This is a genomic window from Pseudoalteromonas sp. SWN29 (genome assembly GCF_015864465.1).
Classification (GTDB): Bacteria; Pseudomonadota; Gammaproteobacteria; order Enterobacterales; family Alteromonadaceae; genus Pseudoalteromonas.
In genome coordinates this window covers 1-115,343 of the sequence record NZ_JADYXE010000001.1, presented here as the reverse complement: position 1 = coordinate 115,343, position 115,343 = coordinate 1, and the positions used below count along the sequence as shown (strand labels likewise).

At 39.0% G+C, this 115,343-nt stretch carries 96 protein-coding genes and 1 tRNA gene (1 of these 97 running past the window's edge); 70 read left to right on the top strand and 27 right to left on the bottom strand.

The features are described from left to right. The 16 genes from I6F53_RS00485 to tldD all read left to right on the top strand — a co-directional run. On the top strand, positions 1-574 hold the 3' portion of the coding sequence (locus I6F53_RS00485) for a pilus assembly FimT family protein (protein WP_197238170.1). The gene continues 11 nt to the left of window position 1, outside the view; the window shows 574 of its 585 coding nt (coding positions 12-585); the start codon falls outside the window, past its left edge; its stop codon occupies positions 572-574. Positions 575-596: 22 nt separating this feature from the next. Further along, a complete protein-coding gene (locus I6F53_RS00480) occupies positions 597-1,172 on the top strand; it encodes a prepilin-type N-terminal cleavage/methylation domain-containing protein (protein ID WP_197238169.1) in 576 nt (191 codons plus the stop codon). Between the two features lie 8 nt (positions 1,173-1,180). Then, positions 1,181-1,672: a type II secretion system protein gene (locus I6F53_RS00475; protein ID WP_166419748.1), complete on the top strand. Its 492-nt coding sequence runs from the start codon at positions 1,181-1,183 to the stop codon at positions 1,670-1,672. Continuing rightward, complete coding sequence (locus I6F53_RS00470) at positions 1,659-2,195, top strand: prepilin-type N-terminal cleavage/methylation domain-containing protein (RefSeq protein WP_197238168.1); 537 nt, start codon at positions 1,659-1,661, stop codon at positions 2,193-2,195. Before I6F53_RS00475 ends, I6F53_RS00470 begins: the two co-directional genes overlap by 14 nt. Then, on the top strand, positions 2,195-3,034 hold the full coding sequence (locus I6F53_RS00465) for a PulJ/GspJ family protein (protein WP_197238167.1): 840 nt from the start codon (positions 2,195-2,197) through the stop codon (positions 3,032-3,034). Before I6F53_RS00470 ends, I6F53_RS00465 begins: the two co-directional genes overlap by 1 nt. Further along, on the top strand, positions 3,024-3,515 hold the full coding sequence (locus tag I6F53_RS00460) for an agglutinin biogenesis protein MshP (protein WP_197181169.1): 492 nt from the start codon (positions 3,024-3,026) through the stop codon (positions 3,513-3,515). The genes I6F53_RS00465 and I6F53_RS00460 overlap by 11 nt, the downstream gene beginning before the upstream one ends. Further along, positions 3,512-7,252, top strand: a complete 3,741-nt coding sequence (locus I6F53_RS00455) for an H-type lectin domain-containing protein (protein ID WP_197238166.1) — start codon at positions 3,512-3,514, stop codon at positions 7,250-7,252. Before I6F53_RS00460 ends, I6F53_RS00455 begins: the two co-directional genes overlap by 4 nt. A gap of 121 nt (positions 7,253-7,373) precedes the next feature. Beyond that, on the top strand, positions 7,374-9,422 hold the full coding sequence (locus I6F53_RS00450; RefSeq protein ID WP_197238165.1) for an SUMF1/EgtB/PvdO family nonheme iron enzyme: 2,049 nt from the start codon (positions 7,374-7,376) through the stop codon (positions 9,420-9,422). A gap of 134 nt (positions 9,423-9,556) precedes the next feature. Further along, positions 9,557-10,600, top strand: coding sequence for a rod shape-determining protein (locus tag I6F53_RS00445; protein WP_007586338.1), 1,044 nt, complete (start codon positions 9,557-9,559; stop codon positions 10,598-10,600). After that, positions 10,600-11,442 carry a rod shape-determining protein MreC gene (gene mreC / locus I6F53_RS00440; protein WP_197238164.1) on the top strand — a complete coding sequence of 281 codons (843 nt, stop codon included), beginning with the start codon at positions 10,600-10,602 and terminating at the stop codon, positions 11,440-11,442. Before I6F53_RS00445 ends, mreC begins: the two co-directional genes overlap by 1 nt. Then, positions 11,435-11,914, top strand: a complete 480-nt coding sequence (gene mreD / locus I6F53_RS00435) for a rod shape-determining protein MreD (protein ID WP_007586341.1) — start codon at positions 11,435-11,437, stop codon at positions 11,912-11,914. Before mreC ends, mreD begins: the two co-directional genes overlap by 8 nt. Continuing rightward, positions 11,914-12,483, top strand: a complete 570-nt coding sequence (locus I6F53_RS00430; RefSeq protein WP_165728131.1) for a Maf family protein — start codon at positions 11,914-11,916, stop codon at positions 12,481-12,483. Before mreD ends, I6F53_RS00430 begins: the two co-directional genes overlap by 1 nt. Before the next feature lies 1 nt (position 12,484). Next, positions 12,485-13,957: a ribonuclease G gene (gene rng / locus I6F53_RS00425; protein ID WP_197181172.1), complete on the top strand. Its 1,473-nt coding sequence runs from the start codon at positions 12,485-12,487 to the stop codon at positions 13,955-13,957. Then, complete coding sequence (locus I6F53_RS00420; protein ID WP_197238163.1) at positions 13,957-17,814, top strand: YhdP family protein; 3,858 nt, start codon at positions 13,957-13,959, stop codon at positions 17,812-17,814. The genes rng and I6F53_RS00420 overlap by 1 nt, the downstream gene beginning before the upstream one ends. Then, the gene (locus I6F53_RS00415) at positions 17,811-18,650 is read left to right on the top strand and encodes a carbon-nitrogen hydrolase family protein (RefSeq protein WP_197238162.1); all 840 of its coding nucleotides are present in this window, start codon (positions 17,811-17,813) and stop codon (positions 18,648-18,650) included. Before I6F53_RS00420 ends, I6F53_RS00415 begins: the two co-directional genes overlap by 4 nt. Next, positions 18,647-20,086 carry a metalloprotease TldD gene (gene tldD, locus I6F53_RS00410; protein WP_165739311.1) on the top strand — a complete coding sequence of 480 codons (1,440 nt, stop codon included), beginning with the start codon at positions 18,647-18,649 and terminating at the stop codon, positions 20,084-20,086. The genes I6F53_RS00415 and tldD overlap by 4 nt, the downstream gene beginning before the upstream one ends. Before the next feature lie 53 nt (positions 20,087-20,139). Here the strand turns inward: tldD and I6F53_RS00405 are convergent, their stop codons facing one another. From I6F53_RS00405 to gorA, 3 genes are all read right to left on the bottom strand, one after another. Next, the gene (locus I6F53_RS00405) at positions 20,140-20,976 is read right to left on the bottom strand and encodes a mechanosensitive ion channel family protein (RefSeq protein WP_165739313.1); all 837 of its coding nucleotides are present in this window, start codon (positions 20,974-20,976) and stop codon (positions 20,140-20,142) included. A gap of 107 nt (positions 20,977-21,083) precedes the next feature. After that, positions 21,084-21,716: a hypothetical protein gene (locus tag I6F53_RS00400; RefSeq protein WP_197238161.1), complete on the bottom strand. Its 633-nt coding sequence runs from the start codon at positions 21,714-21,716 to the stop codon at positions 21,084-21,086. A gap of 254 nt (positions 21,717-21,970) precedes the next feature. After that, a complete protein-coding gene (gene gorA, locus I6F53_RS00395) occupies positions 21,971-23,332 on the bottom strand; it encodes a glutathione-disulfide reductase (protein WP_197238160.1) in 1,362 nt (453 codons plus the stop codon). Positions 23,333-23,410: 78 nt separating this feature from the next. Here gorA and I6F53_RS00390 point away from each other — a divergent pair, with 78 nt between their 5' ends. The 13 genes from I6F53_RS00390 (at position 23,411) to I6F53_RS00330 (ending at position 36,726) form a co-directional block, all read left to right on the top strand. Next, positions 23,411-24,085: a DUF2461 domain-containing protein gene (locus I6F53_RS00390; protein WP_197238159.1), complete on the top strand. Its 675-nt coding sequence runs from the start codon at positions 23,411-23,413 to the stop codon at positions 24,083-24,085. 86 nt (positions 24,086-24,171) lie between these two features. Next, entirely contained in the window at positions 24,172-26,211 is a 2,040-nt protein-coding gene (prlC, locus tag I6F53_RS00385) for an oligopeptidase A (RefSeq protein WP_197238158.1), read from the top strand. Between the two features lie 138 nt (positions 26,212-26,349). Further along, positions 26,350-27,528: a response regulator gene (locus I6F53_RS00380; protein WP_197238157.1), complete on the top strand. Its 1,179-nt coding sequence runs from the start codon at positions 26,350-26,352 to the stop codon at positions 27,526-27,528. A 57-nt stretch (positions 27,529-27,585) separates the two neighbouring features. Continuing rightward, the gene (locus I6F53_RS00375) at positions 27,586-28,341 is read left to right on the top strand and encodes a class I SAM-dependent methyltransferase (RefSeq protein WP_197181179.1); all 756 of its coding nucleotides are present in this window, start codon (positions 27,586-27,588) and stop codon (positions 28,339-28,341) included. 375 nt (positions 28,342-28,716) lie between these two features. Further along, complete coding sequence (gene trmJ, locus I6F53_RS00370; RefSeq protein WP_024589846.1) at positions 28,717-29,442, top strand: tRNA (cytosine(32)/uridine(32)-2'-O)-methyltransferase TrmJ; 726 nt, start codon at positions 28,717-28,719, stop codon at positions 29,440-29,442. A 236-nt stretch (positions 29,443-29,678) separates the two neighbouring features. Continuing rightward, complete coding sequence (gene iscR / locus I6F53_RS00365; protein ID WP_002958424.1) at positions 29,679-30,170, top strand: Fe-S cluster assembly transcriptional regulator IscR; 492 nt, start codon at positions 29,679-29,681, stop codon at positions 30,168-30,170. Between the two features lie 24 nt (positions 30,171-30,194). Next, positions 30,195-31,412 carry an IscS subfamily cysteine desulfurase gene (locus I6F53_RS00360; protein WP_002958425.1) on the top strand — a complete coding sequence of 406 codons (1,218 nt, stop codon included), beginning with the start codon at positions 30,195-30,197 and terminating at the stop codon, positions 31,410-31,412. A gap of 41 nt (positions 31,413-31,453) precedes the next feature. Then, on the top strand, positions 31,454-31,837 hold the full coding sequence (gene iscU / locus I6F53_RS00355) for a Fe-S cluster assembly scaffold IscU (protein ID WP_007377675.1): 384 nt from the start codon (positions 31,454-31,456) through the stop codon (positions 31,835-31,837). 12 nt (positions 31,838-31,849) lie between these two features. Then, positions 31,850-32,173 carry an iron-sulfur cluster assembly protein IscA gene (iscA, locus tag I6F53_RS00350; protein WP_007377674.1) on the top strand — a complete coding sequence of 108 codons (324 nt, stop codon included), beginning with the start codon at positions 31,850-31,852 and terminating at the stop codon, positions 32,171-32,173. Between the two features lie 95 nt (positions 32,174-32,268). After that, on the top strand, positions 32,269-32,796 hold the full coding sequence (gene hscB, locus I6F53_RS00345; RefSeq protein WP_166419763.1) for a co-chaperone HscB: 528 nt from the start codon (positions 32,269-32,271) through the stop codon (positions 32,794-32,796). Positions 32,797-32,837: 41 nt separating this feature from the next. Next, positions 32,838-34,700 (top strand): Fe-S protein assembly chaperone HscA, encoded by a 1,863-nt coding sequence (hscA, locus tag I6F53_RS00340; RefSeq protein WP_197192521.1) that lies wholly within the window; start codon positions 32,838-32,840, stop codon positions 34,698-34,700. 11 nt (positions 34,701-34,711) lie between these two features. After that, complete coding sequence (gene fdx / locus I6F53_RS00335; protein WP_002958430.1) at positions 34,712-35,050, top strand: ISC system 2Fe-2S type ferredoxin; 339 nt, start codon at positions 34,712-34,714, stop codon at positions 35,048-35,050. A gap of 248 nt (positions 35,051-35,298) precedes the next feature. After that, positions 35,299-36,726, top strand: a complete 1,428-nt coding sequence (locus I6F53_RS00330) for an NAD-dependent succinate-semialdehyde dehydrogenase (RefSeq protein ID WP_197238156.1) — start codon at positions 35,299-35,301, stop codon at positions 36,724-36,726. A gap of 286 nt (positions 36,727-37,012) precedes the next feature. Here I6F53_RS00330 and I6F53_RS00325 read toward each other — a convergent pair whose 3' ends face one another. From I6F53_RS00325 to I6F53_RS00295, 7 genes are all read right to left on the bottom strand, one after another. Further along, positions 37,013-38,674, bottom strand: coding sequence for an HD-GYP domain-containing protein (locus tag I6F53_RS00325; RefSeq protein ID WP_197238155.1), 1,662 nt, complete (start codon positions 38,672-38,674; stop codon positions 37,013-37,015). Next, positions 38,646-40,865: a CHASE2 domain-containing protein gene (locus I6F53_RS20785; RefSeq protein WP_331460742.1), complete on the bottom strand. Its 2,220-nt coding sequence runs from the start codon at positions 40,863-40,865 to the stop codon at positions 38,646-38,648. The genes I6F53_RS00325 and I6F53_RS20785 overlap by 29 nt, the downstream gene beginning before the upstream one ends. A gap of 20 nt (positions 40,866-40,885) precedes the next feature. After that, entirely contained in the window at positions 40,886-41,719 is an 834-nt protein-coding gene (locus tag I6F53_RS00315; RefSeq protein ID WP_197238154.1) for an MBL fold metallo-hydrolase, read from the bottom strand. Positions 41,720-41,722: 3 nt separating this feature from the next. Then, on the bottom strand, positions 41,723-47,896 hold the full coding sequence (locus I6F53_RS00310; RefSeq protein ID WP_197238153.1) for an Ig-like domain-containing protein: 6,174 nt from the start codon (positions 47,894-47,896) through the stop codon (positions 41,723-41,725). Positions 47,897-47,934: 38 nt separating this feature from the next. Further along, complete coding sequence (locus tag I6F53_RS00305) at positions 47,935-49,065, bottom strand: FecR family protein (protein ID WP_197238152.1); 1,131 nt, start codon at positions 49,063-49,065, stop codon at positions 47,935-47,937. A 12-nt stretch (positions 49,066-49,077) separates the two neighbouring features. Continuing rightward, on the bottom strand, positions 49,078-50,403 hold the full coding sequence (locus tag I6F53_RS00300; RefSeq protein WP_197238151.1) for a hypothetical protein: 1,326 nt from the start codon (positions 50,401-50,403) through the stop codon (positions 49,078-49,080). 234 nt (positions 50,404-50,637) lie between these two features. Further along, positions 50,638-50,713 (bottom strand) — tRNA-His (locus tag I6F53_RS00295). Positions 50,714-50,998: 285 nt separating this feature from the next. Here I6F53_RS00295 and I6F53_RS00290 point away from each other — a divergent pair. The 34 genes from I6F53_RS00290 to I6F53_RS00125 all read left to right on the top strand — a co-directional run bounded on the left by I6F53_RS00290 (position 50,999) and on the right by I6F53_RS00125 (position 88,518). Then, positions 50,999-51,817 (top strand): mechanosensitive ion channel family protein, encoded by an 819-nt coding sequence (locus tag I6F53_RS00290; protein ID WP_166419771.1) that lies wholly within the window; start codon positions 50,999-51,001, stop codon positions 51,815-51,817. Positions 51,818-52,004: 187 nt separating this feature from the next. Further along, entirely contained in the window at positions 52,005-52,787 is a 783-nt protein-coding gene (locus tag I6F53_RS00285; protein WP_166419772.1) for a DUF481 domain-containing protein, read from the top strand. 108 nt (positions 52,788-52,895) lie between these two features. Beyond that, on the top strand, positions 52,896-55,610 hold the full coding sequence (locus I6F53_RS00280) for an SLBB domain-containing protein (protein WP_331460739.1): 2,715 nt from the start codon (positions 52,896-52,898) through the stop codon (positions 55,608-55,610). 39 nt (positions 55,611-55,649) lie between these two features. After that, the gene (wecA, locus tag I6F53_RS00275; RefSeq protein ID WP_166419774.1) at positions 55,650-56,714 is read left to right on the top strand and encodes a UDP-N-acetylglucosamine--undecaprenyl-phosphate N-acetylglucosaminephosphotransferase; all 1,065 of its coding nucleotides are present in this window, start codon (positions 55,650-55,652) and stop codon (positions 56,712-56,714) included. 14 nt (positions 56,715-56,728) lie between these two features. After that, a complete protein-coding gene (gene gspG, locus I6F53_RS00270) occupies positions 56,729-57,124 on the top strand; it encodes a type II secretion system major pseudopilin GspG (protein ID WP_165724825.1) in 396 nt (131 codons plus the stop codon). Beyond that, on the top strand, positions 57,124-58,773 hold the full coding sequence (locus tag I6F53_RS00265; RefSeq protein ID WP_166419775.1) for a GspE/PulE family protein: 1,650 nt from the start codon (positions 57,124-57,126) through the stop codon (positions 58,771-58,773). Before gspG ends, I6F53_RS00265 begins: the two co-directional genes overlap by 1 nt. Beyond that, entirely contained in the window at positions 58,773-59,975 is a 1,203-nt protein-coding gene (locus tag I6F53_RS00260; RefSeq protein WP_166419776.1) for a type II secretion system F family protein, read from the top strand. Before I6F53_RS00265 ends, I6F53_RS00260 begins: the two co-directional genes overlap by 1 nt. After that, on the top strand, positions 59,976-60,386 hold the full coding sequence (locus I6F53_RS00255) for a type IV pilin protein (protein ID WP_166419777.1): 411 nt from the start codon (positions 59,976-59,978) through the stop codon (positions 60,384-60,386). Then, positions 60,376-60,807 carry a PulJ/GspJ family protein gene (locus I6F53_RS00250; protein WP_166419778.1) on the top strand — a complete coding sequence of 144 codons (432 nt, stop codon included), beginning with the start codon at positions 60,376-60,378 and terminating at the stop codon, positions 60,805-60,807. The genes I6F53_RS00255 and I6F53_RS00250 overlap by 11 nt, the downstream gene beginning before the upstream one ends. After that, entirely contained in the window at positions 60,800-61,480 is a 681-nt protein-coding gene (locus tag I6F53_RS00245; protein ID WP_166419779.1) for a PulJ/GspJ family protein, read from the top strand. The genes I6F53_RS00250 and I6F53_RS00245 overlap by 8 nt, the downstream gene beginning before the upstream one ends. Next, positions 61,480-62,352 (top strand): general secretion pathway protein GspK, encoded by an 873-nt coding sequence (locus I6F53_RS00240; RefSeq protein ID WP_166419780.1) that lies wholly within the window; start codon positions 61,480-61,482, stop codon positions 62,350-62,352. Before I6F53_RS00245 ends, I6F53_RS00240 begins: the two co-directional genes overlap by 1 nt. Before the next feature lie 8 nt (positions 62,353-62,360). Further along, positions 62,361-63,515, top strand: a complete 1,155-nt coding sequence (locus I6F53_RS00235) for a hypothetical protein (protein WP_197238150.1) — start codon at positions 62,361-62,363, stop codon at positions 63,513-63,515. A 2-nt stretch (positions 63,516-63,517) separates the two neighbouring features. Further along, the gene (locus I6F53_RS00230; RefSeq protein WP_197238149.1) at positions 63,518-64,108 is read left to right on the top strand and encodes a GspMb/PilO family protein; all 591 of its coding nucleotides are present in this window, start codon (positions 63,518-63,520) and stop codon (positions 64,106-64,108) included. Then, complete coding sequence (locus I6F53_RS00225) at positions 64,105-64,599, top strand: hypothetical protein (RefSeq protein WP_197238148.1); 495 nt, start codon at positions 64,105-64,107, stop codon at positions 64,597-64,599. The genes I6F53_RS00230 and I6F53_RS00225 overlap by 4 nt, the downstream gene beginning before the upstream one ends. Before the next feature lie 30 nt (positions 64,600-64,629). Then, positions 64,630-66,711, top strand: coding sequence for a secretin N-terminal domain-containing protein (locus I6F53_RS00220; protein ID WP_231616498.1), 2,082 nt, complete (start codon positions 64,630-64,632; stop codon positions 66,709-66,711). A 474-nt stretch (positions 66,712-67,185) separates the two neighbouring features. Beyond that, positions 67,186-68,493 (top strand): hypothetical protein, encoded by a 1,308-nt coding sequence (locus I6F53_RS00215; RefSeq protein ID WP_197238147.1) that lies wholly within the window; start codon positions 67,186-67,188, stop codon positions 68,491-68,493. Between the two features lie 147 nt (positions 68,494-68,640). After that, entirely contained in the window at positions 68,641-69,747 is a 1,107-nt protein-coding gene (locus I6F53_RS00210) for a DegT/DnrJ/EryC1/StrS family aminotransferase (protein WP_197238146.1), read from the top strand. Between the two features lie 35 nt (positions 69,748-69,782). Next, positions 69,783-70,361, top strand: coding sequence for an acyltransferase (locus I6F53_RS00205; protein ID WP_197238145.1), 579 nt, complete (start codon positions 69,783-69,785; stop codon positions 70,359-70,361). A 23-nt stretch (positions 70,362-70,384) separates the two neighbouring features. Beyond that, the gene (locus I6F53_RS00200) at positions 70,385-71,434 is read left to right on the top strand and encodes a TDP-N-acetylfucosamine:lipid II N-acetylfucosaminyltransferase (protein ID WP_197238144.1); all 1,050 of its coding nucleotides are present in this window, start codon (positions 70,385-70,387) and stop codon (positions 71,432-71,434) included. 33 nt (positions 71,435-71,467) lie between these two features. After that, positions 71,468-72,883, top strand: coding sequence for an MOP flippase family protein (locus I6F53_RS00195; RefSeq protein WP_166419788.1), 1,416 nt, complete (start codon positions 71,468-71,470; stop codon positions 72,881-72,883). A 4-nt stretch (positions 72,884-72,887) separates the two neighbouring features. Continuing rightward, positions 72,888-74,639 carry an asparagine synthase-related protein gene (locus I6F53_RS00190; RefSeq protein WP_166419789.1) on the top strand — a complete coding sequence of 584 codons (1,752 nt, stop codon included), beginning with the start codon at positions 72,888-72,890 and terminating at the stop codon, positions 74,637-74,639. Positions 74,640-74,755: 116 nt separating this feature from the next. Next, positions 74,756-75,898, top strand: coding sequence for a dTDP-glucose 4,6-dehydratase (locus tag I6F53_RS00185; RefSeq protein WP_166419790.1), 1,143 nt, complete (start codon positions 74,756-74,758; stop codon positions 75,896-75,898). Continuing rightward, entirely contained in the window at positions 75,895-76,767 is an 873-nt protein-coding gene (gene rfbA, locus I6F53_RS00180) for a glucose-1-phosphate thymidylyltransferase RfbA (RefSeq protein WP_166419791.1), read from the top strand. The genes I6F53_RS00185 and rfbA overlap by 4 nt, the downstream gene beginning before the upstream one ends. Further along, the gene (locus I6F53_RS00175) at positions 76,767-77,723 is read left to right on the top strand and encodes a Wzz/FepE/Etk N-terminal domain-containing protein (protein WP_166419792.1); all 957 of its coding nucleotides are present in this window, start codon (positions 76,767-76,769) and stop codon (positions 77,721-77,723) included. Before rfbA ends, I6F53_RS00175 begins: the two co-directional genes overlap by 1 nt. 24 nt (positions 77,724-77,747) lie before the next feature. After that, positions 77,748-79,037, top strand: coding sequence for an EpsG family protein (locus I6F53_RS00170; RefSeq protein WP_231616497.1), 1,290 nt, complete (start codon positions 77,748-77,750; stop codon positions 79,035-79,037). A 26-nt stretch (positions 79,038-79,063) separates the two neighbouring features. After that, a complete protein-coding gene (locus I6F53_RS00165; RefSeq protein ID WP_166419794.1) occupies positions 79,064-80,008 on the top strand; it encodes a glycosyltransferase family 2 protein in 945 nt (314 codons plus the stop codon). A 10-nt stretch (positions 80,009-80,018) separates the two neighbouring features. After that, on the top strand, positions 80,019-81,524 hold the full coding sequence (locus I6F53_RS00160; RefSeq protein ID WP_166419795.1) for a hypothetical protein: 1,506 nt from the start codon (positions 80,019-80,021) through the stop codon (positions 81,522-81,524). Further along, complete coding sequence (locus tag I6F53_RS00155; protein WP_166419796.1) at positions 81,521-82,597, top strand: glycosyltransferase family 4 protein; 1,077 nt, start codon at positions 81,521-81,523, stop codon at positions 82,595-82,597. The genes I6F53_RS00160 and I6F53_RS00155 overlap by 4 nt, the downstream gene beginning before the upstream one ends. Continuing rightward, complete coding sequence (locus I6F53_RS00150) at positions 82,587-83,309, top strand: WecB/TagA/CpsF family glycosyltransferase (RefSeq protein WP_166419797.1); 723 nt, start codon at positions 82,587-82,589, stop codon at positions 83,307-83,309. Before I6F53_RS00155 ends, I6F53_RS00150 begins: the two co-directional genes overlap by 11 nt. A gap of 50 nt (positions 83,310-83,359) precedes the next feature. Further along, entirely contained in the window at positions 83,360-84,598 is a 1,239-nt protein-coding gene (gene wecC, locus I6F53_RS00145; RefSeq protein WP_166419798.1) for a UDP-N-acetyl-D-mannosamine dehydrogenase, read from the top strand. Between the two features lie 58 nt (positions 84,599-84,656). Continuing rightward, positions 84,657-85,772, top strand: a complete 1,116-nt coding sequence (gene wecB, locus I6F53_RS00140) for a non-hydrolyzing UDP-N-acetylglucosamine 2-epimerase (protein ID WP_197238143.1) — start codon at positions 84,657-84,659, stop codon at positions 85,770-85,772. Positions 85,773-85,787: 15 nt separating this feature from the next. Further along, positions 85,788-86,954, top strand: coding sequence for a nucleotide sugar dehydrogenase (locus I6F53_RS00135; RefSeq protein WP_197238142.1), 1,167 nt, complete (start codon positions 85,788-85,790; stop codon positions 86,952-86,954). A gap of 127 nt (positions 86,955-87,081) precedes the next feature. Continuing rightward, positions 87,082-87,429, top strand: coding sequence for a four helix bundle protein (locus tag I6F53_RS00130; protein WP_166419801.1), 348 nt, complete (start codon positions 87,082-87,084; stop codon positions 87,427-87,429). 84 nt (positions 87,430-87,513) lie between these two features. Beyond that, on the top strand, positions 87,514-88,518 hold the full coding sequence (locus I6F53_RS00125; RefSeq protein ID WP_197238141.1) for an NAD-dependent epimerase: 1,005 nt from the start codon (positions 87,514-87,516) through the stop codon (positions 88,516-88,518). 930 nt (positions 88,519-89,448) lie between these two features. Here the strand turns inward: I6F53_RS00125 and I6F53_RS00120 are convergent. From I6F53_RS00120 to lptD, 7 genes are all read right to left on the bottom strand, one after another. After that, positions 89,449-91,464 (bottom strand): methyl-accepting chemotaxis protein, encoded by a 2,016-nt coding sequence (locus tag I6F53_RS00120; protein WP_166419417.1) that lies wholly within the window; start codon positions 91,462-91,464, stop codon positions 89,449-89,451. Positions 91,465-91,600: 136 nt separating this feature from the next. Then, a complete protein-coding gene (locus I6F53_RS00115) occupies positions 91,601-92,419 on the bottom strand; it encodes a symmetrical bis(5'-nucleosyl)-tetraphosphatase (RefSeq protein ID WP_166419416.1) in 819 nt (272 codons plus the stop codon). Positions 92,420-92,432: 13 nt separating this feature from the next. After that, positions 92,433-92,822 (bottom strand): Co2+/Mg2+ efflux protein ApaG, encoded by a 390-nt coding sequence (gene apaG / locus I6F53_RS00110; protein WP_166419415.1) that lies wholly within the window; start codon positions 92,820-92,822, stop codon positions 92,433-92,435. Further along, positions 92,806-93,612, bottom strand: a complete 807-nt coding sequence (gene rsmA, locus I6F53_RS00105; RefSeq protein ID WP_002960838.1) for a 16S rRNA (adenine(1518)-N(6)/adenine(1519)-N(6))-dimethyltransferase RsmA — start codon at positions 93,610-93,612, stop codon at positions 92,806-92,808. The genes apaG and rsmA overlap by 17 nt, the downstream gene beginning before the upstream one ends. After that, positions 93,602-94,600, bottom strand: coding sequence for a 4-hydroxythreonine-4-phosphate dehydrogenase PdxA (gene pdxA, locus I6F53_RS00100; RefSeq protein WP_166419414.1), 999 nt, complete (start codon positions 94,598-94,600; stop codon positions 93,602-93,604). Before pdxA ends, rsmA begins: the two co-directional genes overlap by 11 nt. Positions 94,601-94,605: 5 nt before the next feature. Further along, positions 94,606-95,898, bottom strand: a complete 1,293-nt coding sequence (gene surA / locus I6F53_RS00095; protein WP_197238140.1) for a peptidylprolyl isomerase SurA — start codon at positions 95,896-95,898, stop codon at positions 94,606-94,608. Positions 95,899-96,235: 337 nt separating this feature from the next. Then, positions 96,236-98,488 carry an LPS assembly protein LptD gene (gene lptD, locus I6F53_RS00090; RefSeq protein WP_166419412.1) on the bottom strand — a complete coding sequence of 751 codons (2,253 nt, stop codon included), beginning with the start codon at positions 98,486-98,488 and terminating at the stop codon, positions 96,236-96,238. A gap of 100 nt (positions 98,489-98,588) precedes the next feature. Here lptD and I6F53_RS00085 point away from each other — a divergent pair, with 100 nt between their 5' ends. From I6F53_RS00085 to djlA, 3 genes are read left to right on the top strand one after another with little or no spacing between them, the layout of a single operon-like run. Further along, entirely contained in the window at positions 98,589-99,590 is a 1,002-nt protein-coding gene (locus tag I6F53_RS00085) for an aminoglycoside phosphotransferase family protein (protein ID WP_197238139.1), read from the top strand. Beyond that, a complete protein-coding gene (gene murU / locus I6F53_RS00080; protein WP_197238138.1) occupies positions 99,587-100,243 on the top strand; it encodes an N-acetylmuramate alpha-1-phosphate uridylyltransferase MurU in 657 nt (218 codons plus the stop codon). Before I6F53_RS00085 ends, murU begins: the two co-directional genes overlap by 4 nt. 31 nt (positions 100,244-100,274) lie before the next feature. Then, positions 100,275-101,141 (top strand): co-chaperone DjlA, encoded by an 867-nt coding sequence (gene djlA / locus I6F53_RS00075; protein WP_197238137.1) that lies wholly within the window; start codon positions 100,275-100,277, stop codon positions 101,139-101,141. Here the strand turns inward: djlA and I6F53_RS00070 are convergent. The 3 genes from I6F53_RS00070 to rsuA form a co-directional block, all read right to left on the bottom strand. Further along, complete coding sequence (locus I6F53_RS00070; protein WP_166419408.1) at positions 101,124-102,074, bottom strand: DUF3530 family protein; 951 nt, start codon at positions 102,072-102,074, stop codon at positions 101,124-101,126. The two genes, djlA and I6F53_RS00070, sit on opposite strands and share 18 nt — an antisense overlap. A gap of 85 nt (positions 102,075-102,159) precedes the next feature. Beyond that, a complete protein-coding gene (rluA, locus tag I6F53_RS00065; RefSeq protein WP_166419407.1) occupies positions 102,160-102,813 on the bottom strand; it encodes a bifunctional tRNA pseudouridine(32) synthase/23S rRNA pseudouridine(746) synthase RluA in 654 nt (217 codons plus the stop codon). A gap of 119 nt (positions 102,814-102,932) precedes the next feature. Then, positions 102,933-103,631 (bottom strand): 16S rRNA pseudouridine(516) synthase RsuA, encoded by a 699-nt coding sequence (rsuA, locus tag I6F53_RS00060; RefSeq protein ID WP_166419406.1) that lies wholly within the window; start codon positions 103,629-103,631, stop codon positions 102,933-102,935. A gap of 59 nt (positions 103,632-103,690) precedes the next feature. Between rsuA and zapE the strand changes: the two genes are divergently transcribed. Then, the gene (gene zapE / locus I6F53_RS00055; RefSeq protein ID WP_166419405.1) at positions 103,691-104,800 is read left to right on the top strand and encodes a cell division protein ZapE; all 1,110 of its coding nucleotides are present in this window, start codon (positions 103,691-103,693) and stop codon (positions 104,798-104,800) included. A gap of 160 nt (positions 104,801-104,960) precedes the next feature. Here the strand turns inward: zapE and I6F53_RS00050 are convergent, their stop codons facing one another. From I6F53_RS00050 to I6F53_RS00025, 6 genes are read right to left on the bottom strand one after another with little or no spacing between them, the layout of a single operon-like run. After that, on the bottom strand, positions 104,961-106,382 hold the full coding sequence (locus I6F53_RS00050; RefSeq protein WP_197180378.1) for a tetratricopeptide repeat protein: 1,422 nt from the start codon (positions 106,380-106,382) through the stop codon (positions 104,961-104,963). A gap of 19 nt (positions 106,383-106,401) precedes the next feature. Then, positions 106,402-107,058: an energy transducer TonB gene (locus I6F53_RS00045; protein WP_166419403.1), complete on the bottom strand. Its 657-nt coding sequence runs from the start codon at positions 107,056-107,058 to the stop codon at positions 106,402-106,404. A 1-nt stretch (position 107,059) separates the two neighbouring features. Next, positions 107,060-107,464: an ExbD/TolR family protein gene (locus tag I6F53_RS00040; RefSeq protein ID WP_010555259.1), complete on the bottom strand. Its 405-nt coding sequence runs from the start codon at positions 107,462-107,464 to the stop codon at positions 107,060-107,062. Between the two features lie 4 nt (positions 107,465-107,468). After that, complete coding sequence (locus I6F53_RS00035) at positions 107,469-107,849, bottom strand: MotA/TolQ/ExbB proton channel family protein (protein WP_002960812.1); 381 nt, start codon at positions 107,847-107,849, stop codon at positions 107,469-107,471. Beyond that, positions 107,842-109,167 (bottom strand): MotA/TolQ/ExbB proton channel family protein, encoded by a 1,326-nt coding sequence (locus tag I6F53_RS00030; RefSeq protein WP_197238136.1) that lies wholly within the window; start codon positions 109,165-109,167, stop codon positions 107,842-107,844. Before I6F53_RS00030 ends, I6F53_RS00035 begins: the two co-directional genes overlap by 8 nt. Next, positions 109,167-109,940 carry a DUF3450 family protein gene (locus I6F53_RS00025; RefSeq protein WP_166419401.1) on the bottom strand — a complete coding sequence of 258 codons (774 nt, stop codon included), beginning with the start codon at positions 109,938-109,940 and terminating at the stop codon, positions 109,167-109,169. The genes I6F53_RS00030 and I6F53_RS00025 overlap by 1 nt, the downstream gene beginning before the upstream one ends. Positions 109,941-110,157: 217 nt before the next feature. Between I6F53_RS00025 and I6F53_RS00020 the strand changes: the two genes are divergently transcribed. Next, positions 110,158-112,338 (top strand): TonB-dependent receptor, encoded by a 2,181-nt coding sequence (locus I6F53_RS00020; RefSeq protein WP_166419400.1) that lies wholly within the window; start codon positions 110,158-110,160, stop codon positions 112,336-112,338. 77 nt (positions 112,339-112,415) lie between these two features. Further along, positions 112,416-113,096 carry a Fe2+-dependent dioxygenase gene (locus I6F53_RS00015; protein WP_197180380.1) on the top strand — a complete coding sequence of 227 codons (681 nt, stop codon included), beginning with the start codon at positions 112,416-112,418 and terminating at the stop codon, positions 113,094-113,096. Between the two features lie 313 nt (positions 113,097-113,409). Here the strand turns inward: I6F53_RS00015 and galE are convergent, their stop codons facing one another. Continuing rightward, complete coding sequence (gene galE / locus I6F53_RS00010) at positions 113,410-114,426, bottom strand: UDP-glucose 4-epimerase GalE (RefSeq protein ID WP_165729230.1); 1,017 nt, start codon at positions 114,424-114,426, stop codon at positions 113,410-113,412. A 279-nt stretch (positions 114,427-114,705) separates the two neighbouring features. On the opposite strand from galE, the gene I6F53_RS00005 reads away from it, so the two are divergent. Then, positions 114,706-115,197 (top strand): DUF3016 domain-containing protein, encoded by a 492-nt coding sequence (locus I6F53_RS00005; RefSeq protein WP_165729228.1) that lies wholly within the window; start codon positions 114,706-114,708, stop codon positions 115,195-115,197. The last annotated feature ends 146 nt before the right edge of the window (positions 115,198-115,343 follow it).

Here is a 115,343-nt window from a genome sequence, read left to right as displayed (position 1 = left end):
AAAGGCTTACTCAAAAGGTTTCTCATTATTTGAGTTAGTTATTGTTGTTATTTTATTGGCAGTAATTATGAGTTTTGCTATACCTCAATATATAGGTATTAAAAATCAAGCTCATAATGCGAGCGTAGATGCTATCGCAGGTGGTTTTTCATCAGCCGTAGGCATGGTTAGAGGTCAATGGGAATTAGAGGGAAGGCCAAATAGTAGGTCAAATAAAACATTTGTTAATTATGGAGGAGTAATAGTTGGTGTTGATGGAATGTTAGGTACACCAACAAGTGATGAAACAGAAAAAAAAGATACTCGTGCAGAAGCTGTAAATGTTAATAAATGCCGCCAAGTATTAAATGTAATTTTACAAGATGCACCCAGTAGTACGTTAAGTAATGAAATATCAAGAATAAAAAGTGTAAGTTTTTTAGTTAGGTACAATGCAGAAAGTACGCAATGCGTCTATTATTTAACTCATACCCTTGATATTAAAAATATACCTACCAATACGGGTGAAATATTAGGGTTAACAGGTTTTTCATATTTTGCTAAAACAGGCAAAGTAAAAATATTTAAAAATTAAGTAATTAAAAAGAGGCTTACTTATGAAAACGCAATCGTTAAAAAGTTTACCAATGAATAAACAAGCAGGTTTTACACTTGTTGAATTGATCATCGTAATTGTTATTTTAGGCATTTTAGCTGTTACTGCAGCACCTCGCTTTTTAAACTTGCAAGGTGATGCCAATGCTTCAACACTTGAAGGCTTACAGGGCTCTATTCGCAGTGGTATGAATATCGTAAACGGTAAATCTATTATTGCTAGTGATCACAAAAAAGCAACGGCTACAGTTACTGTAGATACAGGTGATGCAGTTGATACAGTTTATGGTTACCCTGCAGCAACAGAGGCTGCCTTTGAAGCATTTTTGGATGTCGATTTCGATGGTACTGGAGCTGATATAGCAGACTTTAATTTTGTAGAAACGACTAATGGTACTAATGGTACTACTGATGCTGGTGCCGTACCAAAAGTTACTCTTTACCCAAACAGCTATACTGCAACAGGGGACTCAGCTACAGATGACAAATGTCGTATTGAGTATACTCAAGCAACGGCGACTACTGGGCCAGTGATAGTGACGCCGCCTAAAGTTGAGCTTTTCATAGAAGGTTGTTAATTACATAAATGAAAAGCAGTAGTAAGCAACGATTGCGTGGCTTCACACTCATTGAGTTAATTATTACTCTAGTGATATTGGGAATACTGTCGGTAACGGCAGTTCCCAAATTTCTGGGTAGCTCAACAGAAGACGCCTATTCGTATCGAGATCGTGCTTTAAATGCACTGAGAACAGTGCAGCTACGTGCCATGCAAAATACAGCAATGGCAAGTTGTCATACCCTTTATATAACCTCCACACTTATTGCTCCCCCCACACCCGATACATGTATCGGTGGAGCTGATGCTAATAACACTGATCATTTAGTGGTACAAATAGACACACAAAGAAGTGATATAACCTTTAATGCTTTAGATAGTAACGCGAATATATTTACCCAAATTAGTTTTGACCCTTTAGGTAAATCAAATCAAACTTGTACTACGCAATGTCGAATAGATGTTGGATTAGCAGGCGTATGTATCAGTGGTGAAGGGCTTATCTATGCGTGCCCTTAGAGTGAAGGGTTTTACTCTAATAGAGCTTATTATTGGCATAGTCATGTTTGCTATTTCGCTTAGCATTATTACCGCTTTAATAGCCCCGCAAGCCAAAAAAAGTGCAGAGCCAATAATTGCTTTAAGAGCATCTGAATTTGGTCAATCATTAATGAACGAAATTCAAAGTAAATCGTTTGATGAGCACAGCGATAGAAGCGCTCCTTTTAGGCGTTGCGGCGAAACAACCTTAGGTGCAGAGCCCTGTACAGCAGCAGGCGATTTAGGCACCGACTCAGAATCTCGAACTAGTTATAACGATGTAGATGACTATATTGCACTTTCTAACCAACCTATTACAAATAGTTTAGGTGAGGTGTTAAGTCAATACAGCGACTTTAATTTAGTTGTTACCGTTGAGTACGATAGCGACTTTAATGAATCGACCACCAACGATGGCACAACCTTTAAGCGCATTACTATTGAAGTAACATCACCTTTAGGTGAGGTTTACGGCTTTAGTGCATATAAAGGGAATTACTAATGCAAAGAGCTAAATACCAAAATGCATTTACACTTATAGAATTGTTACTTGTTATGATTATTATTGGCATTTTAGCCGTAAGTGCGTTTTCGTTTATTAGTGCAGGTGTCAGTATTTACTCACAGGGTGTTAAGCGCCAAGAAGCGGTTGCACAAGCTCGTTTTTTAATAACGCGACTCAGTAAAGAGTTGCGCCATGCTACGCCAAATTCTTTAAGGCTCTCTTGCGATAATAATACTAGCGGGGCGTGTAGTGCGCAGCAGTGTTTAGAATTTACGCCATTTTTGTCGGCCACTCACTATACAAATTACCTACCTACCGTAGCACCTTTTAATGTTAGCGCTGTTGATTTTGAACTTAATAATTTAACGCAGCCGCAAGCTGGAGATTGGGCAACGATATACCCGTTAAGCAGTGCTGATATATATGATGAAAATAATAATAAGCGCTTAAAAGTATCTGCATTTAATAGTTCAGCGAGTGCAATTGATGAGTGGCAATTTAATAAAGCATTTGCCCAAGAGTCGCCAAGTAAACGCCTTTATTTGCTTTCAGAACCGGTAAGTTTTTGTGTTGAAGGGCAGTATTTATATAGATATACCAATTACGGTTTTACTGTTAATCAATTAGATGCCGTGAGCTTACAAATAAGCAGTGGTGTTAAACGTGATTTATTAGGTATTTATATTGCAAATAATTTAGCGAGTGATTTGTTTTTTACTCTTGATGCGCTCTCCTTACAAAGAAACGCTGTGCTTAACGTAAATGCGCAAATGCAATTTAACGATACCGAAGTAATGAACTTTAACCATGAGGTGCATATTCCTAATGTACCTTAAAAAAAATTCTCACAGAAAAGCCTTACCCAGTAAGCAAAAAGGGAACTTAATAATTGTTTCTTTAGTAATTATTGTTGCTTTATTAGCGCTAGGGTTAGCATTAGTTAAAGTGCTTTCTGGTGCATCACAACAAAACACGATTGAGTATTACGGCGCTCGCGCTTATATGGCGGCGCAAAGCGGCCTTGAAAGTGGTTTAACACAACTATTTCCTGTAAATAGCTCAGTTCAAAGCTGTGCATTGGTTACTACTGATCTAACTTTCCAAACTGCATATTTAGCTAACTGTAAAGTAGTGATAAGTTGTGATGAATATATAGACCTACCCGACAGCAGTACAGCAAATGGGCTTGTGAATATATATTATCTACAAAGCAGTGCAACGTGTGCTGCAATTGATTGTCCAGCAGGGAGTAGCTGCAGAAAAGACTATTGGCAAACACAAAGAACACTAAGCGTAGAGGCTAAAACGTTACCATGATGAAAAATGCATTAGTCATTATATTTTTTAGCTGCGTGTTGCTTTGTAATTACGCAAACGCGGTACCGCCTAAAATTGAAGGACGCTATATTGAGCTACAAGACACATACACATCACCTATTTGGACAAAAATAAATTTTCAACAGCAGTACATAACACCTCCTGCTGTTTTTATGCTCTCAACAAACCAAGGCGGAAACCCCGCAATAATAAGAATACGTAATATAACTACAACCAGCTTTGAGGCACTACCTCTTGAGCCTTCGGGTGAGGATGGTGAGCACGTTACGATGGGAGCTCATTATTTGGCTGTTGAATATGGCGTACATGAGTTTCCTGATGGAACAATCATGGAAGTAGGAAGTACCGATTTACTATTAGAGCTACAATATGGTCCTAAGTCAGGTTTTTCCCCATTTACTCCTAAAGGTTATAAGTCTTTAGTATTCGCGGAACCATTTACTCAAAGGCCGAACTTTTTCCATTCATTACAAACGCTCAACAGCATAGATAGTAACCCACCTACTCAAGCATTAGTGCCTTTTTTGACCGTTGCAGTAGAAAGTAATTCTTTATCTGCTAGCGGCGTTAATATTGCCTTAGAAGCTTCAGAAACAGCACTCGGCGTTATAAAAAGTGAGACGGTTGCTTATATGGCTGTTGAGCCTGGAAGTAACCGCGTATTTACAGACGATAATGGACTTGAAGTGTCCTGGGAAACATTTTTTACCGGTTTTGAAGTTGACGGTTGGAGCAATGGCTGTAATTACTTTAGTTTTACTAATAGCTTTAGTGTGGCTCCATTAGTTGTAGCAAGTAAAAACTCACGCCGAGAAGATGACGGCGGTTGGCTACGCAGCTGTAACTTAAGAACAAATAGGTTGGGCTTGGTTGTTGATGAAGACCGTGATGGCGATAACGAGCGCCGTCACGTAAAAGAAGAAGCTTCAATACTCGCTATGACCAGTACCTTCGTATTTAATGGTGATATTTTAGATTGTGATACGTTATTCCCGGGCGCTATTTCTACTTATAATAACGGTGAGGTACAGTTGGTTCAGGGGGTAGAAATAACAGACGGTAATGCACAGTTTGTCACAACCACGAATTTAATCTCTACAGCGCTGACGAGTCCTCCTTTATGTAATGGTCAAGCATGTGTTGCTGGTGGCTATAACTCTTTAGAGCCTAATCAAGCGGCGCAAGTACCAACGGTTACAAACGATGGTAGCTCAACAGGGCCAGTACCTACTTCCTTAGCTGGCGATTATTACTATGATGAGTTGCAGTTAAGCATGCTGGAAACAGAGTACCGAGTAACAGCGCCTACACGTATTTTTTTAAAAGACACCACATCACTTTTATCGACTTCATTTTTGAATATAGGTAAAACAAATATAGTGGTAGAAACTGGTGCATATTTAGCTATTTATGTTGATGGAGCGATTGCTATTGCAGCAGATGCCAATATTGCGGCCTACATTGTTGCCACTGGTGAGGTAAGAATTGCACAAAATGTAACGTATCAGGGGTCAATTACATCGGCTACTCAAATTATTACCGAAGGGAGCTCAACGTTTGACGCTCTACCAGTACCAGAGAGTATCCCTGGTTTTTGTGGCATTTATACACCAGAAACACTGGATCATTATCGTTTAACAATCAGCGATAACAAAGGTCTAACGTGTGAAGCTAAAGAGATGACACTCACAGCGTGCGCAAATGACGCCTGCGATTTATTATTTGCAGAGCCATCTAGTTTAAACCTTTCTCCAGATAATAGTGGGCAACAAAGCTGGGTTACGGGAGAGAATATTAATTTTACAGGCTCAACAACTGTTAAGTTTGCCAAACGTACAACTGGTAGCGTCACATTTGGGTATAACACTGCAGATCCTTCGGCGCCTCTTCGTTGTTACATCGGTGGTAATAATGTTGGTTTGAGCGGCTGTAAAGTCACATTTTCTGATGCAGGGTTTATTTTTAATAACGAAACCGATGGTAATACTACAATTCCTACTCAGTTATCAGCTAAGCCTTCAAATACTGGATTTAATGCAAAAGCGCTATCTATTCAGGCGGTAAAAACAAATACCACAACAGGAGTATGTGAAGCCGCATTTCCCGCTGGTGGCGATGTAAGCCTAGACTTATCGTATACATGCAGTGCTGGTGCAAGTTGCTCTGATACAGTATCACTTAGTAATAACAATAATAACTTTGCTATTGAGCAAGCAGCTAAATCGTTCACGCTAAACTTTGATAGTGATTCTAAAGCCCCGATTGTTATAAATTATCCTGATGCAGGAAAGTTGAGTTTAAATGTAAAAACCAACTTAATTTTAGATCCGATTACTAACCTGTCAGTAAATCTAACAGGTAGCTCAAATGAATATGTTGTAAAGCCATTTGGATTAGCAATGAGCGTTGCAAGTGATGGCTATGCAGCAAACGCTAATGGGAGCTTATTTAGATTAACGGGCGAAGCATTTGATTTAAAAATGAATGCAGTGCAGTGGCAAACAGGGCAAGACACTAACAACGATGGTTTTCCTGACAACTACAGCAATATTACAAATAACACCATTGCCAAGCATTTTATTACAGAGCAACCGCTTGTAGAGGCATCGCTTAAAGCGCCTACACCAGGCATTTCAGGTACGCTTGAAGCGATGAGTACATCACCCTTTAGTGATACAGGTAGTTTGAGTGAATCCGTATCGCAATATAATTACGACCAAGTTGGCATTATTGATTTAATAGCAGGCCTTCAAGATACCGATTACTTTGGTGCGGGAGACGTAAAAGGTGAACTATACAACGTTGGCCGCTTTGCACCTTCACAGTTTCAAATATTAGGTGTGCAAGCCGCAGCGCAATGTACACGTTATGGCAGTAATTTAACTTACCTCGATCAACCTTTTGAACTTGGCTTTACAGTACAGGCACAAAATCAAAATGGTGAGCTAATGGCCAATTATAAAGAGGGCTTTGATAAGTCCAGTGTAGCCATCAATGCCGAAAATAATGAAGTAGCTAACTATATACCCGCAACTAATTTTGCTAGCCGCTTAGTAAACCTAGGGAATAATAACTGGGGAGATATAAGTGACGGCCAATGGCAAATGAGCCAAATAAATACCACACTTAAAAGATTAGGTGTAGGGCAGCCAGATGGGCCATTTGCCATGGTTAGTTTAATGGCAACGCTTTCTAACATAGAAGGGGCAACACTAATTGATGCAAACGATAAACCAAACACACAAACAGCATGTTCGGGTGGTTGTAATAGCGTAAGACTAAATGACTTACCAATAGAGTTTAGGTTTGGACGTTTAGTGCTTGGCAATAACGCAGGCTCCGATCTCGACCCTTTACTTATTCCTATGCAGGCTCAGTATTACAACGGTAGTGGATTTGTGAATAACGCTGAAGATAACTGTAGTGTGTTTGATCATACCCAAATCACTCAAATATCACCTAGTAGCCCGCAATTGGGCTATGAATATGGAGGTGGAGCATCAGGTCAATTAGAAGCGGGAGTGTATCCTGCAAACAATGGCATTTATGCACAACCAAATGGTTTGGGCGAGTTTACCTTAGAATATAATACTTATGATTGGCTAAAGTGGGATTGGCAAGGTGATGGTACACAACTTAATCCTCGTGCTATTTTACAATTTGGCCGCTTTAGAGGAAATGATCGGGTTATTTACTGGCGTGAAACACGCGAATAGTTGTAAACTAAGATAATAATTGAACAAAGCTTGTGTTTTGTGCTGCAAGTACATAGCATAAGGCTTTAATTATAAAAAATAATAACGACCAAATAATTGCCGCTTTTTGGGACTGAAATATATGCGAATTACCCCTTTATCTCTGTTAGTTTCAGCTAGTTTATTAGCCAGTAGTGCATTTGCACAAGACACAGCTACAGTAACTGGAATTGACTCAGAGATTAGTGTTAAACAAACAGAATACGATAACTCGACAAGAATACTTGAAAAACATCTTAAAGAAGAAAGTCAGTTACAAAATCAACTAGAGCTACTTCGTTCTCGTTCTACCGAGCTAGATAAAGAAAAAAACCAAGCGCTCGATGCAATGAACGAAATGTACCGTCGTTTAATTGATGATCCCACTATTAATATTAGTGCTGCACAATCGCGCTATCAAAAAGCAGTGGTTGATCATAAGCAAAATAAAGATGATATTTCTATGCAGTTGGCGGCAATTGCATCCCACCGTAAAGACATAGAACAAATTCGTGTTGCTAAACATGCGCTTTTAAATACGTTAGAAAGTTTAAAAGAGCAGTTAACAACAGCCCGCGTAGAGCGTTTACGTAACGAGTTTACACGTGAAGGCACACTTGAGGTTAATCACACTATTAACTGTAAGCGTACAGAAACGCTAGCAGCGTGTGAGCAACGCGGTCAACAAATGGGTCTACAAAAAGCGACTAAACGCTTTGTTGATCAAATATTTGCAAACTTAACAGAAGAACGCATTGTTGAACCAAAACGTAATTTGGCGGGCGCTCAAGTACAAATATTAAGTAGCCACGTTGTTAACAGTGCATTTAGCGGCCAGGGTAACTACAACGTTAACTTAAGTGTAACTATGCGCGGCGAAGTTAACAGCAGTCGTTTATGTAGCTTATTAAGTATAGATAACCGCTATTGTTCTGAGTACGGAACGCCACTTACGGCTGCTTATCAACCCGCTTATGGCACAACATTTACTGATAGTCAGTTAACATTCAGTAATACCAAGGATAATGCCAACACAGTATCGGTTTCTCGTTTAAATGAGCAACCAGTACGTGATTATTCAATTAAGTCGGCACCGGTAAAAAGAGACTACTCTTCTATTGCCAATAAAAAGCAGGATCAGTCTGTAGAATTAACACTACGATCTAATGTTTATGACGATGAAGTGTTTATTGATGGTGTTAGCTTTGGTTCTACACGCTTAATAACGCGTTTACCGCGTGGTGTTCACAACGTTGAAATACGTAAGTTAGGTTATAAACCTTACCAAGCTCGTGTTGATTTAAACAAAGCACAAACAATTAATGCAAATTTAGTAAAAAAGCCTAAGTCGATTGCTGCACCGACCTATACTCGAGAGCAACCAGAAGTAACAGCACGCCAGGTCAGTGAAAACGTTAATGTATTAAATGCAAACGTAGAAACTCCAGTTGTGGTTATTCCTGCAGGCAAATTTAAAATGGGCGATATTAATGGCAATGGTTTAGCCAATGAGCGCCCAGTTATTGAAAAAGTAATAGCAAATTCTTTTGCTATGCAAAGCAAAGAAGTAACCGTAGGTGCCTACGAAAAGTTTGTAGCAAATACAGGTTATAAAACCCAAGCGGAAAAAAATAAAGGGTGTGCGTATTATTTAAATGGCGAACCAGTATGGGAAGCAAATTTAAATTGGCGTAATCCTGGTTTTGAGCAAGGCAGTGACTTTCCTGCGGTATGTTTAACTTATAACGACGCAAAAGCTTATGCTGAGTGGTTATCGGGTCAAACAGGGCAGCAATTTCGTTTACCGAACGAAGTTGAATGGGAATACGCAGCACGCGCTGGAACCGAAACAGAATACCCTTGGGGTAACGAAATTGGTAAAAACCTAGCTAACTGTGGTTGGTGTGGTAGTGAGTGGTCAAACAGACGTGCCTCGCCAGTAGGTTCTTTTTCTCCAAATGCATTTGGATTATACGATACCGTAGGCAATGTATGGGAATGGACCGATAAAGAATCAGGTGAGTCTGATGTAGCAGTAAGAGGCGGAGCGTGGAACTTTGCACCAAGCCTTGCTCGTGCGTCTACGCGTTTAATTTTAGCGCCTGATTTTAGATCTAACTACATTGGTTTTCGCTTAGTTCGCGAACGATAAAACTTAATTAAGGAAGCTTTGCTTCCTTTTTTCACAAATTCACAAAGGCGCTGCGCTTTATATTGCTCATATAGTTGAGCATGTTAAAGTGAGGCAGCTAATATAAGAACGTATTTCAAAGGTCATCCAGCCTCATGTTTAAAAAACTCCGTGGTATTTTTTCTAACGATCTATCGATCGACTTGGGTACAGCCAATACCCTAATTTATGTAAAAGACGAAGGCATTGTATTAAATGAACCTTCTGTTGTTGCTATCCGCCAAGAGCGTGCTGGTGGGCCTAAAAGCGTTGCGTCTGTAGGTACAGAAGCAAAGCTTATGTTAGGTCGTACACCGGGTAATATAAAAGCGATTCGTCCAATGAAAGACGGTGTTATTGCTGACTTTTTTGTAACAGAAAAAATGTTACAACATTTCATTAAACAAGTGCATAACAATAACTTTATGCGCCCAAGTCCGCGCGTACTAATTTGTGTACCGTGTGGTGCTACTCAGGTAGAAAAACGTGCAATACGTGAATCTGCAATGGGTGCTGGTGCTCGTGAAGTTTACTTAATTGAAGAACCAATGGCAGCCGCTATTGGTGCAGGCTTACCCGTATCAGAAGCAACAGGTTCTATGGTTGTTGATATTGGTGGTGGTACAACTGAAGTTGCTATTATTTCACTTAACGGCGTTGTTTACTCATCATCAGTTCGTATTGGTGGTGATAAGTTTGACGAAGCTATCATTAATTATGTACGCCGTAACTTTGGTAGCTTAATTGGTGAAGCAACAGCCGAAAACATCAAGCATCAAATTGGCTCTGCATTTAAAACTGATGAGCCAATCGAAATTGAAGTACGCGGTCGTAATCTTGCAGAAGGTGTACCGCGTTCATTCACACTTAACTCACATGAAATCCTAGAAGCTCTACAAGAGCCGTTAATGGGTATTGTGAGCGCAGTAATGGTTGCACTTGAGCAATCACCACCAGAGCTGGCATCAGATATTTCTGCGCACGGTATGGTACTTACTGGCGGTGGTGCGCTACTAAAAGATTTAGACCGCTTATTAATGGAAGAAACGGGTATTCCGGTTGTTGTTGCTGATGATCCACTTACGTGTGTTGCACGTGGCGGCGGTAAAGCACTGGAAATGATCGATGTTCATGGTGGTGACGTTTTTAGTTACGATTAATGAAATTAATGTTTGGACGCACAGTCTCTTTGCAACTGCGACTTTTTGTCGCAGTGCTTTTGAGTATCGTACTCATAGTTGGAGACAGATATACGCAAGGTGGTACCGTTGTTCGTACCAGCCTTAATACCTTAGTTAGCCCACTAATTTATGTTGCTAATTTACCCTACGAATTATTTAGCTTAAGTGCTAAAAGCCTGCATACGCGGGATCAACTTCTTACCGAAAACGAAGCGCTGAAAAAAAAGCAAATGCTACAGAGTGAGCAATTGCAGCAGTATCAATTTTTAGCTAGAGAAAACCAAAAACTACGCGCCTTATTAGGCTCATCTGCAAAGCAATCAAATCGTAAAATTATTGCTCAGGTACTTTCTGTGCACTCAAACCCGTATAGCCATCAAGTTGTTATAAACCGCGGTACCACTGACGGGCTTAGTGAAAGCCAAGCCGTAATTGATGAAATGGGTGTAGTAGGGCAGCTTACAAAGGTTGGATCAACAACGTCACGCGTATTACTCATGACCGACACCACGCATGCTACACCTGTGCGTATACTTCGTAACGATGTACGAACCGTTGTTGAAGGCATAGGTAAAATTAACGTAGTTAAGCTCTCACATGTACCTCACAGCTTAGATGTTCGAATTGGTGATGTACTTGTTACATCGGGTTTAGGTGGCACATTCCCTGAGGGGTATCCGGTAGCTGTAGTAACCGAAATAAACCGTGATGAAGGCCGTCCGTTTGCACAAGTTTTTGCAGAGCCTATTGCGCAATTAGATCGCATTCGTTTGCTTGTTATTTTATGGCGTAATCAACAGGAGCAAATCAGCGATGATTAATCGTTATTCATTGTTAATTGCGCTAAGCATCTTTTTTGCGTTAATAATGGCATTAATGCCACTCCCATTTTCGTTTGAACCATTTAGGCCTGACTGGGTTTTACTTGTACTTATGTATTGGTCACTTGCAGTACCTCATCGTTTAAATATTGGTACAGCTTGGGTTGTTGGCTTATTAATAGATTTAGCATCTGGCTCACCGCTAGGTGTGAATTCGCTTACATTTTCAATATGTATATTTGTAACTGCGAGTAATTTTCAAAAAATTCGTAACTTTTCGCTTTGGCAGCAAAGCTTATTAATTGGTTTGTTTTTAACGCTTTATCATTTAATGCAGTTTTGGCTAAATCACTTTTTGTTAGGTGTTTACTTTAATCCACAGTACTTATGGCCAGTAGCAACCGGAATGGTTAGCTGGTTTTGGGTCTTTTTATTACTTCGTAAATATCGCAGACATTTTAGGATCAGGTAATGACTACCGCAGTATATTTGGCATCAGCCTCTCCCCGTCGTAAAGAGTTATTAAGTCAATTAGGTGTCGAATTTACACAGTTTAGTGTTGATGCAGATGAAAGTGTACTTCCAAACGAACAACCTAGAGCACTTGTTGAGCGTTTAGCGCGCTTAAAAGCTCAAAGTGGTGTAGAGCTTGGATATACTGATCGCCCTGTACTTGGTAGTGATACCGTGGTTGTTATCGATAACGAATCACTGGGTAAACCACGCGATAAAAACGATTTTACAAATACATTAAAACGCCTGTCAGGTAACACACATCAAGTACTTACCGCTGTAGCATTTGCGACGCAAAATGATGTAATTAGCTGCGTTGTAAGTACTGACGTTACTTTTAAAACCTTAACAGATGAAGAAATTAATGCCTACTGGGAGACAGGTGAGCCACAAGATAAAGCCGGCGGATATGGTATCCAAGGTTTAGGTGGTCGCTTTGTAACTCATATTGCGGGTAGCTATTTCTCCGTTGTAGGCTTACCTTTATATGAAACCGAACAATTATTAAAAACATTCTTAAGAAGGTAACATGAGTACAGAATTACTGATCAATGTCACACCGAGCGAAAGCCGTGTTGCCCTAATAGAAAACGGTGTACTGCAAGAAATACAGCTAGAGCGAATTGGTAATCTAGGTATTGTAGGCAATATTTACTTAGGAAAAATAAGTCGTGTACTTCCGGGTATGCAGGCTGCTTTTGTTGATATCGGCCTTGAAAAAGCCGCATTTTTACATGCATCCGATATTGTAAATAGCGCCTCTATTGTTGAAGGCGTAGACGACGTACCAATAAAAAAAGTACAAGACATTAGAGAGTTAGTTCGTCAAGGCCAATACATTATGGTGCAAGTGGTAAAAGATCCGCTAGGCACTAAAGGCGCAAGACTCACCACTGATATAACGATACCTTCTCGCTATTTAGTATTTATGCCAGATGCGACCCATGTCGGGGTTAGTCAGCGCATTGAAACTGAAGAAGAGCGCTCACGCCTTAAAAAAATAGTCGCTGAATATGGCGACGAAAATGGCAGCTTTATTGTACGTACTGCTGCAGAAGGCGCTAGCGAAGCTGAATTACGACACGATGCCGGTTTTTTAAGAAAATTATGGGAAAAAATAACATCACGTCGTAGAAAAACGAGTAAAGCCAGTATCCTACACGAAGATTTAACGCTTGCCTTTAGAACCCTACGTGACTACGTAGGTGAAGACATGGAGCGCATTCGCGTTGACTCTAAACTTACTCATGAAGAACTAAAGTTATTTACAGAAGAGTTTGTCCCGCAGCTTTCCCAAGTACTTGAGTATTATCCTGGTGAGCGACCTATATTTGATTTGTTTGACGTTGAAAACGAAATTCAAAAAGCACTACATCGCAAAGTTACCTTAAAATCGGGCGGTTATATAATTATTGACCAAACTGAAGCAATGACGACTGTTGATGTTAATACCGGTGCATTTGTAGGACATCGTAACTTAGAAGAAACCATTTTTAATACCAACGTAGAGGCAACCTCTGCAATTGCTCGTCAGCTTAGGCTGCGCAACTTAGGCGGTATTATCATTATCGACTTTATCGATATGGTAAGTGAGGATCATAAGCGCCGCGTATTGCATTCTCTTGAGTCAGCACTTGCTAAAGATCGCACTAAAACGAATATTAACGGGCTTTCAGCACTTGGACTTGTTGAAATGACGCGTAAGCGTACCCGCGAAAGCTTAGAGCATATTTTATGTGATGTATGCCCGGCGTGTTCTGGTCGTGGATCGCAAAAAACAGTTGAAACAGTGTGCTACGAAATACTGCGTGAAATAGTACGTGTTAACCGAGCATACGCTGCCGATAAGTTTATGGTATATGCAGCGCCAGCTGTAAGTGAAGCCTTACTAAATGACGAGTATCATAACCTTGCAGAGCTTGAGCTATTTATTGGTAAGCAAGTCAATATTCAAACAGAGAGCTTATACAGCCAAGAACAGTTTGATGTGGTAATGATGTAATGAAAGCAAAAGCGGTCTGTTTTTTTTGTTTTAGAAAGTTATGGCAGACCTGCGCTATAATTTTGGTATTACTGGCCGTTATTGTTTCAATTTTAAAATATACCCTCCCGTATGCAAACGAATACAAAGGGGATATAGAAAGCTATTTACACGAAAAGTTTCAAATAAGCTTATCTATCGGTGAAATATCAGCAAGTTGGCAAGGAAGTGGCCCTGCATTAGTACTAGAGAATTTATCGTTTAAAGATAACGAAACTGCGCCAATATCACTCACCATTGCCAAAACTAGCTTAGAGCTAAACTTATGGGAAAGCTTAAAAGCACTGCAATTTAAATCCAATTATTTTGTTATTAATGGTTTTCATACCAGTGTAAATATTACCAACTTGTTTAAAACCGCTGATAACGACGAAGTCTCTTTTGAACAAAAAGAGTTAATAGAAGAATTGTTTTTAGGTGAAACAGGTCACTTTGCAATAGAAAACTCTAGTATTAACTTTATTTTAGAAGACGGTAAAGAACGTAAGTTACTCCTTAAAAATATTGTTTGGCAAAATGACGATGAGCAGCATCTTGGCAGTGGTAGCTTAGCATTGCCGGGTATTTCGGTCGGTGATTTTGACGCGCGCATAGCACTCACTGGCGATACCTTAGAGCAAGTTGCGGGCGACATTTATGTGCAAGCAAATAAGGTCGATGTATCTAACTGGTTTGCACAATATATTAATACCGAAAAACAACAACTGCATAGCGACATTAATTTACAAGCATGGTTAAAGCTAGATAAAGGCCTTGTAAGTGATATAAAAATGCAATGGTTGCCAAGCTTTGTGCGCTGGCAGCGAGAGAATCAAAGTCAGCAAGTTAGTTTGAGTGAAGGTGGCTTTCACCTATATCCAGATCAAAATAGCTGGCACTTAAAAAGTACCGGTTTAACATTTAATAGTAACGACAAAATATGGCCAAGTTTAGAGTTTGAAGCTCAGTTAGGACCGCAAAATAAAGTGTGGCTCCATCAAGTTGATTTTGAATTACTCAGTAATCTAACGGGACTCAGTAATTTTAATGCACTTGAACCCTTTTTAGAGCGTCACCCTAGTGGGCAAATAGATCACGCTTATTTAAATTTCTCTAATATAGATCAATGGCAATTATGGTTTGAGGCCGACAATATTGGCTGGCAAGAACTAAACTCGGTGCCTGCAGCACAAGGGCTTAGAGTAGATGGTTTACTTACTCAAAGTAATGGGCGAATAAATTTATTTGGTGAAAATGGTACATTGATCACAGGCGAAAGCTTTAGTACCGACATAAATTATAATCAATTAAATGTAGAGCTAGATTTAGCTAAGCGAGACGATGGCTGGCATATAAGTAGTGATAATATTTGGTTTGATAATAACGAAATTACTGTTGCTGCAGAATTACAAATTAGCCTCACTGACGATCCTCGATTAGATCTTTACGCTGAAGCATTCGCTGCAGATGCAAAAATAGCAGGCCATTACTTCCCATTAAAAGCGATGAGCCCAGCGCTCGTGAGTTATTTAAATGGCGCAATTAAAGGCGGAGAAATATCTAAAGCACAAGTCTTATTTGCAGGACCTTTATCTGGTTTTCCATTTACTGATGGTAGTGGCCAGTTTGATGTATTGGCGCAAATAGATAACGCAACGTATGAGTTTGATCCCGAGTGGCCTGTAGTAACTAATGCTAATGTGCAACTACATTTTGCTAATGAGCGTATGGATATTTATAGCCAGCAAGGTAAGTTGGTTAATTTAGATTTAGGTAACAGCGTACACGTAAGCATTGCAGATTTAATGCATGCTGATGAACTTATTGTGCAAATTGATAAAAAAGCACAAATGGAAAAGTTACATGACTTTTTTGCAGCCACCCCTATTGCCAAACCTCTAGCTGAAATTTTTAAAGTTGTGCAGGGCAAAGGGGAGGCGGACGCCAGTATTGAGCTTTTAGTAGGCTCAAAATTTAAAGGCGGAGCGAGTGTAAGCGGTAATGTTAAGTTAAATGATTTGCCATTATTTATTGCTACACCTGGCATTGAGCTTAAAAACTTAACTGGTGAGCTTAATTTTAAAAATGACAATATCACGCTTAAAAATGCGACTGCGAAGTGGTTGGGTATGCCGCTAAATATTAATTACAGCAGTAAAAGTGATGCAAAAAATTACCAAGCAAACATAGATATAAACGCCAAGATTGACGCCGATACATTAATTGAAAGCGGACAAGGTATATTAAAAAATTACTTGAGCGGCCAGAGTGATGTTGATATTGGTTTGGTACTTAATTTTGAAGAACAAGGCTTTAATTACCGCGCCCAAGTTACCTCTGAGTTACTTGGCTTAACGAGTAACTTACCCGCACCTTATAATAAAACAAGTGAGCAAGTGTGGGCGCTTGATGCAGTAGTACAAGGTGATGACATTTCTAACCTCATTACAGCAAACGCCAACCAGCAATTTTATTTTAATGCTATTTTAGAAAATGGAAAATCACAATTTAGTAATGTTCACTTTGTACTCGGAAAGCAAGATTTAGGATTGAATCAAAAAGACTTAAGCGTAAATATAAATCTTGAACAAAGTGAATTAGTGCCTTGGTTTGATCTGATTGATCAAATAATTAAAGCTGGTAAAGCAAATCCAGATCAAGAATCAAAAGGGATTATGCCACCGCTTAATGAGGTGGTAGCAAGTATAGGGATGCTTGATGCGAGTAACATCATTTTTAATGATTTTGAAATGCGTTTAGCGCCATCAAAAGACGATCTATATCTAAAGTTAAATGCTAAAGAACTTAGAGCTGGGGTTTTTATCCCTGCATCACAGCCGAGCCAGCCCATACGAATTAATGCCGATTACCTAAGGCTTAACTTTGCAAAAAAAGCCGAGCAAGCGCTTGAAATAACAGATGTACTTCCTGAGAAAGACTTGAGCTGGCTTACTAAAATACCTGCCATTGAGTTTGAATGCAGCGATTGCAAAATTGACCGCTACCAACTTGATAAAGTGAGTGCGTCGCTATTGGGTGATGGCGAGCGTTTATCAATATCACAACTTGTGGTCGATAAAGGTAATCATGTACTGCGTACTAAAGGGCAATGGCAAAGTGGCTTAACAACGTTAAGTGGCGAGCTTAAAAGTGATGATATAGGTGCACTGTTTGGTGAGTTTGATATAACCTCTGCGATTAAAGATTCAAAAGCCGATCTAAATTATGATCTTACTTGGCAAGCAGCCCCTTACAATTTTGATGTGAAAAGTTTAAGTGGCGAGATAGCTTGGGATTTAGGAGAAGGTCACTTAACTGAAGTTAGCGATGGCGGAGCACGCGTATTTTCGTTACTGAGCCTTGATTCATTAGTACGCAAGCTCAAACTTGATTTTAGAGACGTATTTTCAAAAGGCTTTTTTTATAACAGCATGCAAGGCTCTATGCAGTTAGAAAACGGTATCGCTTACACTAAAGATACCAAAATGGACGGCGTACCCGCCGATTTAACCATTAAAGGCTATGCAAATTTAAACACGCTAGATATAGATTATGATCTTGCTGTTGCACCGCAGGTAACCTCAAGCATCCCTGTTATAGTTGCATGGATGGTAAACCCAGTAACAGGGCTTGCTGCCTTAGCAATTGATAAAGTGATTCATTCTGCAAGAGTGATCTCAGAGATCAATTTTAAAGTGACGGGTAAAATGAACGATCCTATTGTTCAAGAACTCGATAGAAAAAGCCGTGAAGTTACGCTACCTCAAGCTGCGCAAAATCAGCCACAAGCATCAGCCGATTTAAAACTTAAAGATGCACAAGTAACAGTAACGCAATGAACAAAACTGAAATACTAAGCACACCCACAATAGTTGCCCTGCAAATGTGTTCAGGAGTAAACCCTGATGACAACATAGCAAGCTTAAAGCGCGCACTTAAAGCACTTCCAGCAACAAGGCCATTACTTGTTTGTTTGCCTGAGGCTTTTTTAGTGTTTAGTAAAAGTGGTAACGATACGCTAGGCATTGCTAAGCAGGTTGAGCGATACAAATTACAACTTAGTAAGTTGTGCCAACTTTATAATATTTGGTTAAATGCAGGCACAATGCCTGAACCATTTAACGAACATAAATATTACGCAGCATCGCACTTATATAATAATCAAGGCGAGCTGGTTGCAACGTATAACAAAATACATTTATTTGATGTAAACGTAGATGATAAAACAGGTAGCTACCGAGAGTCGGATTTTACCCAGGCAGGTAACGATGTGGTTGTTGTTGATTCTCCCTTTGGTAAAATAGGCTTAACAGTATGTTATGATCTGCGCTTTAGTGGCTTATTTAACGAACTAGTACGCCAAGGCGCGGAGATTATTTTAGTACCGAGTGCATTTACAGTCGTCACAGGGCAAGCGCATTGGCAGCCATTACTAGCAGCTCGGGCCATAGAAACTCAATGTTATGTAGTTGCAGCAGCTCAGTACGGTACACATGAAAATGGCCGACAAACATATGGTCACAGTATTATTATTTCACCTTGGGGAGATACCCTGAGTGAATTGCCAACAGGCACCGGTTTTATAAGCTGCAATGCAGATTTAGACCAGTTACAAAAAATTAGACGAGATATGCCCGTGCAGTCTCATCAACGATTTAGAGAGCATTTATTATGAATTCGGTTGAACAGCATTTACTACACGACAGCCAACTAAATAGAGAAGAGCTCGAAAAAACGCTCGCTTACATACATCAGCATAAAGTGGATTACGCCGATTTATATTTTCAATCAAGCCACCACGAATCGTGGGTGCTTGAAGACGGCTTAGTTAAAGAAGGCTCTTATAACGTTGAACGTGGCGTTGGTGTACGTGCTGTAAGCGGCGAAAAAACAGGTTTTTCTTACTCTGATGCAATAAACCTCGAAGCATTAAATAAAGCAGCAACAGCGGCTCGTAGTATTGCCGATGCTGGTGAAGATAGAGCGATTAAAGTATTTAGTGATGTTAAAGCTAAAGAGCAGTTTGCACCGCATCAGCCAATATCGAGTATGAGCGATACCGACAAGGTGAGCTTATTACGCGAACTCGAAAACTATATTCGTGAACTAGCACCCGATGCAGAGCAAGTAATTAGCTCAATGTCGGCGGTATACGAAGAAGTATTAATAGCGGCAAGTGATGGCACATTTGCCACCGATATTCGTCCGCTTATTCGTTTAAACTGCTCAGTACTGCTTGAAAAAAATGGTCGCCGTGAACGCGGTGGCGCAGGTGGTGGTGCACGTTTAGATTATGGTTACTTTAAAGAACTTGTTGACGGTAAACCACGTTGGATGGAATTTGCTGAAGAAGCGGTACGCCAAGCAAAAGTAAATCTTGAGGCTATTGATGCCCCAGCAGGTACTATGGAAGTTGTACTTGGCAATGGTTGGCCAGGCGTGCTTTTACACGAAGCCGTAGGGCACGGACTTGAAGGCGATTTTAACCGCAAAGGCGCATCTGCGTTTAGTGGTAAAGTGGGCCAAAAAGTAGCCTCTGAGCTATGTACTGTTGTTGATGATGGCACAATGGCCGATCGCCGTGGCTCACTAAATGTTGATGACGAAGGCACACCAGCCGCTTACAACGTACTTATCGAAAACGGTATTTTAAAAGGCTATATGCAAGATAAGCTAAATGCGCGTTTAATGGGGGTAAGTCCTACCGGTAACGCACGCCGTGAGTCTTACGCACATTTGCCTATGCCTCGCATGACTAACACCTACATGTTAGGTGGTGAGCACAGCCAAGCCGATATTATCAGCTCAGTTAAAAAAGGGGTATTCGCGCCTAACTTTGGCGGCGGACAAGTTGATATAACCTCAGGTAAGTTTGTATTTAGCGCATCAGAAGCGTACTTAATTGAAAATGGTAAAATTACTCAACCAATTAAAGGCGCAACGCTTATTGGTAACGGCCCAGAAGTAATGCAGCAAATATCTATGGTTGGAAACGACCTTGCCCTTGATAAAGGTGTGGGTGTTTGTGGTAAAGATGGTCAAAGCGTACCGGTAGGCGTAGGCCAACCAAGCCTTAAAATTGATAAATTAACTGTTGGCGGTACAGCTTAAATATTGCCAAGCGCGAAGTAAGTTCGCGCTTTTTGTTTTAATGAAGGTGGGGTTTATACCTCGCCTTCATCCACTTTATTTTTTTCAGCCTCTGCATACCATAACGCAAAAAAGCACTCTGTTAATTTATGCTCTATCTCAAGCGCCTTTTCTGTCGGGCAAAACAAGGTAAAGCTTGCTTTAAATTCACCTAAATCAGTTGTACCAAAATGAATTACCGGCTCTGGACCAGATATTTTTGCATCAAGTTTACGCTCAATCATCGAATTATAACGGCTTGCTACTTCTTGAAACTCTTCGCAGTACAGTTTAGCTTGTTCATTCAATGTGTCGTGAATAGGATACGGGTTAAAGCTCTCTCTGCGCACAATAATAAAATGATGTGTAACAAAGCGTTTTACAAAGTTTAAGTTTTTAATAGAGCTGGTAATTAGCTTATTATTAGGAATATATATGGTTTTTCTTGAAAATTGATAAGTATGTATATCAATTTCATGCATGGTTGTTTTTATCCAATCCGTTTCAGCTACTTCACCAAAGTAATCACCCACTTGTATCCAGTCACCTACTCTAAATGGGCGAGTTGTTACTAGGTAAAAAAAGCCTATAACACACTGAATAAACTCACGCGTTGCAAGTACAATCGCCACAGCAAAAGCAGCAATAGAAAGTGCAAAGTTTTGAATTTCGGTAGACCACACAAATAGCAGCGATATCATCATTACAAAATTAATAAAGTGCTTAATATTGTGTGCGATGTAACGAATATCTTTTTCTTTTTTTTCTGCGCGATTTTTAGCGAGCTTATCAACAAGTACTTTTAGTACAAATGCAATTGTGATCATTACAATTGAAAGAAGAAACGGATGCAGCAATATATCTTTAGTCATAATATCCAATTAAACGCGAGTTGATAAAAACAGGCTCAGTATATTGATTTATTAAACCAATTAGCAAATTTAGTGCAAAAAAAGTAACCAATAAAAATGGAGCTACGCTATTGAGTTACTTGAACAGTGCAATGCTTGTGATTTTTAGCCATTCTTTTTCGGCATATGAGTACAAGCTCAATGGCTGAAATAAAAATTAAAGTATAGCCAAGCGTTTCTATTCCTTCTTCAACAATGTTTTTCACTACGCGTACATAGTCATCGCCCATTACTGAATGCCAAAATGCACCTTTGCCCATCATTCGCGAAAATGCGAGTAAAGTAACCATGCCTGATAAACAAATCCCATAACTAGGAGTGAGGCTATAGGCTTTTAAAGCGTTAAAAATGCTCCCTCTGTTTGCTATTAAATAAACAAACACGCCAGCCAAAATAGAATAGACGATACTTTGCCAAGCACCATCAAATAGGTATAAGTCTAGAGAAGTATCAAACTCTCTCACAAACATCATGGCCGTTAATGCTGAAAGCAATACCGCCGGTATTTTGAGTTGAAAGTTAATTCGTGAAGCATAGAAAAACAAAATACAGCTTAAAAAAGTTAAAGCATCTTGCATATGTTCAGTGAGCGTTTCTTCACTGTAAAGTGCGTTTTGCTGCAACTCAAATCCTTCAAGTTGAATCAATGAGGCAACACCCGCTAGACACAGTAAGTAAATAAATGATCGTAGTAAAAACATAAATAACCAAGAGAAACTATAAATGCGCGAGATTCTAATTGTAAAAATACCTTAAAGCCAAAACAAAATTTAAACTTTTAATATTTTTATCGGTCTAATATTTTTGCTGCTAAAATAATGGCTTAGATATTTATTTAATGTTTAATAAAGGTTTTAAATGTAACGTTGGCTGTGAACAATATAATAAGCATTAAAAAGCCCTTACTATTTACTTAGCAAGGGCTTTTTATAATTGAGAACTTAGAGTTTAGCGCCTAGCGCATCGTTACAAATTCTTCCGAGCCTGTTGGGTGAATAGCAACAACGGCATCAAAATCAGCTTTAGTAGCGCCCATTTTCATGGCAACTGCAAAACCTTGAATCATTTCATCAACCGCAAAACCAATACCATGTAGGCCAACTACTTTTTCGTCTAGGCCGGCACATACAAGTTTCATTTTACAAGGCTGGCGATGTTTAGTTACCGCTGTGTACATAGCCGTAAAACCAGATTGGTAAATTTTAACGTTTTCTTCGCCATACTGAGAAATAGCTTCTTGCTCAGTTAAACCAATAGTACCAATCGGTGGATGACTAAATACAACGGTAGGAACTAAGCTGTAATCCATTTTTAAATCATCTGGTAGCTCTTTATTAAATAAACGCTCAGATAAAGTACGGCCTGCTTTTACTGCTACTGGTGTAAGTTCAATACCGTTTTCGATGATATCGCCAACCGCATAAACGTTTTTAGCTGTGGTATTTTGAAACTCATCAACTTTTACAAAACCACTGCTGTTTACTTCTACGCCTACTGCTGCAACGTTAATAGCATTAGTTGTTGGTTCGCGGCCAATGGCCCAAATTACTTGGTCAACGTTATGAGTTTTGCCGTTATCTAAATGCAGTGTTACAGAGCCGTCATCTTCTTTAACCAATTTATTTGGTACAGAGTGAGTATGTAAAGTAGGGCCTTCGGCAGCCATTACTTCAACAAGCGTATCTACTATATATGGGTCAAAACTACGAAGTGGGGCATGCTTACGTACAAATAAATGAGTCTCAGTACCTAAACCATGTAATACACCAGCAAGCTCAACGGCTATGTAGCCTGCGCCGATTACTGCAACGCGTTTAGGTTGCTCTTTTAATTCAAAAAAGCCATTTGAATCGATACCGTGTTCAGCACCTTCAATATGCGGAATGCTTGGGCGGCCGCCTACTGCAATTAATATATGATCGGCTGTGTAGTGCTCGCCGTTTACTTCAACTGTTTTATTATCTACAAATTTAGCAAAGCCTTTAATTACAGTAACGCCATTGCTAGCAAGGCCACTGTCATAACCTTTATGAATTCGGCCTATGTAGGCTTCACGGCTTTCTACTAATTTGCTCCAGTCAAAGCCTTTAACTTCAACATTAAAGCCGTAATCTGGGGCATATAAATTAATTGCTTCGGCAACCTGAGCACCGTGCCACATTACTTTTTTAGGTACGCAGCCTACGTTTACACATGTGCCACCCATGTGTTTTGCTTCTATAAGTGCTACTTTAGCGCCACGCATTGCCGCTCTATTTGCAGAGGCAATACCACCACTGCCACCACCGATTGCAATATAATCAAAGTGTTGTGTCATTTTATGTCCTTAGGCGTTGAGTTTTATGCGCATTAGCATAACATTAAGTTTTAAAAATAAAGAGTGTTTAGGTGACCTATGTTTAGTAAAAAAACATTCAAATTTCTTGCTCAGCTTGATCAAAACAATAATAGAGACTGGTTTAACGACCATAAATCACAGTATGAGGAATACGTAAGAGAGCCCGCTTTAGATTTCATTAGGCAAATGCAAGCACCACTTGCTGAGGTTTCTAGCCATTTTGTCGCATCAGATAAAAAAGTGGGCGGTAGCTTAATGAGAATCCATAAAGACGCGCGCTTTAGTAAAGATAAAACCCCATATAAAACTAATGTAGGGATTCAATTTCGCCACTTTATGGGAAAAGACGTACACGCCCCGGGGTTTTACTTTCACTTAGCAAATGACGAATGTTTTATAGGTGCGGGTATTTGGCGACCAGAATCAAAGGCGCTTAACGCAATTAGAACCTGCATAGATGAAAACCCAAATAGCTATAAAAAAGCAATTTATGATGAGCAATTTAAATCTATATTCGAAATGTCAGGAGAATCACTAAAGCGACCGCCAAGAGGGTTTGAAAAAGAGCACCCATTAATAAATGAGCTCAAGCGAAAAGACTTTATAGCCATGAGCCCACTTACTCAAAAACAAGTATGCAGTAATAACTTAGTTGATACGGTGTTAGAGCGTTATAAAGTAGCTGATTCATTAATGGGTTATTTGTGTTTTGCTCTGGAGCAACCCTATTAAAATTACACAACTTAAAAGCAGTTGAGTTGTTTTTTTACTTTTAGACCCAATTTAAAACGTAATGCATTAACGCAAAGAGAGTATTTATGAGCAACCCACTAATTGGCCTTGAAGGCTTACCACCATTTTCAAAAATAAAGCCTGAGTACGTAGTACCAGCACTAAAAGACGGTATTGAGCTTTGTCGTAAAGCTATTGATGACGTGCTAGCGAAAGGCTCGTACACGTGGGATGACTTAGTATTACCCCTTGAAGAAGCCGATGACAAATTATCGCGCATGTTCTCCCCTGTATCGCATTTAAACTCAGTAATGAATAGCGACGAGTTGCGCGAAGCTTACGAGCAGTGCTTACCGTTAATATCTGAATATTCGACATTTGTAGGCCAGCATCAAGGTTTATACACTGCGTACAATACGCTTTATAACAGCGACGAATTTAAAACGCTGACCACAGCACAACAAAAAACAATTACTAATGCGCTTCGTGATTTTAAATTATCGGGTATTGCATTAGCGCCGAAGCAGCAAAAACGCTACGGCGAAATTAGCGCGCGTTTATCAGAACTTGCCTCAAAATTTGGCAACAACGTAATGGATGCCACACTTGCTTGGCACAAACACATTACTGATGAGAGTGATTTAGCAGGCTTGCCAGAATCAGCTCTTGCACTTGCAGCCGACACAGCAAAAAGTAAAGAATTAGATGGCTGGTTATTTACACTCGATTTTCCATCATATTTACCAATAATGGCTTACGCAGATAACCGCGAACTACGCAAAGAAACCTACACTGCGTTTTCTACGCGCGCATCAGATCAAGGCCCTAACGCCAGTGAGTTTGATAACTCAGCAATTATGAGTGAGGAGCTTGCGCTTCGTCATGAACTTGCACAGTTACTAGGATTTAACAGCTACGCTGAGAAATCACTAGCGACTAAAATGGCTGAAACACCAGAACAAGTATTCTCATTTTTAGAAGACCTAGCAGCTAAATCAAAACCACAAGCAGAGCAAGAAGTCGCAGAGCTAAAAGCATATGCTGAGCAAAAACACGGTATTTCTGAATTAGAAGCCTGGGATTTTGGTTACTACAGCGAAAAGCTTAAGCAAGAAAAGTATGCAATTTCAGACGAAGTACTACGTCCTTACTTCCCAGCAAATAAAGTACTAAGCGGCTTATTCGAAACGGTTAATCGCTTATTTGGTATTAGCGTAAAAGAAGTGACCGATTTTGACACTTATCACAAAGATGTACGCTTTTTTGAAATTGTAGATAGCAGTGGCACGTTACGTGGTCGCTTTTATCTTGATTTATATGCACGCGACCACAAACGTGGTGGTGCGTGGATGGATGATTGTATGGGTCGTAAAGTACGTGCTAACGGCGAGCTACAAACTCCAGTTGCTTATTTAGTATGTAATTTTAATAAAGCCGTTGGAGATAAACCAGCGCTGTTTACTCATGATGAAGTAACTACTTTATTTCATGAGTTTGGTCATGGTATTCATCACATGCTTACACAAGTTGATGCGGCGCCAGTAGCAGGCATTAATGGTGTGGCGTGGGATGCGGTAGAGCTTCCTAGTCAGTTTTTAGAAAACTGGTGTTATGACGAAGAAGCCCTGAGCTTTATTTCGGGCCATTATGAAACGGGTGAGCCATTACCTAAAGAGCTACTTGATAAGTTACTAGCGGCTAAAAATTACAATTCAGGCGTACAAATGCTGCGTCAAATTGAGTTTTCGCTATTCGACTTTAAAATACATAATGACTATGTAGCAAATGAACCGTGTCAAATTCAAGCGATACTAAACGACGTACGTAGCCGTACATCAATTGTTAAACCGCCAGAGTTTAACCGTTTTCAAAATGGTTTTAGCCACATTTTTGCAGGCGGTTATAGCGCAGGTTACTACTCGTATAAATGGGCTGAAGTACTTTCGGCAGATGCATTTTCTAAATTTGAAGAAGAAGGTATTTTTAACGCCGAAACAGGGCAAGCCTTTATGCAAAATATTTTAGAAAAAGGCGGTAGCGAAGAGCCAATGGAGTTATTTAAAAAATTCCGTGGCCGTGAGCCTAATGTTGACGCGTTACTACGCCACAGTGGTATTGCTGTTTAAAAAAAATGTTCAGCACAAACCAAATTAAAGCGCCTTAATGGCGCTTTTTTATTATTCTAAAATTATTATCTAATAATTTTTAGTAATTTTATCCTGCCGTACTATGCTTTTAGCACATCTATTAAAATGGACTAAGGCATGGCAAAGTTGGTATTGGCAATTGATGACGACAAATATGTTCATCATATAATTGAAGAGTCTTTGGCAGGATTTTGTAAAATTATTCATGCAAAAGATGGCGATGAGGGATTAAGGCTAACCAATAAATACAACCCAGATATTATTTTACTCGATATTGAAATGCCAGGTATGTCAGGCTATGAGGTATGTAAAACAATAAAACAGAATGAAAACACCCAAGATATTCCCGTTATGTTTCTCTCATCTAAAATAGAGTTAAGCGATCGGGTAAAAGGTTATAGTGTTGGCGCATCTGATTACATCACTAAACCTTTTAACGCAGAAGAGTTAATAGCGCGAATAAAGGTACTTTACGAATATAGGCAAAAATGCGCAAAACTAAAACTAGATATAGTAAAAGCGAATAAAACAGCGGAAATAGCAATGACAGAGTCGGGCGATATGGGCCGAATAATGCGCTACGTTAGACAAAGTTATCACGCTAATAACTTCCCATCGTTGAGTGAACACTTTTTTACCTTTTTTGCTCCTTTAAATTTAGATGTTGTGGTGGTGTTTTGGTATCAAGGAAAAGGTGTTTTTTACAGCCTGCAAAGCGGCGTATGCCCGTTAGAGCAAGAGTTGCTTGAGCAACATAGACATGCCAAACGATTTGTTGATATTGGTAGTAGTACTATTATTAATTACCCCAAAGTATCCCTTTTGATAAAAAATATGCCAGTTGATAACGATGCTTTGTATGGGCGCTACAAAGATCTGTTCCCGCATATATTAGAAGCAACCAACGAGAAGGTTGTTACCATGGAAAGAAGCGAAAGCAGTTATGAGCAGGCAGCTCAAATAAGTACAGCCCTTCAAGATATTGTTAAGCAGTTAACTACTCAAAATGTAGAGCAAAACAAAAGTACTAAAGAGTTTATAGAGCAGCTACATGAACTTGACTGCGCTATTAAGCTACAACAAACACAAGCAAATCCTGCGGATCTCACTTTATATATATCTCAGTTAGATCAAACAATGCAGTTATTTGTATCGGCTAATAGTGATTTAGCCTTTATCAAATATCAGCTTAAACAAGTTGCCGAAAGCCGCAATGAACTTATATCCAATTTACGTACTAAAGCGGAAGCCGCAAAGGTTAATACTAATCATCATAGTGATATAGAGCTATTTTAGTGCTTTAAAGTAAAGCGGTTGATATACTACAGGCGTATTTTATCGTCGGAGTTTATTGTGGTTATTCAGTGTGCTTTTAAAGAGTGTCGCCCTTATTTAAATGAATTAGAAACACGCTTTGGTTTAGCCCAATGGGCACAAAATTGCAGTGGCTTTAGCTTACATTACGATGATAAAGGATTAAGCCTGTTTAAAACCGACGAGCCTAAACTAGGTGCTATTAACGTTGATTTTGTAACAGGTGCTGCAGCCCACAGGCGTAAATTTGGTGGTGGTAAAGGCCAAGCCATTGCTAAAGCAGTGGGCTTAAATAAAGGTGCAACGCCTGTTGTACTAGATGCAACCGCAGGTTTAGGGCGAGACGGCTTTGTACTTGCATCTCTTGGATGCAAAGTTATATTACATGAACGCCACCCCGTAGTTGCAGCCCTTTTATACGATGGTTTAAAGCGAGCTTATAGCGATATTGAAATAGGCTTGTGGATGAAAGAAAACATGAGCCTCATATTTGGCTCAAGCCATACCTTACTCGAGCAATGCGAAAGCATGCCTGATGTTGTGTATTTGGATCCCATGTTTCCGCACCGCGAAAAATCAGCATTGGTCAAAAAAGAAATGCGCGTGTTTCAAGAACTAGTTGGTGCAGACAACGACGCTGACGACTTACTTGATTTTGCCTATCCACTTGCCAGCAAACGTGTAGTAGTAAAGCGCCCCGATTACGCCCCATTCTTAAACGATAAAACCCCAAGTATGCAGATCAAAACTAAAAAGAACCGTTTTGATGTCTATGTAAAGGCGGCAATGGTTTAAAAAACGTTATTAGCGTTAGTAAAACCGCGCGAGGTAAACTCCCGCCTACGGATTATGTGATATTTGTGGGCGGGGCTTTATGCCGCGCTTTTTTATACGTGAGATAAACTCTTAAGAGCTGCGCGAGATAAACTCCGCCTACGGGTTATGTGGTATTTGTAGGCGGGGCTTTATGCCGCGCTTTTTTATCGAGGTAAACTCGTAAGATCTGCGCGAGATAAACTCTTAAGAGCTGCGCGAGGTAAACTTCTGCCTACGGGTTATGTGATATTTGTAGGCGGGGCTTTACGCCGCGCTTTTATTAGGATCTAGGATCTTATTACATTTTCATGTTAGAATTTGCGCAATTTTTTGGCATAGCAAAGTAGCACAGTAATGATCTTAGATGATATTCGCATTGTTTTAGTTAACACATCACATTCCGGCAATATTGGTTCGGCGGCTCGCGCCATGAAAACCATGGGTTTATCAAAACTTTATTTAGTTGATCCTGCCTGCGAAATCGATAGCCAAGCCAGTGCACTTGCTGCTGGCGCAACTGATGTTTTAGGCAATGCAGTTATTGTAGGTACTGTTGAAGAAGCTATTGCTGACTGTACATTAACGATTGGCACAAGCGCGCGCTCTCGCACACTTTCGTGGCCAATGGTTGAACCACGTGAATGTGGTGAAAAGCTCGTTGCTGAAGCCGTAAATGGTCCTGTAGCTTTAGTATTTGGTCGTGAAAACAGCGGTTTAACTAATGAAGAATTACAGCTTTGTAATTACCATGTATGTATTCCTGCAAATCCAGAGTATAGCTCGCTTAATTTAGCAATGGCCGTACAAACGCTTAGCTACGAAACGCGTATGGCATTTTTGAATCAACAACCTAAAAAGGTTGAAGAAGACGACGCAGTTTACCCAAGTTCAAAGCAAACAGAGCTGTTTTATGATCACCTTGAAGATACGCTTTTCAAAACTGGTTTTATCATCAAACAACACCCTGGTTTAGTTATGACTAAATTACGTCGTTTGTTTAACCGCGCCCACCCTGAAGATGCCGAAATGAATATTTTACGCGGTATTCTTACTTCAATTAATAAAGCTATCCCTAAGTAACTTAGGTATAGCTATTAGTTATAAAAACCAAAGGGTAAATAACTAGCTAATACTTGACTAAAATACTCAGGTAATTACAATGGCTGTAATACTTGACCAAAGAGGTCAAGTATTAAAAATTTGTTAACTCTACAATCTAAAAGTAAGAGTTTCTAAATCAAATTTTTATCAAGTGATAATACTTGACTAATTTACTCTGGTAATTAAAATTTGCACTGTTTTGTGCAGGGGGCGTTATGAAGTTAACATCAAAAGGCAGATATGCCGTTACAGCTATGCTGGATGTTGCACTACACACAGGTGTAGGTCCTGTAGCCCTTGCTGATATTTCACAAAGACAAGAAATTTCTTTGTCTTACCTTGAACAATTATTTGCTCGTTTACGTAAAAATGGCCTAGTAAGTTCTGTTCGTGGACCTGGTGGTGGTTATTTACTAGGACGTGAAGCGGGCGTTATCTCTGTTGGCGATATTATTAGCGCCGTAGACGAATCGGTCGATGCAACACGTTGCCAAGGTGCCGATACCGGCTGTCAGAGTGGTATGCGTTGTTTAACACATAATTTGTGGTCAGACTTAAGCGCACGCATAGAAGAATTTTTGAATAATATTACCCTTGCTGAATTGGTGGAAAAATCAGATGTGAAAGAAATAGCATCGCGCCAAGATAACAGTATTAATAATGCAATTAAGCAGTTGGAAAACATTCAAGTAAGCTGTCAACTTTAAGGTTGACCTGCAGCGGAGAGAGAAATGAAGTTACCGATTTATTTAGATTACGCAGCGACCACGCCTGTTGACGAACGTGTTGCTAAAGAAATGATGCAATGCCTAACAATGGACGGTAAGTTTGGTAATCCTGCGTCACGCTCACATCGTTTTGGTTGGCAAGCAGAAGAAGCTGTTGACCAAGCGCGTACAGATATTGCTGATTTAATTAATGCAGACCCACGTGAAATTGTTTTCACATCGGGTGCAACAGAATCAAATAACCTTGCTATTAAAGGTGCAGCACAGTTTTATAAGAAAAAAGGTAAGCACGTTATTACCGCTAAAACTGAGCATAAAGCTGTAATCGACACATGTCGTGAGCTTGAGCGCCAAGGTTTTGAAGTAACTTACATGGACGTTGAAGAAAACGGCCTACTTGATTTACAAAAACTTGCCGACACAATGCGTGACGACACAGTACTTGTAAGCATCATGCACGTTAATAACGAGCTAGGTGTAATTCAAGATATCGCGACTATTGGCGAAATGTGTCGCGAACGTAAAATTATGTTCCACGTAGATGCAGCGCAAAGCGCGGGTAAAGTATTAATCGACGTGCAACAGCTTAAAGTTGATTTTATGTCGTTCTCTGCACATAAAGTGTATGGTCCTAAAGGTGTTGGTGCACTTTACGTTCGTCGTAAACCACGTGCTCGCCTTGAAGCACAAATGCACGGTGGCGGACATGAACGCGGTATGCGTTCAGGTACTCTAGCTACTCACCAATTAGTGGGTATGGGTACTGCGTTTAAAATTGCTAAGCAAGATTTCGAAAAAGATCACGCACACATCAGCGCATTACGTAATCGTTTAATCGACGGTATTATGGCTGATATGGACGAAGTATACTTTAACGGCACACAAGACCAATCAGTACCTGGCATTGTAAACATCAGCTTTAACTTTGTTGAAGGTGAGTCGTTACTTATGGCAGTAAAAGACATTGCAGTATCGTCAGGTTCAGCCTGTACATCTGCAAGCTTAGAGCCTTCTTATGTATTACGTGCACTTGGCCGTAACGACGAATTAGCACACAGCTCAATTCGTTTTAGTATTGGTCGCTTTACTACCGAAGAAGAGATTGATTACACCGTCGAATTAATGAAAAACTCTATCGGTCGCCTACGTGAGATGTCTCCTTTATGGGAAATGCATCAAGAAGGTATTGATTTAGATTCAGTTGAATGGGCTCACCACTAATAGTGTGAGCACATACCCTAGCAGGTAATGAGGATAGAATAATGGCTTATAGTGATAAAGTAATCGACCACGTAGAAAACCCACGTAACGTAGGTACTCTAGATAAGAACGATCCGTCAGTGGCAACGGGTATGGTAGGCGCACCAGCATGTGGTGACGTAATGAAATTGCAAATTAAAGTATCTGCCGAAGGCGTTATTGAAGATGCAAAATTCAAAACCTACGGTTGTGGTAGCGCAATTGCTTCATCTTCACTTGTAACAGAGTGGGTTAAAGGCAAAACGCTAGACGAAGCAGCGACAATTAAAAACACTGATATCAGTGCAGAGCTAGAATTACCACCAGTGAAAATTCACTGTTCAATTTTAGCCGAAGATGCAATTCAAGCAGCAATTGCAGACTACAAAAGCAAACAAGCGAAGTAAGAAGAGAAACTCATGGCAGTGACATTGACAGATGCGGCAGCAAACCGCGTACAATCATTTTTAGCAAACCGCGGTAAAGGTTTAGGCCTGCGCGTTGGCATTAAAACGACGGGCTGTTCAGGTCTTGCTTATGTACTTGAGTTTGTTGACGATTTAAACGAAGACGATGAAACTTTTGCGGCTAAAGGTGTCACATTAATTGTTGACGCTAAAAGCTTAGTCTACATCGATGGCACAGAGCTCGACTACACTAAAGAAGGCTTAAATGAAGGGTTTAAATTTAGAAACCCTAATCAAGCAGATGAGTGTGGTTGTGGCGAAAGCTTTACCGTTTAAGCTTTAAAGATCTTTGTAGTATAAATAAGCCCTGCCAGTTAATGTAGGGCTTTGTTATTTTTGAAATTAATTTCTGAATTTTATTGGTTGAAGTTATGCGCTATTTTGAGTTATTTGCAATACCAGTTGACTACAATATTGATTTAGTAACAGTTAATAAGCACTACTTGGAATTACAACGTACTGTGCATCCCGATCGCCACGCCAATGCGAGCAGTCGCGATAAGTTAATGGCTGTGCAAAGCGCCGCCGAAATTAACGATGCGCTACAAATATTAAAGCACCCAGTAAAGCGTGCTGAATATATGTTGAGCGAGCTAGGCGTTGATATTCGTGCAGAGCAGCAAACCTTGCAAGATCCAATGTTTTTAATGCAGCAAATGGAACTTCGCGAAGAGCTTGAAGAGTTAGCATCGTCGAGCGATCCTGATACTGCGATTGCAAATTTTGAAAAACAAATTAAGCAACTAAACGCGCAGTACAGTGCACAACTTGCCGAGCAACTAGCAAGTAACGATGAGCAGCAATATCAACTTGCCGCAGACAATATTCGTAAACTGAAATTTGTTTATAAATTACGTGACGAACTAGAGCGCATTGAAGACAGTTTATTTGACGATTAATTACTTGCTGCAAAGCGAGCAACACGAGTTTAAAGAGCATTATGGCATTATTGCAAATTGCTGAGCCGGGGCAGAGCGCGGCACCACACGAACATAAACTAGCTATTGGTATTGACCTTGGTACAACTAATTCATTGGTTGCAACAGTACAAAGCGGCGAAGCTCGCACGTTAACGGATGATCTTGGCGCGGCTATGTTACCGTCGGTTGTTCGTTACCAAGCCGGTGGTATTACTGTTGGCGCAGAGGCTGCACAAGCAGCGACGCAAGACCCTGCTAATACACTTATTTCGGTTAAGCGTTTTTTAGGTAAAACTCAGGCTGAAATAGAGCAAAGTTATGGCCAGCTACCGTATGAATTTTGTGAGCACAATGGTGCACTAGCAATAGAAACTGCGGCAGGTAAAATCAGTCCAATTAAAGCATCAAGCCATATTTTAGCTGCATTAAAAGCACGAGCTGAGCAAAGTTTTGGTAATCAAGAGATTTTAGGTGCTGTAATCACAGTACCAGCGTACTTTGATGACGCACAGCGCCAAAGTACTAAAGATGCCGCAGAACTTGCTGGTATTAACGTACTACGTTTATTAAATGAGCCAACAGCAGCAGCCGTTGCTTATGGTTTAGATTCTGGCCAAGAAGGTATTATTGCTGTTTACGATTTAGGCGGTGGTACATTTGATATATCAGTACTTAGATTACACCAAGGTGTGTTTGAAGTAATGGCAACTGGCGGCGACTCAAGCCTCGGCGGCGATGACTTTGACTCACTACTTGTTGATTACTTTAAGCAGCAAACTGGTGTGTCAGCGTTGTCACCTTCGGTTTTACGTTTATTCATCAATAAAGCAAAAGCGTGTAAAGAAGCATTAAGCCAATACGCTAAAGTAAACGTGGGTCTTGAGTTTGACGATCAAAAATACACAGTAGAAGTAACACGCGAAACGTTTGACGAAATGGCTATGCCTCTCGTTAAAAAAACACTGCGCTCGTGTCGTCGTGCTGTAAAAGACGCTGGCATAGAAAACGACGAAGTACTGCAAGTTATTATGGTAGGTGGTTCAACCCGTATGCCATTGGTACGTAGCCAAGTACAAAGCTTTTTTGATAAAGAACCGCTAACTTCAATCGATCCCGATCGTGTTGTTGCTTTAGGTGCCGCGCTTCAAGCCGACGTGTTAATTGGCAATAAGCCAGATTCTGACATGTTATTACTTGATGTATTACCGTTATCGTTAGGTCTTGAAACGATGGGTGGTTTGGTTGAAAAAATCATTCCGCGTAATACTACAATTCCGGTAGCACGCGCGCAAGAATTTACGACGTTTAAAGACGGCCAAACAGCTATGTCATTACATGTGCTGCAAGGTGAACGTGAGCTTGTTGATGATTGTCGATCGCTTGCTAAGTTTAGCTTAAAAGGTATTCCACCAATGGCGGCAGGCGCTGCGCATATTCGTGTAACCTTTAAAGTTGATGCTGATGGCCTATTAAGTGTTTCAGCCATGGAAAAATCTACAGGTGTACAAGCTGAGATTCAAGTGAAGCCTTCGTTTGGTTTATCTGATGACCAAGTAGCTAATATGCTAAAAGAGTCAATGAGCAACGCGAAAGGCGACATGCAAGCACGTATGCTTAAAGAGCAACAAGTAGAAGCACTGCGTGTAATAGAAGCGCTTAATGCATCACTTGCAGCCGATGCTGCATTGCTTGACGATATGCAACTAGCTAACTTACGCACTGAAATTGCAGAACTGGTAAAAGTGCGCGAAAATGCACAAGAGCCTGGCGAAATTAAAGCAGCTATCGAAAAAGTCGATAATGCGAGTAGCGACTTTGCATCGCGTAGAATGGATGCATCAATTAAAAAGGCCCTTACAGGGCAGTCAGTAGACAACATTTAAGAGAGATTAGAATGCCACAAATTGTTTTTCTTCCACATCCTGAATTATGTCCTGACGGCGCTGCAATTGAAGCTCCTACAGGCCAAACGGTACTCGACGCTGCGCTTAAAAATGGTATTAGCATTGCGCATGCCTGTGAAAAGTCGTGTGCATGTACTACGTGTCACTTGGTGATTCGTGAAGGATTTGATTCACTTGAAGAGAGTGATGAGCTAGAAGATGACATGCTAGATAAAGCATGGGGCTTAGAGCCTGAGTCACGCCTTGGTTGCCAAGCAATTATAAGAGATGAAGACCTAGTGGTTGAAATACCTAAGTACAATCTCAATATCGTTAATGAAGAGCACTAGTTTTTAACGACGTATATATTAAAAGCCGCTGTTTGATACAGCGGTTTTTTTGTTTCAAAAAACCATTCATAAACATGTAGCAGCGACTTTATGTCGCGTTTTTTAAATCTCAAACGTTTTAAGTTAAATCTTACTAATTTTAGGTTTGATCTCAAAATGATTACGTATTTTTCAGATTATATAAACGCGGGATAAACCCGCTGCTACGGGTTGAACCTAACCCCTAAAATTTATTTCGGAGGTGTATTTTGAGTAATCTTATTTTTTCTGACTCATTTATTAACGGCGAATTTTATAAAACTGATACGCGCTTTAGCGTTAACGATCCCGCGACCGAAAAAAGTATCGTAGATGTAAGTGACATAGACGAGCAAGGCGTAAATAATGCAATAACCGCCGCACAAGGTGCCTTTGTAAAACTAAAAACGGCGAATGCAACGCAGCGAAGCGAAACGCTAATGCGCTGGTATGAGCTAGTTATAAAGCACAAGCAAACACTTGCAGAGCTAATGACTAAAGAGCAAGGTAAGCCACTTAAAGAATCCCTTGGTGAAATTGATTACGGTGCAGGTTTTATCAAATGGTTTGCTGAGGAAGCCAAGCGTAGTTACGGTGACGTGATTCCGCCAACTGATGACTCACATCGTTTAACTAGCTTTAAGCAGCCTATCGGTGTTGTAGCTGGTATAACGCCTTGGAACTTCCCTGTTGCTATGGTTACTCGCAAAGTAGCTCCAGCTTACGCAGCGGGCTGTAGCTTTATACTAAAACCTTCTGAGCACACACCACTTTGTGCTATCGCACTTGCTTATCTGGCCGATCAAGCTGGTTTTGTTAAAGGTGCATTTAATGTACTGGTTTCTCAAGATGCCAAAACAGTAGGTAAAATGCTGACTGAATCAGAAGTCGTTCGTAAGTTTACATTTACAGGCTCTACCGGTGTGGGTAAGCAGTTACTTTCGCAATGTGCAGACACAATTAAACGCACCTCAATGGAACTTGGTGGTAATGCGCCTTTTATCATTTTTGATAATGCAGATTTAGATGAAGCTGTTGAAGGGTTAATGGCGGCTAAATTTAGAAACAGCGGGCAGGCATGTGTAGCGGCAAACCGTATTTTTATTCAGCGTAATGTTCTCGATAAAGTGCTTTCAAAAATAACACCCAAAGTTACAGCATTAAAAGTGGCGAATGGCTTTGAGGACGATGTTGATATTGGCCCGCTTATTTATCCTAAAGCGAAAGATAAAGTACAGCAGTTAGTACAAGACGCACTCGATAAAGGCGCTACGCTGATTGGCGATAATAGTGACCTAGGTGGCAGCTTTCAAAATCCATTAATAGTAAACAACGTAACCACTGAAATGGATATTTACCACGAAGAGGTATTTGGTCCCGTATTAACGGTTATTCCTTTTGATGAAGAAAGCGAAGTACTTGCACTTGCTAACGATGTACCTTTTGGTTTGGCAGCTTATTTTTACAGCCAAAATATTAAGCAAATTTACCGAATTAGTGAAGGGCTTGAATTTGGTATGGTCGGTGTAAATGAAGGTGTTATATCGAACCCAGTTGCGCCATTTGGTGGTGTTAAGCAGTCAGGCTTAGGGCGCGAAGGCGGGCACCAAGGACTAGATGAGTATCTAGAAGAAAAATACGTATGTATTAAAGTATAATTAAAGTGACTAAAGCACGGGGCTACTTTGTGCTTTAGTTTTGCTTACAGTATTCATTTATTGACACTTTGTTATTACATTAATATGGCAGATATATGAACTTTACCTTTTACTGTTGCTACGCATAGCGCTAAATGCTACCTTTGGACGCATATTTTTTGTTAATAAAACAACATTAAAAAACTAATAAAAAGTAAAAGGATTTCTATAAGTAGAAATAACCCCGTGTGTAAATGCCACCGTAAGGTGGCATTTTTTTGTTTGGATAGGCATTACTTTATAGGTGCTAACTTATAGGTGTGTAACCGGGTAAGTTATCAAAATCCACCTCATCTAGCTGCTCTGGGTTAGCATATTCGTTGATATAATTTTTATAGACTTCTGACTCAATAAAAATAGCAAAAATGTCAGGATCAAGATGATTATTACTGACCATGTTTCCTAAAATATTCAAGCATTCACTTACTGGTTTTGCTTTTTTGTAAGGTCTATCTACAGCTGAAAGGGCCTCAAAAATATCAGTGATCGCCATTAACCTCGCAGGTACAGACATTTGGTCTTTAGTTAATCCGCGTGGGTAGCCAGTGCCATCTAGTTTTTCATGATGGCCCAATGCATATTCAGCCACATTACTAAGATGTTTAGGGAACGGCAATATATCTAATATATTTTTAGTTATATCCATATGACGCTTCATTATCTCACGCTCATCTTGTGTAAGTGTGCCGCGTCGTATCATTAGGTTTTCAACTTCATTATCAGTAAGTAACGGTGTTTTTTCACCCTTTATTTTCAGTGAATACTGCTTTGATATTCTGATTATATGAGCTTGTTCCTCTTCGCCTAAAAACTCTCCACCAACATTCACTCGTTGTAATAAAGCTCGGTCGAGCGCTAATTGTTTGAGATCTGTATCAAGTAGTCGTTCAAGTTGTAAAACTTCAATCGGCTTATTTTGTTTCATTGCAAAAATTATTTGCTGTTGATAAGAGATCTCTAAATCTCGGCTAATTATTTCAAATTTGGCATCAATAAACTCTATACGATCAAAAATGGTTTCTAACTTTGTCGATTTTTCCATGATGTGATCTGGAGTAGCAATTTTTCCACAATCATGTAGCCATCCCGCAACATTTAGCTCATGGCGATCAGCTGCACTCATTGTAAACTCTGCAAGCGGACCTTTATCTATTTTATGCACTGCATCAGCAAGCATTAACGTTAGTGCAGGCACTCGTTTACAGTGGCCACCTGTATGAGGTGATTTTTCATCGATTGCCATAGCGATCGCTTCGGCAAAAGTTGAAAAAAGCACTTCCATATCTTTAATTAAAGTAGAGTTCGTTAATGAAATGGCGCCTAAAGAAGCGAACGAGCGGATTAAAGTAACGAGCTCTTCACTAAAAGGGATATTTTTATTATGTACATCTTTTACGTTTATAAGCTGGATTACACCAATAATGTCATCTTCGTGATCTTTTAAAGGTATAGTTAGCATAGACTCAGAGCGATAACCGATGCGTTCATCCATTTTGCGTGCAGCGCTCATATCAAAAGGCAGAGCATCATACACGTCAGGAATGTTAATCACTTCGCCAGAATTTGCAGAATGCGCAACAATAGCGGTTTCGTTTGGTTTGCCATCAATAAAAAGATCGATATTAGGAAAATCAACAGGACTCCCTAAAGTGCCACCTAAATAAAGATTTAATGACTTATTTATTACCGTTTCAAACTTGAGTTGTTTGTTTGGAGTAATAGAGTAAATACTGCCAGCATCAGAGTTTGCTATCGACATCACAACTTGCAGTATTTCATCAAGTAACTTAGACGAGTTTTTTTCTGTTGTTAGCCTAATACTAATATCGATAAAATGTTGAAGATTTGTTTTGTCATTAATGTGCTGTCGCATATGTTTACTACTTTTTAGTATGTTTGAAGGCACCATTCCAATCCTTAGCAAGTGTTTTTAAATCAGTGCCCTTAATACGTTCGATAAAAATGGTATAAACGTCAGAGCTAAATACGGTAGTGATTTGTAGTTCTTTAAATAAGCTAAGCGCTTGTGGCCAGTTTTTATTATAAAAAAGCATCATGGCCTGCTGTGATTTTTTAACTTCATTTAACTGCTCTTCATCGAGCTTATCTGTAAAGTCTATAGGTTCAAATAACTGTACAGTCGTTGTTTTTCCAACAACTTGCACTTTATCTATTAAACGAAATGAAATATGAGGGCATTCCTTCATCGTTTCTTCTGTAACAAGAATAACTACGCCGTAAAATTTGGTCAAGTTTTCTACTCTCGATCCTAAATTAACAGTATCACCAAGAACTGTATAGGCTTTACGATAAATCGACCCCATATCACCTACATTCATTTCACCAGTACTTATGCCTATACCAATTTTTATTGCAGGCTGACTGCTCTCTGCAAATAACTTATTTATTTGCGTTAACCCGTTGATCATACCCATTGCGGCTTCAACACCATGGCGGGCATGGTTTTCATCTTTTAGCGGAGCATTCCAAAACGCCATCACCATGTCGCCTACGTACTTATCAATAGTTCCGTTATTATCAAATATGATTTTAGTAATAGCCGTAAGATATTCGTTTAAATATTCACTTAGCTGGTGAGGCGACATACTTTCTGATAGTGAAGTGAAGCTACGAATGTCGGCAAACAGCACTGTCATATTTTTTCGCTCACTTTTTTGAGATAAACTTTTACCTTGTAATATCATCTGATTTATACGTTCAGGGGGCACATATTGGTCAAACATAGATTTTATTTTTCGGCTATGTTTCATCTCAGCAATAGAGCCAATAATAATGTAATAACCCGCTAATATTATGATGATTAAAAGAGGCATTAATAAAGGTAAACTAATTTTTTGTACTGACCATAAATAAACGTTTGAAAATATAACCACACTTGTAATTGTAAGAGACAAAACAATAATAAAACGTGCACTTTTACCATGGCTAAAAAACGACAATACGCTACCAGTTAATACAATAATGAATAGGCTTGCTCCTAACGACCAGTTAGGTTTAGATGGAAGTAGTTCTGGGTGCATTAATCCTTCAAATATATTGGCATGTACTTCTACACCGGGGTACTGCAAACCAACAGGTGTTGATCTTAAATCAGCGAGTCCAATTGCAGATGTACCAATAAAAGCTACAGTGCCTTCTAACTCATCTGAGCCAATTCGTTGGGTCAAAATATCGGTAGCAGAATAATAAGGGAAGCTATGCGCACGCCCTTTGTAAGGAATTAATACTTGCCCATATTCATCCGTTTGAATCCACTTATCTTGAAACTTTATACCTTCGAATAAGGTTATATCATTTAATATATTGGAACGAGTTTCTATGTTTTCAGCAAGGGTATAAAGTCGAGCAACTTCCAGAGCTAAAGAAGGATAGAGCTTATCGCCAACTCGGCTTACAATAGCTGCTTTACGAATAAAGCCATCTTCATCACTATGAGCATTGATAAAACCGATACCCGTTGTAGCATTTTGTAACTGAGAAATATTTACAATAGCGCCAGAAAACTGGTTAAGTTGTGAATTAGTATGCTCCTCGCTTGCCCATACAACACTGCTTTTGGGTAGCGGTTTTTGGCTGGTGAGCTGTTTATTCAGTAATAAAAACCCTAAAGCAGTATCATTTTTAGATAGTGCACTTGCTAGCTTTGCATCAGCATCGACTTGTTTTGTTATTTCAGCAAAGGGAATAGCGTACTTTTTTGATAAATCGGGTATTTCAGACATAATTTTTGTAACAGGGTTTTCTTCCGACTCAGAAAAAAATATATCGAACGCAATCACAATAACACCTGCATCGGTAAGCTTTGTAACAAGGTCGGCTATTTTTGAGCGACTCCAAGGAAAGCGACCTTGTTCTTGCATGCTTTTTTCATCTATATCAATTATTACTACTGATTCATCAATGCGCCTAGGCGTCTCTGAAAGCGTTAGTAGCAACCGAGAGTCGTATATTATACCTTGTACGCGGTTAACTAACTTTGCAAGCGACCCAGTTGAAAATAGCTCTATTGATGCAATTAATAATGTAATAACAGCGCCAATAAAAAAGTGCTTTGAAGTAATTGGTTTTAAGGAGCTAATGAGTAACGCTCCTAGATAGACTAAAAGTCAAAAACTCGTCCTTCTCGGCCGCATTCTATTTTTACCTGTTGAGCGTACTGCGTGTGTAAATATTTTTCTATAGCTAATAACTGCTTATCGGTTCTTGATGGATCGTGGCTAATAATAACCACATTTTTAATACTCGCTTTTATAGCAAGCTCAGCAACCTGATCTATAGTGCTATGCCCCCAACCATGTTTAAGAGGCAAGTCTGCATCTATAAATTGAGCATCATGAATTAGTAAATCAGCGCCTTCAATAAAATTGACCCATTCACTAATACTTGTGTTTGCTTTTTCTGGCGGGTTTAGCTCATTGTCAGTAACGTAAGCTATCTTTTTTTTGTCTGCTTTAATGCAATAAGCAGTTCCGCCACCTGGATGATTTAGTGGCGCAGTCGAAATTGAAAAGTCATTTATAGTGAACTGCTTTTGAGAAGATAAATCAGTATTAAGCGTAATGTTGGCAGGTAAATCTTGATAACACACCGGAAAGTACGAACCACTCATTTGCTTTAATATAGCATCTTTACTTTTTTTATCATCAACGTTACCCACAGCAATAGTTATGTCGCGGTTGGGTTGGTAAATAGGTTTAAAAAAAGGAAACCCTTGAATATGATCCCAATGGTTATGAGTTAGCAAAATATTGATAGGACTTTGTGTTTTTAGTAAACGAGTGCCGAGTTCTACAATACCGGTACCAGAATCTAAAATGAGATCTTTGCCATTATTTTGTTCAATATACACACATGAGGTGTTCCCCCCAAAAATGTGCGTATTACTTCCAGCTGAAGCCATTGAGCCTCGGACGCCAAAAAATTCAACTTTCATAATTTAGGGTTTAGCTCCATCGGTATAAAAATTAAATTTAGACAGACTTATATTATTAGAACTGCCATCAAAGCATGTACTACTAACCACTACTTCTGTATCTGTTTGTAAAAGCATAGATGAAAACTGATGAGTATTGTCGCATTGCTCTGCCTGGTAATAGCCAAGTGCGTTTGAGCCAAACAAAGTATCTATTGTTCCATCAGCTAAAATACGCGCAAGCATGCCTTTAGAGTCACTCATTCCTGTGAGAATAATATTACCAGCACTATCTAACGCTGCATCGGTTACTTTAATATTACCGCTTGATGCTAATTGATATTGGCCCACACCATTAATTGCAAAGCTTGAGTCTTCGCTACCATCAGTTAATAACTTTATAATAGTTGCTTGATCAGGCGTAGTTCCATTATTTGCAATCAAATATAGGTTTGCTGAGCTATCGACTAAAATCTTAGCGGCTCTATTGGTAACATCTACAGCTGAGCGGGTATCAAGGTAGCTAAAGATTTCATTGGCATCATCATCTATTTTAAGCATCAGTAACTGTGAATCGCTACCAGAGGCAAATTTACCACCGATAAATATATCTTTGTTTGCATCTATGTATAAAGCTTCAAAGTTTTCATTTTCGTTGCCCAAATAAGTCCCACTAGTGGCAAAACTATTTTCTGGCTTGCCATCGCTTTTTAGCATAGCTGCAAATGAATTTGTAACACCCAAATATATAGCTGAGCCGACGGCAACAATATGATCGCTGCTATCAATTGCTACATCAGCAAAGTTAACTTTAGTATCTATAAGGTCCGTTGTTGTATAAATGCCATTAGTTGCAAAGCTATCATCCAGGTAACCATTTTGGTCTACTTTTGCTATGAAGCCTGATTCACTTGCACCATTAATTAGTGTACCTGCAATAATAATATTGCCATCACCGAGCTCAGCTAAAGTAACCTTTTTATCGGCTACATTTATACTTATTACTTTACTACCATCAACACTAAAGCTGGTATCAACGAGCCCCGCACTGGTAAAACGGGTTAAAATGAGTTTATTATTTGAGTTATATTGTGTAACAGAAGCACTTATATATTTATTGGTATGGGTACCGCTTTTAAGTTTTAACACCTTCATTGATTGATCATCAGAGCTAATATTTACATTATTTAAGCTTGTATAACCATCAGTTGAAAAATCAGTAAATAAATTTGCTTCATTAGTAATTGAAGCTATAAAAGGCTCATTTGTTGAGTCATTAAATTTACCAGCGAGCCATAAGGTATCATTTTCATCAATAGTTAATGATTTTGCTGATTGGTTACTGTTTACAGTTGAGATTATATTAATGCCTGAATCACCATAACTTGAAACTAGATCTCCATCACCTAGATCTATGCGTGCTGTAAATAATTGCTCAATTTGATTTTCATCACTCGCATCTAGCCCTGTAGTACCTGAGAGTATGATTTTGTTACTCATAGGTTCATATTCTAATCCAGTAATGATAGCGCCTCCGTTACCCTTCCCTGAATTCCCGTCTATGTTGTATAGTGCGATACCGTCATCATCACCAAAGTCATCATCAATATCACCTGAATTATCAATTGCAATTACAGCCGCTTCTTTTTCACCTGAAGAACGTGTGATATAACCCCCTAAAAAGGCGGTAAAATTAATGGCATCTATGCCGGCAATAGCAAATAACTCATCGTCACCTTCTTCATCTGATAAATCTACTATAAGTGTGTTTCCAGAGTTAAAATTACTGTTGTTCCTACCATCAGGCAGAATATACCTAATTGTCGCATCTAAATCGTTTTCTTCACCAATAGCACTACCTACAATGAGCAAATCTGAATTACCAAAGTTTTTTATTGCATGCGATTCGTCATCACGATTTCTACCACTTACATCGACGGTGCTTGGCGTGCCAGCTTCAAAGGTTAAAGAAGAAATATCGTATTTAAGCCACAAGCTATCTTTTTCTGAGCCATTGTACGAGTAACCCACGCCTTGTACTTTATTATCGGTGAATTCAAGATCGTTTATTACAGAGTTACTAGCAAGTGTTGTACATTTAGTGCCTGTATTACCGTCGCCAGAGTTAGTACTTATAGTGCCAACAGCGCTCATTTTTAATAAACAGGCTTCGGTATTTGTACCATCAAAGCTTGAGTAGCCAATAAATAACTCCCCATTGCCAGAGATAATAGCGGTGCCTTCTTCGTCTTTGCCTAGGTCTATTATTTTAAAGCCATTACCGTTAAATGCTGTGTTTACAGCCCCTGTATTTGTATAGGACGCAATAACAATATCTTTATCTAAATTATTGTTATAGCCAACAAAGTAAAGGTTAGTATTAAGCAATATACTATCTTTGAATTCACCATCAGAAAAAGCACCTGAAAGCTCAATTTCACCGCTGAGAGGGCGACCAAATGTTGTATCTTCAACAGGGATGAGTGAGTCAGTATCATCGTTTATATTAATGGTTACGCTGATTGTTGTCGCTTCACTTGGTGTGCCATCGTCGGCTACATCTATACTTAATGTATATTGTGGCGTGGTATCAAAATCAAATGGACTAACACCTTTTATGGTTAATAAACCAGAGCTCTTATTTATTTCAAATAAGCCAGTGCTGTCGTTGATCAGGGTGTAGCTTAAGTTTTGGTTTTCGATATCTGAAGCGTTAATTGTACCAATGGTGTCACCCCCAGTTGCATTTTCACTAACATTAAAGCTTTGGTTAGACACAACAGGCGCATCATTTATAGGGGTAACAGTAATCAACAAATTGCCATTACTAGTGCCGCCATTACCATCGTCTACGGTGTAGCTTATTTTTGCTAAACCGTTAGCATTTACTGATGGGGTATATTGTATTTTGTTATTGACTACTAATACTGAGCCACTATCTGCTGTAGTTGCAGTAATAGTTAGAGCATCACCATCAGGATCTGAGTCATTAGCGAGTACATCGATTAGTAAAGGTGGTGCATCTTCATCCATTGTGGCTGAATCTGCGTTGGTTATAGGGCTATTGTTTACCGGTGTTATTGTAATAGATAAGGCTGTAGAGCTTGTACCACCATTACCATCACTTGCAGTATAGGTAACTGTCGCCACGCCATTAAAATTGGCATTGGTTGTATACTGAATTTTATTACTAACTATCGATACAGATCCTATATCAACTGATGCAGCACTTATGGTGAGGTTATCACCATCAGGGTCAGAGTCATTGGCGAGTACGTCGATTAGTAAAGGGGTTGCATCTTCATCCATTGTAACTGAGTCTGTATTAGCTATAGGACTGTCGTTTACCGGTGTTATTGTAATAGACAATATTGCAGAGTTTGCACCACCGTTACCATCACTCGCAGTGTAAGTTACCGTAGCTAAGCCATTGAAATTAGCATTGGCTGTATACTGAATTTTATTATTAACTATCGATACTAAGCCTTTATCAACAGACGCTGCACTTATAACAAGGGGGTCGCCATTAGGATCGGTATCGTTGGCTAATACATCAATTAGGAATGGAATTGCATCTTCGTTTATTGTGACTGAATCGCTATTTACCACAGGCGGATTATTGCTTGATGTTGCAATAATAGTAACAGATACAGTACTTGACGCATTACTCACGCCATCAGTAATTGTATAGCCGATTACTTCGACTCCTGAAGAGTTTAAAGCGGGTGTGTAAGTGAGCTTATTATTAGTAACAACTACACTGCCTCTAGCAACCGTAGCAGAGACAATTGTTAAGTTGTTCTCTTCAATATCACTATCATTGGCAAGTACATCAATTTCAACAGGTGTATCTGCACTCGTAGTTACTGAATCAGTATTGGCAATAGGGGCATCGTTAACGGGTGTAACAGTAATGGTTACTGTGGCTGTTGTATCACTTGCGCCAGCAGTACCAACTGCAAACCCGTCAGTAATTGTGTAAGTTAGTACTATTTCACCTGAAAAGTTAGCGGGTGGTGTAAATTCAATTTGTTTATTAACAATAGCCACTTCACCAATGGTATTTTCTATAGTAGAAATAGTAATTGCATCGCCATCCGCATCAGTATCATTATCTAATACATTAAGTAATGTAGCAGAGCTGTCTTCTTCTAAAGTAAATTGATCGTCATTTGCTTCAGGGAAGGTGTTTTCTCCGCTTTCACTTAATATTACTTGAGCGCTAGCAGATAAGCCTTGCTCGTTCGAAATTGAATAAGTAAAGCTATCTACACCTATAAAACCTTGATTTGGTTGATAGGTAAAAGAGCCATCAATATTTAATGTTAATTCACCGTTTTGTGTTGTTGTTATTGCGGTGGTATTAACAAAAATATCGCCAGGTTCAATGTTAAAGTCATTAATTAATAGACCATTTTGAGTCGTAGCCTCAAATAATTCATTTTTACTAAATTGATACGCATCATCCTGTGCAACAGGATTATCAGGTTCGCTGTTTACTGTTAAAGTAACGGTTGCTGTAGCTGTTGCACCCAACGAATCAATTACTCTATATTGAAATTGATCAACACCATTAAAGTTCGCATCTGGTATATAACTAAAGCCGCCATCGGTGGCTAGTAATAACTGACCATGAAGTGGTGCAACAATAAAGCTTTCATCAACAAAAAAAGTATCCCCGTTAGGGTCTGTATCATTACTTAATACACCATTAGTGGCTGTAACTGCTAATGTATTATCTTCACTTAAACTGTAGCTATCGTTTGTGGCAATAGGCGCAATGTTTGTATTTGAACTTACAATAGTTACTTGTGCAATTGCTTGTGCACCTTGAGAATCAATAACTCGATATTGAAAGCTATCTTCCCCTTGCATGTTCTGCTCGCCTTGATATTCAAAGCTACCGTCGGCAAAAAGAGTTAATTCTCCTCGCTCAGGCTTGCTAACAGGGGTTGTGTCTACCGTTAAGATATCTAAGTCAATATCGCTATCGTTGTTCAATAAACCAGGCGATAAAACAACTAAGCTTCCATCAATTGCAATACTATAAATATTATCAAGTGCTACAGGGGCATCATTTACTGCTTTTATCTTTATTTCTACGATTGCGGTATCTACTAAACCAAGTTCGTTAATAACTTGGTAGCTAAAAGCATCCTCACCATTAAAGTTAGCTGTAGGGGTGTAAGTAAAGTCACCTTCCTCATTTATATTGAGGATGCCATGTTGTGGAAGGATTAACGTATCGGTATTTACACGTAACTCATCGGTGTATTGATTTATGTCATTAATTAATACGTTACCCTGTAAGGCTTGGTCTTCATCTGTCTGAAATTTATCTTCTGTAGCTTCTGGTGAAAAAGCAAGTTCTCCACCAACTGGCGCTAAATTAATAGTATTGGCAAAACCGCTTTCGCCACTGCCATCAATACCCGTAATAAGTATTTGGTAACTTTTATCTATTAGTGACTGCGTAACGTTAAATGTTGTATCGGGAATGCCTAAAAATTGCTGGCCGTTTTCTAAGTCATCTATATTCGTTGTTGTTACACCCGCTTCGGTTGCTAAATAAACGTTATAACGATTTAAATTTTCATTTGCTTGCCATGATAAATTAATGGTTTGCCCATCTCTTTGCGCGGTCACGCCTTCAATTTGATAAGGTTGCCAGCTAACCGTAATTGCATCTGCAAGTACCTGATTACTAAGGCTGTCAGTGATCCATATTTCTAGGCGTACATCGCCTGCATTAAGACCATAAAAGTAAGGGCTTAGCCCTATTATAGATTGTTCAAAATTAGTTCCACACTCTTGTGTGCAAATGGCTAAGCTTTTGTTGACGCTTGGGAGTACTAAATTTACAGCATTTATGCCATCAGGGTCTGATACAGCAAGTAAAAAGGTAATATTTCCTTGTATTACTTTGTTCGGTTGCGAAAGCGTAATTGTGGCTTGAGCATTTGCTGTTGCTGAACCAACAATGCCTCGACTAGAAGAGATAGCACCAGAAACTTGAGTTTTAGTTGTGATAGTTTCGCCTATCACACCGGATAAATTAAGTGTTCCTGCTGGTGAAGTAGAGGGGGCTTTTCCAATAGGCGATGACACTAATTCTTGCTGTGACGTTTCTTCAGAGCCGCCACAGGCACTGAGCAAAAAAACCATTGAACCGAGCAAAAAAAGGTTTTTTGCTGTCATTCTACGTACTCCAATAAAAAGCTTTGTATTCAAATTATTTAAGGCTCTAATCTAAAAGCACCTGAGGCATTTACTGCGGGGTTACTTATTTCACTTAGGCTAAAATCACCTGTAATGGTGTCTGCGTTATTTAAAAAAATAGCATCAATTTCACCGGCGGCTCTATTGTTGTTATGCGACGCAAAAGTAACGGCTAGATCTAGCTTGGTTAAATCAATAAAACCGCTATAAGCGGCATACCAGTTTCCGCCTACATCGTTAAAACTTATTTCACCATCGGGTACTGTTCCGTTGTCAAAATCTACCGACATAGACATAGAAAAATCACTTACTTCACCTAAACTTGATGAAACATCAAAGCGTGTTGCTTGATAGTTTAAAATACCTTGGCGCTGCGCTATTTGATCTATTAAAGATGCATTACTGAGCGCCTGAAACTGTTGCTCTACATATACATCAGCAAGCAGTGTATCGGCATCTGTATTATTTTCTGAAGTATTATCTGCAGCTAATGATTGTTGCTCTGATTCTGAATTCGCTTCATTGTCACTATTAATAGCAACAATGTTTTGGGTAAAAACAGCCGGTGCTTGCGTTGTTTTTATAACATCACCTAAAGAGGTAATGTGTGCAAAAGAAAAAGGTTCATTGCTTCCAAGCGAGACAACGCTTTGATCATTCAGTGTAAGGTCAATAGCGCCATCCCAAACGGCTACATACATATCACCACCGAGAAGTTGCAATTCAAAATGCGTACCACGAATACCAATCGATCCAACCGGCGTTTTAACATTATAAGCGCCTCCATTTTTTTTAATAACACCAGAGATAGAGCGTAGTCCGCCTTTAATTAATTCTATAGAGGCTGAACCTTGCTGCGTGGCAGTATCAAATTCATAGCTAGCAATATTTAATTCAGAATTTTCTTTTAATGCGATCAGGCCACCATCAGACATCGAAAACTGTGCCTTACTTTTTTCGCCTGTGGTTATTCTATCTACACCAAATACAGTGTCACGTCGCTTTAGGTTTCTTTGCTGGGCAGAACTTGCATCAGTTGCTAGTACTTCACCTCGGGCTAAAATAGTTTTACCTGCAGCTACAGTATTTGCCTGAGATAAAAAGCTCACACAAAGTAAGGTGGCTAATGCTGGAATTAAATGTTTCATAAGTACCTTAAATTAAAATGAGTAGCTCGCACTTAAGTTTGTGTCAAAGCGGTCGTATTCAAATAAAGAAATATCACTTGTTTTGTCTTGGTAGTTTAACGTTAGTTGCACAGCTAAACTTTTATTAACCGAGTAGTTTAATGAGCTTGAAAGTATTAGTAAGTTATCGTTGCGATCTTGTAAGAACAAAGGGTGCTCATCTTGATAACTAATCCATTGGTAGCCAGTTTGAGCAGACAACTGCCATTGCTTAGCAAGCAAAGCGGTTACTTGGTAGTAAATGCCACTAATATTTCTAGCATTAAAATCACCATTATTTATGTTAGCGCTTTCATTTTTTAAATTAGCACTAACACTCTGATACCACCTCTGCGACATGTAACTAGCACCGATATTTAGTGCGTAGAACGAGTTGTCTAACTTTTCATCAAACGTGTTATTCATAGTACCAATTGATAAAGCACTAAAAAAACTTAGTTGCTTATCTAATTGGTAAGTTGAGCCAGCTGTAAGCGATGTTTCTGTTCTATATAAATCGCCATCCAACAATAAAGGGGTAATGCCTGCTTGCACATACCAACGAATATTATCTAGCTGTTGCTGGTAGCGCCCTACAAAACTTGTATTTATACGGTCATACTCAGATAACTTATTAAATTTATACCAATCAGCATTTACACCCAAAGAAAGCGCACTACGTTGATCAATAGGGTGTGAGTAATGGCCTTTATAATTTAACTTTACATAGTTATCGTCGGTACTTTTACTTTCTGGTGATAGTAAAAACTCACCCAGATTAGGAATTAAAATAGTGTCTTCAGATGTACCTGCGTTAACGTTTCCATCTACACCATAAGCAACTTCAATACTTTGATTATATGAGCGCTGAGCAAAGCGTTGCTTACGCTGTGTGATTTCTAATAAAGTTCGTGCGGCCGTCTTCACTCTATTTGGTGACGTGGTTGTATTTATTAATACTGAAGCTTGAGAATTGGCAGCGGGTAAATTATTTGCAGCAATATAAGATCTGACTAAATATAAACGAGCTTCATACCATTGCGGTTTTGATTCAACGACTCGTTCAAAAGCAAATACAGCAGGGGCCGAGAGTCCTGAGTTAAGTGCTGAAACCCCTAATAAATAGTCAAAATCAGGCTCACCCAGGTATTTATAATTTTTCTGACTATTTTGATAGGCTTCAGAATACCTTTCTTCTGATATTAGATATTTTAGTTCACCTAATAATTTCACATAAGAAATGCTATCTTGAGCCTTAGCATTCAAACTAAATAAAGCAAAGTAACTAAGTAGTAAAATAAAAAAAACTTGCTTGACCATACTTATTTTAATATCCCGTAAAATGATGAACTATTAGCTAATACTAATTGCTATTAATCTTTAATAAGGTAGCACTTTCTATTTGTATGTAAAGTTAAGTAGTGCGTTATTAAATAATTGTTAATCGAGATTTTTGGAGTAAATTTGAGATAATAAAGGTCAGTTTATTGAGTGAACTTTGGTTTAAATATAAAAAGGATAGTATTTATTGCAGAAATTAAACAGGGGAAAAAGTGGGGCGATTGACGGGGCTTGAACCCGCGACAACCGGAATCACAATCCGGGGCTCTACCAACTGAGCTACAACCGCCACTACACACACCATGTTTGGTGTGGCGCGCATAATACATAAAATATTAAATGTTGTGAAGCCCAAAAGTGAAATAAATTAAAATAATTTAAACTATGTAAATGTAATCAGCATTGGGCAATTAATATTTATCCATACCAAGCGGTATATTTAGCACAGAATCACCTCTAAAAAATCGAATTAAGTTGCGTTTGATAGTATTAATTCATTATTTCATGAGAATAAATTGTAAATTAATGTATAATAATGTCCGAAAACGCTTAATAAAAAACATTTGGAGTAAATATGGATTCAGTACTTAATTGGCTTAACGATAACTCAGGCCTAATCTTACACTACGGTATACAAGCTGCTATTGCGCTTGTTATCTTTTTAATTGGTAGTCGTGTTGCTAAGTTTTGTTCTAACTTAACCGAAAAAGGTTTTGCTAAGAAGAAAGTAGATAAGGCAGTTGGATCTTTTGTTGCTAGCATCGTGTTCACTCTTGTGTTCGCAGTAACCATTTTAATGGCGCTTTCGCAAATTGGCATTGAAACAACATCATTCATTGCTATTTTAGGTGCTGCCGGCTTAGCTGTTGGTTTAGCGTTACAAGGTTCATTATCTAACTTTGCGTCAGGCGTACTAATTATTTTACTTCGCCCATTCAAATCAGGTGACTTTGTTGAAGCTGGTAATAAAATGGGTACCGTTAAGAAAATCGAAATTTTCTCAACTGAACTACGTACTCCAGATAACAAAGTAATCATCGTACCTAACTCTCAAATAATGTCAGGTGCTATTACAAACTTCTCGCGAGAGTCTACTCGTCGTATCGACTTAGTTATTGGTGTTGGTTACGATGCTGATTTACGTCAAGCTAAAGAAGTATTGAAGTCTGTATTAGATGCAGAAACACGCATACTTAAAGATCCAGCTTATACTGTAGCTGTAAATGAGTTAGGTGATTCTAGCGTAAACTTTGTTGTTCGCCCTTGGGTTAACGCTGCTGATTACTGGCCAACATACTGGTCTCTAATGGAAAACATTAAAATTGCATTAGACGAAGCTAATATTGCTATCCCGTTTCCACAAATGGATGTTCATTTTCACAAGCAAGACTAATTTTAAATACCTATTTAATTAAAGCTCGTCTTAATTGTTGTAGTAGTAAAGCAACTCAAAAATATAAAATTTTCATGTGGAATTTTCTGCATGAAAATTTTAATGTAATTAATGAGTTGTTTTGCTTGCTCTAACAAGTAGCGGTTTAATAAAATAGATACACATTTTATACAAAGGTTATTTTTTAATGAAATTAAAGCTTTTATCAATTTTAGTTGCAGCCTCTGCTGCAACTAACGCATTTGCTGCAGACGCAGACCAAAAAACGTGGGAAGTTACCAGTGAGCTTGGTGCTATTATCACAAGCGGTAATACAGAAACAACCACACTTAAAGGTGGTATTAAAGTTCAGCACAATCTTGAAAACTGGAACAACGAATACAAACTAGACGGCATCTATAAAGAAGATGAAGTTGAAGATGCTAACGGGGACAAAAACAAACAGCGTACAAATGAAAAGTACTCTATTTCTGCGCAAGGTAATTACAAATTAAATGAAGATCATTCTCATTTATTCATTTATGGTTCACACGTTTCAGATTATTTTGGAGCATATAGAAGTGAGTCAGTAATTTCTGCTGGTTATGGTTTACGTTTATTAAACGAAAAAACGATGTGGTTAAATGCTGAAGTAGGTCCTGGTTATAAATACTTTGAATACCCAGATGACAGCTCTGAAGTTGATGATAATGGTAACTCCCTTGCTGGTGAATTTGAAGGTGAAGTAATTGCCTTAGGTAAATTAGATTACAACTGGCAAATTTCTGAAAATGCACGTTTTACGCAATTAGTTGCTGTTGAATATGGTGATACAAACACCAAAACTCGTTCAGAAACTGCATTACTTGCAAAAATAAACGGCTCGTTACAAATGAAAGTTGCTTTTAATGTTACCAACAACTCAGATGTTGCTGATGATAAAGAAAGTACAGATACTGAAACGTCATTCACATTGGTTTATAGTTTCTAATATCATTATGAAATTATATAATGGGTAAGCATGCTTACCCATTTTTTTTACCTAAAAAATGATGTAGTATGCCGCGGCTATCTTTATTTTATACTGGAAGGAAACTTTGTGAAGTTAATTAAATTAATTACGGTACTGCTAGTTTTTGCAATAGCTACACCAACATTTGCGCAAGGAAGTGGTCAAGGTGTTGCGCCAACTGAGCAACAACTAGAACAATTTAAAAAACTACCAAAGGCACAACAAAAAGCGTTAGCTGAAAAATACGGTATAGATTTAGATTCACTTGGTTTTTTAGATGGTAGTCAAACGCTAGATAACGAAACTGGTGAACAAAAATCACCCTCAGTATTTCCTCGAAATTTAGAAGAGAAAGATACTGAAGAATTAACCGACGAAGAAAAATTCAAGCCAAAAGAAGAAGAAATAAAAGCATTCGGCTACGAACTTTTCTCTGGAGAACCTACTACGTTTGCTCCTTCCGAAAATGCATTAGTCCCAAATACTTACATGGTAGGCCCGGGTGACACCTTTACGATTAATCTATATGGTAAAGAGTCATTTAATGGTGAAGTTATAGTCGACCGAGAAGGCCGTTTAGCGATAGACAAGCTTCAGCCTGTTAATGTTGCTGGTATGCAATATAACGAAGTTGTTGACTTAATAAAAAGCAAAGTCGAACAAGAAATGATAGGTGTAAAGGCATTCGTTTCTATGGGCGAAACACGCACTATCAGAGTGATGGTTTTAGGGGAAGCTTATAAACCAGGCGCTTATACAATTCCTTCTTTATCATCTATAACGCATGCATTATTTGTAAGTGGCGGGCTTTCAGATATCGGATCATTACGAAATATTCAGCTTAAGCGCGCTGGAAAAACGATTAAAACACTTGATTTGTATGATCTCCTTATAAAAGGGGATAGTTCACATGATGCTATTTTAAAACCTGGTGATGTCGTATTTATCCCACCAGTAGGGAAGCAAGTTACCTTAAGCGGTGAGGTTCGTCGCCCTGCTATTTTTGAACTTAAAGGTTCTGAGTCAATTGATGAATTAATTGCAATGGCAGGTGGTTTTAATGCACAAGCTTATCCACAAAAAACAGTTATTGAACGCTTCACAGGCAATAGCTCAAAGACTATTTTACAGTTAGATCTAACTAAAAATTCGCAGTATAAGCCTAAAAATGGCGACACGATAAAAGTTCCGGCATCAAGCGATGAGCTAGATAATGCAGTAACACTATTAGGTGCGGTTACTTACCCTGGTAACTACTCTTGGCAACAAGGGGATAGAATTAGTCGTTTATTCACTTCAATAAAAAGTGATTTATTACCAACTGCTGACTACGACTACGCATTAGTTGTTAGGGAAGTTAATGAAAAAGGCGATATAGAAATACACCAATTTTCTCCACTTGAAGTTTCAAAACAAAACAAAAAAAATGATATAGAACTACAGCCAAGAGATATTGTTGTTGTTTTTAGTCGTTTTCAAACAAAAGAAGAAGAAGAAACTGCATTGAAAACAGTTGCTCTTACAAAAGAGCAATTAGAATTACGCGAAAAAATAAAACTGTGGGATAAATATGAAGAAAAACAATTTTATGAATTTATCGATTTAGGTGGCTCATTAGAAAAAGAGTTAGCTGAGCAGTTGGCAGAAGAAGAAAGTAAAAAAATCACTAATATTACCGACCTTCTTAATAGCCAAGAAAAAGAGCTAAAAGAAAGTGACTATGCTGTTTTTAGCCGCGAAAAGTTATTGAAGCCAATTATTGCCAAGCTTAACCAGCAATCTACTTATGCAAGCCAAGTTAAAATATTTGGGATCCGTGGTGAAGTTCATTTTAGTGGTGTTTATCCACTGCCAGTAAATGCGACTGTAAAAGAAGCAGTGCTCGCAGCAGGTGGCTTAAAAGAGTCAACATACCTTGAAAAAGCAGAAATTACACGTTACGACAATAAAGATAAAAGTGTATTAAATCATGTAAAGATTAATTTAAATAAAGCTCTTGCAAAAGATAGTAGTGAAAAGTTTGTAATCCAAAGTAAAGACTCAATTAGTATTTATCCAATTCCAAATTGGCAAAAAGATTTACAAATTGAGATTGTGGGCGAAGTACGCTTTCCAGGTGTTTACAGTATTCGTAAAGGCGAAGATCTAACAAGTGTATTAAAAAGAGCGGGTGGGTTTACTGAGTTTTCATATCCACAAGGTGCTATTTTTACTCGTGAATCTATTCGATTTCAAGAGCAGCAGCAACTTAATAAATTATCAGAAGATTTAAGGCGAGATATAGCAACTAAAAGCTTTAACAGCTCTATAACTGACTCATCTCTTAGCTATAAAGATATGGATAGTTTAATCGCTGATTTAGCAAAAGTTAAAGCGGTTGGGCGTTTGGTTATAGATTTACCAGCTATTGAGCAAGGTAAAGAGCATTTACCATTACAGAATCAAGACGTGCTTTATATTCCAACAAAAAGTAATAGTATAAGCGTGGTAGGAGAAGTTAACTTTGCTACCTCACACATTTACAATTCGGGACTATCGCTTGACGACTATATTAATCGTAGTGGTGGATTTAAGCAGCGTGCAGATGAAGATCGTATATATATAATTAAAGCCAGTGGTTTGGTAGAAGTGCCAAATGAAGGCTCATGGTTTGCTGCAAATAAAGCAGATGAATTAAATCCGGGTGATACCATTGTTGTACCATTAGATACTGAGCACGTAGACAACTTAACTATGTGGAGTACAGCTACACAGATCCTTTATCAAATGGGTGTAGCGCTGGCTGCTATTAGTTCACTGTAAACATGAAGTGTATTTCTAAAGAGAAATTGGGCCTTCGCTATGATATTTGAACTTGTTATGTTGTTTTTCGCATTTATTTTTTCGTATATAGTTATATTTGCTATAACACCACTAGCCGTAAAATTTGGTTTAGTAGACATGCCATGCAACCGAAAGCAGCACGATGGAGCAATACCGCTAATTGGTGGGTTATCGATTTTTTTAGCGGTATTTATATCTGTTATGGTATTTTATCCACTTACTACACAAGTTATTAGTTATTTAGTGTGTGCTGGTGCAATTGTTATATTGGGCGTTGTTGACGACTACCGCCAACTGGGTGTAAAAATTAGGTTGTGTGTACAGGTAGTTGTCGCGCTAGTTATGATTTTGGGCAGTGATGTATATATACAAAACCTCGGAGATCTCTTTTCTTTAGGTGATGTTAATTTAAGTTGGTTTGGCATTATATTTACAATCATTAGTGTTATAGCCTGTATAAATGCTTTCAATATGATAGATGGTATCGATGGATTAGCAGGCTCGCTTAGTATATTAACGTTACTCTCAGTATTTATTTTAATGTTACTAAGTGGTAATTATGCTTTTGCATATTTACCTCTCATCATAGTTGCGACTGTAGCACCGTACTTAGCATTTAATTTGGGTATTAAGGGTCATAAAAACAAAAAAATATTTATGGGCGATGCCGGTTCAATGTTTATCGGTTTAAGTGTTATTTGGTTTTTAATGGTAAGTACACAAGCAAGTGAGCCCGCTTTTAGGCCTGTAACGGCACTTTGGATTATTGCAGTTCCGCTAATGGATATGTTGGCAATTATAATTCGTCGTACCCGAAAGGGGATATCTCCATTTCATGCAGATAGAGATCACTTGCATCACATATTTATGCGAGTAGGCTTTAGCCCTCGTCGAGCTTTAAGTGTCATATTATTATTTGCAGTGATTATGAGCTCAATTGGAATCTTAGGTGAAATACTCCAAGTGCCAGAATGGTTAATGCTAGCGTTATTTATATTTGTGTTTGTACTTTATGCGTTAACGTTGCAACATTGCTGGAAAGTAGCCCGTTTTTTAAGACGAAAAAACATTAAGCATAAGTGAATTAAGAGAGAGTTATGAAAAAAAATCACGGTTTTACAATGATGGAACTACTCGTTGTTATTGTTATTTTAGGTTTACTAATGTCGTTAGTAGCACCTAAGTTTTTCTCAAAATTAAGTTCGTCTGAGCGAAAAATTGCAGCAGCGCAAATGTCATCATTTGAAACAGCAATAGACACTTACCGTCTTGATTTAGGTAAATACCCAACAGAACTATCGCAGCTACGCCAAGGCGATGAGCCTCGTTGGGATGGTCCTTATTTGCCAAAAGATGTTCCGCTAGATCCTTGGGGAAACCCATACATATATAAAGTACCAGGTACAGAAGGTAATCCGTACAGCTTAAAATCATATGGCAGTGATGGCAAAGAAGGTGGCACAGAAAATAACGCGGACATCATTCATCAATAATGCAACTACATGACCTACTGCTTAACAAATTTAGCATCGATCCGCACGATCTTGAACGTGCAACAAGCTACCAAGCAAAATACAGTGGCCGACTTGAACAGATTCTCGTTAATATGGGAAGTTTGCCAGAGGATCAAGTTGCATTATTGCTAAGTGAATACTTAGATATTCCTTTGTTTACCAATGAGCAATATGCAAATTTTGCTCCTTTAATGATAGATAAACCAATACTCGATATTTTTATATCGCAAAACTGGGTGCCTATTAGCGAAGATGCTCAGCATATTGAATTTGCCTGTAAGGATCCGCTAAACCAAGTAATGAACGAATGGTTAATTAAAAATAACCAAGCGTACTCATTATTTATAGCAAACGAAGTTGATATACAGCTGCTAATAGCTAAATACGAAGAACCCACAGCCGATATTTTTGACGACAACCCACTTGACGAAGAAGAGCGCCTTAAAGAGTTAGCAACAGAAGCACCAACGGTAAATTTACTTAACTCGCTTATTAGCCGAGCACTGCGTCAAGGTGCTTCCGACATGCACCTTGAGCCGTATCAAGGGCGCTACCGCGCACGTTTTCGTGTAGATGGTGTATTACACGAAGCTGAAACAATATCAGCTCGAAAGCAATTACCAATAATAACTCGATTAAAAATACTTTCGGGTATGGATATAGCCGAAAAACGCCGTCCGCAAGACGGCAAAATAGAAATGAAAATTGCCAATCAAGAAATCGACATTCGTGTATCGGCACTTCCATTAAACGACGGCGAATCGGTAGTAATGCGTTTTTTACGCAAAGAAAACGTACGTTACGACATGTCAGTTCTTGGTTTATCGTCAGATATAAATCAATTGATTTTAGAAGACATAAAAACCACCTCCGGAGTGGTATTACTTACAGGCCCTACAGGGTCGGGTAAAACCACCACCTTATATACCTTTTTAAATGCGTTAAATAACGACGATGTAAAAATTATTACCCTAGAGGACCCGGTTGAATATCAATTGCCGGGTATAAACCAAGTGCAGGTTAATAGCGATATAGGTTTTGACTTTTCGGCAGGCCTGCGCTCAGTAGTACGACAAGATCCCGACATAATAATGTTAGGTGAAATACGCGACAAAGAAACGGCTCAAATTGCACTGCAATCGGCGCTTACGGGGCATTTAGTATTTAGTACGGTGCATACTAACGACGCTGCAAGTGCATACACCCGTTTACTTGACTTAGGGGTTGAAGAATTTTTACTTAACGCCGCATTAGTATCAATTGTAGCGCAGCGTCTAGCGCGTAAAATATGTGCCAACTGCTCAGAGCCAGAGCCAAACGCACAACAACTAATAGAAAAATACGATCTTAATAATTTTGCCGAGCGTTTTAACTTACCAAAAATAGAATTAAAACGAGGCAAAGGTTGCGAGCACTGTAGCCAAACCGGTTATAAAGGGCGTATGGCTGTAACTGAGTATTTACGTTGCGACAGTGAAATAAAAGCCATGCCCAAAAATGCCGACTTTATCCCTAAAGCAAAGCAGCATAACCAAAGCTTAAATAGGCGTACATTATTAGAAGATGGCTTATATAAAGCGGTGCTTGGTCAAACTACCATAGCAGAAGTAATTAGGGTTGCTGGTTAATGCCACTATTTAATTACAAAGCTTACGATGGGTCGGGTGCTAAGTCGCATGGGCAAATAGATGCCATCGATCAGCAAGATGCTCTTGCTAAGCTAAAATCCCAAAAGTTACTTGCCTTTGAAGTAACCGAAGAAAAAAAGCAAGTATCGTTTGGGCTATCGTTTAATAGCAAAATATCGTTGTCTGATCTTGAATTTTTAACCGCTGAGCTCAGTTTATTGCTTGCAACAGGTGTAAGAATTGACCGTGGCCTCGACATTATAAGGCGTACTAAGGCAAAAGCTGCGCTGGCAAAAATGTTAGGCGATATAAGTAATACAATAAAAAAAGGCAGTAGCTTATCGCAGGCATGTAGGGCGCACCCCGACGTTTTTGATAATCTTTATTGTAACTTAATAGAGTTAGGTGAAGCCTCAGGTAACTTAAGTGAAATATTTGCAGGGCTCGCTAAAGATCTAAAATTTAAACGCGAACTACAACGTAAAATTATTGGCTCGCTTACCTACCCTTGCGTTATTTTATTTGTATGTGTACTAAGTATATTTTTTATATTTAATTTTATTATACCTAAAATGGCCGACATGTTTAGCCAGCTAGAAACCATGCCATGGTACACCGAAGTTATGCTCTCTATTAGTGCATGGATGAACCAATACCAAGGACTATTAGCATTAGGAATAATCGCTATTGTGCCAGCAATTATGTGGGCCTCTAAAAAGCCCGCATTTTTAAAGTGGTGGCATAAATCGGCACTAAAGCTACCAGTTATTGCCAACGCCACTATTACCGTAGAACGAATTCGTTTTAACAGCGGTTTAAGTTTAATGCTAAAAGCGGGTGTACCTATCGACCAAGCGCTTGAGCTTTCAACTGGTAATATTAAAAATCACGTGTTAAATCACGAAATGAATATAGCCCGTAAAAAAGTTAAGCGTGGTAGCCAGCTAACCCCCACACTGCAACAAACATCATTGTATCCACCATTTTATATATCGTTATTAGAAGTGGGCGAAGAGTCAGGCAACCTCGACATAGTATTTGAAGAAATAGCTAATCGCTCTCGTCAAGACTTTGAAACCTGGACCGACAACATGACCGCGCTTATAGAGCCACTCATGATTTTATTTATGGGCGGGTTTGTAGGTGGCATTGTTGTAGTAATGCTAATGAGCATGGTTTCGTTAAACGACGTAGGTTTTTAAATGCATTTAGTTAGTTATAGGTTTAATAAAGGGTTTACCCTAATTGAGCTTATTATTGTACTTAGTATTGTAGGTTTGCTACTTGCTATAGTTGCGCCTATATCTATTAAAGCGGTAGATAAAACTGAGGCTAAAACAGAGCTATTAAGCACAACAAAATGGATTAAAAACATAGGTTTTCAGGCATTTATAGAACAACAAAATTACGCATTAGAGCTCACTGGTAATACTTTAAACTTATATCAAAAACCAAGTAACCTATTAGTTAAAACTAAAACGTTAGAGTCGTTAAGCTTTACTCAGCAGTGGGTTAACTTTAATGCTAATGGCTTTGTGACACCAGAGCACATTAATGGTCATTTTAGAAATGAGCCTTTGTCTATTATGCTTGAGCCAGCAAATGAAAAATAAAAACAGCACCGGTTTTACCTTAATAGAACTGCTAGTTGCCACCATTATTTTATTTATGGCAATGGGAGCCGTATCGCTAATTTACCGTGGCGCATTTATATCAAGCGAAAAAGCCAGTAACCACGTTAATATAGTGGCTAATGTGCCCGCATTATTAAGCCAAATAAAGCAGCAAGTACAAAGTGCAAGCGCCGAGCAAACACAACTAAACGGCCAAGGCAATGCATGGCAAAGTACTTACACGTGGCAAGCAAACGTACAGCAAACAAAAAAAATTACCGATCCCACAATGGCACTGGAGTTTGGTGAGGGTAACTCAGTAAAAACGCAATTTAAACTATGGCAAGTAACCCTCGTTATTAACAGCCATGGTATTGAAAAAAACTACACCTTTAACGAAGTGAGCTGGCACGATGCGTAAACAGCAAGGCTTTACTTTAATAGAACTACTAATATCGGTTACGTTACTGTCGTTACTTATGTTTACTGGCAACTACGTGTATATGCAATTAGCATCACGCTGGAACAAAGAGCTAGGTAGTTTTGAGCAAAATGCCGCGCAAACCAAGGCCGTTTACTTATTGCAAAGCACGCTTGATGGCGTAGAGCCCTACTTAATTAAAAATAAAAAAGGTCGCCCCGAAATGTTTTTTGTAGGGGGCAGTGACAGTTTGTTAGCTATCACCAAGCGCGGCCTTATAGATACACAAAATCCCGAAATATTTAGATTAACTGCCGTGCAAACCCCAAACGGAAAATATAATTTAGTTTATCAAGCTATATCGGGTAGTGAGTTATTGCTTATTAATACCGAGCAAAATATAGAGTTTACTAGGCAAAAAATATTATTAACTAACCTAGATGAAGTTACTATAAATTATTTTGGCTGGAAAAATCTAGATGAAATGGCAATGCAAACTCCCGGTGTTTTACCCACTTGGCAAAACACCTACTCGGGGATTGACCAACAACTTACACCGCAAAAAATAAAAGTCACCTTAGTTAAAAACCAGCAACCACTTACGTTTTATAGCCAGTTAGATAAAGAGGCAAACACCTGGTTTAGTAACTACATGCAAGCCGGTGACTTTTAATGCAGCGTAGTATCGCGGGTATAGCGTTAGTGCAAGTATTGTTAATTGTGGCCGTGCTTTCAATACTTGCTTTATATTTTACCCAGTCGGCACGCAATCAGGTACATAATGCCACCTTAATGGTCGACAAAGCACAAGCCTATGTAGAGCTACACAGCGCAGAAGCCAACGTGTTGTATGCCTTACTAACAGAGCCAAAAAATCCAGAGAAAAGCAATCAAGTAAATAATCAAAACACAAGTACGCTTATTAACAGTTGGAACTTTTATGGAGCACAGTTTACATACAACCAATATGTAAATGTTGCTTTGCAAGATTTACGCGGGCTGCTTAATTTGCATTACCCAAATAAGCAGAGGTTAAGGCAACTATTGACCTACAGTGGCCTAAATGATTATGATGCGCAGCTAACTTCGCAGCAAATAATAGATTGGCAAAACTTAGATACGCGCTCAGATTACATACCCAGCACTGTAACCGCGCGTCATGCCGCTATTCACGATATAAGCGAGCTTAAGCACTTAGGCTTAAAGCCTGAGCTGTTAAATATATTACAAGCGAACACAACACAATATAAAAAAGGGGCGTTTAACCCCATGACAGCGCCCGACTCGCTGCTTAACGCATTATTAAGTAGCGACGTAGCAGCCCATGTTATTATGCTACGTAATGCAAAACAGTTAACAGTACAAGAGTTTGCGCAAGTAACGGGCTTTAGTGAAAGTGAAGATATTATTTTATATCCGTCAAATTTATTTAAAGTAACCTTGCAAGCTCACGTGGGCGACGCAAGCATAAAAAAAGTAATTTATTACCATTTGCAACCAACCGGCAAGCCGGTGGTCAACATAGTGGCAGTTAAGGCGCAGTAGAGCATTTAATGATAAAAAGTAAACTAACATTGTGGATAAAAAAATGGCTGTGCAAAAATGTAGTTTACTACAGCGATAAGCCTCACCGCTTTGCACTAAATAACCAACAGCAATTTACCTTAGAGCCGGCTAGTAGCGATTTAAACGCAAGCGCAGCATTAATACAAATTGTGGGGCGTAAACACTACTCAGAGCAAAGTGAAAATTACCCTATAAGTAATAAAAAAGAGCTTGTAAATTTAATAAAAATTAACAGCCAAACAGCTAATCGCGAACCTAATACGCATAGTGCTTATATTATTAGCACCCTTGAACAAGATCAAAGCAAAGTAACGCATTGGCGTTTTGCAAACGTGCCTAAAGCGTGGTTAAACCTACCCGAAACCGTATTAATTAGCCAAACACTCGCGGCCGAACAAGTCGTCAGTACTCATGTTTTTAGTGCATTGTTTACTACGCAGCATCAGCAAAGTGTGTTTTCGGCCTTATCAAGCCCGCTTGTTAATAGCCCTGAGCGTTTTGCCGCCATGTTTGGCGTACCCTGCAAGCACGTTATTAATATTAACGAGCCTGCGCATTATGCACACACCCTTATAAAAGGCTTAAAAGCTTTGCCTGTAAAGCAATTAGCCTCATTTTTTACGCTTCCCGGTGGGCTGGTTAGTAAAGGGCAGTTAAAAAAAATAGCCGTTATTATTTCTGCGCTATTTATTGCTTATGGGGCGCTAACAAGTGGTTATTTAGTGTATAAAACGCAAAGTTTGCAAAGTCAGCTTGAACAAAATAAAAGCAGTGTTAACCAAGCGCTTACAACTCTTGAACAGTTTCAAACATCAAGCGACAAGCTCAGCACTTTACAAACATTTACGAGTAATCAGCAAATAGCCAGCTCATTATTTTTTGTGTTGCAGCAATTGTTTACCACCGCAGAGCTTAGTAATATACGCTTTGAAGATGGCCGCTATATATTACGTGGCAACGCCGATAAAGCCACCGACGCCCTACAAATAATAATAAACAACCCACGCGTAAATAATGCCAAGTTTGACTACCCATCGCGTAAAGAGCGCCGTGGAGAGAGCTTTGTAATTAGCTTTACACTTAACACCCTACAAGACCAAGCAAAGCCAATAGTAAGCAACCCAATAAGCGAGGCTGAATAACCATGTTTGACATAAAACAGCCTAAACAACAAATAGCGCTGGGCGTACTTGCATTATTAATAGTGTTAAAATTTATTGTTGTACCACTATTTGACTGGCAAAACGAGCAGTTAGCTAACTTAGCTAATTTACAAAAGCGGGTAAGTAAATCGCAAAATGTAATTGCTAACCAAACCCAAATAACTCAAAGCCAACAGCGTATTAGTACGCAGCTAAAAGCCATTAATAGTTTATTTATAAATTACAAACCCGAAGACGAGTTTAAACTGGCCATGCAACAACAAATAGAACAAACCGTTGCTAATCACCAACTACAAATAAACACCAGCAATTGGCTACCTAGTATTTTAGTGGCCAATGGGCAACTAATGCGCCACCAACTACGGTTAAGCATAAAAGGGCAAATGCTCGACTTTACAAAATTAATTACAGAGCTTGAAAGCGCAACACCCAAAGCTGAGCTAAAAACCTTTAATATAAATAGTAAAGGTCAAAATGACGAACAGCTAGGAAGGGTAGATGGCACCATAGAGCTGGCGTTTTATATGCAGCAGCCACCTAAAAGCAACGTACAAACGCAGGAGGCGCAATGAGCAAATTAACTATTGGCGTTATTGCCGTATGTATATTGTTATTAATAAGTGACTTTACCGGGCGTTTTATACAAACCTCACCACATGCGCAAAACAACTTTGACACAAGTAATAATAACACTCAGCCTTTACCGCTGTTATCGAGCAATGCGCACAAAGAGCTTACTACATTATTTAGCCGTTACGCCAAGCCAGCTAAAAGCGTACAAACAGAGCAGGGTTTAACCGCCGCGCAGCAAGCTGAGCAACAAGGCGAATTACTTAGCTTATTTGCAGGCGACTTAGAATTAAAGCTAAAAGCCGTTATTTTTGCACCTACGCCTTATGCGCTCATAGAGCAAAAAAACATTAAAACGCAGCAAACAACCTTAGTTAAATATTTAAACGAGCAAAGTATACAAGGGTATACGCTTACTATAATGACAAACACGCAAGTGGCCCTTAACAAAGCGCCACAACATATTACCTTAGTAATGTACCAGCGCGGTTAATTGCTCAATACACTATTGCACGGAAAAATTATGAAACACAGCAAAACACTTATTTTAGGATTACTAGCAAGTAGCGTATTAGCTGGTTGTAAAAGTACCAATAGCGGTATATCGCCAAAGCCATCGTACTTACAAAAAAATGCCGTAGTAGCGGTGGTCGCAAACGATGACGAAAACCCAAGTACCGAGGCTGTAAAAACGGCGGCGCAACACGGTATTACTTACCTAGAGCCATTGGCAAGTAACAAAACAAGCCAAAGTGAGCAAACCGATTTAGCAAACCAATTTAGCAATACCGAAACCGTTAAGTTAACTGCCGACAGCCTATTAGTAAAAGACTACCTGCATTATGTATTTGGTGAGCTACTTAACGTAAATTATATTTTAGGGGAGCAATTAAATAACTCAAAAGATAAAGTGACCCTTAATCTGCAAGACGAGCTTACCAAACGTAAATTATTTACCCTAAGCGAGCAAATGCTGCAAGAGCGTAATATACTTATTCGCTATCAAGATGGTGTTTATTATATTCATAAATCGGAAGATGGTTTATCGAGTAACCTAGTTTATGGTTATGGCGCGAGCCCTGAAGATGTACCAAATACTTCCAATGAAATTGTGCAACTAGCGCCTTTTAAATCCGGTATGCAAACACCATTGGCTAACACTATAAGAGAACTAACAAAAGTTAATGCAACTCCGTTGTTTGACCAACAAGCCATAATGTTTAAAGGTAAACGCGGCGACATAATCAAAGCGCTTGAGTTTATGCAACTGGTCGATCAACCTGCATTTAGAAACCGCTCTATCGGGTTGTATAAATCAACTTTTATACCAGTTGACGAACTAAGTAAAAAACTTCAAGACTTAATGAAACAAGAAGGCATATCTGTCAGTATTAACGCCTCAACCGAGCAAGCCGTTTCAATAGTGCCTATAGAGCGTACCAATACTCTCGTATTTTTTACTAACGACAAACGCTTTATAAAGCGCGTTGCATACTGGTCTAAGCAATTAGATCAACCAGCAGATGGCAACCAAGAACAGTACTTTGTATTTAACCCCGAATTTGCCAGAGCGTCAGACTTAGGTGAAAGCCTACAAGCGCTATTAGGCGGAGGCACATCGCAAAGCCTAAGTAGTAATACGTCAGCGGCGAGTCAAAATCAGCAAGTTAATAGCCGTACAAATAATGCAAACAGTAATACTAAAAAAAATGCGTCTGTAAGTGTAGAGGGCATGAAAATGGTTGTAGATTCACGCTCTAATTCTCTTATTTTTTATACCACCGGTGATGCCTACCGCAACTTATTGCCGATGATTAAGCGCCTAGACATAATGCCAAAACAAATAGTGCTTGAAATGATGATTGCCGAAGTAACCCTAACCGATGAGTTTAAGCAAGGGGTTGAGTTTGCCTTAACTAACCAAGGGGCAAATAAGCAGGGCGGCTTCAACCTCGAAAATAACGACTCGGGCTTAAGTTATGTGCTAAGTGGCGCACGGGGTAACCTTACCTTTAACCTATTACAAAAAAACACTTATGTTAATGTGCTATCGCGCCCAAGCCTTGCAGTGCGCGACGGTGTAGAGGCTAGTATAACAGTGGGTAACCGCATACCTATAGTGGGCGATATAGTAACCGACCCAGTAAATGGCTCGCGCACCTCGGTAGAATACCTAGAAACTGGGATTGACCTACAAGTAACCCCCACAGTAAACGCCCAAGGGGTAGTGCTTATGGAAATAACCCAAAAAATAAGTAATCAAGCAAGTGCGAGTGGCGCCGAAGGTAATCCTATTATTTTTGAGCGATCACTACAAACTGAAGTAATAGCCGGTAATGGTCAAACAATAATGCTTGGCGGCCTTATTAGCGAAAACAGTACATTGAGCGATCGCAGCGTCCCTTTTTTTTCGACGATACCATTAATTGGGAGTTTGTTTGATGGCACTGACAATAATACTAATAAAACAGAATTGGTAGTATTGGTTACTCCACGTATTGTTAACTCAACGGCAGAGTGGGAAAGTGCATACAACCAGTTCAAAATGAGTTTAACAGAGCTTAATTTAGATGAGAATAAAGTTGATGATGTAACTAAAAAGTAATAATTAAGTGCTTTTTAAGTTGTTATTTTTGATGTAAAATTATTCTTTATGATATTATTTACAAATTAAGCATCGTTAAATTTATTTTTTATAGTAATTTATCTGTTGGTAGATAAACTTTTTACACTACGTTAGATATTTACTAAATTTATTTGCTGGTAAAATTATTAACTACACATTAAATAACATCATTAATAATTTGAAAGAACATTATAAACTGTGTTTTTCTGTTGCCACTACTTTACCCTCTTGATTTTAAAGGGTTATTTGTTGTTGTAAACGGGTACGTAAATCGGTAGAATTAATCCATTAGTTTAAGCTAAGTTAATTGCTTGACAATAAACTAACAATGTTTAGACTACTCTTGGTCTGATTAGTAGTCACTTAGGTGACGGCCTATGGTGCATGGTCAGCCATAAATATAAAAGGGAACAATGAAAGTTCCTGTTTCATGAAACTTTTGGAGAATAAAAAATGTTTAAAAAAACTTTACTAGCGCTAGCGCTTACAAGTGTTGCTGGTTTTGCTAACGCTGCTGTTACTTCTGCTACACCTAACGTAGTATCTTTAGAAGGTGCTGTAGGCCAGACAACTATTGCAGTACCAACATACACAGTTACACTTGCTGCTGAATACGCTGCTGGTGACACTTTCACTATTACATTAAGCGGTGCTGAGTTTGATACTACTTCTGCGCCATCTATTACTGCAGCAGGCTTTACTAGTGCACCTACAGTAGGTCTACTATCTAAAACTGCATCTACAGCTACTTTTCGTGTAACAGCCGTTCCTTCAGGTGAAACTTTCTCTGGTAACACTTTTGTTTTAACTGGTGCAGTGCTTAAAACTACTTCAGTAATAGATGCTGCTGGCGATATTAAACTTTCTTACGCTGCAAAAACATCTACTGGTTTAGATCTTGATAACGTTGGTACAGCAACTTCTACTGTTGTAACTACTAAGTCACAGCTAAGCTCTTCAGCAACAACTAAGCTTGACGCAGTAATTGATGTTGAAAACGAGCGTAAGCAATTTACTGTTGGTAACGATTCAATCACTACTGATACTTTAGTAATTACTCCTGTTGTTGCAGCTGCTGGCACACACAACGTATCTTACACTGGCGCTACTCACGTAATCAAGGGTGATTTCTCTTGGATGGAAAGCGATGGCGACGCAGGTATTGACGCTGCTGAACTAGCTGCTGCATTCACTGCAACTGGTGGTACACTAGCAACTCCAACAATTAACACTGCTGGCGATGCAATCACAGTAGTTGCTACTGGTGCTGTAGCTCCAATGACTGCAACATTCACTGTTCTTGGTAAAGCAAACGCTAAAGCGCCAATCTTACCTACACAAATGTTCACTATTGATTCTGTAATCAAATACAACACTGCTGCAGGCGCTGCTGCTACTAAGACTATCGCTTCAGCTTCTGCTGGTGCTTGGACTCTAAATGGCTTTGATGAAAACATCGTTTTCATGCCGTTTGACGCTCAGTATGCCCAGTCTATCAATGTTTCTAACACTGGTTCTGTAGCTGGTGCAATCACTGTAGATATTACAGCTGGTGGCAAAACTTACACTAAAACTTTAACAGCTACTGCTGCACCTAAAGCAACTACTAACATTTCTGCTGAAGTTAAAGCTTTTGCAACGGAAAGTGGTGTTACTGGTAATGCACACGTGAAAGTTGTAGTTAACTCTCCAGCTGCTGACATCGACGTAAGTGGTGTTTACTACCACAGAGCTGATGCTGACCGTGTGAAAACTAAGTAATTAGTTTTACATAAGCCAGTTGGTTTATAATAAAAAGCGAGCTTAGGCTCGCTTTTTTAATGCTTGTAATTTAATAAATCAGGAATCTAGATTCAATATCCGTTGTTTGCTACACTGCGACACTGTTTAGTTTTGTGAGCATTTAAAGTGAAATACCCCATTGTTAAGCCATTTTTACCAGTATTAAACGATTACACTGCGCATATAGAGACTATTTTTGAGCGTTGTTGGTTAACAAATAATGGCCCTTGCTTACAACAGCTTGAACAGCAATTGGCTGAGTATTTTAATGTTGAGTATTTATTATTAGTTGCTAATGGTACGCTGGCACTGCAAGTGGCTTTTGCAGCACTTAATATTGATACCCATAAAAAAAATAGCGTATTAACCACACCCTTTTCGTTTGCCGCTACTGCAAGTTCGTTGTGCTTTGCAGGTATTATCCCTGAATTTATTGATATTGACCCTAACACTTACAATATAGATATAACCAAAGCAAGTACCATGCAACTCAACCAAGCCAGCGCTATTGTTGGGGTGCATGTATTTGGTAATCCGTGCGATGTTAATGCCATTGAGCAAGTTGCAAAGCAGCATAACTTAAAAGTAATTTACGATGCCGCCCACGCTTTTGCTAGTAACCTTAACGGTGAAAGTGTACTGCGCTATGGCGACGCTGCAACATTGAGTTTGCATGCCACTAAACTATTTCATAGTGTTGAAGGTGGCGCTATTATTTTTAAACACAAAGCCGACTATTTAAAAGCAAAACAACTTATTAATTTTGGTTTTGACGCACAACAACACCCTGAATTTGTTGGTATAAACGCTAAAATGAGCGAAATGCATGCAGCCATGGGGTTAAGTGTATTTAAAGGCTTGCCGCACATTACAGCGCAGCGCCGTGCTCTGGCTGCTCGCTATGCCGAGCGATTAGCTGCTATTGCCGGGGTGCAGTTGCAACAATGGCATGACAGTGGCGAGAATAATGGTGCTTATATGCCTGTTTTACTCAATAGTGAAGCGGTACTCGTGCAGGTGCAAAAAGCATTAACTGAGTGCGGTGTACAAACACGTCGTTATTTTTATCCGAGTTTATCATTGGTTCCCGCCTATGGTATGCAAGGTAGCACTCCTATAGCTAATAACATTAGTGAGCGTATTTTATGCTTACCTATGTATACCGATTTAACGCTTGGTGGCGTTGATGAAATTTGCGAATGCTTAATTACAGCGCTTAAACAGGCTAGTTAAAGAATACAGGTTTTACAATTAAAAGGAGTTTTTAATTGGCTATATATACAGAGCAACAACTACTCGATTTAGGGTTTTTAAGTGTTGGCAAAAATGTGCGTATTTCTACTAAAGCATCGCTTTATGGCGTTGGATTAATAAGTATTGGTAATAACGTGCGTATTGATGACTTTTGCGTATTGAGTGCAGGTGAGGGCGGTATTACTATTGGTAGCCATGTACATATAGCGGTTTACAGCTCGCTGATAGGCGCGGGTAAAATAATTATTAGCGACTTTTGTAATATTTCATCCCGGGTGGCTATTTACTCAAGTAGCGACGATTACTCTGGGGAGTACTTAACCAATCCTACAATTAACAGCCAATTTACTAACGTAGAGCACGGTCCTGTTACACTTAATAAGCATGTTATTATAGGTTGTGGCAGTGTTGTTTTACCTAATGTAAATATAGCAGAGGGGGTTGCTATAGGTGCTTTAGCCCTAGTTAACCGTGACTTACAAGCGTGGGGTATATACGCCGGTCAACCAGCAAAATACATAAAACCACGCAGTAAAGATTTACTAAATTTAGTGCCTACATTTTTAAATTACTATAATAGCAAGCAGCAGTGAGCCAATTATATGAGTAAAACTATATGAGCCAAGTTATTCATGTGTTTGCCGACACTCCACACCACTACCTACCCATGCAGCAATTTTTTGAGCTGCAATGTAAGCCTAGTTGTACACAGCAATTTTGGGTTAAATCGGCGCAGCCTGTAGAGGGCTTTATAACGTATGCAAATAATGACGAGCTATTTACTTTATTTAACAGCTTAAATAAAGCCGATAATGTGGTGTTTCATGGTTTATTTGATATGCATATTTGGAAAAAACTGCTTTTTAATCCTATTATAAAACGCAGTAGCTGTGTGTTATGGGGGGGGGAGCTGTATCGCCACACAAAGCCGGGGCGCACACTTAAGCAGCGTATTGTGCATGTGCTGCATGCGCTAGTAATAAGGCACTTTAATAAGGTGTTTGCACTAAACCCGGGCGATGCACAATTAGCGAAAACAGTGCTGTGGCGCAAAAATGTAGCTGTACTACCTTACCCGCTGATAGGTATGAAAGTAGCTAGCACAACAACGCCGAGTGAGTTTAGCGAGCAGCAACCATTAAAAATACTGGTAGGTAACTCAGCAGCGCCAAGCAATAACCATATTGATGCACTTAATAAGTTAACGCATTTAGCAAACAGCAACATACAAATAGTAATGCCGCTTAATTATGGTGGTGAGCCAAATTACGTTAGTGATGTGATTAGCCACGCAAATGCGCTATTTGCTAATAAAGTACATGCTATTACAACAATGTTAAGTAAACAGCAATACGACGCGCTATTAAATGAGGTGCATTTAACTGTGTTTGCCCAACAGAGGCAGCAAGGGCTTTACGTAGCTTATGCTATGTTGCTTATGGGCAAGCCTTTGTTTTTACTTGATGGTACGTCGAGCTACAGTCATTTATCAACCCTTGGTTTTGACATATATAAAACGCAAAAACTCACCAAATTTACCTTTACCGAGCTTGCCTATTTAGCAAACAAGCAAGAGAGCAAAAATGCAAGCTTAATGCAGCAACACTTTACAGAAGATGCTTTGGCACCTAAATGGCAAGCTATGTTACAAAACTTGCATGAGTAGCTTAATGGGTCTGTTTTTTAGTAAGAAAATAATATGAGCGTAGCACGCGATGCATTAAGTGGCGTGTCGTGGACGGCGTCTTCAACCATAATCAAAGGTGTATTACAGCTGGCGCAATTAATTGTACTGGCGCGCTATTTAACTCCCGCGGAGCTGGGGATATTGGCTATTGTGCAGTTGGTGGTGAGTTTTGCCCAAATTTTTGGTGACGCGGGTATTTCAAATGCGCTTATTTTCCATAAAAATTTAGTTAAAGACCAACTTAATCAGCTTTATATCGTTAACGTGCTGCTGGGGTTGTTTATTTCAGCTGTGGTGTTTGTAATGGCGTTTCCTGTGGCGCTTTTTTTTGATATGCAGGCGCTTACGTTATTGTTGTGGTGGTTATCGCCGGTATTTTTAATTCGTAGTTTTGGCCAGCAGCCTCTCGCTTTATTACAGCAAGCTATGCGCTTTAATAGCATTGCTAAAATAGAGGTAGTTGCCAGTGTAGTAAGCTTTATTGTGCTTATTACGTTGCTTATATTTGATTTTCGTTTGCTTTCGGTTGTTATATCGCAGTTAATTAATGCAGTAATGCTTAGTAGCTGCTTGTTAATTGGTTTTACACATTTACGGCCCAAGCTTACGCGTTTACGGTTAAATAGTATTATGGAACCTATTAAATATGGCTTATATCAAACAGGTGAAAGCTTTGTTAATTTTATGAGTGCTCAGCTAGATCAGCTTTTAATTGGTAAGTTATTAGGTGCAGAAGTATTAGGTATTTATGCTTATGTAAAAGCGCTTGTATTTAGGCCTGCGCTACAGCTTATTAACCCGGTTGTAAATAAAGTCGCGTTTCCGCTCATGGTTAATCATCAACATACACACAGTTTAGCGCTGTTATATAGCATGATATTACGTTTGCTTAGTTTAATTAATATTCCTTTATATAGCCTTGTGGCGTTGTTTCCGGGCTTAATTTTAAACCTAACGTTTGGTGAGCAATGGCTTGAGCATGCTGAGCTATTACGTTGGTTAGCTTTGTATATGCTTATTATTTCAATGATGAATCCTATCGGTGTACTTTTAAGAGCAAGCGGGCAAGTTAAACGCGGTTTTTGGTGGAATATTGCAATAACGATAGTCAGGCCGTTAATTATTGTGTTTAGCATTAAGTTGGGCATTGTTGAAATGGTTAAGATGCTGGTGTTATTGCAAGTTGTGTTATTTATGCTGCATTGGGTGTATTTAATAAAACCAGTGAGCGGCTTGTCGTTTGGGCGGTTAGCTTTGTCGCTTGCGCCAGCAGTGTTGGCATTTGCTATGGTGTCGTTGTTTATTTTGATTTGTGTACAGCCTTTATTAATGTTACCGGCAGTATATTTGTTTGCGTTTATTTGTGTTGGGTATGTGCTTGCTATAGCTCCACAATTAATTAAAGTATTTAAGTTTATTAGAGGTTAGTAAAATGCCCGGCATAGTAGGTTTTATTGGTAAAAATATATTACCCGATACTCACCCTTGTTTATTAGAGGTGGCAGGTAAAGTTTCAAGTAGCTGGTGTATAGAAGGGCAATATCAACAGCTAATAAAAACAACGGCAGATATTGCACATCATCATTTTAATAATCAAAATTTAAGCGTTGATATATGGGGTGATGTGTATTCAATAAATGCTATTGATTGCCAGCAAGGCGATGTAGCTGAGCTTATAGCTAATCAGTATTTAATTGGTAACTTAAGTGAGTTATGTAGCCAATTAAATGGCTATTTTGCATTTGTTATTTTTGATAAACAAACACAAAAAATAACCCTGGTAACCGATCGCTTTGGTATAAAACCACTTTATATGTGGGATGATAATAATTTAGTTAAAGGCTTTGCAAGCGAACCTAAAGCGCTTGTGTTAAACCCTGACTATAAGCAACAAATTGATCTCAATGCTCTTAAAACGTTTGTTGATGTAGGGCATATGCTCGGTACACAAACCTTGTTTAGTAATATTAAACGTTTAGCCCCAGCTTCAATAACAACTATTAATATGACTACTTTACAATATGACACCGCTCAATATTGGAGTTGGGCCGATATTAAAACAAATAATACAATAACGTTTGATGAGGCAATAGATGATGCTTATACCTTATTTGATAATGCAGTTTCGCGCTGCTTAAAAACAATTAAGCAACCAACTCTTGCTATAACGTTAAGCGGCGGGCTTGATTCTCGCGTGTTACTAGCCGCTGCAAAAGAGCATTTTAAAGGCACAATAAAAACCTATACCTTTGGTGAAGCAGGCTGCGATGATGCTGTATTGGCAAAACAAGTAGCACAGCTTGCGGGTGTATCTAATCAATTGGTAAGTATTGATGAGCATAACTGGTTTGAAGGACGTGAGCAGGGTGTATGGCTAACCGATGGCTTAAAAAACATTTTACATATGCATGCGTTAAGTTCGGTAAGTAATATTTCAGCTGATTCTAATTATTTACTTAACGGTTATTTAGGTGATGTTACCTTTGGTGGTAGTTATTTATTTGCTGAGGATAAATCATCACTTTCACAACAGCAACGATTAGCCCTGCGTTACTTTGAACATACTCCCTATGCCAATATAACAGATGATTATTTTAAACACGCTAATGACGACCCTGTTTTAATTTATAACCGGGGTGTGCGCTTTATTGGTGCTGGTAGTGATTTACTAAGCCATGAACTACATAATTTAAAACCCTTTATGGATAATGACTTAGTGGAATTTTTGTATTCGTTACCTGATGAATATCGCCGTAACGGCAAGCTTTATCATGCGATGTTACTGCGTTATTACCCTGATTACTTTAAAACGATTGCGTGGCAGCAAACAGGAAAGCCGATTTCGTTGCAATCAACAAGTGTTGAGCCTGCAAGAAGCCCTGTAAAGCAACGCTTAAAAGGTTTAATTAAAGGCTCTGCTTTTGAAGCGCTAGCTCGTAAATTATACCGAAACGTAACACCCAAAAGGCATTATGTTGCTTATGATACGTGGTTAAGAGAGCCACAATTTAAACACTTTGTGAAAAAAACCTTATGTAAAGACAATAGTGAAGTTAAAAAGTTATTAGGCAGTGAGTTTGTAGATGAAACTGTGAATAGTTTTTTTACCATGAGCGATACAGTAAAACCTGAAAAAATAGGTAGTTTATTAACTGTGGAGCTTTATTTAAAACGCTTACAGTGAAATTTCAAGTGCGCGCGAATATGGTAAACGCAAGATTATTTTGCGATAATAACCTGCTGCGTTTACACGTTATATTTAGTAAACAAAAAATAAATAAGTAGAGATAAAGGCTTTTAATGAAAACTATTGTTGTTACGGGTGGCGCAGGATTTATTGGTAGTGCTGTGATTCGTTTTTTAATAAACGAGACACCACATAAAGTAATTAATTTAGATAAGCTAACTTACGCAGGTAATTTACAGTCATTAAAAAGCATTGATAGCTCTAAGCGGTATACTTTTGTAAAAGGCGATATTTGCGACCGAGTGCACCTAAATAGCATTTTTAAAACCTATCAGCCTGACATAATAATGCATTTAGCGGCTGAGTCTCACGTTGATCGCTCTATTGATGGTCCCGGTGACTTTATTCAAACGAACATTGTAGGAACGTATACCTTGCTTGAAGCGGCACGTGAGTATTGGTGCACACTAAATGATACCGCTAAAGCTGGTTTTAGGTTTCATCATATTTCTACAGACGAAGTGTATGGTGATTTACCCCATCCTGATGATGTGAAGGGTGAAGCGGAAAGTGTGAAGAGTGAAAACACCTCTTACTTAACACCTAGCACTTCTCAAAATTTACCACTGTTTACCGAACAAACAGCGTACGCACCAAGCAGCCCATACTCTGCCAGTAAAGCGAGTTCTGACCATTTAGTAAGAGCATGGCAACGTACATACGGGTTACCCGTTGTTATTACTAATTGTTCGAATAACTATGGGCCGTTCCATTTTCCAGAAAAACTCATCCCATTGGTTATTTTAAATGCGTTAGAAGGTAAAGCATTGCCTATTTATGGCGATGGTTCACAAATTAGAGATTGGCTATATGTTGAGGATCATGCCCGCGCACTATATAAAGTGGCTACCGAGGGTAAAGTGGACGAAACGTATAATATTGGCGGCCATAATGAAAAAACCAATCTTGAAGTGGTCACCACTATTTGTTTAGAGCTGGATAAGCTTATTGAAAAAAAACCACGTAACCTAACATCATTTAAAGAGCTAATAACGTTTGTAAAAGATAGACCAGGACATGACAGACGTTATGCAATAGATGCATCAAAAATAGATAGTCAACTTAATTGGCAACCGCAAGAAACGTTTGAGTCGGGTATTAGTAAAACAATAATGTGGTACTTAGAGAACCTTGATTGGTGTAAGCAAGTACAAGCCGGAACTTATCAGCGAGAACGTTTAGGAGAAAACACATGAAAGGAATAATTTTAGCTGGCGGCAGTGGTTCTAGACTACACCCAATTACGCTAGGAGTTTCAAAGCAAATTTTACCTGTTTATGATAAACCGATGATTTATTATCCACTGTCGGTATTAATGCTTGCTGGCATTAAAGATATTTTGATTATTACGACTCCACATGATCAGGCTCAATTTAAAGCTCTGCTCGGTGATGGTAGTAATTTTGGTATAAATCTGACGTATGCAATTCAAGAAAAACCAGAAGGATTAGCTCAAGCCTTTATAATTGGTGAGGACTTTATTGGCCAAGATTCAGTTTGCTTGATTTTAGGCGATAATATTTTTTATGGTGCTAATTTTTCACCTAAATTAAAAGCGATGGCAAAAATTGAGCAAGGAGCATGCGTTTTTGCTTATCAAGTAAACGACCCTGAACGCTTTGGTGTGGTAGAGGTTGATGAACACTTTAATGGTATTTCAATTGAAGAGAAACCATTAAATCCAAAGTCTAATTATGCTGTTACTGGATTGTATTTTTATGACAACTCGGTAATACAAAAAGCGAAGCAAGTTGAACCTTCTGAGCGCGGTGAGCTAGAAATTACAGCAATTAACCAAGCATACTTAGAAGATAAAAATTTAAAAGTTGAAGTATTAGGGCGCGGCTTTGCCTGGTTAGACACCGGCACTCACGATAGCTTAATGGAGGCGTCGTTGTTTGTTCAAACGGTTGAAAAACGACAAGGCTTTAAAATTGCTTGCTTACAAGAAATTGCTTATACGCAAGATTGGTTAACAAAAGATGCACTTGTGGAGCAGGGGCACGCACTTAATAAAACTGGTTACGGTCAGTACCTTTTAAAACTGGCAGCAGGAACACATTAATGTCTCAAAATTTAAATCAGTTTCCAACACCAAACTCAGACAATAGTAATGCACTTGACCTTGTTGAGTTATGGCTAATTTTATGGAACAAAAAGTGGCTGATTATTGTGCTGTCTTTTTTATCTTGTGCAGGTATTTTGGCGTATTCATTAACGCTTCCTAATATGTATAAATCGTCAGTGTTACTTTCCCCTCAGCAAGAGCAGCAAAGCAGTGGCTTATCTTCTTTAGCAGGCCAGTTTGGAGGGTTAGCTAGCGTAGCCGGTATTAATTTAGGCGGCTCAAGTGACAAAACAGCTGTTTATTTAGAAATAATTAAATCAAAAGATTTTTTATATAAATTTATCGAAAAAAATAATGTAAAAGTAAACTTATTTGCAGCAAAAAAGTGGGACAAAGATACTGAGGAACTTGAGCTTGATGATACTATTTATAAAAATGGTAAGTGGTTAGTTGACGAAGAAACCCAAAAGACACTTGAGCCGACTTTGTACGAAGCGTATGAATATTTTGTAAAAAAACTAACAGTTAAAGAAGACAAAGTAACAGGATTGGTTGAAATTTCGTATGAGCATATTGATCCGCGTATTGCTAAAACGTATGTCGAAAACATCGTTACGCTAATTAATAAATCAGTAAGAGAGCGCGAAATAGCGGAAAACAAAGAAAGTATTAAATATCTCAATGAAGAATTAGCCAATACCAATATAGCTGAAATGCAAAACGTTTTTTACACTATTATTGAAGAGCAAACAAAGTCTATGCTGCTTGCCAAAGTGAGAAAAGAGTTTGCATTTAAGGTAATAGAAAGCCCTATTGTTGAAGAGCAAAAGTCGTCTCCGAACAGAGCTGTTATATGTATTCTAGGAGCTGTTTTTTCGGTGTTTTTTATATGTATTACTGTATTGCTTATACACTTTATTCGTGAGAATAAGTCCTCAAATGCACGTTCTTAATATATGAACTTGCGAGTTAACATATTGAATAGTAGTAATGATACAAATACTTTAAACGTATATAACAAAGTAAACGCTAAGTTATACATTTCTAGCTGCCTATTGCTTTTAGGCTGGTTATTTTTACCGTTTATTTTGTGGGTCCTTGGGCTTTTTTTGTATGCATTTGCCGTAAAAAAAACGCGTTTAGATAATTTGTTAGTTGGTGTTATTTCTGTATCGTTAAGTATGTTAATAGCCTCAAGGTTTATAGGTTATTTGTGGGGTGGCTCTGACGATATGCCGTCATATTTAATGGCTTATGATCGCTATGATGAACTCTCTGGAATGCTTAGCGTATCATTATTATATGCTAAGCATGGTGATGCCTTATTTGGATTTTATAGCTGGGCTGTAGCCTGGTTTACCGATAACGATATTTTTACATATTATTTTTTATCCGTATTAATCACTTATGGATTAATCTGGAAATTTTGTAAGTTAGTTGATGGACCAAGCCCGCTATTATGTTTTTTACTGATTATTTTGTTTTATAAATTTTTTCAGTTTCAGTGGCACTTGATACGTACATGCATGGCAGTTCCTATTTTACTTATGGGAGTTTGGTATGCGCAAAAAAATAAAAAACATGGCAGCCTTATTTTTATTTTAGGGGGGCTTGTTCACTTTTCTACGTTTATTTTATTACTTCCTTTACTTATTTTTAGTAAACATTTAACTCGCCGCTGGAGTGCGTCACAACTTATTGTCATATTTTTAGGGTTTATATTAGTGGCTCTAGTGGGCGTAGTTAGCATTAAAGTACTCGGCTCTGTGGTTAATAATTATATGGTGAATAAAATACTGACGCGATTAGTATTTGAACCTAATTTTTCAAAGCTTCCTTCGTTGTTGTTTTTTATTGTTGTGAACCTTATTGCACTACCCGGTTATTTAAAAACCAATAATGTTGCTTATTTAAGGTTGTTTAACATGATGAGTTACTTAACCTTACTCAGCTCGGTGGCACTGTTTTTTATAGGTGAGGAGTTGCATCGTATTTTTCTACCTTTGTACTTACTTTACGCACCAATGCTACTTTTTGCTTTGCAATATATAAAACCTAAGTCGATCACAGGCGTATTTTTGTTTTTATTGATGGGTTTTCATATAGCTGCTTTTTCATATGTAGTGCTAATAAACGAAAGTAAATTTTTTTATAAAGGTGATAAACATATCCACCCATTAGAGAGGCGTGGCTTTGATTACCTTGTGATGTTTAAGCACTATTGGAACACCGAAGTTATTTATTATGATGGATACCGTAATAAATAGTTGTACCCTCTTATTTAGGCCTAAATATGAATAAATTAGTTACAGTTATAATACCTACCTTTAAGCGCGCAGAGGCTTTATTAAAAGCGATTGAAAGTGTTAAAAGTCAAACTTATTCATGTTTGGAAATTATTGTTGTTGATGATAATGACCCTTCAGGTGAAGACAGACGTTTAACAGCTGATATTATGGCTGGATACGCTAACGATGAGCGCATTCATTATATACGCCACGATAAAAATAAAGGCGCTTGCCAAGCTAGAAACACAGGTTTAGATGCAGCCAAAGGTGAGTATGTTGCTTTTTTAGACGATGATGATTTATGGGTTGATACAAAATTAGAGACTCAAGTGGCTGCTTTAAATTCGAGCGATGCAGATATTTGCTATTCAGATATGTTTTTAGAATATCAAGGCTGGAAGCGGTATTTTACTTGTGTAAGCGATGATGATTTTTATTTGTCTCTGCTAAAGCAAGGCTTTGGGATTTGTACCTCCGTTTTACTTATATCAACAACAGCTATCCGATCAATTAATGGCTTTGATAGCAACTTACCCAGCATGCAAGACTATGACTTATTACTTCGACTAGCAAAAAAATACAAAGCAATACATATTGCGCAGCCTTTGATCACCTATCAGTTAGCGGATGATGGTATATCGTGTAACCCAATTTCAAAAGCGAATGGGCATAGGGCGGTTATTGCTAAATATGAGGCTGAGTATATAAGTTTAGGTTTAAAGAAAGGCCTTGCGCGTCAATATGAAAGCCTTGCTGATTTTGAGCTAAGAAGTGGTAATCGTACTACTGCAATAACACATTATTTTAAAGCCCTAAAAATGTCACCCCTATCAATGCGCGTATTTGCGAAACTGGTACTTGGCAGTCTTTTTGGTAAAAAGCCACTTGAGTACTATTTATTGAAACGTCAGCAGCGTTCTTCAGTCAGTATGACTACTTCGGATTATTAAGGGGCATTTGATGCGTGGCATGTATATTAATTGCGATAAAGAACGACTACCGTCGTCACTTTATTTGACTAAAAACAATAGCCGTATTTTCGATTTTCCACATGCGTGTAGAGTCACCGGTTGCATTGTATATGACGAGGAAAATTGGTCGCAATTACCGTATGAGCATATAGAGCATAATATTTTTATTATGTCAGGCTGGTTTATTTATAAAGAGCAGCTAAACCCATTAACTCTTTTAGCTAACGATATAGTGGCACAAGGAATTGACGTTTTAAATAATGTTTTGACTGGTGTGTTTACGCTTTTTTGGCAAAATGAGCACGAAGAGTTTGTTTTTACCGATCCGCTTGGTTTATCAACGCACTTTATCGACAAGCTATCGACTGAGTTACGTGTTGCCCCTAGCGTTAAAGTGTTAAAAAATGATTCGCATCATCTCAACCATGACATGCAATGTATTTTAAATAAGAAAAACCACTTGTTTGGTAATTACACTCTTTTTGATGGCTTGCAGAGGCTAACCCCTGGGAGCTGTGTTGGAGTGATGAGTGAGCGCTCTTATTTCGTATTTCATGAAGCTAAGCCTTTAGATTCATTAGCTGACGCTGTTAAAAAGTTAACTTCACTTTGGCAAGAGCACTCTAAAATATTACCTATCAGTAGCGGCCTTGATTCTAGGTATTTATTGGCAAATGGCACTTATAAATATGGCTTTACTTATGGGCCAGATAACTCACCAGAGAGAGAAATAGCTGCCAGCTTTAGTGAGGATTTTAAAACGTATTTAGCTTTTGATTATAGTGAGCAACCATTACATGAACAAGAGCAGGCTATTTTAGATGAAATGGCTTTTGGCACACTCAACCCTATTCCAAGGCTATTAACTAATTATAGTTTTGTAGCACAACACTTTGAACAAGCAAAAATATTTTTTGATGGTTATTTAGGTGATTTATTTCAGCGTGGCACTTATATAAATTTTAAAGGCAAAAGAGGTGAAGTTTTAAAGTTATTTCCGTTTATTTATAGTGTGATTAATTTTAAGGCAAAAACTTTAATGCGTTTAAGGTACAAAGAGTTAACCGATAAAGAATTTACTATTTTGTGGCAAGACTTTGTTCAACGTACAGATAGCCTAGCGTTAACGGATTACCAAAAAGTGACTTATTATGAGTTTTTATATGGGAGAGGTGGCAGATATACTATTTTTGGCAGTAATATTTTAGCTGCGCAATTTTTTACTGTTGTTTCACCTTTTGCTGCAAGGGGGATCTTTGATTCTTTTATACAGCAAGATTACGCTAAAGCGGTTCGCTACCGAGCGCTTAAAAAAATATGGAGCAAAGTGGCTGTAAAGTATAAAAAAATCAAAGTTGAATCAGGATATACTCCACTATCAAACCCCGTAACAATTCCATCTATACAATTGATTTATAGGCTAATGTTCCATTTTATTCCATCACGTGCAAATTATGGCGTAAAAAACAAGCGTATGGAAAATAAAAAAAAATGAAAAAAGCAATACGTGTACTACTGCTGTCTAATATGGGGCCAAGCAAAAATAAACCTAATTCAGGGCGATTTATAATGAACCAGTATACTAGCCTAAAAAAGTATACTGATTTAGATATGAATTACTTTTATCTAGATCAAGAAAAGAAGTCTGGTTTATTGCGCTTATTTCGATATCCTCTTTTTGCACTTCATTTTTTATTTAAATATATTTTTTCGGTAAAAAAATTAGACATTATTCATGTTCATTTTTTCTTCCCTAATATTTTGTTAGCTATTACTTACAAAATACTAAGAAATTGGAAAGTTAAAATTGCTGTAACTTTTCATGGTAGTGATATTTATAGTTATTCCCCCCCTAGTGGAATATACAAAAAGTGTATTGATTTTGTTGATGAATCAATTTTTGTAAGCGATGAACTAAAAGCACGCTTTTTTAAGCAAGTACCTTGCACTGTATTAAGCGCTGGTGTGAATGAGGTTTTTTATCAAAAACATGAAAAAAGTAGCTTTAAAGAGAAGCAGTATGATGTTGTGTTTGTGGGCCAGCTTGACAAAAATAAAGGAATTGAAAGACTGGAGAAGATTTTAATCGCATTTCCTTGTAAAATACGTGTGGCAATAGTAGGGGATGGCGATAATACGTTTATAGAGCGTGTTAAAAATAATAAAAATGTGAGCATTTCATATTTTAATAGCTGTAACCCGCAGCAGTTGGTTACAATTTATAACTCAAGTTCTATGTTGATTAATTTATCATATAATGAATCGTTTGGCTTGGTGATGAGTGAGGCTATGGCATGCGGTGCTTTAGTTGTGGCCACTCAAACAGATGGCGCTAGTACGCAAGTAGCAGATGGAAAAAACGGTTTTTTAATACCAAATCAAGACGGCAGTGTTTGTTCAAGTACTATTAATGCAATACAACGTATTTTAAGCATGTCAGAAAAACAATATGCAAGCATGAGTGATAGTGCAACTAATACAGCACAAAAATATCGTTTATCGGTGGTTGCAAAGCAAATATTTAATATGTACACCAAGTTACAAGCGAAAAACTTTAATGATAAATAAAGTAAATATAGGCGGCATTGATGTTGCTGCTTACCAATCCATAGATGAACTTATAAGCTCGTCAATTTTGACAACTCAGGGTATACAACCTGGCGTGGGTATAGCAATTAACCCAGAAAAGATTATGGCCGCAAAAAACGATCCTTATATTATGAGTATTTTGCAAAATGCAACACTTCGTTATCCTGACGGTATTGGTGTGTCTTATGTTATGCAAAAGCGTTTAGGTTCAAAAGTTGCTAGAATTCCTGGCTGTGAATTATGGGAGCGTTTAATGCTTCGTTCTGTTGAGCAGCAAATACCCGTTTTTTTACTTGGTGCAACCCAAAGTACAGTGCTACAAACTTATGAAAAATTAACATCGCTAGGTGTTGATGTTGTAGGCTATAAAGATGGTTATTTCACTAAAGAACAAGAGCAATCCGTTATTGATGAAATTATAAAGTCTGGTGCTAAGGTAGTTAGTGTAGCATTAGGTTCTCCACGACAAGAGTTATTTATTTTTGAATGTATTAAGTATGCGCCAGATTCTTTTTTTATGGGCGTAGGTGGTACTTATGATGTTTTTACAAACAATGTAAAACGTGCACCTCTATTTTTTAGAACCTTGAATTTAGAGTGGTTATTTAGATTGCTATCACAACCATCGCGCCTATTTCGTCAAGGTAATTTACTCAAATATATATATTACTATTTAACAAAAAAAATATAGTAACTTATACGCGCAAATTCACTTTGTTTAATTCAGATTTTGAGGTTTTAATGTTATTTAGAAATGTATCTGTTATTGGTTTAGGTTATATAGGTTTGCCAACCGCTGCGGTGATAGCATCGCGCGGTGTAAATGTAATTGGTGTTGATGTTAGTCAACATGCTGTTGATACTATAAACGCTGGTAATGTACATATTGTTGAACCCGACTTAGATATTGTTGTGCGCAGCGTAGTAAAAGCCGGTAATTTACGTGCGACTACGCAAGCTGAAAAAGCAGATGCGTTTATGGTAGCAGTGCCTACTCCATTTAAAGATAACTACGAAGCCGATCTTACTTACATTGAGTCTGCAGCTAACGCAATTGCACCTGTGCTCGAAAAGGGGAACTTAGTTATTTTAGAGTCGACCTCACCGGTAGGTGCGACTGAGAAGCTTGCTAAGTGGTTAGAACAAGCGCGCCCGGATTTAACTTTTCCGCAAACCCATGGTGATAATGCAGATATAAAAATAGCGCATTGCCCTGAACGTGTATTACCTGGTCATGTACTGCGTGAGCTTGTTGAAAACGATCGCGTTATTGGTGGTATGTCGCAGGCTTGTTCTGAGAAAGCGATATCACTTTATAAAATATTTGTAAAAGGCGAATGCTTACTCACAAATGCACGTACTGCTGAAATGGCTAAGTTGACAGAAAACTCATTTCGAGATGTAAATATTGCTTTTGCAAATGAATTATCGATGATATGTGATGAATTAGATATAAACGTGTGGGAACTCATTAAATTGGCTAATCGCCACCCTAGAGTTAATATTTTGAACCCCGGGCCGGGTGTAGGTGGGCATTGTATAGCTGTTGACCCTTGGTTTATTGTGAGTTCAGCGCCTGATACAGCTAAGCTGATTCGTCAAGCTCGTGAAGTTAATGACAGCAAGCCTCATTATGTATTAAATCAAATTATTGAAGCCGCTGAGCAGTTTAAAAAACCAGTTGTTGCTTGCTTAGGAATTGCTTTCAAAGCCGATATTGATGATTTGCGCGAAAGCCCTGCACTTGATATTACTAAAATGTTGGCTCAACAAAATATAGCTAAAGTGCTGGTAGTAGAACCTAATATAAATAAGCTACCAGAGTCATTAACCGAACTAGGTGTAGAGTTGGTAAGTCTTGAAACTGCACTGGAATTGAGTAATACGCTAGCTGTTTTAGTCGATCATAAGCAATTTAAAGCTATCGCCCCTGAATTGGTTGCTAAAAAAGCAGTTGTAGATAGTCGCGGTATTTTTTAATTTAAAAAATGTAGAAAGCTTGCCGAATTTAGTCCGCAGGCTTTTGCTAGGAAAGTAAATGAAAGTTTTAACTGTATTTGGTACCCGCCCTGAAGCTATTAAAATGGCACCATTGGTATTAGCGTTAGCGCAAGAGCCTGCTATTGAATCTAAAGTGTGTGTTACTGCACAGCACCGAGAAATGTTAGATCAAGTACTCGAACTTTTTGAAATTACTCCTGATTATGATTTAAATATAATGAAAGCAGGTCAAGATCTCTACGATATTACCAGTAAGATATTACTCGGTTTACGTGATGTGCTAGATGACTTTAAACCTGACTGGGTATTAGTGCATGGCGATACAACAACAACATTTTCAGCATCAATAGCTGCATTTTATAAGCAAGTAAATATAGGGCATATTGAGGCTGGTCTGCGAACAGGTAATTTATATAGCCCATGGCCAGAAGAAGCAAATCGTACATTAACAAGCGTCTTAACAGCGAAGCATTTCGCGCCTACACAAGCCTCTGCAGATAATTTATTACGTGAGCATATTGCTGATTCTTCAATCGTCATTACGGGTAATACCGTGATTGATGCATTATTAAAAGTAAAGCAGGAAGTTCTTTCCAAAGAAAGTGTTCAGCAGCAAATGAATGCAAAATTTACTCACATAGTAGATAAACCATATATTTTAGTCACGGGCCACCGCCGTGAAAGCTTTGGTGGCGGGTTTGAACGTATATGTGAATCTATTTCTCAACTTGCAACTAAGTATCCTGATTTCAATTTTGTTTATCCTGTGCATTTAAATCCAAATGTACAAGAGCCTGTTAACCGACTTTTAGCCGACAAAGATAATGTTAAGCTTATCGACCCTCAAGATTACTTACCTTTTGTGTTTTTAATGGATAAATCATACTTAATCCTTACTGATTCGGGTGGTGTTCAGGAGGAAGCTCCTAGTTTAGGTAAGCCGGTGTTGGTTATGCGTGAGACAACCGAACGACCAGAAGCTGTTGCTGCCGGTACGGTAAAGTTAGTGGGTACTGATGTGGATAAAATAGTTGATGCAGTAAGTGAACTTATTGAAAACCCATCACTTTATAAAGAAATGAGTGTAGCGCATAATCCATATGGTGATGGTTTATCAAGCCAGCGTATTATTAATAGCCTACTGGGTAAATAGTCAAAGGGAATAAATATGAGGATAGCTGTCGTAGGTACAGGGTATGTTGGGCTTTCAAACGCCGTGCTGTTATCACAGCACAATGAGGTTGTTGCTTTAGATATAGATGAGCAAAAAATAGCACTTTTAAATAATAAGCAGTCGCCTATTGTAGATGCTGAGATTAGCGCGTTTTTAACGCGCAGTGATTTAGACTTTACAGCCACTATAGATAAAGTAGCTGCTTATAAAAATGCCGAGTTTGTAATAATTGCTACACCCACTGATTACGATGTTGAAAATAACTACTTTAATACGAGTACTGTAGAAGCTGTAATTAAAGAGACTATAGCGTATAACCCAAATGCAGTTATGGTCATTAAATCGACGGTGCCTGTTGGCTTTACGCAAAGTATTAAAGAAAAATTTGGAATTAGTAATTTAATATTTTCACCAGAATTTTTGCGTGAAGGCAAAGCGCTGCACGATAACTTATATCCATCACGTATTGTTGTTGGTGAGCAAAGTGAGCGCGCAACAGTATTTGCTAATTTACTTAAGCAAGGCGCTATAAAAGAAGATATTGAAGTACTGTTTACTGATTCAACAGAAGCGGAAGCTATTAAGTTATTCTCAAATACTTACTTAGCAATGCGCGTCGCTTATTTTAATGAACTTGACAGCTACGCTGAAGCACATGGATTAAACTCTAAGCAAATAATACAAGGTGTTAGTTTAGACCCTCGTATTGGTAATCATTATAACAACCCATCATTTGGTTATGGCGGTTATTGTTTGCCAAAAGATACGAAACAATTACGAGCAAATTACGCAAATGTACCTAATAATATTATTGGTGCAATTGTTGATGCCAATACTACACGTAAAGATTTTATTGCTGATTCAATAATTAAACGAAATCCTAAAGTGGTTGGTGTGTATCGTTTAGTAATGAAAACAGGTTCGGATAATTTTAGAGCTTCTGCTATTCAAGGGATTATGAAGCGAATTAAAGCGAAAGGTATTGAGGTTGTTGTATACGAACCAGTCCTTGAAGAGAATGAGTTTTATCACTCTCGTGTAATTAAAGATTTAAATGAATTTAAGCAAATGTCAGACGTTGTTGTTTCAAACCGTATGGTAGAAGAGTTAAGCGATATTGCAGATAAAGTTTACACTCGAGATTTATTTGGTAGCGATTAATAAACAAAGTTTAAAGACTAAAGGTTAAAGGTTAAAGACTAAAGTTTAAAGACGAAAGGTTAAATGTTAAAGACTAAAGGCTAAAGTATAAGTCAAAAACTAAGGTGAATTTATATTAGGGGGCGTTGTGCAATTTGAGGACTTAAATGTATGGCAGCGCTCTGCCGATTTAGCTTGTGAAGTTTTTATTTATTTTAAGGCAAGTAAGCAATTTGGTTTAAAAGATCAAATTACACGCTCAGCATTATCAATTTCATCAAATATTGCGGAGGGTTATGAGAGAAAGACAGCTAAAGATTACTGCCGTTTTCTCTCTTACTCTAAAGGTAGCTGTGGTGAGCTTCGCTCACAAATATATATTGCCTTAAAAATTGGTGAGGTTGATACAAAAACAGCAGAAACCTGGATAGAAGAGTCTAGGCAGTTATCAAAGATGATATCTGCCTTAATGAAAACTATTGAAACTTGGGATTAGGCTTTTAGTCTTCAACTTTCAACTTTCAACTTTCAACTTTCAACTTTCAACTTTCAACTTTATCAGCTTAAAGATTAGGAAATTATGAAATATTTAGTAACGGGTGCTGCTGGTTTTATTGGGGCGGCAACATGCCAAAAATTGTTAGCGGCCGGCCATGTAGTCGTTGGTATTGATAACCTTAATGACTATTACGATGTAAATTTAAAACTAGCTCGTTTAGCGCAGTTTGAAAACCATGAAGCATTTACATTTATTAAGCTTGATATAAGTGAACGCCCAGCAATGAGCGAGTTATTTAAAGCACAGCAGTTTGATAAAGTAATCCATTTAGCGGCGCAAGCCGGTGTTAGGTATTCAATAGAAAACCCTGATGCTTATGCAGACTCTAACTTAGTAGGGCACTTAAATGTGCTTGAAGGGTGTCGTAATAATAAAGTTAAGCACTTGGTTTATGCTTCATCGAGCTCTGTATATGGCTTAAACGAAAAAACACCGTTTGAAACAACTGACAGTGTTGATCATCCTGTGTCGTTTTATGCTGCAACTAAAAAAGCGAATGAGCTAATGGCACATAGCTATTCTCACTTGTATAGCTTACCTACAACAGGGCTGCGCTTTTTTACTGTTTATGGTCCATGGGGTCGCCCAGATATGGCACCGTATATTTTTACTAAAAAAATACTTGCTGGTGACACGATTGACATAAACAACAATGGCGATATGTGGCGTGACTTTACTTACATAGACGACATAGTAGAAGGCGTTGTACGTGCAGCCGATGTTATACCCGCTGCAAACCCTGATTGGAGAGTAGAAACTGGCTCGCCAGCATCTAGTTCTGCCCCTTATTCGGTTTATAACATTGGTCACGGTAGCCCAATAAATTTAATGAAGTTTATTGAAGCTATTGAGGCTGAGCTCGGTACTGAAGCTAAAAAGAACTTCCGTGAAATGCAATCAGGTGATGTTTATAAAACCTTTGCCGACACTACAGATTTATTTAATGCGACAGGCTATAAAGCGCAGGTTGATGTTAAGCAAGGTGTTAACGAATTAGTTAAGTGGTATAAAGATTTTTATAAATAAAAGTTACAATTTGTAAGTCATTTAAAAACACTGTTCTCAATTTGAGACAGTGTTTTTTATTGGCTTTAAATTACTTGAGCGCAAAGCAAATTCGTACCTACAGGGTTGTATATTGTAAACTCCCGCCTACGGGTTAGGTGATATTTGTGGGCGGGGCTTTACGCCGCGCTTGTTGAGTTGTTTTATGGATGCGTGAAGGTAAACTCTCAAGAGCTGCGCGAGGTAAACTCCCGCCTACGGGGTGGTGTTATTTGTGGGCGGGGCTTTATGCCGCGCTTGTTGAGTTGTTTTATGGATGCATGAAGGTAAACTCTCAAGAGCTGCGCGAGGTAAACTCTCAAGAGCTGCGCGAGGTAAACTCCCGCCTACAGATTACGGGGCGCGTTTTATTTGTGGGCGGGGCTTTATGCCGCGCTTTTTTTTAGCTTATGTTTTATTTGCACGAGGTAAATTCCGCGATAAGACCTGCGCGAGGTAAACTCCCGCCTACGGGGTGGTGTTATTTGTGGGCGGGGCTTTACGCCGCGCTTGTTGAGTTGTTTTATGGATGCGTGAAGGTAAACTTTCAAGAGCTGTGCGAGGTAAACTCTCAAGAGCTGCGCGAGGTAAACTCCCGCCTACGGGGTGGTGTTATTTGTGGGCGGGGCTTTACGCCGCGCTTGTTGAGTTGTTTTATGGATGCGTGAAGGTAAACTTTCAAGAGCTGTGCGAGGTAAACTCTCAAGAGCTGCGCGAGGTAAACTCCCGCCTACGGGGTGGTGTTATTTGTGGGCGGGGCTTTACGCCGCGCTTGTTGAGTTGTTTTATGGATGCGTGAAGGTAAACTTTCAAGAGCTGTGCGAGGTAAACTCTCAAGAGCTGCGCGAGGTAAACTCCCGCCTACGGGTTAGGTGATATTTGTAGGCGGGTTTTTTAATCGTTTTAGTAAAGCTAAACTTTAAATTCGTCTACCGACAAGCGTAGTTCTTCGGCAAGTTTTGCTACTTCTGAGCTTGAAATGTTGGTTTGGTTTGCGCCTTCGGCTGTTTGCTCTGCTATGGCTACAATCGACTCAAGGCGTTCGCTAATTTCTTGTGCTACTTGTTGTTGCTCAAGCGCTGCTGTCGAAATTTCTTCACTTACATCGTGGGCTTGCGAAACCGCAAATGTAATTGAATCAAGTGCACTGCTTGCTAGGTCTGTTTGCTCAACACACGATACCGCACGTTGCTTACCTTTACTCATTGCCGTTACTGCGGCTTCTGCGCCTGTTTGAAGAGACTCAATCATTGATTGTATCTCTTGGGTCGATTCTTGAGTTTTACTCGCTAGTGAGCGTACTTCGTCTGCTACAACAGCAAAGCCTCGGCCATATTCACCAGCACGTGCGGCTTCAATTGCGGCATTTAGTGCAAGTAGGTTAGTTTGATCCGCTATACCGCGTATTACATCTAAAATGCTGCCTATTGATGCGCTATCTTGATGTAGTTTATTAATAACTTGCGAAGCGTCGTCTACTTCACGAGCAAGCTGTTCAATAGTTGCTTTATTGTTGTTCGAAATACCTTTGACACGTTCAGCTTCTTTGTCAGCGTTTTTAATTTCGCTAAGTGCTTGTTGAGCGCTGTTGCTAACCGTTTGCGATGTACTGCTCATTTCGGTTGTTGCCGTTGCTGCTTGTTCAACTTGTGCTTGCTGATTACGAATTGCTTGGCTTGATTCTGCGGTAATGGCAGATGTTTGCTCTGATGCTGCTGCAAGCTGAGTAGAACGCGAAATAATGCCTTTAATTAAGCTGCGTAGGCTATCAATTAATGTATTACAACTTTTAGATAGTTCGCCAAATTCGTCTTTAGCGCTGTCGTCTAATCGTTGTGTCATGTCGCCACTGGCAACAATATCTAAAATACGGTTAACTTCAGCAAGGGGCTTAGTAATGCGGCTAACGGTAATAATAGCAATCGCGATAGCTAATAGAGTGGCTATAATCATACCAACCCAGGTCCACAAATTAGCTGAATCTACGTCGCTACGTACACCTTGCTGTAATTTAAACGCAACGTCACTTGCTTGATTAACTAGCTCATCAATTTGGTTAAGTGCCATTTTGGTTGCTTGCTCCGACTGGGCAAGTTCTGCTTGCGTAAGCGTAATCGAATCAATTAAACGCTTTTTATTTGCAGCTAAACTGTTACTACCTTTGATATTACTTTCTAAGGTATCAACATATTCTTTTAGGCTTGAATATAAATCGCTATGAGTTTGCTCTATTGCGGGCTGAATTAACGCAACGGTACGTACTACTTCTTCTAAGTAATACGTTTGCTCGTTTTTAACGATGTCGAGTGTATTAAGCGTTTTAACGGTTAGCATGTCGGTGCTGTTACTAACTACCGACATAAAGTTATTTTCTAGATTGTTTGCAGCTTGATAAGCTCGCGGGTGGTTTTGCTCAAACCCATCAATGTCGATAATATCAAGTACTACTGAGTTTGCATCTTCAGCTGTAAGCTCAATGTTTTCAAGTTGTGCTTTTAAAGCCTTGGTAAGTGCAAGCTGTTTGCTTTTATCTTCTAATAAATTTTCAACAGTACTTAAAAAGCTTAAATAGGTTTTTTCTACGTTTTGGCTGCTTTGATTTAGTGCTGCATCGTTTTTTACTACGTCTTGAAGTTCACGGTGCAAAGTGCTGAATAGCTGTTTTTGCTCAAGGACTTGTGATTTTATTGGTGCGAGCTCACTTGCTGATGAAGTGTAAAAGCTCGCTTGAGCGGCTTTACTCATTAAAATAAATTCGGCTTGTAGTTCAGAGCTTTTATTTAATGCAGGAAGTGATAGTTGGTTCACCTTTTGAGTAGAACGATCGATGTTTGCTATTTTTATTAAGGAATTACCACCAATTATTAATAATAATAAGGTGATAAATATAAAACCACCCCAAATACGTTGGCTTACTGTCAGGTTCATAAGATTTCCACTCAAAAGTACTTCAATTAAGACTTATCGGCTTTAATTAAGATAAGTTAAGTAATTAAAATCAATTACTTTAACTAATTTTAACTATTAATTGATAAATCTAACAGATGTATTAGTTTTTTTCAGTTTATTTAGATGAAAGGAGGGATTTTTCTACAATTACTTTTTTAGTACTTAGCTCCATTAACGTCATGGTGTTACCCCATACACAACCGGTATCTAGAGCATGAACGCGTGAATTACCCGTTTTACCTTCAAGTGCTGCCCAGTGGCCAAAAATAATATCGTGTTTAGTTTTAGCAATATTAGGGTGGTTAAACCACGGTGTTAATATTTGGCTATCGGTTACTGCGCCCTTTGCATTAAGCTCAAGTTTGTTGTCACTCGTTAAAAAGCGCATGCGGGTAAAATAGTTAACTATGTATCTAAATTTTTCAAAGCCATCAAGATTGCTTGACCACTGCTCTGGGTGAGCCTGATACATGTGTTCAAAAAATGCTTTAGCACTACTTGATTGATAACAGCGTTGTGCAAATTGCGCTTGTTTTAGCGCATATTCAATTGACCAGTCGGGATTTAACCCTGCGTGAGATATAAAACAGTTATGCTTTTTAAGCTCTAAAGCCAATGGTTGTGTTTGTAAAAAGGCGATGTAGTGCGCTAATTTGGGGCTTTGGAATATTGGGTTTAGTTTATCTTTTGGATTGGTAGGCTTGTTAAGGAAGTAGCAGGCAATCATGTGGAGGTCGTGATTGCCTAAAGTGATGGTCATGCTATTTTGATGTTGGTAAATATAGTCTAAGCAGGCTAGGGAATCTGGCCCTCGGGCAACTATGTCACCAACTAAATAAAGGTGATCTTTACTTGGGTTAAAATCAACCCGTTGTAAAAGGGTGCTAAATTCACTAAAACACCCTTGTAAATCACCTATCGCATAATCTGCCATCAGTGGTTACTACTTAATGTAAAATGTTAGGGCAAGCCAAACGAAACACATTAATAGGCGCCTGAAACTCAGAGCCAAATTCGTTGCGTAACGTATAGTGGCCTTGCATTGTGCCTACCGGTGTATCTAAAATTGCACCGCTGGTGTATTTATAGCTTTCGCCTGGGCCAATGTCTGGCATTTCACCAACAACGCCTTCACCTTCAACAGTTACTTCTTTGCCATTTGCATCGGTAATTAACCAATAGCGGCTTAGTAGTTTTGCACTACATAGGCTATGGTTTTTAATTGTTACTGAGTAGGCAAATACGTATTTATCAAGCTCAGGTTGAGATTGACCTTCTACGTAAAATGTTTCTACAGACACCTTTACAGGCGATCCAATATTACTGCTTGTTGTCATAAATCCAGTTAGCTATATCAATAAATTGTTGTAAAGATAAGCGCTCAGCACGTAGCGTTATGTCAATACCAATGCTAGTAAGCTCTTCTGCGGTAAGTAAGTTACCTAAACTATTACGTAGCGTTTTACGGCGCTGGTTAAAGGCTTCTAAACACACGGTGTTTAAAATTTTAACGCTTTTTGCTGTACGTTGCTCTGGCTTTTTAGGTATTAAACGAATAACCGCAGAGTCAACTTTTGGCGCTGGTTTAAAGCACTCAGGTGGTACTTCAACAACCGGCATTGCATTACAGTAGTATTGAGTCATTACGCTTAAGCGGCCAAATGTTTTACTACCTGGGCCTGCTACCATGCGTTTTACTACTTCTTTTTGAAGCATAAAGTGCATGTGCTCAATATGATCTGAAAATTCAAAAAGATGAAACAATAACGGTGTCGAAATATTGTAAGGTAAGTTACCAAACACTTTTAATTTTTTGTCATCGCGAACCAAGCTTGCAAAGTCAAACGTCATTGCATCGCCTTGGTTAACGGTTAATTTAGGACCCAAGAATGGGTGTTCAATTAATCGTTGCGCTAAATCTTTATCTAATTCAACAACCGTTAAATGGCCGCTTAAATCGGCTACTGGCTCAGTAATTGCGCCAAGGCCGGGGCCAATTTCTACTAGGTTGTCTTCTGGTTTAGGATCGATCGCAGAGACTATTTTGTCGATGATAGATTCATCAAATAAAAAGTTTTGCCCAAAACGCTTACGAGCGCGGTGTCCTAAATGTACTTTATCGGTCATTGATTTGTGCTTTTTCTTGGGCGAGCTTAATTGCTTCGCGGATCGCTAATTCAAAACTGCCAACGTCAGCTGTACCAGTTCCTGCTAAATCAAGTGCAGTACCGTGGTCAACTGAGGTGCGGATAAATGGTAAACCAAGGGTAATATTTACCGATTTACCAAATCCTTTGTATTTTAGCACAGGTAATCCCTGATCGTGATACATAGCAAGCACTGCATCTGCTTCAGATAGGTATTTATCTTGAAATAAGGTATCGGCCGGTAGTGGACCAATTAAATTCATACCTTCGCTTCTAAGTATCTCAAGCGTGGGCGTGATTGTTTCTATTTCTTCACGACCTAAATGGCCATCTTCACCGGCATGTGGGTTTAACCCGCATACTAAAATACGTGGTTTTTCTATACCAAACTTAGTTTGTAAGTCGTGATTTAAAATACCCGCTACTTTAGTTAAGCGCTCAGGTGTAATTGCACGCGATACATACGCAAGTGGAATATGAGTGGTTACCAGTGCAACGCGTAAGCCTTCAGTTGCAAGCATCATAACTACATCAGCAGTGTTTGATTGCTGCGCAAAATACTCAGTGTGCCCGCTAAACGAAATGCCCGCTTTATTAATTATGCCTTTGTGAACAGGGCCAGTAACAACCGCGTCGAAGGTGCCATCCATGTTTTTTTCGCTTGCTATACGCAAGGTATCTAACACGTATTGGCCGTTACCGTCGTTTAGTACGCCAAGCTCTACATCAGCTCCTAAATCAACCTGATGAATATACAAGCTGCCAGCAGGTGCTGCTTTTGCTGGTGCGTTATCATCAAATTTAATTAAGTTTATTGTTAAGCCTAAATGCTTTGCACGTTCTTTTAATAGCTTGCCATCGGCAATCGCTATAAGTTGAACATCCCACGCTTGCTGAGCAAGCGTGAGTAGCAAATCTGGGCCAATACCGGCTGGTTCACCCGGTGTAATCGCAATTCTTAAGGTCATATTTATTAATCTATTGGGAAAATATCAACGTGAGCTTGCTCGCGCATTTCTTGCTGCCAGTTAAAACTTTCTTCCTTAAATTTACGGTTAAATAACATGCCATGAGCACGGTTACGTTTAGCAAGCTCTGTTTTATCAGCTACACGTTTACCAAGTAACTGCACAATATGCCAACCAAACTGTGTTCTAAACGGTTCGCTTATTTCGTCTTGCTTAAGAGACAGCAATGTATCTTTAAACGCAGGTACGTAAGTAGTTGGATCTGTCCAATCGTACTCGCCACCTTTAAGTGCAGAGCCTGGATCTTCTGAGTATTCTTTAGCAAGTTCGCCAAAGTCAGCAGTGCCTGCACGTAATTCTTTTGCAAAACCAGCAAGCATTGAGCGTGCTTTTTCTTCGCTTAAAATAATCGAAGGCTTAATTAATATATGGCGTGAACGTACTTCAGTTGTTTCTACAATTTGTAAACCACGAACGTCTTGTACTTTAATGATATGAAAACCAGCACCAGAGCGAAGCGGGCCTACAATAGCGCCTTTCTTTTGACCTTTTACTGCTTCAGCAAAAAGTGAAGGCATTTCGTTAATGCCCATGTAACCAAGTTGGCCGCCTTCAAGTGCTTTAGAGCCGCTTGATGATGAAATAGCAATACGCTTAAATTCTTGACCATCGTTCAATAGCTCAATAACTTTATCTGCACGTGTTTTTGCATCAGCAATTTCATCGGCCGTTGCATCGTTAGGGATATCTATTAAAATATGGCCAATGTCGTACTCTTCAGCACTTTGACCTTGGGTTTCCATTATTTTTAAAAGGTTATCAACTTCTTGCTCACTAATATAAATACGGCGATCAACACTGGCACGTGTTACTTGCTGTGTTGTGATCTCTTTACGAATTTCTTCACGGTAGCTTTGAAAGCTTTCACCGGCGCCTTCAATAGTGCGGCGTAAGTCGGCAATGGTACCGCCTTGCTCTTTTGCCATGCTTGCAAGCGTTTGATCTAGTTGGCTATCTGAGATTTGTAACCCCATACGCTCAGCCATTTGCATCATAAGTGCTTGATTTACTAAACGCTCAACTGCTTGTACACGAAGCGTTTCGTCTTTTGGTAATTGCTGGCCTTGTTCTTCGGCTTGCTTTTTAACACGGTTAATAATGGTGTCTACTTCGCTTTTTAAAATGACGCCTTCGTTTACAACGCCAATCACTTTATCTATTTCGACTGGTGCAGCCATTACACTTTGACAAAGGCTGACACTTAAAACTGCTGATGTTAATAATTTTTTTAAATTCATATTCTTTTTACTACTCTGCTAATAGTACTGTTGTGATACCAGGGTCTGTTGACCTCTCAGGATTAAAATTTGTTCAACCTAGAGGCGATTTAATCGCGGCACGAGGTTTGTAACCCAGTGGAATAAGTAAAACCGAGCAAAGCTTCCGCGTCCTGCTCGCGCCTCTTACCTACACCTAAAGAGTTAATCCCCCTAGGATGAACCCTAGGGCAGCGCATGTTTGGCATTTATGCTGCGTTATCGCCTATTTATGTGGAACAACCACACAACATAGGCTCTGCCTTGCCTAAAAACCAAACATACGGCTGCAAATTCAACCTCGAAAGATAAACAGGCCCTAGTTACTAAGAAAATACGGTCTACGATAGCCAAAAATACCTTGTTGTAATAATTTTTGTGCATCATAACGGCTTTTACTGCCAAGTCCTTTTAATACAAAATTCAAACTAATACCTGAATCAAAAGTTGCTTGTTCTTGGCCTATTGATTGATTTAAGTCAGTTTCAATTTGGCGGTGCCCAGTAATTTGGATAGCCCAACAGCATGATTCATACTGAAATCCGCTCAATACTTCGATACTTCTGTTGTTTTCAAGATCTCGATGGTAACTCGCAATAAATTGCCATTCGTCGCTAATAGGAATACTCGTAAATACACCTGCTTGCTCGATTGTATTTCCTGAGACATCATTTGCATAGCGATGGTTCAATTGTACTACCTGATTATTATCACCTTTATAATCAAGCGTTACATTTGACTGTACCATTTGCTTGCCATCTGTATCGTATTGAATACCTCCTGCGAGGTACCAACGGCGGTGCCAATGTAACATGGTTTGAGCTGCAAATAGTGCATTATAATTAGTGTCTGAGTTTAAGCCTTGCTCTGTTGGCTTTGCATCGTCACTTAAATAAAATATTTGGCCGGCACTAAAGTTAAACACTTCTTCTTGTTTTTTATCAAATAAGCGCGTTGTAGCACCTAAAGTAAACTGATTCGCAGCGGCTATGCGGTCAACGCCCGAAAAACGCACGTCTCTAAATAAACCATAATAATCGTCTTGTAGCTTGGTTGTATCAAACAAGCCAATGTCTGACTGATCTTTATTAGGTGTATATAAATATTGAATTTGAGGCTCTAACGTTTGTATACCATCTTCAAAAAAGTAAGATGCATCACGCTCAAAATTAAGCTGAGAGTACAAACGTACTTTAGGGATAGTACGCGATACGGTATCGCTATATTGCGTGCCGGTTAAGTTTCCGCTTTGTTTATAATTAGTTTGTAATAAGCTCACTTCAGATAAAAAAGACCATGCATGATTAGCATAGTTGTAGCGAGCTTTAGGTTCTATGTGTACACGAGTTGCGTTGTCTATGGCCACTTCTGATGAGTCATTAGTAAAATGACTGATTTCGCCTGACACACTAAAGTCAAAGTTATCAAAACGCCATGGGGCGGTTTGCGTAAAGTTAATTTGCGGCAAAGCAGTGTATGACTCTAAGTGATCGCCCAGTACTTCAAAGTTTTGTACTTTAATATCGGTGCGCCATGTATCACCTAAATGCGTAAGTGAGCCGGTACGATATAACTGAGTATCGGTTTTACTTGCGTAGTTTGAAGTTAAGTCGGTGATGTAGTTATCATCGCTCACATTGGTTATATCAACATTTGCGCGCCAGTTTTCACCTAGGTAGCTTTGTTGTTGCCAATGAAACATGTAGCGTTCATTTAAATCTGGCTCAGAATCATCACTATCTAAATACTCAATTCCTACTAAGCCTTCATGCTGCTCTGTTAGGTATCTAAATTCGGTTTGCAGTTGCAGCCCTTTGTTAGACATATAACGAGGCGTAATTGTGGCATCAAAATTAGGCGCAATATTTAAATAGTACGGCGTAATTGTTTCAAGACCGTATTTATCAGAGCTTGAAATAGTGGGGGTAAGTAACCCCGATTTACGGCGTTCATCCAGCGGAAATGTAAAATAAGGCAAATATAAAACAGGTGTATCTAGAATGCGTAATACCGCGTTATATGTTTCGCCCCAGCCTTCTTCGCGAGAAAGGTTTATTTCGTCAGCTTCAATTTCCCATACAGGGGTATCACTTGGGCAAGTAGTAAAGCTTGCATTCATGAGTAATAAGCCAGACTGATTAACAGTGAGCTTTTCAGCGCCGCCTTTACCTTGTTGCTCGGTTAGGCTGTAGTCGGCGCCTAACAAACTAACTTCTGAATTATTTAAATCGGCATTTAATCCGGCGCTGTTTACTTTACTTACGTAATCTTGATAAGTAATTGGCCCCGTTGCATTTAATAAACCACGCTGTTTGTCTATCAACGCAGTTTGTGCGGACAAACTCATCTTAAGGGTGTTAATATCAACATTGCCGGTAAATTCAGCGCTTTGAGTGCCAAGTAGCTCAACATCATCAGCTTGAATATCAACTTCACCAAGGTTAAGGCCTTCAAGTGGTTGCCAAGCTCTGGTTTGCATTGAAATGCCACAAAGGTTGTGTGCCAATTCAGTTTCGGCAAGCGATGGTGCGCTAACAACGCTTAGCATCAATATGCCCCAGGTTTTGCTCATTTATCGACCTTAATACTGTGTGTTTAATATAATATACACATAATAAAGGAAAATAATGGCAATTACAGTAATTGACCTATAAAAATAGATATCTTATAAAATGACACGCTTTGAGAATTTACAACAATTTATAAACTCACACCTTAATGCTAAGTCGCATACTTTAAACGCGATCACGGGTGATGCGAGTTTTCGCCGTTATTACCGTTTAAATCACGATAATAAGCATTTAATAGTGATGGACTCTGATCCAAAAAAAGTGAATAACGACCCCTATATTTCACTAAATAAGGTGTTTACTGAGCAAGGTTTTTTACTTCCTACTATTATTGCAAGTGATGAGAAGCAGGGCTTTTTTATTCTCAGTGATTTAGGCTGTACGCACCTAGCTGACATGCTTGATGATGCAAACCGCACCGAGCACTATCAAGCATTAATTAGTTTAAGCGCTCAATGGGCTAAAACGCCGCCAGCTTCTGCTATGCAAACGTATAACGAAGATTTTATAAAGTTAGAGCTAGATATATTTAGCCAGTGGTTAGTGAGTGACTTTATTAATGAGCCACTAAGCGCAGAGCAAAACGTAATGTGGCAAACAAGTTCAACGCTATTAATACAGGCCATGCTTGAGCAACCCACTGTTACCGTTCATCGCGATTACCATAGTCGTAATATTATGAATAGTAACGGCCAGTGGGCAATTATAGATTATCAAGATGCTGTACGCGGGCCGCTTTGCTACGATTTAGTATCGCTACTACGCGATTGCTATTTTAAATTGCCTCAACAAGAGTTAACAAGCTTGCTTGATTTTGCTTATCAAGAATTTACAGCTCAAAACTTAATGGTTAATACTTCGTTTGATGAGTTTAAATATTGGTTTGATTTAACCGGATTACAGCGTCACTTAAAAGCGGCGGGTATATTTTGTCGATTATATTTGCGCGACGGTAAAACAGGTTATTTAGATAATATTTTACCGACTCTTGATTACATTATTGAAGTAGCGGCAAATTACCCAGAGCTTAAAGGATTGAGCGAGTGGACAAAAAATACCATAGTGCCAAAAGTGACTGAAAAGCTAGTAAAGGAGCGCTCATGAAAGCGATAATTTTAGCTGCAGGGCGCGGGCAGAGAATGATGCCGCTCACGCAAAATATGCCAAAGCCAATGTTAAAAGTGGCGGAAAAACCACTTATTGAGCACCATATAAATAATCTTAAAGCTGCCGGCATTACCGATATTATAATAAACCTCGCGTGGCAAGGTGATAAAATAAAAGACTACTTTAACGATGGCAGTCAGTTTGGCGTAAACATATTTTATAGCCAAGAAGTTGAAGGTGGCCTTGAAACTGCCGGTGGTATTATTGAAGCGTTACCGCTGTTGGGCGACTCGTTCATTGTTATAAATGGCGATGTATACACAGATTATGATGTGAGTGCACTAACGCAGCTGCACTTACAACCCGGTGAAGCGCACATAGTGCTGATAGAAAACCCGCCTCATAATCCAGATGGCGACTTTGCATTGGGCCATTTATCGCCAGATAGCCAAAAATATACATTTTCGGGGATTGGCCGGTATCAGGCTGATTTTTTTAAAGGATTAACGCAGGGTATTCGCCCTTTAGGGCCTATATTACGTGAAAAACTAAGTGAACATTTAGTCTCTACTGAGCTCTATATTGGGCAGTGGGATGATATTGGTACACCTGAGCGTTTAAACCAATTAAACAGGCGCCTTGAGGCGTAACAACTCAATTTTTAAAAAGGCAGTATTATAGATGTGGGGAAAAATTCTCGGTTTTTGTTTTGGCTTTATGTTTGGCAAAATTTTTGGTGCCATTTTAGGTTTATACCTAGGTCATTTATTTGATAAAAGCTTAAAAAATAACTTTGATAAAGCAGGCGGCTTTTCTAGTCTATTTAGTGGTGACGACGTGAATGAGCGCCAGGCTTTGTTCTTTTCAAGCTGCTTTGCGGTAATGGGGCATATTGCCAAATCGAACGGTCGAGTCAGCGAAGTACATATAAAAGCGGCTAACTTGTTTATGGACGAAATGGGCTTAAAAGGCGAAGAACGCCGCGAAGCACAACATGCATTTCAGTCAGGTAAAGAGAGCGACTTTTCACTTAAAGAAACAGTGCACGACTTTAAAGAGCGCTTTGCTAAACGAAATGATTTAATACAGTTATTTTTAGAAATACAAATTCAGATGGCATTTTCTGATGGCGTGCTAGCCGAGCAAGAAAAGCAACTATTAGCAGAAGTAAGTAAACAGCTAGGCATTTCTAAAACACACTTTGCATTTGTATTAAAACGTTACCAAGCTGAGTTTAACTTTAGAAAGCAACAACAGCGCTTTAATCAGCAGCAACAAAATCAAGGTCAAAGTAGTAGTTACCGTGAGGGTTCTGGCCATCACGTACCGCCAAATAATAATATGGACCGTGCGCAAGCATTGGCATTATTAGGGCTAAATAGCGATGCAACGCAGCGTGATATAAAAGTAGCGTACCGTAAACTTATGTCGCAACATCACCCAGATAAATTAGTGTCGCAAGGTTTACCAAAACACATGATGGAATTGGCTGTTAAAAAGAGCCAAGATATTCAAGCTGCTTATGAGTATTTAAAAAAGTCGGCGTAAAAAGCCGTCTATTTCTTTTGTTAGGCGTGCGTGTTGATCGGGTTGATCGCGCAGGCCAAACAACTGGCGTTGGCGGTAGTCAAACTTTGCATTTCGGTTAACCCAGCGCTGACGGCTTTTAAGGCTCATTAAAATGTCTGTGCTGTCATTTGCATAGTAAATATCAAGCAAGGCGGGTGTAACAAGTGATGCTGTTTGGCTCAAGCTTTCGTTACGCTTTGTGTTAGGCAGGTAACTACTTAAACTTATAAACGCATCCAGTCTCTCATCCGGAAAATCTGCATAGTACTCCAACAACACGCCAGCACTCGTGCCTTGTGCAATAACCACTATATTACTCGAATCTTCCATAGCAGTTTGATACAGCGCATTAAAGCGAGAAATGAGATTTATTTTATAGTTATCAAGTATGTCATCGGTTACTTTTTCAATTGCATTAACGTAATGAGGCTCATCTTTTATTTTTTCAGGCTGCGGTTGCGCGTCTGTTGTGGTGTCGGGTGATGCAGGCTCCTCGGTTTTGCTAGGCGCAACTTCAGCCTCATTTGGCGTTGTTTTTGCCATTTTACTAGCTTGCCAATCAATGTCGGGCACTGTCATTGCGTAGGTGCTGTAACCTAAGTTATTAAGCTCTTTACGTAAGTAACTCATACCTGAGTTGTTTGTTGGGGTAGAGTGCCAGTCGGGTATAAGTAATACAACCCCTCTCAAGTCGCTACTCATATACTCGCTGTAAAGGCTTAAAAATTCTGTTTCGCCAGCTAATATAGGCTTTATTTCATCGCTTGGAAGTAGTCGCTCAATGTCGCTATTTTCAATACTTGAAAAAGTTGGAGGGTTAATATGTTCTGCCGCGCTGATAGGGTTAGCCAAAAGTAACGCACAGCTGAGCTGTATATAAAAAGCCCCTTTTAAAAACCGTGTAAACACCATAATAAACCTAACTAATGACTATAAATTAGGTATCGGCAACGTTAGCTAAAAGTTTAGGATCAATTAATTAGTAAATTAGAGCCGATTAAAACTCCAATTTAGCTTCAAAAGTAAGTACTTGCTCAGTTACAGGGTGCTTTAATTGCAGCATTTGTGCATGTAATTGTAAGCGAGGAGCGGCAGCAAGTGCCTCTTTGTGGGCGTAAAGTCTATCACCTAAAATAGGATGACCCAGGCTTAGCATATGTACACGTAACTGATGCGAGCGACCAGTGATAGGCGTTAGCTCCACACGGGTTGCATTGTCTTCACGCTCAAGTATTTTGAAATGCGTAAGCGAAGGTTTACCTCTGTCGTGATCAACCATTTGTTTTGGGCGATTAGGCCAATCACAAATAAGGGGTAAATCTACTGATCCTGTTTCAGCTTCAAGTTGTCCGTATACACGTGCTATGTAACGTTTAGCTGTTTCGCGCTCTTGAAACTGCATACTTAAATGTCTGTGCGCTGCTTTATTCATGGCAAGGCACAGTATGCCAGAAGTCGCCATATCTAAGCGGTGCACTATTCTTGCTGTTGGAAAAACACGATTAACACGATTAATTAAGCTGTCGGCATGTTTAGGATCTTTACCTGGGACAGTTAATAACTCACTTGGTTTATTAACTATCAGTAAGTCGTCATCCTGAAAAAGTATTGTTAAATACGGACTCATAGGGGGGTTGTAGTTAACTAACACGGCCGACCTTAGTAATTTTGAAGGGCGCTATTTTAGTGGAGCAAGTTAAAAGGCTCAAGTAAAAGTTTGGCTATATTGTTTTAACTAATAATCCAAACTTAGGCTCTCTTAAAGGGCTTTTATAGTTTGATTTCTTGCGCTGTTAATAGGCGATATTCACCGCTAGCCAAGTTTTCATCTAGAGTAATACCGGCAATCTGCTCGCGATGTAACTCAACTACTTTGTTATCTACCGCGTAAAGCATACGCTTAACTTGATGATACTTACCTTCACTTATTGATAAACGCAGGCCGTAATTAGCAAGCTTTTCGGCTATAGCTGGGCGAGTTAAATCTTTTTCGTTGTGCAGCATGACACCTGTACGCAGTTGCTCAAGTGCTTCATCGGTAATAGGTTCTTGGGTTTCGACTAGGTAGGTTTTAAATTTATTGCTTTTAGGTGACGTAATTTTATGTGACCAATCGCCATCATTAGTAATAATGACTAAGCCTGTAGTGTCTATATCAAGGCGACCTGCCACGTGAAAGTCACTCATATTTGGCTCATCAAGTAAGTCAAAAACAGTTTTATGTAGCTCGTCACTGTTAGCACATACATAGCCAACAGGTTTGTTTAGCATGTAATAACGCTTACCTAAAAATACCAAAGGTGTACCTTGGTATAGTACTTCATCTTGCTGGGCTAGCTGAAAATTATGTGATGTGATTACTTCACCATTAACGCTTACTTCTTTTCGCTTAATACTCGCGCGAGCTTGGGTACGCGGTATTTCAGCTAAGTGGCTAATAAATTTATCTAAGCGGCAAGGGAATTTCATTTTGGTTCACATTTTTAGTCGGCTACAATGGGCGCGATTATAGCCGATAGTGAAATACCATGACAGTGCACAGCACACAAATTTTAAGCCTTTACCAAGCAAAAATAAACTCGGGTGAACTATGTTTTGATGCTGCGCAGCAAAATGCAGTGGAGGCTTTAAATACATTAAGCGAGCAACTTCAAGCTCACACATCATGGTGGCAAAAAGCGCCTTTAATAAAAGGTGTATATTTATATGGACCAGTAGGGCGTGGTAAATCAATGTTGATGGATTTATTTTATAAAAACCTACCTACTGAGCAAAAGCAGCGGCTGCATTTTCATCATTTTATAGCGCAGGTGCATGCCCAACTTTCGCAGCTACAAGGTCAAAAAAATCCATTAATTTTGATTGCAAAACAGTGGGCTAAAAACATCCGCATACTGTGTTTTGACGAGTTTTTTGTGAGCGACATTGGCGATGCCATGATTATGGCGAGATTGTTCAATGCCTTGTTTGAACAAGGTGTTGTGCTGGTGGCCACATCGAACGCAAAGCCAGAGCAACTTTATTACAACGGCCTGCAACGAACGAGATTTTTACCTACCATCGATTTAATTAATAGCCATTGCCATATAATTAACGTAGCAGGGGAGGAGGATCACCGCTTTAGATATGGTAAAAACAGCCGTCACTATTTTATTAATTTATCAAATCACGATTTTGAAAATGAGTTTTTAACTTCTTATACAGAGGTAACATATAGAAATACAATTAGCGTGCATGGCCGCGATTTACCTTATTTATTAAAAGCCGATAACGCATTGATGATTGATTTTATGGCGCTATGCTCAGGCCCTCGTAGTGCTAACGATTATATGTTTTTAGCAACGCAATTTGATGTGTTATATGTATCGAACGTGCCGCAAATGGGGGTTAAAGCAACGGGTAAAGTTATTGTACACGGTATAGAAGATAGTTATCAGCGTGAAAAACAAACGCTTGATGAGCACACCTTTGACGACGAAGCACGTCGCTTTATTGCCTTAGTAGATGAGTTTTACGATTGCCATAAATTACTGGTGATAAATGCTCAAACCGACATTGAACATTTGTATAAAGGTAAAAAGTTGAGCTTTGAATATGCACGCACGCAATCGCGCATAGTCGAAATGCAAAATTGGTAACGCTTTGGTTTGATATATTGTAGATGTGCTTGCTCATGAGAGAAGCGCAGCTTCTAATTATTAAGCCATTTTAAAAACTGCGTTTTTACACGCTACAAGTTAACCCCACAGCTACACCTTGGCGGTAGGCGTTTAGCTTGCTCACGTAAAACCTATAAACTTATCCTTCTTGGCGCACTATATTCTCAAGGGCGCGAATATTGGTTATTAAATCTTGGCGTTGTGGGTTTGCTTGCAACGCTTTTCTAAGATGTTTTAACGCGCTCGAGTAGTCTTTAGAATCAATCGCTATTTGCGATAATCCAAGCCATGCAGATAGTTGATAGTCAGGCAGAGCCTGCGCGCGTACATACATTAACCTAGCTTGCGTAAGCTGATTTTTATCACGATAAATACTCGCTAAACTAAGTAGGGCATCACCTAAATTCGGGTTTATTTTAAGTGCATTATTTAAGCTTTTAAGAGCGCGCGTAGTATTACCTTGCTGCATAGCAAGTTGTGCACTGTATACAGAAAACTGCGCTTGTTCGTCATGGGGTAGCTGTTTAGTTAATCTTTTTGCACTGCCTATTAGCTCTTTAGCTAAATCCCATTTTTGCTGAGATACAAGCCAGCCTAAAGTTTGCATCGTGGTATTAATAATCTCAACTTGCTGCTGTTTAGTGGCGTGTTTTAAACCTTGCTTTAATAAGCTAACTGCACGTTTACTACTGCCTTCGCTTAAATGTAATTGCGCAGCAAGCAGCTGGTTACTGGTATCTTTAGGGTTGAGTTTTAAGGCCACTTCAATAGCAGCAAGCGCTTGCTTTTTTTGATCTAGCTGTAGTGCTATTTGCGCACGTTGCAACCAAAGTTCAGCTTTATCGGGGGTTTTATTAAGTAACTCTTTAAGTAATGCATTTGCCTGATTTAAATCACCCGATTCAATTAACGCAAATAACAACCCTTGTTGGTATTGGCTTGTTTCTGGCGCTAGCATAAGTGCTTGGCGGTACGCCGCTACAGCGCTCCAAGGTTGGTTGTGCTGTACGTGTATATAAGCAAGTTGCGCATAACTTTGTGCGTCAGCTTGGCCAAGTTCAATACTGTGAACTAAGTGTGTTTGCGCTTTGTCATACTTTGCTTGTTGCATGTATAAAAGGCTCAAACCTTGGTGTGCTTTTACTAAATCAGGTGAGGCTTTTAAACACGCTAGGTAGGCTCGTTCAGCGTTATTAAAGTCTTTTGTTGAAAGCAAAACTTGTGCACGTAATAAGTTTAAAGCAGTGCTATCTTCGCTTATATCACGGCCTTTAAATAGCGCAGCAACTTCACTGTAATTACTGGCTTGTAGGAGTGGCTGCACTTGGCGAGCAAAACCGCGCTCGGTCGGCTCAATAAGGACCTCTGTAGGGCCTAGTAATTTATTATTTATAGCCAACTGCCATGTTGGATCGCTAGGCGATAACGTTACTTTTAGTGGCGCATTAGTATCACTGGCAGCGCTTGCATGTACGTTACCTGCACTTAATAAAGTTAATGAGCACATTACAGTCGTCAACAGTGCGGAAGTTAATGGTTTTAGCGTTTTAAATATATTCATATTTTTCATTTTTATAGGCTTAAGGTTTAAATTCGATTGGCCAAATAAAGCGAGCGCGTACTGTTTCACCTTCTTTTTTAGGTGCACTAAAGCGGCTTTGTTTAATAATTTTGTCGATAGCTGGTTTAAGTTCAGGATATGGATTTTGTACTACCTCAATTAAACTTAACTTGCCACTTTCATCAATAAATACATCGAGTTTTACAGTAAATACATCAACACCTCGGCGGGTTAAGCTTTTTGGTAAAACGGCTTTAACAGGTGTAAGTAAAGTGGGGAGGCCATCGAGTTGATTTAAGCTAAACGCATCCCAATTTACACTCATTGATTGCCATTGTGGCGCGCTTACTTTTACGCTAGGTGTATCGGGTTTTACAATACTTAAATTGCTGTTTATCTTAATTTTAACGGCTTGAATAGACGCGCCAGCCCCTTCTACCGTTAAGCTTTGCATTGGCTCACTTGTTTGCTGTTGCGATATTGATGGCGCAGGAGGAGGTGGCAGTGCCACCATGGCAATCTCACGTACAAGCACTTTGTCTTGCATATGGTGTTCGGCAAGTTGCCCAAGCCATAAAAGTAGTAATGCAGCACTAAGCACAATGAGGCTAAGGCCAAATGCAAAAAGTGGATGGCGATTGTTTTTTGTTTTTTGAAGCGAGTCAATCGTGTGCATATTATTGCTTGGTCGCTAAGTTAACTTGCGCCGCGCCTGCCAGCTTTGCTTCGTCAATTACTTGAACAAGTAATTCTGTAGGTACTGTTTTATCAGCTTGAATAACCACAGGGCGTTGTTGCTGTTTTAGCATTTGCTCGACACTACTACGCACGCCAGCAACACCAATTTGGCTACCATCAAAAAATACTTGTTGAGAGTCGGTTATAGCTAAAAATATAACTTGTTGCTCAAGACGGCTGGCCGATACGGCTTGTGGTTTATCAACTTCAACGCCGCTTTCGCGTACAAATACAGTTGTAACAATAAAAAATATTAGCAATATAAATACCACATCAAGTAGTGGCGACATATCGATATGTTGCCCCGCTTCTTGCTCTAGCTTGTGCTTTAAACGTGATTGCATAGTGTTACCCTAACTGTTTACTTAACGTATGTAATTTAGGGTTACGCTGCGAATACGCTAAGTAAGCTTGCATTAACCACGCGGGAATAGCGCACACAAGGCCCAATTGAGTTGTTAGTAATGCATCACCAATGGCATCACTCATTAACTCGTTATGGCCCAGCGCCATTACTTTAAATGTATCAAGCAAACCAACAATGGTACCTAATAAACCAAGTAGCGGAAGAGCAGCCGTTAAAATAGAGCTAACCTCTTGCCAGTAGCCTTTGCGCTGCGCTTGGTATTGTTTAAGGTGTAGTAAGTCATGAAAAATTAACTGGTATACAAATAAAGCGAGTAAAAGAATACACCAGCAAATAGGGTTACTAACGATTTTTTCAAACATTGGTTTCTCCTTTTTCTAGTTGACTTAGCTGTAATGCAAAGCCTTCGAGTTGGCTGTAGTACGCTTTTGCTTTACGCGATAGCAGTGCATTTAATACCAGAGCTGGTATGGCAACGACTAAACCTAATTCAGTTGTTATAAGTGCTTGTGCGATACCGCCCGATACAACTTCTGGGTCACCTGAGCCAAACAATGTCATCATTTTAAATGTTTCGATCATGCCGCTAACAGTACCTAACAAGCCAAGTAGTGGAGCTACTGCAGCTGTAACGGCAATAGCGCCAATAAAGTTATCGAGTTTATGCTTATCGTGAATTAACTGATTAAATAATTGATCGTCTCGTACTTGGCCTTTTTCGCTTTGCAGCGTTAAGTTAAATAACTGCTGCTGCATGCCTGCAAATTCACTGCTATTTTCAGCTTTAAAAAATTGCTGTAATTGCATTTGAGAGTGCATTTTAATTTCACTTAAACGCAGTAGTTGCGCGGCTTTTAATAGCGCAATGGTTAGTGCAAAGCAGGCAAATAAAATAATAGGGATAGCCCATAAACCGCCTTTTTCTAAGTGTTCAAGCGGACTTTCTTGTTGGGCTTGGCTAGTTACTAAGTGCGTTAAACTAGGATCAAAAGTAAGTAATGTTGAGCCTACACCGTTTTGCTTTAAAGTATTATCGAGTGGGTTATCGTCACTTGCTGATTGTACTAACGCTACCTTTAATGCATTAGATTCATCATCCAAATTTAATAAACCCATAAGTTTAGGTGTTTGCGTACTAAACCATGCAACAGGCCCTACTTGTAGGGTATTAGCTTGGCTTAATTCGCCATTACTTAGCACAACCGATTGTTTTTTAAACTGTGGATAAAGTGCCTGCTCTTGATTATTAATTTGCGATATAACGCGGCTTAATAACTCGTTTTGGTTATTAGTCGACTCGTTACTGCTAGCACTATTGCTGGTATTTTGGCGCACAAAACGGCTAAGTAAGTTTAATTGATATTGCTGTTGCTGTTGCCAAGTATCTAATCGGGTTTGTAACTGATCGAGACTTAATGTGTTTTCGTCAGCTAGGCGGCGATTAACGGCTGCTTGTTCGCGCAATTTACTGAGCGATTGCTGCTTGGTAAAAATTTGCTTTGCAAGGGTAGCTTGCTCTTTTGAAATACTATTTTGAGTTTTATTTAGAGTACGTTGCGCTGTTTTAATATCACTTAAAATACTTTGTTTAGCATCATCACTGCTGGCTGCAAAAGAAACATTTGCGCTAAAAAGTAAAACCGTGGCGCTAAATACTGCAATTATGCTGTTAGTAGCCATTATTTAGCCCCTTGCTGGTTTTTATTTACATAACTTAATATTGGGAGTGTTACCCAATCAGCAGCGCGCTTTTTTTGCTGTACAGCAATACCCAGTGCAACTTGCTCAGCATTAATGCTTGGGTCAAATTCCCACTGCCAACCTAAGTCACTTGGAAAACCAATACCTACGTAACTTAAATCTTCGCTTACAAACCATGCTTGTGCTGCACCTAAATAAAGCTGCTTTACCCACACTTCTTGCCCATCAGGATGCTTAATAGCCATTTCGTGAATAGAAATACGTTGTTGAAAATCACTAAGTAACGTCAGCATTTTTAGGGCTGTTTGCAATTTGTCAGTTGTACTGAGTTTTGAATCGCTTAAATCACCGGTGTTTTTCCAACTACTTAAAAGTGGCGGGGGGAGTTGCACTTGTAATGAAAGTAATTGCTGAGAAATACGCGCTAGTTGATCATTTAATTGCTGTTGATCATTTTCAAGTTCTGATTGCTGAGTAACAAGCTGTTCGCGTTTTTGGGCAAGCTCACTGGTGCTTTTTTTTCTACGCTGATTAAGCTCGCTAAGTTGCTGCTGCTCAGCATTTAGAAGCGTTAAGGTTTGCTCCATGCTGCTTTTTTGTTCAAGCCAATGAGTATTTAATTCTGTGTTTTGATTTTCTATTTGTAGCCATTTATTAACGAGTTGTTCTAGCTCACTAACAGTGTCGGCTTTTACTGCCATAGTGCTACAAAGCGCGATAACTACGCTAATTGGTTTAATTAAGCTTCGCATTACTTAACAACAATCCTGAAAGTTACGACAAGCAATTACAAGGACGTAATTACTGTTAATTTTTGAGTGTGTATACAATATAGGAATTTACATAACAATGCAATTGATAACAGTTATCGTTTACATTGCGTTGTTTGGGTGGTAGGATTTCGCCGAAATTAAATATGTACCTTAAATTAACAATAGTTAAGTGCTTAATAAAAACTACGGAGTAACCATGAGTAAGCCATCGAATAAAGGAAATGCCTACATAAAGCCAATTGCAGCGGTTGTTACGGCAACGCTTTCAACTTGGGCAAGTGCACAGGATGTTCAAGAACTATCGGTAACTAAAGCAGAAACTAAAACAGAGTCTAGCTATGTTGTTGAAAAATCAACGTCGCATAAATACACTCAACCGTTACTCGATACAGCTAAAACTGTAACGGTAATTAACCAAGCGGTAATGAAAGATAGAAACGTAGATAGCTTACGTGATGCTTTACGCAATGTGTCTGGTATTTCTTTAGCTGCAGGTGAGGGTGGCTCACCTACTGGCGATAGCATGTCGATTCGTGGTTTTAGTGCAACAAATGATATTTTTGTTGATGGTATTCGTGATGTTGCAGGTTACACACGTGATATTTACAACATTGAAGCCGTTGAAGTTGCAAAAGGCCCAGGCTCAGCAGTTTCTGGTCGTGGCGCAACAGGTGGTAGTGTTAATTTAGAAAGTAAAAAGGCGAAGTTAGACAGCTTTAACGACGTTTCGCTACGTTTAGGCACAGAAAACGATTACCGTGGTCGTTTTGATACTAACATTCAAGTAAACGACACAAGCGCACTACGTATAAACCTTCTTACTGATAAAGGTGATGTTGCAGGTCGTGACCATATTGAAAACGAAACAAATGCTGTTGCGTTTGCATTTGCAACAGGGCTTGGTACAAACAGCCGTTTTGATTTAAACCTAGAGTATCAACGCCAAGACAATTTACCAGATTACGGCATTCCGTGGGTTTACAGTGATACGCCAGTAGCTGAACTTGCAGATAGCGCGCGCTCACCTTCTCCTGTCGATTTTGATAATTTTTACGGTAATATTTATCGTGATTACGAAGATATTGAAGCCTACTCAACAACAGCTCGTTATGAGTATGATTTTTCTCAAAATACTACGTTACGTGTTCAAGGTCGTTTAGGTAAAGTAAAACGTGAATCAGTAACAACTGCACCGCGTTACTTCTCTGTTACAACAGACACTGACATTACCTTTGCAGATGAAAAAACACGTGATACAGAAAATTCACTTGCTGCACTTCAAGTTGATTTAATTGGTAACTATGAATTTGCTGGCTTTACTCACGATGTTGTAGTGGGTGTTGAGCTTGCAAATGAAACGTTTACACGCCATAACTTTGTTGCAACTACGCCTGATAACCTAATTGAAGACGAAATACGCAATGACTTATACAACCCTGATGCAACAATTGCATTTACCGGTGTATATGGTCGTGACGGTAGAAGTATTGAAGCTAAAGCTAAAAACCAAGCTATTTATGCATTTGATACAGTAACACTTAATAAACAATGGGAAGTAACGGGCGGCATTCGTTTTGATAGCTTCACTACGGATTATCACAACGATTATAATGACCCAAGCGCTTTAATTTCTACAAGTGATGACTTATTTAGTTGGAATGCGGCTGTAGTTTATAAACCAGCCGATAACGGCAGTATATATTTAGGCGCGGGTAATTCATTTAACCCATCTGCTGAAGGGCTAACGGTATCTACACGTTCAAATGCAGCTGATTTAGATGCAGAAGAAAGCCGCAGCTACGAGCTAGGAACTAAGTGGAGCTTAATGGATGGGCGCCTGCAAACTAATGCGGCACTATTTCGCACTGAAAAAACCAATGCCCGTACTGATGACCCTTTTGCAGATAGCTCAAGAGACGAAATACTCGGTGGTGAACAGCGCGTACAAGGTTTAGAGCTTTCAGCGACAGGCTTAATTACTAAAGAGTGGACTGTAATTGCTTCATACACTTACCAAGATAGCGAAGTAACTAAAGCATTAGGCGACGACGCAACTCAAATTGGTAACGAACTTGCACGTACGCCTAAAAATAGCGCAAGTGTTTGGACTACATACGATATGTCGGATAAGTTATCGTTTGGTTTAGGTGCGCAATATGTAGGTGAGCGTTACAACGGTACTACTGCAACACGCTCTCGAGCGCCAGGTTATACTATTTTTGACCTGATGGTTGCGTATGACATATCAAAAGATTTGAGCCTGCAGTTTAATGGTGAAAACTTAGGTGATAAAGATTACGTTGATCAGCTAGGTGGCGGGCACTTTGTACCAGGTGATGGTCGTAAGTTTAGCTTAACAGCGAGCTACTCTTTCTAAGAGTAAAATAAGTACGGCATAAAAGGGCAGAGTTAACTCTGCCCTTAATTATTTGATAAAAATGTGAGAGGGCGCACATGCTAGTTAAAATTCCAGAGCTATTAACGAAAGAAGAAGTGGCTTATTGTCATGAGGTTTTGCTTAAAGCGCAGTGGGCTGATGGCAGTATTACCGCAGGACATCAATCAACCAAAGCAAAAAATAACTTACAGCTACCTGAAAATAGCCCTGAATGCCAAGAGCTTGGCGACATTATTATGGCAGCACTTGCGCGCAGTAATTTGTTTATGTCGGCAGCACTTCCCGCAAAAATTTTTCCTCCGTTATTTAACTGTTATCAAGGCGGGCAATCGTTTGGTGTGCATGTAGATAATGCAATCAGGCAAGTGCCGGGTACGCCTGTAAAAATTCGTACAGATGTATCAATGACGTTATTTATTAATGACCCTGAAGACTATGAGGGCGGTGAACTTGTTATTGAAGACACTTATGGCTCACATAGCGTAAAGCTGCCAGCAGGCAGTATGGTGCTGTACCCTTCAACGAGCTTACATCGTGTAATGCCTGTAACGAGTGGGCGTAGATTAGCCTCATTTTTTTGGTTACAAAGCATGGTAAACAGCGACGAAAAACGTGGTTTGTTATTTGATTTAGATATGTCGATTCAAAGTTTGTGCAGCAAAGTAGAAGATAGCCCAGAGATTATTCAGTTAACGGGTGTTTATCATAACTTGCTAAGGCAGTGGGCACAGACATAACGAAGATACTCGTTATTAAATATTGGATATTAGATATAAGTAATTAAAAGCTGCGCTTTTCGCGTGAGCAAGCTCTCCGCCTACAGCTAAAGTCTAGCACTGTGGTTTAATTCACTTGTAGACGCGCTGCTTGCAGGCGTTCAAAAACGCAGTTTTTGGGATGGATATTTAAGTAATTAAAAGCTGCGCTTTTCGCGTGAGTAAGCTCTTCGCCTACAACACCGCTATAAATAAAATTGAACACGGTATTTAAAATACTCTGTAGGCGCGGTTTTATACCGCGCACTTACTTTAAGTTTGAAACTTGCTTTACTTAACCCTTATAACCATTAGGGTTATTTGACTGCCAACGCCATGTATCTTGCATCATTTCATCGATACCGCGTACTGCTTCCCAGCCAAGTTCATTAAGTGCTTTTTCTGGTGCGGCATAACACGCTGCAATATCACCAGGGCGACGAGGGGAAACCTGGTAGGGTACAGCCTGATCGCTTGCTTTAATAAATGCATTAACCATTTGCAGTACAGAGTAACCGTTACCAGTACCTAGGTTATAAACTAATGCGCCTGTGCTAGTGGCTATTTTATCAAGCGCTTTTAAATGACCCATTGCTAAATCGACTACATGTATATAGTCGCGTACACCTGTGCCATCAATGGTATCGTAATCATCACCAAATACAGCGAGTTGCTTTAATTTACCGACCGCTACTTGTGCAATAAACGGTAAAAGGTTGTTCGGGATACCGTTAGGATCTTCACCAATTAAGCCCGACTCATGTGCACCTACTGGATTAAAGTAACGCAAAATAGCAAACGCAAAGCGCTCATCTGATTTAGCGATATCTTGTAGCATCATTTCAACCATTAGTTTAGATGTGCCGTACGGGTTAGTAGTACCGCCTACAGGGAAGTCTTCTTTAATCGGTAAGCTTGCAGGGTCGCCGTATACCGTGGCTGACGAGCTAAATACTAACTTGAATACACCCGCGTCGCGCATTGCATCAACAAGCGTAAGTGTACCTTGTACATTGTTTTGATAGTACTCAACGGGCTTTGCAACCGACTCACCCACTGATTTTAAACCCGCAAAATGTATAACACTATCAACCGTGTGTTTTGCAAATACTGAATCTAAAAAGGGTTTATCGAGAATATCGCCTTGGTAAAAAGTAGCTTCTTTACCTGTGATTTTTTTTACGCGTGCAAGAGATTCTTGTGATGAGTTACTTAAATTATCAATAACAACAACATCGTTACCTTGCTGTAAAAGTTCTAAAACAGTGTGCGAGCCAATATAGCCAGCGCCACCGGTTACTAAAATAGTCATGAAAGCTCCGTGGGTACCTTTTATCAATTGAGTTAATTTCACCATAAATAGAGGTGATTTACATGCTTTATCTGTAATTTCTATAGTTTAAATAACATCTTTTTTTAATAACGGTAAATCAAGCACTTTTGATTATATTTTACTCAGTACAAGTAACACTTTATACTTAAGATTAAGTTATAGTTAATAAACAAGTGCTAAAATGAGTCTAGTAATAGCTAATGCTAGGTTTACTCCAGTCTACACTTTTGTGATTGGTCTACCTCTTTGGAGAAAGATATGAATTTAGTTAAAAAAATAGCAGCAACAATGTGTATTGCATTGCCTGCACTTGCCCATGCGGGTGAGTCTGTTGTTAAATGGCATGACTTTAATGATTATCGTGATGTGCGAGCGTCAAACCAAACTAAGAGCTCATATCATAAAAATATTGCGGCAAGTTTTGAAAAACATATGGCTAAATTAGCTGAGCAATTGCCAAAAGATTATAAATTAAATGTAGAGTTTACTGATTTAGATTTAGCAGGTGATGTACGTTATGGCGGTATGGACGAAATTCGTGTAGTAAAACCGATTTACTTTCCACGCATTAAGCTAAATTATTCGTTAACCGATAACGACGGTACAGTATTAAGTAAAGGTAGTGACGTAGAGCTTAAAGACATGGGCTTTATGGATAAAATTAAAATGGGTCGCGACGAATCATTTTATTACGAAAAACGCTTACTAACAGAATGGTTTGGTGAGCAAATATTACCAAGTTTAGATTAACTCAAAATAATAATGCCGCTAAATAGCTAACACCGATCAGTTAAGGTATTTTTGATCGGTTGACCGATTTTTTGGTTGCTTCACAATACCCTTATCATCTTTTGATTATGAGGGTATTTTTATGCTTAGTCATTGGTTACTTGATA

Coding starts and splice junctions, on each gene's coding strand:
- I6F53_RS00480 (WP_197238169.1), top strand. CDS start 597: ATGAAAACGCAATCGTTAAAAAGTTTACCAATGAATAAACAAGCAGGT.
- I6F53_RS00475 (WP_166419748.1), top strand. CDS start 1,181: ATGAAAAGCAGTAGTAAGCAACGATTGCGTGGCTTCACACTCATTGAG.
- I6F53_RS00470 (WP_197238168.1), top strand. CDS start 1,659: ATGCGTGCCCTTAGAGTGAAGGGTTTTACTCTAATAGAGCTTATTATT.
- I6F53_RS00465 (WP_197238167.1), top strand. CDS start 2,195: ATGCAAAGAGCTAAATACCAAAATGCATTTACACTTATAGAATTGTTA.
- I6F53_RS00460 (WP_197181169.1), top strand. CDS start 3,024: ATGTACCTTAAAAAAAATTCTCACAGAAAAGCCTTACCCAGTAAGCAA.
- I6F53_RS00455 (WP_197238166.1), top strand. CDS start 3,512: ATGATGAAAAATGCATTAGTCATTATATTTTTTAGCTGCGTGTTGCTT.
- I6F53_RS00450 (WP_197238165.1), top strand. CDS start 7,374: ATGCGAATTACCCCTTTATCTCTGTTAGTTTCAGCTAGTTTATTAGCC.
- I6F53_RS00445 (WP_007586338.1), top strand. CDS start 9,557: ATGTTTAAAAAACTCCGTGGTATTTTTTCTAACGATCTATCGATCGAC.
- mreC (WP_197238164.1), top strand. CDS start 10,600: ATGAAATTAATGTTTGGACGCACAGTCTCTTTGCAACTGCGACTTTTT.
- mreD (WP_007586341.1), top strand. CDS start 11,435: ATGATTAATCGTTATTCATTGTTAATTGCGCTAAGCATCTTTTTTGCG.
- I6F53_RS00430 (WP_165728131.1), top strand. CDS start 11,914: ATGACTACCGCAGTATATTTGGCATCAGCCTCTCCCCGTCGTAAAGAG.
- rng (WP_197181172.1), top strand. CDS start 12,485: ATGAGTACAGAATTACTGATCAATGTCACACCGAGCGAAAGCCGTGTT.
- I6F53_RS00420 (WP_197238163.1), top strand. CDS start 13,957: ATGAAAGCAAAAGCGGTCTGTTTTTTTTGTTTTAGAAAGTTATGGCAG.
- I6F53_RS00415 (WP_197238162.1), top strand. CDS start 17,811: ATGAACAAAACTGAAATACTAAGCACACCCACAATAGTTGCCCTGCAA.
- tldD (WP_165739311.1), top strand. CDS start 18,647: ATGAATTCGGTTGAACAGCATTTACTACACGACAGCCAACTAAATAGA.
- I6F53_RS00405 (WP_165739313.1), bottom strand. CDS start 20,976: ATGACTAAAGATATATTGCTGCATCCGTTTCTTCTTTCAATTGTAATG.
- I6F53_RS00400 (WP_197238161.1), bottom strand. CDS start 21,716: ATGTTTTTACTACGATCATTTATTTACTTACTGTGTCTAGCGGGTGTT.
- gorA (WP_197238160.1), bottom strand. CDS start 23,332: ATGACACAACACTTTGATTATATTGCAATCGGTGGTGGCAGTGGTGGT.
- I6F53_RS00390 (WP_197238159.1), top strand. CDS start 23,411: ATGTTTAGTAAAAAAACATTCAAATTTCTTGCTCAGCTTGATCAAAAC.
- prlC (WP_197238158.1), top strand. CDS start 24,172: ATGAGCAACCCACTAATTGGCCTTGAAGGCTTACCACCATTTTCAAAA.
- I6F53_RS00380 (WP_197238157.1), top strand. CDS start 26,350: ATGGCAAAGTTGGTATTGGCAATTGATGACGACAAATATGTTCATCAT.
- trmJ (WP_024589846.1), top strand. CDS start 28,717: ATGATCTTAGATGATATTCGCATTGTTTTAGTTAACACATCACATTCC.
- iscR (WP_002958424.1), top strand. CDS start 29,679: ATGAAGTTAACATCAAAAGGCAGATATGCCGTTACAGCTATGCTGGAT.
- I6F53_RS00360 (WP_002958425.1), top strand. CDS start 30,195: ATGAAGTTACCGATTTATTTAGATTACGCAGCGACCACGCCTGTTGAC.
- iscU (WP_007377675.1), top strand. CDS start 31,454: ATGGCTTATAGTGATAAAGTAATCGACCACGTAGAAAACCCACGTAAC.
- iscA (WP_007377674.1), top strand. CDS start 31,850: ATGGCAGTGACATTGACAGATGCGGCAGCAAACCGCGTACAATCATTT.
- hscB (WP_166419763.1), top strand. CDS start 32,269: ATGCGCTATTTTGAGTTATTTGCAATACCAGTTGACTACAATATTGAT.
- hscA (WP_197192521.1), top strand. CDS start 32,838: ATGGCATTATTGCAAATTGCTGAGCCGGGGCAGAGCGCGGCACCACAC.
- fdx (WP_002958430.1), top strand. CDS start 34,712: ATGCCACAAATTGTTTTTCTTCCACATCCTGAATTATGTCCTGACGGC.
- I6F53_RS00325 (WP_197238155.1), bottom strand. CDS start 38,674: ATGGTGCCTTCAAACATACTAAAAAGTAGTAAACATATGCGACAGCAC.
- I6F53_RS00315 (WP_197238154.1), bottom strand. CDS start 41,719: ATGAAAGTTGAATTTTTTGGCGTCCGAGGCTCAATGGCTTCAGCTGGA.
- I6F53_RS00310 (WP_197238153.1), bottom strand. CDS start 47,896: ATGACAGCAAAAAACCTTTTTTTGCTCGGTTCAATGGTTTTTTTGCTC.
- I6F53_RS00305 (WP_197238152.1), bottom strand. CDS start 49,065: ATGAAACATTTAATTCCAGCATTAGCCACCTTACTTTGTGTGAGCTTT.
- I6F53_RS00300 (WP_197238151.1), bottom strand. CDS start 50,403: ATGGTCAAGCAAGTTTTTTTTATTTTACTACTTAGTTACTTTGCTTTA.
- I6F53_RS00290 (WP_166419771.1), top strand. CDS start 50,999: ATGGATTCAGTACTTAATTGGCTTAACGATAACTCAGGCCTAATCTTA.
- I6F53_RS00285 (WP_166419772.1), top strand. CDS start 52,005: ATGAAATTAAAGCTTTTATCAATTTTAGTTGCAGCCTCTGCTGCAACT.
- wecA (WP_166419774.1), top strand. CDS start 55,650: ATGATATTTGAACTTGTTATGTTGTTTTTCGCATTTATTTTTTCGTAT.
- gspG (WP_165724825.1), top strand. CDS start 56,729: ATGAAAAAAAATCACGGTTTTACAATGATGGAACTACTCGTTGTTATT.
- I6F53_RS00265 (WP_166419775.1), top strand. CDS start 57,124: ATGCAACTACATGACCTACTGCTTAACAAATTTAGCATCGATCCGCAC.
- I6F53_RS00260 (WP_166419776.1), top strand. CDS start 58,773: ATGCCACTATTTAATTACAAAGCTTACGATGGGTCGGGTGCTAAGTCG.
- I6F53_RS00255 (WP_166419777.1), top strand. CDS start 59,976: ATGCATTTAGTTAGTTATAGGTTTAATAAAGGGTTTACCCTAATTGAG.
- I6F53_RS00250 (WP_166419778.1), top strand. CDS start 60,376: ATGAAAAATAAAAACAGCACCGGTTTTACCTTAATAGAACTGCTAGTT.
- I6F53_RS00245 (WP_166419779.1), top strand. CDS start 60,800: ATGCGTAAACAGCAAGGCTTTACTTTAATAGAACTACTAATATCGGTT.
- I6F53_RS00240 (WP_166419780.1), top strand. CDS start 61,480: ATGCAGCGTAGTATCGCGGGTATAGCGTTAGTGCAAGTATTGTTAATT.
- I6F53_RS00235 (WP_197238150.1), top strand. CDS start 62,361: ATGATAAAAAGTAAACTAACATTGTGGATAAAAAAATGGCTGTGCAAA.
- I6F53_RS00230 (WP_197238149.1), top strand. CDS start 63,518: ATGTTTGACATAAAACAGCCTAAACAACAAATAGCGCTGGGCGTACTT.
- I6F53_RS00225 (WP_197238148.1), top strand. CDS start 64,105: ATGAGCAAATTAACTATTGGCGTTATTGCCGTATGTATATTGTTATTA.
- I6F53_RS00220 (WP_231616498.1), top strand. CDS start 64,630: ATGAAACACAGCAAAACACTTATTTTAGGATTACTAGCAAGTAGCGTA.
- I6F53_RS00215 (WP_197238147.1), top strand. CDS start 67,186: ATGTTTAAAAAAACTTTACTAGCGCTAGCGCTTACAAGTGTTGCTGGT.
- I6F53_RS00200 (WP_197238144.1), top strand. CDS start 70,385: ATGAGCCAAGTTATTCATGTGTTTGCCGACACTCCACACCACTACCTA.
- I6F53_RS00195 (WP_166419788.1), top strand. CDS start 71,468: ATGAGCGTAGCACGCGATGCATTAAGTGGCGTGTCGTGGACGGCGTCT.
- I6F53_RS00190 (WP_166419789.1), top strand. CDS start 72,888: ATGCCCGGCATAGTAGGTTTTATTGGTAAAAATATATTACCCGATACT.
- I6F53_RS00185 (WP_166419790.1), top strand. CDS start 74,756: ATGAAAACTATTGTTGTTACGGGTGGCGCAGGATTTATTGGTAGTGCT.
- rfbA (WP_166419791.1), top strand. CDS start 75,895: ATGAAAGGAATAATTTTAGCTGGCGGCAGTGGTTCTAGACTACACCCA.
- I6F53_RS00175 (WP_166419792.1), top strand. CDS start 76,767: ATGTCTCAAAATTTAAATCAGTTTCCAACACCAAACTCAGACAATAGT.
- I6F53_RS00165 (WP_166419794.1), top strand. CDS start 79,064: ATGAATAAATTAGTTACAGTTATAATACCTACCTTTAAGCGCGCAGAG.
- I6F53_RS00160 (WP_166419795.1), top strand. CDS start 80,019: ATGCGTGGCATGTATATTAATTGCGATAAAGAACGACTACCGTCGTCA.
- I6F53_RS00155 (WP_166419796.1), top strand. CDS start 81,521: ATGAAAAAAGCAATACGTGTACTACTGCTGTCTAATATGGGGCCAAGC.
- I6F53_RS00150 (WP_166419797.1), top strand. CDS start 82,587: ATGATAAATAAAGTAAATATAGGCGGCATTGATGTTGCTGCTTACCAA.
- wecC (WP_166419798.1), top strand. CDS start 83,360: ATGTTATTTAGAAATGTATCTGTTATTGGTTTAGGTTATATAGGTTTG.
- wecB (WP_197238143.1), top strand. CDS start 84,657: ATGAAAGTTTTAACTGTATTTGGTACCCGCCCTGAAGCTATTAAAATG.
- I6F53_RS00135 (WP_197238142.1), top strand. CDS start 85,788: ATGAGGATAGCTGTCGTAGGTACAGGGTATGTTGGGCTTTCAAACGCC.
- I6F53_RS00125 (WP_197238141.1), top strand. CDS start 87,514: ATGAAATATTTAGTAACGGGTGCTGCTGGTTTTATTGGGGCGGCAACA.
- I6F53_RS00120 (WP_166419417.1), bottom strand. CDS start 91,464: ATGAACCTGACAGTAAGCCAACGTATTTGGGGTGGTTTTATATTTATC.
- I6F53_RS00115 (WP_166419416.1), bottom strand. CDS start 92,419: ATGGCAGATTATGCGATAGGTGATTTACAAGGGTGTTTTAGTGAATTT.
- apaG (WP_166419415.1), bottom strand. CDS start 92,822: ATGACAACAAGCAGTAATATTGGATCGCCTGTAAAGGTGTCTGTAGAA.
- rsmA (WP_002960838.1), bottom strand. CDS start 93,612: ATGACCGATAAAGTACATTTAGGACACCGCGCTCGTAAGCGTTTTGGG.
- pdxA (WP_166419414.1), bottom strand. CDS start 94,600: ATGACCTTAAGAATTGCGATTACACCGGGTGAACCAGCCGGTATTGGC.
- surA (WP_197238140.1), bottom strand. CDS start 95,898: ATGAATTTAAAAAAATTATTAACATCAGCAGTTTTAAGTGTCAGCCTT.
- lptD (WP_166419412.1), bottom strand. CDS start 98,488: ATGAGCAAAACCTGGGGCATATTGATGCTAAGCGTTGTTAGCGCACCA.
- I6F53_RS00085 (WP_197238139.1), top strand. CDS start 98,589: ATGACACGCTTTGAGAATTTACAACAATTTATAAACTCACACCTTAAT.
- murU (WP_197238138.1), top strand. CDS start 99,587: ATGAAAGCGATAATTTTAGCTGCAGGGCGCGGGCAGAGAATGATGCCG.
- djlA (WP_197238137.1), top strand. CDS start 100,275: ATGTGGGGAAAAATTCTCGGTTTTTGTTTTGGCTTTATGTTTGGCAAA.
- I6F53_RS00070 (WP_166419408.1), bottom strand. CDS start 102,074: ATGGTGTTTACACGGTTTTTAAAAGGGGCTTTTTATATACAGCTCAGC.
- rsuA (WP_166419406.1), bottom strand. CDS start 103,631: ATGAAATTCCCTTGCCGCTTAGATAAATTTATTAGCCACTTAGCTGAA.
- zapE (WP_166419405.1), top strand. CDS start 103,691: ATGACAGTGCACAGCACACAAATTTTAAGCCTTTACCAAGCAAAAATA.
- I6F53_RS00050 (WP_197180378.1), bottom strand. CDS start 106,382: ATGAATATATTTAAAACGCTAAAACCATTAACTTCCGCACTGTTGACG.
- I6F53_RS00045 (WP_166419403.1), bottom strand. CDS start 107,058: ATGCACACGATTGACTCGCTTCAAAAAACAAAAAACAATCGCCATCCA.
- I6F53_RS00040 (WP_010555259.1), bottom strand. CDS start 107,464: ATGCAATCACGTTTAAAGCACAAGCTAGAGCAAGAAGCGGGGCAACAT.
- I6F53_RS00035 (WP_002960812.1), bottom strand. CDS start 107,849: ATGTTTGAAAAAATCGTTAGTAACCCTATTTGCTGGTGTATTCTTTTA.
- I6F53_RS00030 (WP_197238136.1), bottom strand. CDS start 109,167: ATGGCTACTAACAGCATAATTGCAGTATTTAGCGCCACGGTTTTACTT.
- I6F53_RS00025 (WP_166419401.1), bottom strand. CDS start 109,940: ATGCGAAGCTTAATTAAACCAATTAGCGTAGTTATCGCGCTTTGTAGC.
- I6F53_RS00020 (WP_166419400.1), top strand. CDS start 110,158: ATGAGTAAGCCATCGAATAAAGGAAATGCCTACATAAAGCCAATTGCA.
- I6F53_RS00015 (WP_197180380.1), top strand. CDS start 112,416: ATGCTAGTTAAAATTCCAGAGCTATTAACGAAAGAAGAAGTGGCTTAT.
- galE (WP_165729230.1), bottom strand. CDS start 114,426: ATGACTATTTTAGTAACCGGTGGCGCTGGCTATATTGGCTCGCACACT.
- I6F53_RS00005 (WP_165729228.1), top strand. CDS start 114,706: ATGAATTTAGTTAAAAAAATAGCAGCAACAATGTGTATTGCATTGCCT.